Annotated in this window: 104 protein-coding genes and 4 tRNA genes (2 of these 108 running past the window's edge); 16 read left to right on the top strand and 92 right to left on the bottom strand. The window is 48.5% G+C overall.

Annotated elements, in window-relative coordinates; genetic code table 11:
- The 3 genes from AC3WTP_RS03925 to AC3WTP_RS03915 form a co-directional block, all read right to left on the bottom strand.
- Positions 1 to 1,344, bottom strand: partial view of a bifunctional homocysteine S-methyltransferase/methylenetetrahydrofolate reductase gene (locus tag AC3WTP_RS03925; protein WP_492393259.1) — the 5' portion only. It extends 579 nt beyond the left edge of the window; 1,344 of the gene's 1,923 nt are visible here — the first part of the coding sequence; the start codon lies at positions 1,342 to 1,344; the stop codon falls past the left edge of the window.
- Between the two features lie 159 nt (positions 1,345 to 1,503).
- Positions 1,504 to 2,340 (bottom strand): diaminopimelate epimerase, encoded by an 837-nt coding sequence (gene dapF, locus AC3WTP_RS03920; protein ID WP_492393258.1) that lies wholly within the window; start codon positions 2,338 to 2,340, stop codon positions 1,504 to 1,506.
- A 251-nt stretch (positions 2,341 to 2,591) separates the two neighbouring features.
- Positions 2,592 to 5,402, bottom strand: a complete 2,811-nt coding sequence (locus AC3WTP_RS03915; protein WP_492393257.1) for a calcium-translocating P-type ATPase, SERCA-type — start codon at positions 5,400 to 5,402, stop codon at positions 2,592 to 2,594.
- Between the two features lie 212 nt (positions 5,403 to 5,614).
- Between AC3WTP_RS03915 and AC3WTP_RS03910 the strand changes: the two genes are divergently transcribed.
- On the top strand, positions 5,615 to 7,411 hold the full coding sequence (locus tag AC3WTP_RS03910; protein ID WP_492393256.1) for an Rqc2 family fibronectin-binding protein: 1,797 nt from the start codon (positions 5,615 to 5,617) through the stop codon (positions 7,409 to 7,411).
- A gap of 54 nt (positions 7,412 to 7,465) precedes the next feature.
- On the opposite strand, the gene AC3WTP_RS03905 is transcribed toward AC3WTP_RS03910, so the two are convergent.
- From AC3WTP_RS03905 to AC3WTP_RS03870, 8 genes are all read right to left on the bottom strand, one after another.
- The gene (locus AC3WTP_RS03905; RefSeq protein ID WP_492393255.1) at positions 7,466 to 8,362 is read right to left on the bottom strand and encodes a PHP domain-containing protein; all 897 of its coding nucleotides are present in this window, start codon (positions 8,360 to 8,362) and stop codon (positions 7,466 to 7,468) included.
- A gap of 21 nt (positions 8,363 to 8,383) precedes the next feature.
- Entirely contained in the window at positions 8,384 to 9,283 is a 900-nt protein-coding gene (locus AC3WTP_RS03900) for a selenium metabolism-associated LysR family transcriptional regulator (RefSeq protein WP_492393254.1), read from the bottom strand.
- A 191-nt stretch (positions 9,284 to 9,474) separates the two neighbouring features.
- Positions 9,475 to 9,738, bottom strand: a complete 264-nt coding sequence (locus AC3WTP_RS03895) for a YlbG family protein (protein ID WP_492393253.1) — start codon at positions 9,736 to 9,738, stop codon at positions 9,475 to 9,477.
- A 54-nt stretch (positions 9,739 to 9,792) separates the two neighbouring features.
- Positions 9,793 to 10,206 carry a YlbF/YmcA family competence regulator gene (locus AC3WTP_RS03890; protein ID WP_492393340.1) on the bottom strand — a complete coding sequence of 138 codons (414 nt, stop codon included), beginning with the start codon at positions 10,204 to 10,206 and terminating at the stop codon, positions 9,793 to 9,795.
- A gap of 60 nt (positions 10,207 to 10,266) precedes the next feature.
- Complete coding sequence (locus tag AC3WTP_RS03885) at positions 10,267 to 12,369, bottom strand: helicase-associated domain-containing protein (protein ID WP_492393252.1); 2,103 nt, start codon at positions 12,367 to 12,369, stop codon at positions 10,267 to 10,269.
- Entirely contained in the window at positions 12,335 to 14,038 is a 1,704-nt protein-coding gene (locus tag AC3WTP_RS03880) for a DNA repair helicase XPB (protein WP_492393251.1), read from the bottom strand. Before AC3WTP_RS03880 ends, AC3WTP_RS03885 begins: the two co-directional genes overlap by 35 nt.
- 180 nt (positions 14,039 to 14,218) lie before the next feature.
- Positions 14,219 to 14,644: a CBS domain-containing protein gene (locus AC3WTP_RS03875; protein ID WP_492393250.1), complete on the bottom strand. Its 426-nt coding sequence runs from the start codon at positions 14,642 to 14,644 to the stop codon at positions 14,219 to 14,221.
- An 81-nt stretch (positions 14,645 to 14,725) separates the two neighbouring features.
- Entirely contained in the window at positions 14,726 to 15,934 is a 1,209-nt protein-coding gene (locus AC3WTP_RS03870; protein WP_492393249.1) for a M20 metallopeptidase family protein, read from the bottom strand.
- 209 nt (positions 15,935 to 16,143) lie between these two features.
- On the opposite strand from AC3WTP_RS03870, the gene AC3WTP_RS03865 reads away from it, so the two are divergent.
- Both AC3WTP_RS03865 and ftsW read left to right on the top strand, forming a co-directional pair.
- Complete coding sequence (locus AC3WTP_RS03865) at positions 16,144 to 16,491, top strand: YugN family protein (protein ID WP_492393248.1); 348 nt, start codon at positions 16,144 to 16,146, stop codon at positions 16,489 to 16,491.
- A gap of 33 nt (positions 16,492 to 16,524) precedes the next feature.
- Entirely contained in the window at positions 16,525 to 17,757 is a 1,233-nt protein-coding gene (gene ftsW, locus AC3WTP_RS03860) for a putative lipid II flippase FtsW (RefSeq protein WP_492393339.1), read from the top strand.
- A gap of 33 nt (positions 17,758 to 17,790) precedes the next feature.
- Here the strand turns inward: ftsW and AC3WTP_RS03855 are convergent, their stop codons facing one another.
- The 5 genes from AC3WTP_RS03855 to AC3WTP_RS03835 all read right to left on the bottom strand — a co-directional run bounded on the left by AC3WTP_RS03855 (position 17,791) and on the right by AC3WTP_RS03835 (position 22,406).
- Positions 17,791 to 18,153 carry an Asp23/Gls24 family envelope stress response protein gene (locus AC3WTP_RS03855; protein WP_492393247.1) on the bottom strand — a complete coding sequence of 121 codons (363 nt, stop codon included), beginning with the start codon at positions 18,151 to 18,153 and terminating at the stop codon, positions 17,791 to 17,793.
- A gap of 177 nt (positions 18,154 to 18,330) precedes the next feature.
- Positions 18,331 to 18,624, bottom strand: coding sequence for a DUF1507 family protein (locus tag AC3WTP_RS03850; RefSeq protein ID WP_492393246.1), 294 nt, complete (start codon positions 18,622 to 18,624; stop codon positions 18,331 to 18,333).
- 145 nt (positions 18,625 to 18,769) lie between these two features.
- Positions 18,770 to 19,012, bottom strand: a complete 243-nt coding sequence (locus AC3WTP_RS03845; RefSeq protein WP_458570653.1) for an HPr family phosphocarrier protein — start codon at positions 19,010 to 19,012, stop codon at positions 18,770 to 18,772.
- Between the two features lie 101 nt (positions 19,013 to 19,113).
- On the bottom strand, positions 19,114 to 20,229 hold the full coding sequence (locus AC3WTP_RS03840; protein ID WP_492393245.1) for an aminopeptidase: 1,116 nt from the start codon (positions 20,227 to 20,229) through the stop codon (positions 19,114 to 19,116).
- A gap of 302 nt (positions 20,230 to 20,531) precedes the next feature.
- On the bottom strand, positions 20,532 to 22,406 hold the full coding sequence (locus tag AC3WTP_RS03835; RefSeq protein ID WP_492393244.1) for a sensor domain-containing diguanylate cyclase: 1,875 nt from the start codon (positions 22,404 to 22,406) through the stop codon (positions 20,532 to 20,534).
- Positions 22,407 to 22,915: 509 nt separating this feature from the next.
- Between AC3WTP_RS03835 and rpsD the strand changes: the two genes are divergently transcribed.
- Entirely contained in the window at positions 22,916 to 23,515 is a 600-nt protein-coding gene (gene rpsD / locus AC3WTP_RS03830; protein WP_492393243.1) for a 30S ribosomal protein S4, read from the top strand.
- Between the two features lie 210 nt (positions 23,516 to 23,725).
- Positions 23,726 to 26,893, top strand: a complete 3,168-nt coding sequence (locus AC3WTP_RS03825; RefSeq protein ID WP_492393242.1) for a transglycosylase domain-containing protein — start codon at positions 23,726 to 23,728, stop codon at positions 26,891 to 26,893.
- Between the two features lie 49 nt (positions 26,894 to 26,942).
- Here the strand turns inward: AC3WTP_RS03825 and AC3WTP_RS03820 are convergent, their stop codons facing one another.
- The 6 genes from AC3WTP_RS03820 to acsA all read right to left on the bottom strand — a co-directional run bounded on the left by AC3WTP_RS03820 (position 26,943) and on the right by acsA (position 34,573).
- Positions 26,943 to 27,782: a PRD domain-containing protein gene (locus AC3WTP_RS03820; protein ID WP_492393241.1), complete on the bottom strand. Its 840-nt coding sequence runs from the start codon at positions 27,780 to 27,782 to the stop codon at positions 26,943 to 26,945.
- A gap of 65 nt (positions 27,783 to 27,847) precedes the next feature.
- Entirely contained in the window at positions 27,848 to 29,299 is a 1,452-nt protein-coding gene (locus AC3WTP_RS03815) for a PTS transporter subunit EIIC (RefSeq protein WP_492393240.1), read from the bottom strand.
- An 18-nt stretch (positions 29,300 to 29,317) separates the two neighbouring features.
- Positions 29,318 to 30,136, bottom strand: a complete 819-nt coding sequence (locus tag AC3WTP_RS03810) for a carbohydrate ABC transporter permease (protein WP_492393338.1) — start codon at positions 30,134 to 30,136, stop codon at positions 29,318 to 29,320.
- 60 nt (positions 30,137 to 30,196) lie between these two features.
- Positions 30,197 to 31,153 carry a carbohydrate ABC transporter permease gene (locus AC3WTP_RS03805; RefSeq protein WP_492393239.1) on the bottom strand — a complete coding sequence of 319 codons (957 nt, stop codon included), beginning with the start codon at positions 31,151 to 31,153 and terminating at the stop codon, positions 30,197 to 30,199.
- Positions 31,154 to 31,299: 146 nt separating this feature from the next.
- Positions 31,300 to 32,604 (bottom strand): extracellular solute-binding protein, encoded by a 1,305-nt coding sequence (locus AC3WTP_RS03800; protein WP_492393238.1) that lies wholly within the window; start codon positions 32,602 to 32,604, stop codon positions 31,300 to 31,302.
- A 244-nt stretch (positions 32,605 to 32,848) separates the two neighbouring features.
- Complete coding sequence (gene acsA / locus AC3WTP_RS03795; RefSeq protein ID WP_492393237.1) at positions 32,849 to 34,573, bottom strand: acetate--CoA ligase; 1,725 nt, start codon at positions 34,571 to 34,573, stop codon at positions 32,849 to 32,851.
- Positions 34,574 to 34,810: 237 nt separating this feature from the next.
- Here acsA and AC3WTP_RS03790 point away from each other — a divergent pair, with 237 nt between their 5' ends.
- Both AC3WTP_RS03790 and AC3WTP_RS03785 read left to right on the top strand, forming a co-directional pair.
- Positions 34,811 to 35,443 carry a GNAT family N-acetyltransferase gene (locus AC3WTP_RS03790; RefSeq protein WP_492393236.1) on the top strand — a complete coding sequence of 211 codons (633 nt, stop codon included), beginning with the start codon at positions 34,811 to 34,813 and terminating at the stop codon, positions 35,441 to 35,443.
- 24 nt (positions 35,444 to 35,467) lie between these two features.
- On the top strand, positions 35,468 to 36,652 hold the full coding sequence (locus AC3WTP_RS03785; RefSeq protein ID WP_492393235.1) for an acetoin utilization protein AcuC: 1,185 nt from the start codon (positions 35,468 to 35,470) through the stop codon (positions 36,650 to 36,652).
- A 59-nt stretch (positions 36,653 to 36,711) separates the two neighbouring features.
- Here the strand turns inward: AC3WTP_RS03785 and AC3WTP_RS03780 are convergent, their stop codons facing one another.
- The 8 genes from AC3WTP_RS03780 to aroA form a co-directional block, all read right to left on the bottom strand.
- Positions 36,712 to 37,404, bottom strand: a complete 693-nt coding sequence (locus tag AC3WTP_RS03780; RefSeq protein WP_492393234.1) for a 5'-methylthioadenosine/adenosylhomocysteine nucleosidase — start codon at positions 37,402 to 37,404, stop codon at positions 36,712 to 36,714.
- 100 nt (positions 37,405 to 37,504) lie between these two features.
- Positions 37,505 to 38,515 carry a catabolite control protein A gene (gene ccpA, locus AC3WTP_RS03775; RefSeq protein WP_492393233.1) on the bottom strand — a complete coding sequence of 337 codons (1,011 nt, stop codon included), beginning with the start codon at positions 38,513 to 38,515 and terminating at the stop codon, positions 37,505 to 37,507.
- 118 nt (positions 38,516 to 38,633) lie between these two features.
- Complete coding sequence (ytxJ, locus tag AC3WTP_RS03770; protein ID WP_492393232.1) at positions 38,634 to 38,975, bottom strand: bacillithiol system redox-active protein YtxJ; 342 nt, start codon at positions 38,973 to 38,975, stop codon at positions 38,634 to 38,636.
- Positions 38,976 to 39,043: 68 nt separating this feature from the next.
- On the bottom strand, positions 39,044 to 39,490 hold the full coding sequence (locus AC3WTP_RS03765) for a hypothetical protein (protein WP_492393231.1): 447 nt from the start codon (positions 39,488 to 39,490) through the stop codon (positions 39,044 to 39,046).
- A 426-nt stretch (positions 39,491 to 39,916) separates the two neighbouring features.
- Complete coding sequence (gene ptsP, locus AC3WTP_RS03760; protein ID WP_492393230.1) at positions 39,917 to 41,695, bottom strand: phosphoenolpyruvate--protein phosphotransferase; 1,779 nt, start codon at positions 41,693 to 41,695, stop codon at positions 39,917 to 39,919.
- Entirely contained in the window at positions 41,692 to 43,584 is a 1,893-nt protein-coding gene (locus AC3WTP_RS03755) for a glucose PTS transporter subunit IIA (RefSeq protein WP_492393229.1), read from the bottom strand. Before AC3WTP_RS03755 ends, ptsP begins: the two co-directional genes overlap by 4 nt.
- Positions 43,585 to 43,812: 228 nt before the next feature.
- Positions 43,813 to 44,238 carry a CoA-binding protein gene (locus AC3WTP_RS03750; protein ID WP_492393228.1) on the bottom strand — a complete coding sequence of 142 codons (426 nt, stop codon included), beginning with the start codon at positions 44,236 to 44,238 and terminating at the stop codon, positions 43,813 to 43,815.
- 51 nt (positions 44,239 to 44,289) lie between these two features.
- Positions 44,290 to 45,594 (bottom strand): 3-phosphoshikimate 1-carboxyvinyltransferase, encoded by a 1,305-nt coding sequence (gene aroA, locus AC3WTP_RS03745; protein ID WP_492393227.1) that lies wholly within the window; start codon positions 45,592 to 45,594, stop codon positions 44,290 to 44,292.
- Positions 45,595 to 45,761: 167 nt separating this feature from the next.
- On the opposite strand from aroA, the gene AC3WTP_RS03740 reads away from it, so the two are divergent.
- Positions 45,762 to 46,091 (top strand): rhodanese-like domain-containing protein, encoded by a 330-nt coding sequence (locus tag AC3WTP_RS03740; protein WP_492393226.1) that lies wholly within the window; start codon positions 45,762 to 45,764, stop codon positions 46,089 to 46,091.
- On the opposite strand, the gene AC3WTP_RS03735 is transcribed toward AC3WTP_RS03740, so the two are convergent.
- Complete coding sequence (locus AC3WTP_RS03735; protein WP_492393225.1) at positions 46,081 to 46,623, bottom strand: shikimate kinase; 543 nt, start codon at positions 46,621 to 46,623, stop codon at positions 46,081 to 46,083. The two genes, AC3WTP_RS03740 and AC3WTP_RS03735, sit on opposite strands and share 11 nt — an antisense overlap.
- Positions 46,624 to 46,794: 171 nt before the next feature.
- On the opposite strand from AC3WTP_RS03735, the gene AC3WTP_RS03730 reads away from it, so the two are divergent.
- Positions 46,795 to 47,133 (top strand): methyltransferase, encoded by a 339-nt coding sequence (locus tag AC3WTP_RS03730; RefSeq protein ID WP_492393224.1) that lies wholly within the window; start codon positions 46,795 to 46,797, stop codon positions 47,131 to 47,133.
- Between the two features lie 52 nt (positions 47,134 to 47,185).
- Here AC3WTP_RS03730 and gnd read toward each other — a convergent pair whose 3' ends face one another.
- Entirely contained in the window at positions 47,186 to 48,601 is a 1,416-nt protein-coding gene (gene gnd / locus AC3WTP_RS03725; RefSeq protein WP_492393223.1) for an NADP-dependent phosphogluconate dehydrogenase, read from the bottom strand.
- Positions 48,602 to 48,803: 202 nt separating this feature from the next.
- On the bottom strand, positions 48,804 to 49,400 hold the full coding sequence (locus AC3WTP_RS03720) for a YkzI domain-containing protein (RefSeq protein WP_492393222.1): 597 nt from the start codon (positions 49,398 to 49,400) through the stop codon (positions 48,804 to 48,806).
- A gap of 203 nt (positions 49,401 to 49,603) precedes the next feature.
- Between AC3WTP_RS03720 and AC3WTP_RS03715 the strand changes: the two genes are divergently transcribed.
- Positions 49,604 to 50,239: a YktB family protein gene (locus tag AC3WTP_RS03715; RefSeq protein ID WP_492393221.1), complete on the top strand. Its 636-nt coding sequence runs from the start codon at positions 49,604 to 49,606 to the stop codon at positions 50,237 to 50,239.
- 96 nt (positions 50,240 to 50,335) lie between these two features.
- On the opposite strand, the gene AC3WTP_RS03710 is transcribed toward AC3WTP_RS03715, so the two are convergent.
- Both AC3WTP_RS03710 and AC3WTP_RS03705 read right to left on the bottom strand, forming a co-directional pair.
- A complete protein-coding gene (locus tag AC3WTP_RS03710) occupies positions 50,336 to 50,770 on the bottom strand; it encodes a hypothetical protein (RefSeq protein WP_492393220.1) in 435 nt (144 codons plus the stop codon).
- A gap of 85 nt (positions 50,771 to 50,855) precedes the next feature.
- Entirely contained in the window at positions 50,856 to 52,031 is a 1,176-nt protein-coding gene (locus AC3WTP_RS03705) for an MFS transporter (protein ID WP_492393219.1), read from the bottom strand.
- Positions 52,032 to 52,244: 213 nt separating this feature from the next.
- On the opposite strand from AC3WTP_RS03705, the gene AC3WTP_RS03700 reads away from it, so the two are divergent.
- Entirely contained in the window at positions 52,245 to 53,723 is a 1,479-nt protein-coding gene (locus AC3WTP_RS03700; RefSeq protein WP_492393218.1) for an aminotransferase class I/II-fold pyridoxal phosphate-dependent enzyme, read from the top strand.
- An 88-nt stretch (positions 53,724 to 53,811) separates the two neighbouring features.
- Here AC3WTP_RS03700 and AC3WTP_RS03695 read toward each other — a convergent pair whose 3' ends face one another.
- Positions 53,812 to 54,099 (bottom strand): DUF3055 domain-containing protein, encoded by a 288-nt coding sequence (locus tag AC3WTP_RS03695; protein WP_492393217.1) that lies wholly within the window; start codon positions 54,097 to 54,099, stop codon positions 53,812 to 53,814.
- Positions 54,100 to 54,407: 308 nt separating this feature from the next.
- Between AC3WTP_RS03695 and AC3WTP_RS03690 the strand changes: the two genes are divergently transcribed.
- On the top strand, positions 54,408 to 54,827 hold the full coding sequence (locus AC3WTP_RS03690) for a DUF1885 family protein (protein WP_492393216.1): 420 nt from the start codon (positions 54,408 to 54,410) through the stop codon (positions 54,825 to 54,827).
- A gap of 72 nt (positions 54,828 to 54,899) precedes the next feature.
- Here the strand turns inward: AC3WTP_RS03690 and AC3WTP_RS03685 are convergent, their stop codons facing one another.
- The 4 genes from AC3WTP_RS03685 to AC3WTP_RS03670 all read right to left on the bottom strand — a co-directional run bounded on the left by AC3WTP_RS03685 (position 54,900) and on the right by AC3WTP_RS03670 (position 57,322).
- Positions 54,900 to 55,262 (bottom strand): DUF1292 domain-containing protein, encoded by a 363-nt coding sequence (locus AC3WTP_RS03685; protein ID WP_492393215.1) that lies wholly within the window; start codon positions 55,260 to 55,262, stop codon positions 54,900 to 54,902.
- A gap of 202 nt (positions 55,263 to 55,464) precedes the next feature.
- On the bottom strand, positions 55,465 to 56,055 hold the full coding sequence (locus AC3WTP_RS03680; RefSeq protein ID WP_492393214.1) for a stalk domain-containing protein: 591 nt from the start codon (positions 56,053 to 56,055) through the stop codon (positions 55,465 to 55,467).
- A gap of 126 nt (positions 56,056 to 56,181) precedes the next feature.
- On the bottom strand, positions 56,182 to 56,952 hold the full coding sequence (locus tag AC3WTP_RS03675) for an N-acetylmuramoyl-L-alanine amidase (RefSeq protein WP_492393213.1): 771 nt from the start codon (positions 56,950 to 56,952) through the stop codon (positions 56,182 to 56,184).
- A gap of 160 nt (positions 56,953 to 57,112) precedes the next feature.
- Positions 57,113 to 57,322, bottom strand: a complete 210-nt coding sequence (locus AC3WTP_RS03670; RefSeq protein ID WP_492393212.1) for a hypothetical protein — start codon at positions 57,320 to 57,322, stop codon at positions 57,113 to 57,115.
- A 142-nt stretch (positions 57,323 to 57,464) separates the two neighbouring features.
- Here AC3WTP_RS03670 and AC3WTP_RS03665 point away from each other — a divergent pair, with 142 nt between their 5' ends.
- Positions 57,465 to 58,202, top strand: a complete 738-nt coding sequence (locus AC3WTP_RS03665; RefSeq protein WP_492393211.1) for an MBL fold metallo-hydrolase — start codon at positions 57,465 to 57,467, stop codon at positions 58,200 to 58,202.
- Between the two features lie 166 nt (positions 58,203 to 58,368).
- Positions 58,369 to 58,596, top strand: a complete 228-nt coding sequence (locus AC3WTP_RS03660; RefSeq protein WP_492393337.1) for a DUF3892 domain-containing protein — start codon at positions 58,369 to 58,371, stop codon at positions 58,594 to 58,596.
- Between the two features lie 139 nt (positions 58,597 to 58,735).
- Here AC3WTP_RS03660 and AC3WTP_RS03655 read toward each other — a convergent pair whose 3' ends face one another.
- Positions 58,736 to 59,179 (bottom strand): GNAT family N-acetyltransferase, encoded by a 444-nt coding sequence (locus AC3WTP_RS03655; RefSeq protein ID WP_492393210.1) that lies wholly within the window; start codon positions 59,177 to 59,179, stop codon positions 58,736 to 58,738.
- Between the two features lie 150 nt (positions 59,180 to 59,329).
- On the opposite strand from AC3WTP_RS03655, the gene AC3WTP_RS03650 reads away from it, so the two are divergent.
- Positions 59,330 to 59,500 (top strand): hypothetical protein, encoded by a 171-nt coding sequence (locus AC3WTP_RS03650; protein ID WP_492393209.1) that lies wholly within the window; start codon positions 59,330 to 59,332, stop codon positions 59,498 to 59,500.
- Between the two features lie 371 nt (positions 59,501 to 59,871).
- Here the strand turns inward: AC3WTP_RS03650 and AC3WTP_RS03645 are convergent, their stop codons facing one another.
- From AC3WTP_RS03645 to lspA, 23 genes are all read right to left on the bottom strand, one after another.
- Positions 59,872 to 60,033 (bottom strand): hypothetical protein, encoded by a 162-nt coding sequence (locus AC3WTP_RS03645; protein WP_492393208.1) that lies wholly within the window; start codon positions 60,031 to 60,033, stop codon positions 59,872 to 59,874.
- Between the two features lie 200 nt (positions 60,034 to 60,233).
- Positions 60,234 to 60,306: transfer RNA gene (locus tag AC3WTP_RS03640), tRNA-Val, on the bottom strand.
- Positions 60,307 to 60,371: 65 nt separating this feature from the next.
- A complete protein-coding gene (locus tag AC3WTP_RS03635; protein WP_492393207.1) occupies positions 60,372 to 61,052 on the bottom strand; it encodes a uracil-DNA glycosylase in 681 nt (226 codons plus the stop codon).
- 159 nt (positions 61,053 to 61,211) lie between these two features.
- Positions 61,212 to 61,300: transfer RNA gene (locus AC3WTP_RS03630), tRNA-Leu, on the bottom strand.
- A gap of 34 nt (positions 61,301 to 61,334) precedes the next feature.
- Positions 61,335 to 61,411 (bottom strand) — tRNA-Ile (locus AC3WTP_RS03625).
- Between the two features lie 23 nt (positions 61,412 to 61,434).
- Positions 61,435 to 61,511, bottom strand: a tRNA-Met gene (locus AC3WTP_RS03620).
- Positions 61,512 to 61,793: 282 nt separating this feature from the next.
- The gene (locus tag AC3WTP_RS03615; protein WP_492393206.1) at positions 61,794 to 61,961 is read right to left on the bottom strand and encodes a hypothetical protein; all 168 of its coding nucleotides are present in this window, start codon (positions 61,959 to 61,961) and stop codon (positions 61,794 to 61,796) included.
- A gap of 232 nt (positions 61,962 to 62,193) precedes the next feature.
- Entirely contained in the window at positions 62,194 to 63,678 is a 1,485-nt protein-coding gene (locus tag AC3WTP_RS03610; protein WP_492393205.1) for an ABC transporter substrate-binding protein, read from the bottom strand.
- Between the two features lie 4 nt (positions 63,679 to 63,682).
- Positions 63,683 to 64,570 (bottom strand): ABC transporter ATP-binding protein, encoded by an 888-nt coding sequence (locus tag AC3WTP_RS03605; protein ID WP_492393204.1) that lies wholly within the window; start codon positions 64,568 to 64,570, stop codon positions 63,683 to 63,685.
- 3 nt (positions 64,571 to 64,573) lie between these two features.
- A complete protein-coding gene (locus AC3WTP_RS03600; protein ID WP_492393203.1) occupies positions 64,574 to 67,420 on the bottom strand; it encodes an ABC transporter permease in 2,847 nt (948 codons plus the stop codon).
- On the bottom strand, positions 67,420 to 68,514 hold the full coding sequence (locus tag AC3WTP_RS03595; protein WP_492393202.1) for an efflux RND transporter periplasmic adaptor subunit: 1,095 nt from the start codon (positions 68,512 to 68,514) through the stop codon (positions 67,420 to 67,422). Before AC3WTP_RS03595 ends, AC3WTP_RS03600 begins: the two co-directional genes overlap by 1 nt.
- Positions 68,477 to 69,325 (bottom strand): ABC transporter ATP-binding protein, encoded by an 849-nt coding sequence (locus AC3WTP_RS03590; protein ID WP_492393201.1) that lies wholly within the window; start codon positions 69,323 to 69,325, stop codon positions 68,477 to 68,479. The genes AC3WTP_RS03595 and AC3WTP_RS03590 overlap by 38 nt, the downstream gene beginning before the upstream one ends.
- A 233-nt stretch (positions 69,326 to 69,558) precedes the next feature.
- Positions 69,559 to 70,944, bottom strand: a complete 1,386-nt coding sequence (locus tag AC3WTP_RS03585) for an ABC transporter substrate-binding protein (protein ID WP_492393200.1) — start codon at positions 70,942 to 70,944, stop codon at positions 69,559 to 69,561.
- 119 nt (positions 70,945 to 71,063) lie between these two features.
- Complete coding sequence (pyrE, locus tag AC3WTP_RS03580) at positions 71,064 to 71,702, bottom strand: orotate phosphoribosyltransferase (protein WP_492393199.1); 639 nt, start codon at positions 71,700 to 71,702, stop codon at positions 71,064 to 71,066.
- Position 71,703: 1 nt separating this feature from the next.
- Positions 71,704 to 72,438 (bottom strand): orotidine-5'-phosphate decarboxylase, encoded by a 735-nt coding sequence (gene pyrF / locus AC3WTP_RS03575; protein ID WP_492393198.1) that lies wholly within the window; start codon positions 72,436 to 72,438, stop codon positions 71,704 to 71,706.
- Between the two features lie 120 nt (positions 72,439 to 72,558).
- Positions 72,559 to 75,777 (bottom strand): carbamoyl-phosphate synthase large subunit, encoded by a 3,219-nt coding sequence (gene carB, locus AC3WTP_RS03570; RefSeq protein WP_492393197.1) that lies wholly within the window; start codon positions 75,775 to 75,777, stop codon positions 72,559 to 72,561.
- A gap of 1 nt (position 75,778) precedes the next feature.
- On the bottom strand, positions 75,779 to 76,909 hold the full coding sequence (locus AC3WTP_RS03565; RefSeq protein WP_492393196.1) for a carbamoyl phosphate synthase small subunit: 1,131 nt from the start codon (positions 76,907 to 76,909) through the stop codon (positions 75,779 to 75,781).
- 116 nt (positions 76,910 to 77,025) lie between these two features.
- The gene (pyrC, locus tag AC3WTP_RS03560) at positions 77,026 to 78,306 is read right to left on the bottom strand and encodes a dihydroorotase (RefSeq protein ID WP_492393195.1); all 1,281 of its coding nucleotides are present in this window, start codon (positions 78,304 to 78,306) and stop codon (positions 77,026 to 77,028) included.
- Between the two features lie 80 nt (positions 78,307 to 78,386).
- A complete protein-coding gene (locus AC3WTP_RS03555) occupies positions 78,387 to 79,298 on the bottom strand; it encodes an aspartate carbamoyltransferase catalytic subunit (protein ID WP_492393194.1) in 912 nt (303 codons plus the stop codon).
- A gap of 6 nt (positions 79,299 to 79,304) precedes the next feature.
- A complete protein-coding gene (gene pyrR / locus AC3WTP_RS03550; protein ID WP_458568714.1) occupies positions 79,305 to 79,850 on the bottom strand; it encodes a bifunctional pyr operon transcriptional regulator/uracil phosphoribosyltransferase PyrR in 546 nt (181 codons plus the stop codon).
- Positions 79,851 to 80,727: 877 nt separating this feature from the next.
- Positions 80,728 to 81,981: an LL-diaminopimelate aminotransferase gene (locus tag AC3WTP_RS03545; RefSeq protein ID WP_492393193.1), complete on the bottom strand. Its 1,254-nt coding sequence runs from the start codon at positions 81,979 to 81,981 to the stop codon at positions 80,728 to 80,730.
- A 135-nt stretch (positions 81,982 to 82,116) separates the two neighbouring features.
- Positions 82,117 to 83,091: an RluA family pseudouridine synthase gene (locus tag AC3WTP_RS03540; protein WP_492393192.1), complete on the bottom strand. Its 975-nt coding sequence runs from the start codon at positions 83,089 to 83,091 to the stop codon at positions 82,117 to 82,119.
- Positions 83,088 to 83,588 (bottom strand): signal peptidase II, encoded by a 501-nt coding sequence (gene lspA / locus AC3WTP_RS03535; protein WP_492393336.1) that lies wholly within the window; start codon positions 83,586 to 83,588, stop codon positions 83,088 to 83,090. Before lspA ends, AC3WTP_RS03540 begins: the two co-directional genes overlap by 4 nt.
- A gap of 185 nt (positions 83,589 to 83,773) precedes the next feature.
- Here lspA and AC3WTP_RS03530 point away from each other — a divergent pair, with 185 nt between their 5' ends.
- A complete protein-coding gene (locus tag AC3WTP_RS03530) occupies positions 83,774 to 84,523 on the top strand; it encodes a TraR/DksA C4-type zinc finger protein (protein WP_492393191.1) in 750 nt (249 codons plus the stop codon).
- A gap of 46 nt (positions 84,524 to 84,569) precedes the next feature.
- Here the strand turns inward: AC3WTP_RS03530 and AC3WTP_RS03525 are convergent, their stop codons facing one another.
- From AC3WTP_RS03525 to mraZ, 28 genes are all read right to left on the bottom strand, one after another.
- Positions 84,570 to 84,959: a DUF5665 domain-containing protein gene (locus AC3WTP_RS03525; RefSeq protein ID WP_458568711.1), complete on the bottom strand. Its 390-nt coding sequence runs from the start codon at positions 84,957 to 84,959 to the stop codon at positions 84,570 to 84,572.
- A 144-nt stretch (positions 84,960 to 85,103) separates the two neighbouring features.
- On the bottom strand, positions 85,104 to 88,199 hold the full coding sequence (gene ileS, locus AC3WTP_RS03520; protein WP_492393190.1) for an isoleucine--tRNA ligase: 3,096 nt from the start codon (positions 88,197 to 88,199) through the stop codon (positions 85,104 to 85,106).
- Between the two features lie 480 nt (positions 88,200 to 88,679).
- Positions 88,680 to 89,162, bottom strand: a complete 483-nt coding sequence (locus AC3WTP_RS03515) for a DivIVA domain-containing protein (RefSeq protein WP_492393189.1) — start codon at positions 89,160 to 89,162, stop codon at positions 88,680 to 88,682.
- A 95-nt stretch (positions 89,163 to 89,257) separates the two neighbouring features.
- Entirely contained in the window at positions 89,258 to 90,046 is a 789-nt protein-coding gene (locus AC3WTP_RS03510; RefSeq protein WP_492393188.1) for a YlmH family RNA-binding protein, read from the bottom strand.
- Positions 90,047 to 90,070: 24 nt separating this feature from the next.
- On the bottom strand, positions 90,071 to 90,340 hold the full coding sequence (locus tag AC3WTP_RS03505; RefSeq protein ID WP_492393335.1) for a YggT family protein: 270 nt from the start codon (positions 90,338 to 90,340) through the stop codon (positions 90,071 to 90,073).
- A 14-nt stretch (positions 90,341 to 90,354) separates the two neighbouring features.
- Positions 90,355 to 90,813: a cell division protein SepF gene (locus tag AC3WTP_RS03500; protein WP_492393187.1), complete on the bottom strand. Its 459-nt coding sequence runs from the start codon at positions 90,811 to 90,813 to the stop codon at positions 90,355 to 90,357.
- A gap of 1 nt (position 90,814) precedes the next feature.
- Entirely contained in the window at positions 90,815 to 91,498 is a 684-nt protein-coding gene (locus AC3WTP_RS03495) for a YggS family pyridoxal phosphate-dependent enzyme (protein ID WP_492393186.1), read from the bottom strand.
- A gap of 4 nt (positions 91,499 to 91,502) precedes the next feature.
- The gene (gene pgeF / locus AC3WTP_RS03490; RefSeq protein ID WP_492393185.1) at positions 91,503 to 92,354 is read right to left on the bottom strand and encodes a peptidoglycan editing factor PgeF; all 852 of its coding nucleotides are present in this window, start codon (positions 92,352 to 92,354) and stop codon (positions 91,503 to 91,505) included.
- 96 nt (positions 92,355 to 92,450) lie between these two features.
- Positions 92,451 to 92,759 carry a YlmC/YmxH family sporulation protein gene (locus tag AC3WTP_RS03485; RefSeq protein ID WP_492393184.1) on the bottom strand — a complete coding sequence of 103 codons (309 nt, stop codon included), beginning with the start codon at positions 92,757 to 92,759 and terminating at the stop codon, positions 92,451 to 92,453.
- A gap of 133 nt (positions 92,760 to 92,892) precedes the next feature.
- Positions 92,893 to 93,675 (bottom strand): RNA polymerase sporulation sigma factor SigG, encoded by a 783-nt coding sequence (sigG, locus tag AC3WTP_RS03480; protein ID WP_492393183.1) that lies wholly within the window; start codon positions 93,673 to 93,675, stop codon positions 92,893 to 92,895.
- Between the two features lie 159 nt (positions 93,676 to 93,834).
- Positions 93,835 to 94,557: an RNA polymerase sporulation sigma factor SigE gene (gene sigE / locus AC3WTP_RS03475; RefSeq protein ID WP_492393182.1), complete on the bottom strand. Its 723-nt coding sequence runs from the start codon at positions 94,555 to 94,557 to the stop codon at positions 93,835 to 93,837.
- A 64-nt stretch (positions 94,558 to 94,621) separates the two neighbouring features.
- Positions 94,622 to 95,617: a sigma-E processing peptidase SpoIIGA gene (locus AC3WTP_RS03470; RefSeq protein WP_492393181.1), complete on the bottom strand. Its 996-nt coding sequence runs from the start codon at positions 95,615 to 95,617 to the stop codon at positions 94,622 to 94,624.
- A gap of 385 nt (positions 95,618 to 96,002) precedes the next feature.
- Positions 96,003 to 97,127 (bottom strand): cell division protein FtsZ, encoded by a 1,125-nt coding sequence (gene ftsZ, locus AC3WTP_RS03465; protein ID WP_492393180.1) that lies wholly within the window; start codon positions 97,125 to 97,127, stop codon positions 96,003 to 96,005.
- 64 nt (positions 97,128 to 97,191) lie between these two features.
- Positions 97,192 to 98,430: a cell division protein FtsA gene (gene ftsA, locus AC3WTP_RS03460; protein ID WP_458568698.1), complete on the bottom strand. Its 1,239-nt coding sequence runs from the start codon at positions 98,428 to 98,430 to the stop codon at positions 97,192 to 97,194.
- A gap of 289 nt (positions 98,431 to 98,719) precedes the next feature.
- Complete coding sequence (locus AC3WTP_RS03455) at positions 98,720 to 99,523, bottom strand: cell division protein FtsQ/DivIB (RefSeq protein ID WP_492393179.1); 804 nt, start codon at positions 99,521 to 99,523, stop codon at positions 98,720 to 98,722.
- A 58-nt stretch (positions 99,524 to 99,581) separates the two neighbouring features.
- On the bottom strand, positions 99,582 to 100,880 hold the full coding sequence (murA, locus tag AC3WTP_RS03450) for a UDP-N-acetylglucosamine 1-carboxyvinyltransferase (protein ID WP_492393178.1): 1,299 nt from the start codon (positions 100,878 to 100,880) through the stop codon (positions 99,582 to 99,584).
- 16 nt (positions 100,881 to 100,896) lie between these two features.
- Positions 100,897 to 101,805 carry a UDP-N-acetylmuramate dehydrogenase gene (gene murB / locus AC3WTP_RS03445; RefSeq protein WP_492393177.1) on the bottom strand — a complete coding sequence of 303 codons (909 nt, stop codon included), beginning with the start codon at positions 101,803 to 101,805 and terminating at the stop codon, positions 100,897 to 100,899.
- Positions 101,806 to 102,017: 212 nt separating this feature from the next.
- Positions 102,018 to 103,124: an undecaprenyldiphospho-muramoylpentapeptide beta-N-acetylglucosaminyltransferase gene (murG, locus tag AC3WTP_RS03440; protein ID WP_492393176.1), complete on the bottom strand. Its 1,107-nt coding sequence runs from the start codon at positions 103,122 to 103,124 to the stop codon at positions 102,018 to 102,020.
- A gap of 5 nt (positions 103,125 to 103,129) precedes the next feature.
- The gene (gene spoVE, locus AC3WTP_RS03435; protein ID WP_492393175.1) at positions 103,130 to 104,227 is read right to left on the bottom strand and encodes a stage V sporulation protein E; all 1,098 of its coding nucleotides are present in this window, start codon (positions 104,225 to 104,227) and stop codon (positions 103,130 to 103,132) included.
- Between the two features lie 55 nt (positions 104,228 to 104,282).
- Positions 104,283 to 105,707: a UDP-N-acetylmuramoyl-L-alanine--D-glutamate ligase gene (gene murD, locus AC3WTP_RS03430; protein ID WP_492393174.1), complete on the bottom strand. Its 1,425-nt coding sequence runs from the start codon at positions 105,705 to 105,707 to the stop codon at positions 104,283 to 104,285.
- A gap of 4 nt (positions 105,708 to 105,711) precedes the next feature.
- The gene (gene mraY / locus AC3WTP_RS03425; protein ID WP_492393173.1) at positions 105,712 to 106,674 is read right to left on the bottom strand and encodes a phospho-N-acetylmuramoyl-pentapeptide-transferase; all 963 of its coding nucleotides are present in this window, start codon (positions 106,672 to 106,674) and stop codon (positions 105,712 to 105,714) included.
- A gap of 30 nt (positions 106,675 to 106,704) precedes the next feature.
- Positions 106,705 to 108,108, bottom strand: a complete 1,404-nt coding sequence (locus tag AC3WTP_RS03420; RefSeq protein WP_492393172.1) for a UDP-N-acetylmuramoyl-tripeptide--D-alanyl-D-alanine ligase — start codon at positions 108,106 to 108,108, stop codon at positions 106,705 to 106,707.
- Complete coding sequence (locus AC3WTP_RS03415; protein WP_492393171.1) at positions 108,105 to 109,601, bottom strand: UDP-N-acetylmuramoyl-L-alanyl-D-glutamate--2,6-diaminopimelate ligase; 1,497 nt, start codon at positions 109,599 to 109,601, stop codon at positions 108,105 to 108,107. Before AC3WTP_RS03415 ends, AC3WTP_RS03420 begins: the two co-directional genes overlap by 4 nt.
- A gap of 5 nt (positions 109,602 to 109,606) precedes the next feature.
- Positions 109,607 to 111,535: a stage V sporulation protein D gene (locus tag AC3WTP_RS03410; RefSeq protein ID WP_492393170.1), complete on the bottom strand. Its 1,929-nt coding sequence runs from the start codon at positions 111,533 to 111,535 to the stop codon at positions 109,607 to 109,609.
- A gap of 71 nt (positions 111,536 to 111,606) precedes the next feature.
- On the bottom strand, positions 111,607 to 113,793 hold the full coding sequence (locus tag AC3WTP_RS03405) for a penicillin-binding transpeptidase domain-containing protein (RefSeq protein WP_492393169.1): 2,187 nt from the start codon (positions 113,791 to 113,793) through the stop codon (positions 111,607 to 111,609).
- A gap of 13 nt (positions 113,794 to 113,806) precedes the next feature.
- On the bottom strand, positions 113,807 to 114,190 hold the full coding sequence (locus AC3WTP_RS03400; protein ID WP_492393168.1) for an FtsL-like putative cell division protein: 384 nt from the start codon (positions 114,188 to 114,190) through the stop codon (positions 113,807 to 113,809).
- A 2-nt stretch (positions 114,191 to 114,192) separates the two neighbouring features.
- Positions 114,193 to 115,158, bottom strand: a complete 966-nt coding sequence (rsmH, locus tag AC3WTP_RS03395; protein ID WP_492393167.1) for a 16S rRNA (cytosine(1402)-N(4))-methyltransferase RsmH — start codon at positions 115,156 to 115,158, stop codon at positions 114,193 to 114,195.
- A 70-nt stretch (positions 115,159 to 115,228) separates the two neighbouring features.
- Positions 115,229 to 115,343: the 3' end of a division/cell wall cluster transcriptional repressor MraZ gene (gene mraZ / locus AC3WTP_RS03390; RefSeq protein ID WP_458568685.1), read on the bottom strand. It continues 317 nt past the right edge of the window; 115 of the gene's 432 nt are visible here — the last part of the coding sequence; the start codon falls outside the window, past its right edge; it ends in the stop codon at positions 115,229 to 115,231.

Raw genomic sequence — 115,343 nt, 5'->3', positions numbered from 1 at the left:
ATCGCCGAAACGAGCAGGGTCGCCAGTTACAGCAAGCACATGATCTATGCCAAGCGCGTCCAGTCCCATCATATGAGATTGCGTACCGATCAAGTTGCGGTCTCGGCAAGCAATATGAATGAGCGGACGTACTCCTGCCTTCTGCTGCATTAATGCGCCAAGCGCCATATTGCTCATCCGCGTTACGGCGAGCGAATTATCAGCCAGCGTAACCGCGTCCGCGCCAGCAGCCTTCAGCACTTCTACACCTTTCATGAACTTCGCGATGTCCAGATCACGCGGCGGGTCCAGCTCAACGATAACGGTATGCCGCTGCTTGACGATATCCACGATCGTTTCACCAAGTATGCTTACAGGAGCAGACGGGCGATTGCCTTCATGAAGAATTCGCTCTGTCAACAAGTCCAGCTCACCGCTGTCTACGGAATCAGGCTTTCCTTCTATGACAGGCAGCTCCGCGGGATCAACCGTCTTCAGCGCATTCGCAATCGCGCGAATATGATCCGGCGTCGTACCGCAGCAGCCCCCGATTAAGCGCGCGCCGCTCTTCGCGAAGCGAATCGCGCTGTCAGCCATATATTCTGCAGTCGCTACGAAGTTGTAGCGGCCGTCCACATAGTCCGGCAAACCTGCGTTTGGAAATGCCGACATCGGCATATGCACATGCGGCTTTAATGTTTCAATTGCGCGAAGGATGCCGTTAGGACCCATTCGGCAATTCAAGCCAACGATATCCGCGCCTTCATGCCGCAGGATACGAAATGCTTCTACCAGTGAGAAGCCATCCTTCGTGCGCTCCGTTTCCTCAACCGCGAATTGGCATATCGTAGGGACGTCAGCATCCAGTCTGCGCGCGATGCGCAGCGCCAGCAGCATCTCCTCTAGATCGTAGAAGGTTTCGAACATGATGCCGTCGACGCCTTCCTCCAGCATAGCGGACAACTGTTCCTCATAATCTCGCGTCACTTCGGAGGTATCGATGTTTTCCCATTTACCTGCACGAATGGAGCCGAGAGCACCGATTACATATGCCTTTCCAGCAGCAGCCTCGCGAGCGAGACGTACACCGGCACGGTTAATCTCTTGAACCTTGTCGGCTAGATTATGCTTAGCCAGCTTGACCCGATTCGCAGTAAACGTGTTCGTTTCCAGCAATTGAGCGCCTGCATCTACATACTCTCGATGAATTCCACGAATGACATCGGGGTTGCTAATGTTCAATTCTTCGTATGAGATTCCAACTGGATATCCCATCTGATATAAATATGTCCCCATTGCTCCGTCGCCAACAATAATACCGCTGCGAACTGCTTCTCTTAATGATGAGGTGACAATCTCTCCCATTCCAACTCCCCCGTTCTATGTGTATGTATGATAGCAAGACTATGAATAAAGGTTGAATAAAAAGCGCCCTTTCGGGGCGCCTTTATATTCCAGTTAGTTCATCATTATAGCATCACAATTCCATTTGGTGTATGGAATTTGGATAAATATTCACATATTTTATTTAATCCACTTCCCTTGATAGACAAATTCAGCAGGACCCGTCATATACACATGATTGTCTTGTTCATTCCACTCAATAAACAAGTCTCCACCAGCCAGTGAAATTGTCGCGCCCCGACCTGTTTTGCCGTTTAACACACTCGACACTAACGTTGCGCATGCACCAGTACCGCAAGCCAGCGTAGGTCCCGCACCTCGTTCCCACACTCTCATATCCGCATAGTCCTGCGACTTGACAGTCACGAACTCTACATTAATTTTATGAGGGAACATCGGATGCTTCTCAAGCTTTGGTCCCCATCGTCCAATATCAAACGTTGCTGCATCATCAACATATATGACACAATGCGGATTACCCATCGATACTGCTGTAAAATGAAACAAACGCCCCTCGACCTCAATCGGTTGATCGACGACCTGTGATGCATCAATTGTCGTTGGCACGCTTAGCCCGTTAAGAATCGGCTCTCCCATGTCTACTCGTACGGTCTCTACTTGACCGTCCCGTTTATTCAAATGAACGCGCTGAACCCCTGCGCCTATCGTTTCAATCGTCAACTCGTCACCGTTCGTGTATCCCTGATCAGCTACATACTTCGCGACGCAGCGAATCGCATTGCCGCACTGTTCCGCTTCCGAACCATCCGAGTTCATAATTCGCATCATATAGTCAGCCCGCTCTGACGGCAATATATAGACTAAACCATCCGCACCTATTCCAAAGTAGCGGTTGCACGTCGCAACAGCAAGCTCCGACGCGTTAGCCGGGAGCTCCTGTTCACCGAACACAATCACAAAGTCATTTCCCAATCCATTCATCTTCATAAAGTGCATTTCAGCCACACCCCTTCAACTTGATCCCCCATCTTCAGGACGACCTTAATAGCCAGCAGATGTTTGTCTTTTTCTGCATAGCTATATAGTTGCCTTGACCAAAGAATAGCTTAAATAACAGCGGTATGGTATTGATTAACTGAAGTTTTATTTGCACTAAAATACACTTTAGTGTCCTACAACGCAAAAGAACCCTCAAGCCGCAAATAGCGGTATTGAAGGTTCTTTCTCAGCTAAATGATACTCCGAGCTTATGCCGCGCGGCGAGTTACTGGTCGAATCGTCTTTATGCGGTCGCGGTTGTTCTTCTTGCCCGACAGGACGGAGCCGATTCCCATCAAGAAGGTAGGGATGCCCGCCATGACAAGCGTGACGCACCAATCGCGCAGATCGAGCGGCACGGTCTTGAAGATCGGCTGCAGCGGCTCAACATATAAGACAGCCAGCAGCAGAACGAGAGAAGATAATACAGCGAGCACTAAATACTTGTTCTGCAGGATGTTGCGATGAAAGATCGAGCGCGAGCTGCGGCAGTCAAATACATGGATAAGCTGTGCCATAACGAGTGTCGTGAACGCTACAGACTGCGCATGGACGAGCGAATTGGCGTCGCCCGGATTAACGTTAAGCGTGATCCAGAACGCACCCAGCGTGCACAACCCGATCAGGAAGCCGCGGCTGACGATCTTCCAGCCTAGACGGCGGGCAAATATATTCTCCTTCGCGGCGCGCGGACGATGCTCCATCAGATCCTTCTCCGGCTGATCAACGCCGAGAGCCATGGCAGGCAGACCGTCGGTCACCAGATTGACCCATAGGATCTGAATCGGTACGAGCGGCAGCGGCAGGCCCGCCATCATCGCAAAGAACATAACGAGAATCTCGCCCACATTGGATGCGAGCAGATAGCGGATGAACTTGCGAATATTCTCGTATATCGCGCGCCCCTCTTCAATCGCAGATACGATCGTTGAGAAATTGTCATCGCTCAATATAAGTGAAGATGCCTCTTTGGAAACGTCAGTCCCGTTAATTCCCATCGAGATGCCGATGTCAGCCGCTTTAATCGCAGGAGCGTCATTGACGCCGTCGCCTGTCATCGCGACAACATGACCTTTTCGCTGAAGCGACTTCACGATCCGCAGCTTATGCTCAGGCGATACGCGGGCATACACATAGACATTGTCGACGACCTTATCCAACGCGTCATCGTCCATTTGCGCAAGCTGCGTTCCATTGATCGTCATCCCATTCTTCGGCAGTATGCTGAGCTGGTTCGCGATCGCTTCCGCGGTCAACTGATGGTCGCCTGTGATCATGACCGTCTTAATGCCCGCGCGGCGGCACTGCTGGATCGCTTCGCGAACCTCACGGCGCGGCGGGTCAATCATGCCCGTAAGCCCGACGAAGACGAGCTGCGACTCCACGCCGTCCTCATCATCCGCATGCTCATTCGCTTTCAGCTCGCGATAAGCCATCCCAAGCACGCGCAGCGCCATCTTCGCCATCTGCTCGTTCGCATTCAACACCCGCTGCTTCAGCGTAGCCGTGAACGGGACAACCTTGCCATCCCACAGCACATAGGCGCAGCGTTCCATCAGCACATCGAACGCGCCCTTCGTATATACGTTGCGCCCGCCTTGATGCGACACGACTACCGACATTCGCTTGCGATCTGAATCAAACGGGAGCTCCTGTTCTCTCCGATAGGTCGAGCCCAAAGATACTGGAGTAGCGCCAAGCTTCGCCGCCATAACGAGCAGCGCGCCCTCGGTCGGGTCACCCTTGATGTCCCACATGCCATTATCGGAAGCTTGCTCCTTCTTCTTTGCCGCCTTCGCATTGCGGGACGAACGAAGCTGCTCTGCGTCGATCGTCTCCAGCACTGCATTGTTGCACAGCGCACTAACCTGCAGCAAACGGCGCATCGCTTGGTCATTCTTCAGATCGATCGGCTTGCCGCCTTCCATTACTTGACCTGTCGGCTCATAGCCTTCTCCGCTCACTTCCAGCGTTCGTCCACCGAGCCAGAGACGCGTAACGGTCATTTTATTCTGGGTCAGCGTTCCCGTCTTGTCCGAACAGATGACCGATGCGCATCCAAGTGTTTCGACCGATGGCAGCTTGCGCACAATCGCTTTGCGCTTGATCATGCGCTGCACACCGAGCGCTAGAGCGATCGTTACGATCGCCGGCAAGCCCTCTGGAATAGCGGCAACCGCCAAGCTGACGCCCGCGAGAAACATCCCGAGCGCAGGCTGTCCATGCAATATGCCGGCTACGACTACCATAACAGTAAGGACGAGGGCGACGATGATTAATATTTTGCCTAGCTGCTCCAATCGATGCTGCAGCGGCGTCTCGATTGATTCGGTATGCTGGATCAAATGCGCAATCTTGCCCATTTCCGTATCCATGCCTGTTCGGATGACGACCCCTTTCGCAGTGCCTCGAGACATCATCGTTCCCATAAAGCCGATATTTTTCATATCGCCAAGCGGAATATCTTCTCTCTCAATCGTTTGATGATGCTTGTTAACCGGTACGGATTCACCAGTCAGAGCGGACTCCTCCACATAGCAGCTATTCGTCTCCAGCCAGCGCACGTCTGCAGGTACACGATCCCCGCTCTCCATCAGTATAATATCGCCTGGCACAAGCTCCTTCGCAGGAATATGCTTTACTTGACCTGCGCGAAGCACCTTGGCGTTAGGCGCTGACAGCTGCTTCAACGCTCGCAGTGAGCGTTCGGCGCGAAACTCTTGAACAAAGCCCAGCACCCCGTTCAAAATAATAATGGCGATGATCGTCACCGCATCCAAATATTCTCCGAGCATTCCGGACACGAGTGTTGCACCCGCCAGCACTAGCACCATAAAATCTTTAAACTGGTTTAGAAACAACGCCAAGGGAGAGATTTGCTTCCCTTCTGACAGCTCATTAGCTCCGAAACGCTCACGGCGATTTAAAGCTTGCTCGTCGTTGATTCCTTCGTCGCTGTGGACCTCAAGCGCGGACAGCAGATCGCTTGCCGCTAATTGGTGCCACTTGTTTTGTTCCATGGTCCGTTCCCCTTTCCCTCCATTGTGCGCCCGTACGCATTCATTTCACAACAACTGCTCCTGTTTATTAACGCACGCGTGCGGACAGCCTCTACGCTAAATCTATTCGGACGAGTCTCGAAATATCCCACTCAACTAAACCTGTGCTTAAGTTTTGCGCAAAAGTATGGCATCATAGAGAAAACAGTGTAAGGGAATAGGAGAATCAAGCTATGGCATTAGACGGAATCGTAACCCGCGCGATCGTTCATGAGCTGCAACAGATCGTCAGCGGCCGCATTCATAAAATTCATCAACCTACTGAACATGATATTATTCTGCATATTAGATCAACCGGCAAAAATTTAAAGCTGATCCTATCTGCTAATCCGACCTACCCACGGGTGCATTTTACGGAGCAGACGTATGTGAATCCGCCTGAGCCCCCTATGTTCTGCATGCTGATGCGCAAGCATTGTGAGGGAGGCTTCATAGAACGCGTGGTGCAAACAGGCATGGAACGCGTCCTGCATATCGATGTGCGGCAGAGAGACGAGCTGGGAGATGAAGCTGTTAAGCGAATCACGATCGAGCTGACAGGCAGACACAGCAACATCGTGCTGATCGATCCTGCGACGGACACCATCGTTGACGGTATTCACCATATCACGCCCGCGATCAGCAGCTATCGAATCGTGATGCCGGGCTTCGCGTATACCGCCCCGCCCGAGCAGCATAAGGATAATCCGCTGGACGTGACGCGAGATCGTTTCTCCGCGTTGTGGAATGAAGCCATTGCCGCTGAGTCTAACACGTTGGAACATGGCGCACTGGATGTGGATGCTGACCGCGTGCCGGCTAAACCCGTTTCATGGCTTGTCCAGCACATGTCCGGCTTCAGCCCGCGACTAGCTGATGAATGGCTGCATCGAGCTCAATCGGAAGAAGGCAATGCGGTGCAGCGCGGATGGACTGCTTTCCAGTCAATCGTGGAGCCCTGCCGCAAGCAGCAGTATTCGCCTACAATGGTGGAAGACGAGGCGGGAAAAGTATATTTCTCCGCGCTGCCGATCACTTTCGTAGAGGGGAACGTCCACACCTATTCAACGATGAGCGAGTGTATGGAGGCCTTCTTCGGCGATAAAGCGGAGCGGGATATGGTGAAGCAGCGCGTGGGAGATCTGGCTCGTTTCCTTCAGCAAGAGCATGCCAAGAACGAGAAGAAGCTCGCGAAGCTGCAAGATACGCTGCAGGAAGCGCATGACGCTGATCAGTATCGGATCATGGGCGAGCTGTTATTCGCATCGCTGCACATGGTGCATAAGGGGGACAGAAGTGTAGAGCTTCCTAACTTCTATGATGAGAACGGCGCGATGATCCGGATCGAGCTTGACCCGCTCCTGATGCCGTCTGATAACGCGCAGCGGTATTTCAAGAAGTACAATAAGCTTAAGAACAGCATGAAGGTTGTCGAGGAGCAGATGGCTGAAGCGCGTTCGGAAAATGACTACTACGAAGTTCTTATGCAGCAGCTGTCAGACGCCAATATACTGGACGCACAGGAAATACGCGAAGAGCTTGTAGAACAGGGCATATTGCGCAATCGGGATCGCAAACAGAAGCGCAAGAAGAAGGATTCTCGCCCGACTGTATACTGCTATACCTCTTCCGAAGGAATACCTATGTATGTTGGTAAAAACAACTTGCAAAACGAGTACGTCACAAATCGGCTCGCGAAGCCGAACGATACTTGGCTTCACACGAAGGATATTCCCGGTTCGCACGTCGTCATACGCGCCGAACAGTTCGGGGAGCAGACGCTGGATGAAGCGGCGCAGCTCGCGTCTTATTTCAGCCAAGCCAAGCATTCCAGCCAAGTGCCGGTGGATTACACCTTGATCCGTCATGTGCGCAAGCCGAACGGCTCGAAGCCGGGCTTCGTCATCTACGAGCGTCAGAAGACGCTCTTCATTACGCCGAATGCGGACCTCATCAATTCACTGCCGTTCCAGATGAAGCAGGGCGGATAAACGAAAGGCTGCCGATACAGGAAGGTTACTCTTCTGTACCGGCAGCCTTTGCTATTATGCCTTCAAACGGTCTGCGATAAGCTTTAGCTGATGTACGGTATCCATTCCGATTCGTCTTGAGCCTAATTGACCGTGAAACACTTCGCCTTGTCGGGCGCCGTGAAAGTCGGAGCCAGCGGTCTTCAAGCACCCGCTGCGCTCAGCCATCCGCTCATACCGTTTGACATCCTCCTCACCATGATCGGAATGCCACACCTCGATCCCATCGGGCTTAATATCCGCTACGATTCGCTCTACAAGCTCATCGCTGCCGTACAGCCCAGGATGCGCAAGCACAACTGCTCCTCCCGCTTCGCGAATCCATTGCGCCGCATCCTGCGGACGTATGCGCGGCGGATTCACATATGCCGCTCCGGTGGCGCCCAGATAGCGGTCGAACGCTTCCTTCATGTTGCGGACTACACCTCGTTTAACGAGCGCGTCCGCAATGTGCGGGCGACCGACCGTCTCACCGTCCGCCAACGGTCGCCCCAGCTCCGATACGACTTCCTCCATGGTTAGAGGAATGCCCAGTTCCGTGAGCTTGGCGCACATCATCTCGTTGCGGCGATCCCTCGTCTCACGCAGACTCGCAAGCCGCTTCAAGAACTGCTCATCCTGATCATCGATGTAGTAGCCGAGCACATGAATATCCACGCCTTCAAGCACCGTACTCACTTCGACACCGGGTATAAGCTGGATTCCCTGCACGTCAGCCTCCCGCTTCGCTTCCGCAATTCCCGCTACCGTATCATGATCTGTTATCGCGACGGCTTCAATCCCTGCCAGCTTAGCTAACTGAACATTGCGGCTAGGACGTTCCATGCCGTCTGAGGCTGTCGTATGGGAATGCATATCCGCACCGCCGACTTCGAGCGGATATCCTATATTGCTGTATGGTTGTTCGATCATTTTCGTCTCTCCTTCTCGATTCTAGGTCTGTTGCCCTTTCACATGGCTAAGAAAGGCGGCTGCCGGCCATGCCAGCATGCTGTCGCGAAGCTGCACGGCGTAGAACTGGCGCGTGAAGGAAACACCTTCTACACGCAGCGCGTCCACAAGCTTCAGGGCACGCTCATGCCGTACAGCTGACGGCGAGAGCATCGTCACACCAATGCCGGCTTCAACAGCGGACTTGACTGCGCCGCTGCTGCCCAGCTCCATGACCACACGTATCTGCGATGGGTCGACCCCGTGCTGCCGCAGCGTCTCTTCCATGACGAGCCGCGTTCCAGAGCCTTGCTCGCGCAGGACAAAAGAACATTCCAGCAGATCGGACATCGTTACGACCTCAGAACCCGCCAAGCGATGGTTGGCCGGGACGATCAGCATTAACTCGTCCTCCATCACAGACTCCACTTCGATATCAGCGTCCGATATAGGGGCTTCGATCAATCCTAAATCCAATTGGTGCGCTCGTATCCCTTCAACGATCTGCCGCGTATTCATAACCTGCATGCGCAGCGCCATCTTCGGATGCTTCAAGCCGAATGAACCGAGCACCTGCGGCAGCACATACTCGCCGATCGTCAGACTGGCGCCGAGCTGAAGCCTGCCTTGCAGCTCATTCGTGTAATGAGTCATGGCCAGCTCGGTCTCTCGGACCAAGTCAAGGCTGCGCTGGGCAAATGGGAGCAACGTTCTGCCCGCATCGGACAGCTGGAGCTTCTTCGTTGATCGGTGAAACAGCTTCGTGCCGAAGTATTCCTCCAACGATTGAACCTGCATCGTTACCGCAGGCTGTGTCATATGCAGCGCTTGCGCTGCGGCAGAAAAACTGCCCTTGGCAGCGACCGTATAAAAAATATGCAGCTGATGAAAATTGACTCCCATTCACCCACCTGCCCTTCGTTATATTTGCGTCCATTATATCACATCTATATCCCAAGCCTTGCGTTGATTCACCTGCTGAATCTAAAGTGTATCCGCTGTGCCGCGCAATACACAAAAAACCGCCCGCTGCCGATATCGGCAAGCGAGCGGTTGATGCACATTACGCGTTGGAGACACGATCCTCCTACAGCTTACATGCCGTAGAATCGTGTCTTCTCTTCAAATTGTCCGCTGTATTCCGTCTTAAGCTCATTGCGGTAGGAGCGTTCAATCTTCTTGACGTAGCTGAGACGCTTTACATTTTTCATCGTCTCCTCCGCTTTGTCCGCATTCACATACAATACGGCATACTGCATTCGCCGCGAAATGTAGTGGAGTGATCCATACTTCTCGAGATTGCGAGCGGCTTTGACGTCACTAACCCATATGATAAAACCTGTCCGTTCTGGTAACATGCTTCCCCTCTCTTTCTTAGCTATCGAACTGAAAGAGCATCAGCCTCTGATCGATCAGCAGCTGCCGCAGTTGCCGCTGCATCCGCCGCCGCATCCGCCAGAAGATTTCAGCGAATTGCTTGGCACCTTAATAGACTCTGACACCGAGTTTGCAATCGTCTTGGACATGGAGTAGAGCATATCGTCCAATGCTTCCTCTGCACGCTTGAATTCGTTTACTTCCTCAAACTGTTCTAACCTTGACTCCATCTCCTTAACAGCCTTTCTGGCTTCATGATAGTCGGGATGGAAACGGCCAAACCGTTCCGTTTCAGCAAACAATTCCTTCTTGCGGGCAAATTCAAGCAATAACTGCTGAACATCTTGCTGAGCGTCTACTCGCTCTTTCCAATATAGATAAGCGGCCATCTCGGCCGATTCCTTAACCATGTCTCCCAACTCATAAGCTGTCGTTAGCAGAGCGGCCATATCGGCCTGCTCGTTCGTTTGCAGCACGATTATCACGCTCAATTCCTCATTAGATAGTCGCTAACGTTCCAACCAACCTGGCAGCATAATCCGCACACCTTTCCACGATGCGGAACTTAACACAATGGACTCTACTTCACCATCCGAATCGCGTTCCGCAGTCACTGCCCAACCCGCGGGAGCAGCAGCATCGTCAGTTCTGATCGGAAGCACATTCATCGATCCGACCTGATCGTCTTCGATATAAAGCGGAATTCGCAGGCGAACAGCAGTATCCACCAGTTCCCTTAACGTAGAGGAATGATAGCTGCGGACAGCGGTTGTCCACATAGCTGGCAGTTGGCGGAACTGCGCCAACACGTCATCCTCTGGAATGCTCGTGTCCATTTCATAATACTGCAATGCACTTTGACTGTAAACCATTCCTTTTCCAGCCTCTTCAAGCGATTGACCCTTATGCTCTGCATTTGTGCGGTTGCTGTGAGAATTTTCGGAATTCGGCATCCAGAATAATGCATCCGATTCTTCATCAAGTTCGCTTCCGTTTTCGGATTCCCAACGCTTCAAAGGCGTTAGGCCAAGCTGGTCCAGCTGTTTGCGCAGGAGCTCAACTTGACTGCGTTCTACGATATAATCCTGCGGTCCTATCGGCACAACCCCAGCCAACCTATCCTGTGCGATCTCCTGTGCAATACGCTCACTGGTCGATAGATCCGCAGCGCGCAGCAATACCACTTCGGCAAAATGCACCCTGCCATATTGAGACGCCCAGCGTTCAAGCGCATCCCGAACATTATCCGGAATTCCTGACATCGCATGCTGTTCGAGAAATGCTAACTGCCAATCAAGAGGGCGATGCAGCTCAATCGCATGATGGCACGCTTCTCGCGTCAGTCGATAAGTAATCATAGGCTCCGACGCTCCGCGCTCAGCCATCAGCTCCAATTCCCAGCGTAGGAGATAGGAGCTGTCGGGCGGGACGATAACTTCAAAGTCAGGCTGAACAAATATTCCATCCTGCATGCTTTCAAGCTGATCTATCTCCAGTTGCTCACTCCCTGATGCATCAGAAACAACTTCATGAAGCGGAGCTAACCAACGATACCACCATTGTCCGGCATCATCCGTCCCGAGATCGCACAATCCGAGTTCATGGGCAGCTGATAACCATTCACGCGCTATTTCTGCAATATGAACCCTGGATAGCTGCTCTGGAGAAATTTGAAGCCATCCTTGCTCAAGCAGAACTGCTGTAACTCGCTCCATGCGCTGCCAAATAGAAGGACGACTCTCTTCTACCTCATCGCCTATTCCGGCACTCGCATAAGCCACCGCATAAACGATATGCTTATACTCAACTTGGTTAGGGATGTAGTGCTCAGCCGCAATATAGAACAGCGCCTGCCGCCATGTTTGCAGCGGCCTCTGCAGCCATTCCTTCAGAGTCGCCCGATGAAGTCGATATCCACCCGGCTCTTTGAGCAATAGCCCTAGACGAAGAGAAGCATCTACAGCAAGCGTGATGGCAATTGACAGCGCATCGGAAAATGGATACTGGATGTGCAGTGCGGACAACGCTTCGTCCTGAAGATTAAGCTCGCTCTCCAATCGCTGAATCGTCTTCTTATGCAGCAGTCCTTTGGCTGTGAGCGGCAATCCTTCCTCCGCTGCTCTCACCGCCAGTCTGAATACTGCACCTGCAGCCCCTTCTCCCGCTTCGATTGCATCCGCGCCCGAGAGAGGCTGTAAGGCAGGCATTTCCGCAGAATCTCTCTGTATCGTCGACGAATCTAAAGCCTCCGCCATTTGAAGCTCAATTATAGCCTCATAGATATCAGACGGGATGAAGTAGATCCGCTCTCCCCACGTTTTACGCAGCGCAGCGACTAATCCTGTCTTAAGCAATTGCGGGAGCAAAGCGCGTATGTAAGATACCGGCAGATCGATATGATGCCATTGATCCAGCTTGTTCAGATCAAACGGCAACGGTCCTGTTCGTCGCGCCAACGCCTTGAATAAGGAACGCCTTTCCGGACTTAATGCTTCTATAGCTGCCCTTATCGCCCTGCGATCATACGCATATTCTGTCCAAAGTGAGATAAGCTGATCGTCACCCGCTTCCTTGCTGCTAACCGCTTTTTGAATTAGCTGTGCCGTATTCACCGTTCTCCCACTCCTTTATCAACTTATACTGATAGCCCTGCTCGATTAGAAACAGCTGACGCTTCATCGCGTATTCTGTTTCTTTCGTATCTTCACTGACGAGCGTATAGAAATGCGCGATTCTTCCATCCGCCTTGGGCCGCAGCAATCTTCCCAGCCGCTGCGCTTCCTCCTGCCTGGAGCCATAGCTCCCGGATACCTGAATTGCCAGCGTTGCATCCGGCAGGTCGACGGCAAAGTTGGCTACTTTCGATACGACCAATACGGGCACAATGCCGTTCTTAAACTGTTCATACAGCCGCTGACGCTCGTCCTGCGGTGTCTTGCCAGTCAACAGCGGTGCATGCAAGGCTTGCGACAGCTCCTCCAGCTGATCTAGAAATTGTCCGATGACGAGTGTCGGAACGTCTGGGTGCGCTGCGAGAATCTGGCGAGTCATGCTGATCTTGTCCTCATTCTCGCCCGCAATGCGCGCCTTCTCCCTTAACACTGCTCGGCGATAACGCTCCATCGTCGGCTCCGACATGGCAACTCTGACCTCTGTGCAGAGAACCGTAGCGATCCAGCCCTGCTCCTCTAATTGACGCCACGGCAGCTCGAACCGCTTAGGACCGATAAGCGAGAACACATCCCGCTCGCAGCCGTCTTCACGCACAAGCGTCGCAGTCAGCCCTAAGCGGCGGGTCGCCTGAAGATCCGCCGTCGTGCGAAAGATCGGAGCGGGCAGCAGATGTACTTCATCGTATATGATGAGGCCCCAGTCTCGCTCGTGGAATAGGCGCATATGCGACAATTCCTCTTCCTCCGTCCGCCGATACGTCATCATCTGGTAGGTTGTAATGGTCACGGGGCGAATCTGCTTCTTCGCCGCAGTATACTCCCCGATCTGCTCAGGCTTAATCGTAGTCTTGGCGATCAACTCACGCTTCCACTGCTGAACAGAGGTCGTATTGGACGTTAATATAAGCGTCTCACTCTGCAGCGCTGCCATCGCGCCTATTCCCACAACCGTCTTACCAGCTCCGCATGGCAGTAGAATAACCCCGTCTCCGCCCAGTTTGTCTTTGCCGCCGATATACGCTTCAACCGCTTCCGATTGGTAGCTCCGCAGCAGTGCTTGGCCATCTCCTTCTGCTCCTGCCAGCGAAAATGAAAGCTTATCTCCGTCATGATAACCAACCTTATCAATTACGGGGTATCCGATCCGTGCCAACGCCCGCTTGAGACGACCTCGATGCTTCGCTGGTACGATTGCGATTCCCTGTTCGATTCTTCCGCTGAATAAAGAGCCCGTATCTGTGTCATTCATCATCCGTTCTAATAATGCGTTATCCCGACATGTCAGCCGAAGTGTAAGCTCTTCATCTCCGCCAGACAGCGTGAACAGTCCATAGCGGTTCATCCACAGGGATATATCCTGCTTAGCTCGAAGAGGTATTGGCCATGATGCATACCGCTCCAATATCCCGATTATCTCTGTATCCTTAAGGCCGTATGCTGCCGCGTTCCATAAAGTAAGTGCCGTTATCTGAAACGTATGTACACCCGCAGGATGTTTAACGAGCGAAGCAAATCGCTGCAACGCCATACGAATCTCGGCATATCTCGAGCCTTGCTCATGAACCAATACACTAAGATCCTGCTGGACAACCAGCTCAAACTTCGACATGATCCCAGCTCCTCTCTTTCTTGCAGCCGATAGCAATTCAAAACTATTGCTGTTGAACACCATCGGAAGCCATTTTTACAGCAAAAAAGCTCATTTCATCCATATCCTGAACTGCCGGAACAACCGGTGTCAACAGGAAAGCCGACGAAATGAACTTATTGCCATCGCACAATCACACCATCAGTGTGTGTAATGAGACTCTGAAATATCGCTTAATGCCGGTCCCGCTTCATGCGACTGCGGTGTGCGAATAGCCAGGTCTCCAAGAGAAACGACACCGATTAAATGTCCATTATCTATGACGGGAAGTCTACGTACCTGATGCTCAGCCATTACTCCTGCCGCTTCTTCAGATGTCATTCCCGGACTTACAGAGATAAGTTGCTGTGTCATCACATCGGATATGCTTGCAGAATTCGGCTTCTTCTCTGCTACGCCTCGAATGACAATGTCACGATCCGTAACAACGCCGATGACACGATTCTGATCAACGATCGGTACAAAGCCGATATCTTGTTCCTTCATCAATACTGCGGCTTCATATACGTTGTCCTGCATGGTCAATGTCTTACAAGAAGTAGACATGACCTCTTTCACTGTTGCCATATTAGCATCACTCCAATCTATTTCTAAAGTTCCCAGTTCATCACTGCTTCATGCAGCGACGGGCGGAGTGAGCTTATGTATTTATTTGCTGACGGGAACATTCAATTGGACGAGCGCGTCCATCGCCGTCGCGATCAACAATTGCCCCGCCTGCAGCATCGCACGTTCATCAATATCAAACATAGGATGGTGATGCGGATACTTGGCTTGCTGATCATTGCCGGCACCTACGAATGCAAAGCAAGCTGGCAGCTTCTCCGCATAATAGGCAAAGTCCTCAGCAGGCATTATCATTTCCGATTCCTCTATAGCATGCGGTCCGAAGCTTTCAGCCGCTGCTTTCATCATGCGCTCGGCCTCATGTTCATCATTCACCAGCGTTGGATATCCTATTCGATATTCCAGCTCATATTCCGCATTATACATCGCGCAGGTGTGCTTGATCATCTGCTCAATGCGCTCTTGCAGCAATGTTCTCACATGCGGCTGGAACGCACGAACCGTTCCTTTGATAATGGCGCGATCGGCGATCACATTCTGCGCCGATCCTGCTTGCAACGTTCCAATAGACACAACCGCTGAATCAAGCGGCGATACGTTGCGGCTGACGATCGTCTGGAACTGCTGAACGAGGGAAGAGCCGATTACGACTGCGTCGGTACATACGTGCGGCATCCCTCCATGCCCACCCTTGCCATATATCGTAAGGAAGAAGTCATCTACTGATGCCATAATCGGTCCTGGACGTGTCGCTACAGTGCCCGCTTGAATTGGAGTCCACAGGTGAATGCCGTATACCGCCTGAACACCTTCCAGAGCATGTTCGCGAATCATCGCTTGCGCGCCGCCAGGACTAATTTCCTCAGCTGGTTGAAAGAGTAACCGAATCTCACCGCGCCATTTATCTCGATTATTCATCAACATCCGAGCAGCGCCCAGCAAGCCGGCTGTATGTCCATCATGTCCGCAAGCATGCATCACACCAGGAACCGTTGAGCGATACTCACACGTCTTCTCATCTTGAATAGCAAGGGCATCGAAGTCTGCCCGCAATGCTACAGTCGGTCCTTCTCCCAGGGTAGAACGAATAACGCCTACTACACCGTGTCCTCCCACATTGTGAGTGACCGGTATACCGAATTGCTCTAGTTTCTCCGCGATGAATTGTGCAGTACGCTCCTCTTCATAGGAAACCTCAGGATGCATATGAAGATGGCGGCGCCACTCCACCATCTCGTCGAATTTCCATTCCTCAGCTTGAAGCCACCATTTTACCATGACAACCTTCACGTCCTCTCCTCAGCCGTGATGAATACATGAAATAAATATATACCATATTGTAGCACATCCCTTATCCGCATGGACTGTCCCTTTTTCGTCGCAAAAGATTTGTTCCATTTCTTACCACAAAGCCGCTCAATATCTTGCGCTGACCAAGGAAACATACTATCATGGAATGGAGATTGACTTGGCGTTACTAGAATAGGAGGAACTGGAACATGATTATTGAACATTCCGGCTTGAACGGACTCGTTTCCGATCTGGCTCATTTGGACGAAGTATCCGAGTCGCTTGGCTTCGTTCGCTGGCAATGGGAATATTACCGCGCTACATACGATTTGAAGCTTGAAGACAAACAGAACGGCGAAGACTATTACCTCCGCATCAACACCCGTGTGACGGAAGGTAAGCTAGAGGATGCAGATTCCATTCTTGCAATAGAGGCAGTGTATATGGGAAGAGCATCATTCCCGCATGGCTTGGACTACGAATCTCCCATCCCACAATCTATCCTAAATGCTGCAACGAAGAAGCTTGAAGAACTCAAGCATGCGCTGGTTGATTAAGGAGATTCATTGAAACGTACATCTTATAAATCCATGCAACGGAATACCCCGACCCCGCCGATCAAAGGTAAACCAGACTTTCAACTGCTCGTATTAACGCTACTGCTGGTAGGCTTCGGGATAGTCATGGTGTTCAGTGCAAGTTCCAGTATTGCTGCCGTTTCTGCTGATTACAATCATGATGCATTTTACTTCGTCAAACGCCAGGGAATGTTTGCCATACTGGGCTTTATTGCGATGCTGGTCGCAATGAATATGCCTTATCGTATCTATAAGAAATTGTTTATCCCCATATTTATCGTCACTTTAATCCTACTTATCTTAGTACTAATAATCGGGGTTGAACGAAACGGGGCGCGCAGTTGGTTTAATCTCGGTCCTGTCAGCTTACAGCCAGCAGAGTTAGCCAAGATCTCTGTCGTGCTATATCTTGCAGCGCTCATCTCGAAGAAAGGCGAGAAGTTCCGCGATTTCAAGAAGGGCTTGTTCCCTGTCATGATCATCGTCGGTATCGTCGTCGGACTTATCCTTCTGCAGCCAGACTTAGGTTCTGCTGCGGTCTTAACGATGACTGCCGGAATTATCGTCATCGCTGGCGGTGCCAACCTGAAACATATCTTCAACTGCCTGTTAGTCGGATTGCTAGGTGTCGCTATTGTGCTAGGCATCAGCTTATTGATTTCACCTGATAATCCATTTGACAGTTACCGATTCGATCGCATTACAACGTGGCTCAATCCGTTTCAAGATGAGCAGAACGCAAGCTACAACTTGATACAGTCGCTAAAGGCGATTGCTCACGGCGGATGGACTGGAGCTGGATTCGGACAAGGCATACAGAAGCTCTTCTACCTCCCTTATCCGTATAATGACTTTATCTTTGCCGTTATCGCAGAAGAACTGGGATTCATCGGAACGACAATTTTCTTGCTCGTATATGCTTATTTCATCTGGCGTGGGTTGCTAATCGCACTGCGATGCCCAGATATTTTCGGAACTCTCATCGGTGTAGGTGTCATCGGGAATATCGCGGTGCAAGCCTTTATTAATATTGGCGGTGTTACCCGTACAATTCCATTAACAGGAGTCACGCTGCCGTTCATCAGCTATGGCGGTACTTCCCTGTTAATCACGATGGCAAGCATCGGCATCCTGCTCAACATCTCTCGCGAGTGCCAACGAGTAGACCAGCCGAAGACAATTCGAAGTGAGACGATAACAACGTCAGAACGCAAAAAAGACTACCGGCCTTTACGGCCCATGTAGTCTTTTTTTCTTAATACTGCATTCGTATTCGTATTATTCCTCGTCCTTGAACGCAACGCCTTCTACTTTAACGTTGATCTCAACCACGTTCAAGCCTGTCATATTCTGAACAGCTTCACGTACATTCAGCTGCAATTGTCGGCAAACTTCATGAATCGGCATACCGTACATCACAATGACGCGCAAATCAATAGCAGCCTCAACCTGACCTACTTCAACCGATATACCCTTTTGCACGTTCTTACCGCTTAAACGTTTAGCCCAACCCTCTGACAAACCTCCGGACATTGCAGCCACCCCTGGTGTCTCAAGAGCGGCTAGCCCTGCGATCGTCGCAACGACATCGTTCGATATCCGAATCGTTCCATCTTCATTCAACAGCTGTTCTTCTGGCATTGTCATCTTCCTCTCTATCCGTTTGTTATTATTGTAACGTTCCACTAACATGAAATCAAACGAACAAGTTCATATGTAATCACATAAACATTCTTAATACACAGTTCCTAGTGACTGATCATGATGTAAAAAGGGACTTCCCTAAGCCAAATGACTTTTAGAGCAGTCCCTTGTGTATTATTTGTGACGAGACTTATCTAACGCTTCATATAACGAAGCCAAGTTCCGTTCCAGCACACTGACTAGCTGCTTGCCCACATTCTCATCAACAAGCCCCGCCTTAACGGCAAAGTCTACTTGCCTTGAGAAACCGTACATCTGAGTATCCAACACTTCCTCATAGAGAGGGCAATAACGTGTCGCCAAGTTCTCCATCTGAACCTGGATCAGTTTCTCTATCTGATGCGCTTCTTCTTCTAGCAAGAATAACGCCTTGTCATTCAATTGTTGCAACACATTCGACGAAGTCATGCCTAATATCCCCCCTATGACCCGAAGTCACATTTGTTCTACTATCATATTAGACGATTACGACTTTGAACACAAGACACGCACACCAAAAAAGCCGAGAACGATTCTCGTTCATCGGCTTTCTGGCTGCTTGGGTACATATGTACTATTCGCTAACGATCGTAACTTTCAACCCGTGCTTCTCAAATACAGACGCCATTCCTTCTCTTGCCTCTTCAGCATCCGCACCATGCACATGGAGCTCATAGGAATGATTATCAACTAGCGTTGTAAACAATCCCAAGATGCTCTTTACATCGATGTATTTGTTGTCCGCTTGAAGAACAATCGAGGAACGGTATTGATTTGCTTTCTGAGAAATTTCAACAATTGCAGCATTGTCTGCCATCGTAATCCCTCCAACTAATATTTAGATAAGTATACACTTACTCATAACCATCATACCTTGAACCTATTCAAACACGCAACAAGATTTAGGTTGGAAATCGCTTACTTTAGTTGTTCTGGATTCAAACATTCCAGTTCCGGTATGACGAACAATCCATCTTTACGAATTAATACATCGTCAAAATAAATTTCTCCACCGCCATATTCTGGGCGCTGAATGAGCACCAGATCCCAATGAATAGATGAACGGTTGCCGTTGTCAGCTATCTCATAAGCTTGACCAGGTGTGAAATGGATGCTGCCAGCGATCTTCTCATCAAATAGAATATCCTTCATCGGGTGCAGAATATACGGATTCACACCGATCGCAAACTCTCCAATGTAACGCGCACCCTCGTCCGCATCGAGAATCTCATTCAAGCGCTCTGTATCATTGCTCGTCGCTTCAACAATCTTGCCGTTCTCAAAGCGGAAAGAGATATTCTCAAATGCTGTGCCTCCATGCAAGGTCGGAGTGTTGTAAGTAATCGTACCGTTGACCGAATCTCGAACAGGTGCCGTATAGACCTCTCCGTCAGGAATGTTGAGTTCTCCAGCGCATTTGATCGCATTAATCCCCTTGATCGAGAAGCTGAGGTCTGTCCCAGGAGCTACGATTCGTACGCGATCGGTCTTCTCCATAAGCGTCTTGAGCGAATCCATTGCCTGATCCATCTTCGAATAATCTAGATTGCACACATCGAAATAGAAGTTTTCAAACGCTTCAGTAGAAGTATTAGCCAATTGAGCCATGGATGAATTCGGGTAACGAAGCACAACCCACTTTGTGCGTTTTACACGCTCTTCCATATGTACAGGATGAGAGTAGATGCTGTCATACAATCTCATCTTATCCGAAGGTACATCTGAGAGCTCGCTAGCATTTTCGCCCGCGCGGATACCGATGTACGCATCCATCCGCTGCATGCGAAGCAGATCGAACTCTTTCCATTGTTCCATTTGCTCCTTCGTCGCATTCATCAACAGGGAACGGAGCACCGAACGATCCGTTAACTGTACATAAGGGCGACCGCCAGCCTTGCTGATTTCATCAATAAGGCAGCGAACCAGCTCACGCTCTGAGCCGATCATCTCCACCAGTACATTTTCGCCTGGCTGCACTTTAACAGAATAATTGACCAGATTATGAGCCAATTGTTCAATTCTTGGATCCTTCATACAACTTCCTCCTCTATGGTCTGTAAATAAGCTGTCAGAACGGGACATGCCGTCGCTGACTAAACGGAATATGATGCCGAACAACCCTTATTGTACCACGGGCTGCAGGTGAAGTCAGCGATATCTGAGCAACAACCCGCATGCAGCATCCAGAACTGAAACGATTGTTTCGATGATCAACTGTCAATCTAGTGTTCCACCATGAGCCTGCTCGATATACCGAAATTATCATTAGAGACACGAAAGAAAGGGGCTGCCCTATTAGCTCTTCGCTAACGAGACAACCCCGCTAATATTCATGTTTAGGAACGAATCCGAATTCGGTTGCGTCCATTGTCCTTCGCTTCATACATCGCCATATCCGCGCGGTAAAATAACGATTCTACACTTATCTTATCATCCTGCCAGTTCCATTCTGCAATACCGCACGATACCGTTACTCCTGGATCTGTTTCATTCAGAACGCGGTTGCGAATACGCTCTGCCACTTTCATCGTCTGCGCCACATTCAACTGCGGCAAGTACACGGCGAATTCTTCTCCGCCCCAGCGTGCTGCGATATCCGCCTCGCGGATCGAGGTGCGGATGATCTCAGCGACCTGCTTCAATATCTTATCGCCGATCTGGTGTCCATATTCATCATTAATTTGCTTGAATAGGTCGATGTCGACCACAATAAGCGAACCGCAAAAATCATTGTTCAATTGACGGTTAATCTGCTTGTCCAAGTAATGACGTGCGTATAAGCCAGTTACCTGATCCTTGTTCGCAAGATGCTTCACACGCGCATGCAGCTTCGCATTTGCAATCGCGAGTCCTAAGTGAGTTGCCAGCATCTGCAGCAGCTTATAATTATCATAGGAGAAAAAGTGCGGGCGCTTGTCTGCCACAACTACAATCCCTACCATTTCTCCGCCTCCAAACAATGGAACGGCAATAATGGAGTGAAGCTGAATCTGCTCAAAGAATTGAACCCTTTCTTGCGACTGCTCCTTCGTATCAGAGATAATGATCGGCTCGCGCAATGAGCGCATATATCCGAATAGGCCGCTGTTTCCAGGAAGCTTCACTCCATTGTATTCAGCGCGGTTCGACGACACTACTTCAAACTTGTCCTCATTCGCGTCCAATTGCAGCAGCATGCAGAAGTCTGCTCGGAATACGCGTATTAACTCTTGAGTCGCGTCATGAAACACATCTCGCAAGCGCAAGCTTTGATTGATACGCTTGGTCAGATCATTTATAAAGCGCAGTTCTTGAATGACGGCATTCGCCTGTTCATGCAATCGCGCATTCTCAAACGCAGTGCCTGCGGTCTCCACGATTAATTGGACCATCTGCATATCAGAAGGATCCGGATTATTGTCAGAGGTGAAGGTCAGCTTCAGCACACCATAAGATCCCTGCTTGCCAGTCAAGGCAAGTACGACTTCAAGGCACTGATCTTTGCGCTGCATATAACAAGCCTCCCCTTTCATGAAAGCTTGCATGACAAGAGGATCACTCTCTGAGTTAAAGGTTAACTCCTTAACATGAGGATTCTCACTATGATGGTCTTGAGATAGGAATACTTCAACTTGAGCATCAGGCATCAGCATGAGGATCCCGTTCACGATCTGCGACAGGACGGAGTCCACCTCGATATGATCGTGAAGATGCCGAACAACATCCAGCAGCACCTGTCTCCGCTTCGTTTCAATGTCAATGGCAAGAGCAGCGTTTCGCACTTCGTCCGATACCGCCAGATCATATTCTCTATAGAAATGTGATCGCAATTGCAATGCCCAGCCTTCAACCAACAGCACTCCGTCCTTTACCAGTTCGGATGCTAATCGATATACTAGTACGCCGATGCATATATTTGCTGATCTCGTCATAATCGGAATTGCGACTAATACTTTATCAGAATCAATAGTGATAGATGTAGAGGCGTGCTCAGAGATGGCTTGAGCTATTAACTTCTGCAAGCGGTCAGAATCTACTAATTCCAGCAGAGCTTTCTCTCCCTCTACGCTCACACCGGCATAGTCATACAGGAATGGCGTACCAAGCAAAGCTCGGACTGACTCTGGAATGTCTATAAGCCATTGAATGTAAGCCATGTGGAGCAGCGACTTCACCCAGGGCAAGTCATTCACCACAATATCCCGCTTCATCCGAGACTGTCCTGAATGCATGCTCTGGTCACCCTGTACATGTTCACGATGCTCACAATTGGCTATCCTATTGTTAATTGACTTAGGTGAGAGTTGCCGGTCAGTCATCCTGTTCTCCTTCATACCGATATTTTCTACTTCTATCATACATGATTTCTAAAACAAAAGGTACTCTATTGACAGAAGTTCACAACTTTTTTTGGGTCTTTAGAACTATGTCGAATAACAACTAACAGTTCCGTCGTACGATGCCGATATTTGTTGCACTATGCAGATTTAGATTCGGAAACCAGTAAATGAGGAGAACCTATTTTACTACTAAACGGAAACTTGACACAGCCCCCTGTTGTCTTATAAAATTATATGATGTATATGGGGATAACTGTTGTGTCACCCTTACGGATCTCACCACACATGCGACAGCGGCTGAACTTTCGCATGTGAGCTCACACAATTGAGCATAGCGTGAATTCGGCGCAAACCGACCCTCATCTAATCCCATTATGATTTACGAAGGAGTCAATTATATTATGTCACGTTACACAGGTCCTAAGTTTAAATTAAGCCGCCGTCTGGGCGTATCTCTGAGCGGTACTGGCAAAGAATTGAAACGCGCATACCCACCAGGACAACATGGTCCTAACCAACGCAAGAAGTTGAGCGGCTATGGCGTTCAATTGCAAGAGAAGCAAAAGCTTCGTCACATGTACGGTTTGAACGAGAAGCAATTCCGCAACTTGTTCGATCGCGCAACGAAGATGCAAGGTATCGCTGGTGAGAACTTCATGTTCTTGCTCGAATGCCGTCTGGACAACCTCGTTTACCGTCTTGGCTTCGCTAACTCCCGCGCAGGCGCGCGTCAGTTGGTTTCCCATGGCCACGTAACTGTAAACGGCAAGAAAGTCGACATCGCTTCCTACTTGGTAAGCACTGGCGACGTTATTGGCTTGCGTGAGAGAAGCCGCAGCATGAAGTCGATCAAAGAAGCTATCGAAGGTCGTCATCACCTGCCAGCTTACGTTGAGTTCAACGAAGCAGCTATGGAAGGTAAGTTCATCCGTCTTCCTGAGCGCGCTGAATTGTCTCAAGATATCGACGAGAAGCAAATCGTCGAGTTCTACAGCCGCTAATATTCGGACAAAGAGAAACCGCTGGAACCCTTTCGGGCTTCAGCGGTTTTTTTTGTACCTTTATATTGCTATCTGATTTTCCATATTTATTCAAAATGGAGCCTAATAATATAGAACAAATTGATAGAAGATGCGTCTATACATTCAAGTACAATACTACTTTTTATGGTATAATGGAAAGCGCTGCAATCATTAAGGAGGATAAGATGCATGGCTGAAGAGAAAGTGACGGATCCCACCCCTAAACCAGCACGGCCCAAGCGCTCCGTTGGACGTGCCATATGGACAGCTACGAAATGGTTCTTGCTGTTCGTACTGCTCTGCGGTTTCATGGCAGGCGGGGTTGTGACCGGATATGTGACCTCTCTTGTAAAAGACGATGAAGTGCGAAGTGAAGAATTCATAAAGCAAAAAATATCAGAGAACGCAATAACAGGCTATGTATATTTTAACGACGGCACACTAATTGGACAATTGCGAACGGACGAAGATCGTACTCCTGTCACTTATGATCAGATTCCCCCGCTTGTCATTGATGCATTGGTGGCTACAGAAGACAACCGATTTTTTGAACACAATGGTATCGATATAAAGGGATTAACTCGTGCTGTACTGCAGAAAGTATTGGATACTCCAACTCAGACGGGCGGCAGTACGCTTACACAGCAGCTGGCGCGTCAAGTATTTCTGAGCTTGGATAAGACGGACAGCCGCAAAGCGAAGGAAATCTTCCTCTCATTGCGGATCGAGCGAATCCTATCGAAGGAAGAAATCATAACCGCTTATCTAAATAAGATGCATTTTGGCAATGGTTCAAATGGATATAACGTATACGGCATTAAAGCTGCTGCCAAAGGAATATTCGATATCGACATAAGCAAAGAGAAGGATAAGCTTAATGTCGCGCAGGCCGCTTACTTAGCCGGGCTGCCGCAGGCGCCCTCCACCTACTCTGCTTTCACCAGCAAAGGTGAATACAATGATAAGGGAATTGAGAAGGCGATTGAGCGTCAGAAGCGCGTCCTGAAGTATATGTTGGAAGAAAATAAGATTACGCAGCAGCAATACGATGAGGCATTAGCCTTTGACATTAAAGGTTCTATGGCTAAACCGAAGGAGAAAGCCTACTCTACATATCCTTATCTCATGATGGAAGCAGAGCGTGCCGCAGCCGAGGTAATGGTGCTGCAGAAGAACCCACAGCTCACGAAAGAAGATCTTCGCAAAGCAGAGAACGCGGATCTCATGGAACAAGCTCGGGTAGAACTGCTTCGCGGCGGCTACCGCATCTATACGACGATCGACAAGACGATTTATGACTCGATGCGCGAGATCGCGGAGAACCCTGAGAACTTCTCTCCTGATAGTGAAACGAAAGGCATGGAGCAAGTAGCCGGTATTATGCTTGATAATGAGACAGGCGCAATCCTTGGGATGATCGAAGGACGCGATTTCTATAAAGAGCAAATGAACTTGGCTACTCAGATGACACGTCAGCCTGGTTCTACGATGAAGCCGGTCGCGGCCTACTTGCCTGCGATCGATAGCGGTGCGATTCAGCCAGCGTCCATCATTGACGATGCGCCAATCGTGCTCAAGGACTCTAACAAGGGCTTCCACATCCCGGGCAACGCCAATATGCGTTACCAAGGCTTAGTAACAGCGAGGGATGCGTTGAATCAATCCCTTAACCTGCCTGCTATTAAGGTGTTCATTGATAAGGTTACGGTTAAGGGCGCATGGGAGTTTGTTGAGAAACTAGGTATTACGACGATTCAACCACAAGACTATTATGCGCAAACCGGAGTTATCGGCGGTCTCACAGTCGGAGTAACGGTTGAAGAATTGACTAATGCTTACAGCGCAATTGCGAATGAAGGCAAGTTTACCGATGCCTACTTCGTATCGAAGATACTGGACTCAAACGCGAAAGAAGTATACATCCACAAGGTTGAACCGCAGCAAGTCGTATCGCAGCAAAGCGCATATCTCATGACAGATATGCTGAAGACGGTAATCACGGATCCTCGTGGTACTGGTCGAAAGATTCAATCTGAGTTTGACGGCTTTGGCGACATAGAAGTTGCCGGTAAGACCGGTTCAACTCAGAATTATGCTGATACTTGGTTCGTTGGCTATACACCTGATGTAACGTTGGGCATGTGGGTCGGATACGATGAGCAGAAGCATGTGTTGAACAAGAGCGCATACTCACGCGCACGTGAAATATGGTCCAAAGTCATGAATGAAACGCTCAAGGTGAAGCCGGAATTGCTCTCAACGAAGAAGTTCGAGCGTCCTGACGGCATCGTGCGCATGACGGTCTCAGGCTACAGCGGCAAGCTGCCTAATGATCTGACACGCCAATCGAATAAACAAGTGACCGACATCTTTAACCGCAAGTACATTCCTACTGAAGAAGAGGATGCTCTTGTGAAAGCGAAGTATGTAACGTATGATAATGTGAACTATGTACCAAACCCTGCTACACCAGAGGATATGGTGCGTGAAAAGGTCATGGTGAAGCGGGAGAAGCCGATTCAAGACCTTGTAGAAGAACTGAAGACTGCGCTTAACAAGCTGTCATCCAGCAGCAAGCGCCGCTCCATTGAAAGCTATCTACCGGAAGACGCGGGAAATGATGCACCGTCCAAGGAGGATCCGCGAGCTGATGACGGCAGCGCTCCTAGCGCGCCTGGATCTGTTGTTGTAGAGTCTGTCAACGACTCTACGGTTCGTGTTACATTCGCAACAAGTCCAGAGAAAGATATCGTCGGTTACCGTCTGTATCGGTCATTGAACGGCGGACCATACCAACTTCAAGGCTCGGCTCCAGTTGGTGATGAGATGCGCTTCCTCAACTACGCTTCTGCATCGAACAGCTATAGCTACTATGTAACTGCTGTTGACGTAGTTGGCAAAGAGTCAGCGCCTTCCGCATACGCAGCATGGGGTGCTGCCAGCACGACACCAGAGACGCCTGGCGGTGAGGTAACCGACCCTGGCAGTACGGATCCGGGCGAAGGAGAAACATCTGGCGAACCTGTCGACCCAGTGGACCCGACAGATCCTTCTGAGCCGGAGGAAGAAACTCCTCCGACTACACCAGTGGACAAAGTACCTGACGCGCCTAACCAAGTAAGATCCAGTGTAACGGATCTCGGAGTGAAACTTACGTGGAAGGCATCCAACCATAACACGGAGTCTTATAATGTGTATTACAGCTCGACGCGGGATGGCAACTACGAACGAATCGGTGCCAGCCCAACACCGGAGTTCGAGATCATTACGTTGAAGCCGGAAGGCTTCTACTACGTCACAGCAGTCAATGCTGTCGGTGAATCCAAGCCATCACGCCAAGTGCAGGTTGGAGAATAGATCAACAAGCAGGGCCGTCTCATCGAGACGGCCCTGTTATAATATGAAGCTAGTTGAGCATCTCCTGTCGTTGAATCAATCGCTGCAGGTGCATCGTTAAGAAGCCTACCTCTTCCATCGGAACCGGCTTCTGCAGTCCATCTGCAATCTTATTAGCGAGAATGACCGCGCGAGCAAATACATCCTCGTATTCCTCTCGGATCTGGACAAGCAGCGGATTGCTCAACGTTCGCCCCGCCTTGACTCTATCGATCAGTCCCTTTAAGTGGCTAATGAAATGTACCGTCGACAGCGATTCGTCGAATTGAATCCCCGTTCGTTTCCCTTCCTCCAGCACTTGGGAAATAAGCTTGACTTCTGCCATAGGCTTCCCTGCTTTCTCATTTTGCCTTGCACCGTGAAAGTGCATGGCTAGAAACGAGATCTCGTCCTGCGGAAGCTTAACATCAAGCCGTTCATTCAAATAATCCACTGCTCGTTCAGCAACACGGTATTCGTCTCGGTATAGATGCTGAATCTCAAACATAAACGGATTGCTAATATGAATGCCGCGTTTCGTACGTTCGATTGCCAGATTGATATGATCCACTAGCGCCGAGTGAATCGTCTCAGAGAACGTGCCCTCGAGATGTCCTTGCGCGTAAGCGATGACTTCTTCCACGACTCCGATAATATGAACATCAACAGCCTGTAAGATGTGCTCATAATGCTCAATCACGGCTGACGTTTGCAACAGAAACTCTTGATTGATCTGGTTCTCGGCAATGATCATGCCCGGTTTATTATGAAAACCGATACCCTTACCGAACACAATCGAGTTCTTGCCCGTAGACAGCTTGGTCATGACGACGTTATGAGACAGCACATACACGATCTTTCGTTCAATCATGCTGCTCCCTCCGTCGAAGCTAGTCTCATCATAACCACTCCTTACTCCATATCTACAGATCAATCTTATGCCTGTCGAGCAGTCTGTACTGTAATCAACTGTTCAATCTTCTCTCGCATTTCATCCGAGTCGGTCCCCATTATAATATGAATATGATGGCTAGATATTCTCATCAATCCGTATGCCCCGATCTGCATGAGCGCTGCTTCGTTAATCAGTGTATCGTTTCGAACATGCAGCCGCAGTCTCGTTATACACGCATCAACGTCCACGATGTTCGTTATACCGCCGACATGAACCAACAGCTGATCCAGCATACCATTGGAAGATCTCGTCGCATTCGGAGAAATGACTGCAGCAGGCAGCGGTTCCAGCTGCTCGCGCCCAGGAGTCTGAAGCTTAAAGTGGCGAATGCAAAGCATAGCCGTTCCGTAATATAAAGCGAAATAACATAGACCAAGCAGCAAAAGCATCCATTGGTTCTGGCCATTCTGCCATGTAATGATGAGATCAATGAATCCAGCAGAGAAGCCGAAACCTGCACGCATATGTAGCAGTGTGGTAATGATCATCGATAAGCCTGTAAATAGCGCATGTATTCCGTACAACAATGGCACAGTCAACATAAAAGCAAACTCCAAAGGCTCAGTTATGCCAGTTAAGAAGCTGGTAAGCGCCGCAGTCAGCATCACGGAAGCGATGCGCTTTCGATTCTGTGAATGAGCTGCATGCACGAATGCAAGGGCATAGCCTTGAAGCCCGAACATCATCACAGGGAAGAATCCCGTCATATACATGCCCGCGGTTGGGTCACCCGCATAATAGCGCCACAAATCGCCATTGACAACATTTCCGTTCGTGGAAACATATTCACCAAGCTGAAACCAGGCGATATTGTTTAGAATATGATGCAAGCCTGTGGGGATCAGCATTCGATTAATGAAGCCATATATTCCCGATCCCCACGCCCCTTGCTGTGTCATCCATATGCCAAAGTCCTTAATGTAGTTCTGAAGCACAGGCCATACCGCTCCGACAGCGAGACCAACGATAACCATCACGAGTGAAGTTGCAATAGGCACAAATCGTTTGCCGCCAAAGAAGCCAAGGGCGTCAGGCAGCTTGATCCGATGGAATCGCTTGTACATGATCGTCGTTATGGCGCCGCACAACATCCCCCCCAGCACTCCGGTATCCAGCTTCGCTGCTGCACTCGCTTCATAGAAAGTGATCACTTCACTGAATACAAAGTACCCTACCGCTGCGGCCAGTGCCGCAATTCCGCTTCCACCTGTCAAGCCGATCGCGATTCCAATCGCGAAGAAGATCGGCAGATGATTGAATATAGCATTGCCTCCCAGCTTGCATACGCTCACAATCGCTGCAAGCCATGGAGTATCCACCTGCATGTCACCGATACGCACCAGAATCGAGGCAGCAGGAAGAACTGCAATCGGGACCATCAATGAGCGCCCCATCTGCTGAACGTACACGAATATATTTCGTTTTGCTGCCATTCGCTTCATCATTCCTTCTTATTTAACTGCTCCAGCCATCATCCCGCTCGTAATTTGACGTTGATAGAGTATATAAATCATCAATACAGGTATAATCGAAATGAGCAGACCCGCAAACAATGCGCCCCACTCTGTTCTATATTGCATCTCTTCCATCATGACGGCGATTCCTACGGGGAGTGTATACTTCTCTGGATTGCTCACGATTACCGTTCCGAGAACATATTCATTCCATATATTCAATACGTTCATCATCCCAACTGAGATAAGTCCCGGCTTTGCCAAAGGCAGCATGATCCGAAAAAACACCCCGTAATGCGAGCTGCCGTCAATCGACGCTGCTTCATCTAATTCTTTTGGCATTGATTTGAAAAATCCTACTAGTACAAACACGCCAAACGGCAAGTTAGCTGCACTATAAACGAGGATGAGTCCGAACAGCGTATTGTTCACCCCAAGATCAGAGAGCAAGAAGAACAATGGGATTAAGCCCAGAATGATCGGAATCATCATGCTGGCTAGGTACAAATTATATAGAGCCTGACTGCCGCGGAAGTGGAATCTCGCAATGATATAGGATGTAGATGAAGCTAACAACAATGCAAGCACAGTACTGATCGCCGTAACGATTAATGAATTCATAAAATACGTACCCAGATTATAGTTAGTCCATACGTTGACAAAGTTCCCCCATTGCAGTGGAAATTCCGGCAAACTCCAAGGAGATTGGAGTATAAACTGCTGATTCGTCTTTAATGCCCCCATAACCGACCACAATAGCGGGTAAATCACGCACACCGTCCATACCGCCATTATTACATAAATCAGAATACGCATGATTGGATTGCTGCGCTTCTGCTGAACCGTATTGTGCACCGTAATTGCCTCCTTATGGCGTCAGCCAGACATCTCGATCGAATCCCGCTTCATCAAGCGCTGCAAGGCTAGTGTCGTAATGAGAGACAGTGTCAGGATTAACACGCCGATAGCCGATGCATATCCGAAGTGAAACTGTCTGAAGCCCATTTGATATAAATAAGAGCCAAGTACCTGCGTCGCATTATCCGGCCCACCCTTGGTCATAATCCACACGATAACGAAGGACCCATTCAAAGTCGTCATCACTACCCATAGAATGGATACCTTCACCTGCTCCCATATGAGGGGAAGCGTGATTCGCCAGAACTGCTGGCGCTCCGTTGCCCCGTCTATGCCGGCTGCTTCATACAGATCCCTTGGAATCGTTAGAATCGCCGCAATAGTCAGCACCATGACGAAGCCGATCCCTGCCCAGATGGATGGCGGCAGCAGCGACCACATAGCTGTATCCACATCACCCAACCATGGAGTTTGCACCTTCTCTCTCGTAAACAGTGATAGGAATTGATTCAAGAAGCCGATGCTCGGATTGTAAATATAGCTCCATAGAACACCGATCACAACCACCGACAATATATTAGGGATGAAGAAGACAGACCGGAAAAAGCCGGTTCCGCGCAATCGGAACCGAGTCAGCACGACCGCAAAGAATACGCCTAAGCCGACAATGCCTATGACTTTCCAGAACACTAGGAAATAATCATTTAGTATAGCTGTACCAATAATTGGATCCTTGACCAGCTCCTTGTAATTATCCAAGCCGATCAAGTTATGTGTCTCCGATCCGCCTGACCAATCGGTAAAGCTGTAGTACAAGCCATGAAATATCGGATATATCATGAATAAGCAAAAGAACAGCAGCGTAGGTACGGTGAACACGAACATAAACACTTTCCGCTTCGTCTTCCATTTCAACCCGCCTGCCCGCAGAGCTTGATCTATAGATGAATTTCTCGCAGTCGGAGCATCGTTCATGTTCAATCCCTCCTTATTGAAAAATAAATATGCGCCGCACCGATCGCATTATGCGGAAGCGTGCTACAGTATACGGCGCACATCTCCAAATATGATCACTTCTTAATCTGTTTGGAAGCGCAGCTTATTACCCTTTCAGCAGCAACCTATTTCCGATATTTCGCAGCTGCTTCTTCCATGCGGTTCATCCAATCTTCCGGCGTAATCTTACCGATCATCAAGGCAAGGGTAGAATCCTGCTTCACCTTGTCTACATCTGCATTCAGTTCTACGAAAGGAGCGACAATAGTCTGATCTGAGCTATATACTTTCATTGCTGTCTTTACGAGGCTGCTCGCTTTCGAGTTTTCCAGATCTACCTTCAGGTTGCTCATAGCGCCTGTCTCTTCAGCCCAAGCGATCGCGGATTCCTTCTGGAACAGGAACTCTAGGAATGCTTTTGCCGCTTCAGGATTCTTCGCTTTCTTCGAGATGCCTACCGTTGCGGTAAATGGAATGGCGACAGACTTACCGGCTGGCGCTTGTGTGATTGATGGCAGGAATGAGAATTGGAAGTCCGCAGGAACATCCTTTTTCATTTCATTTTCTAGCCATAGACCGTTAGGAATGAACGCATTCTTATGCTGCAGGAACAGCATCTGTGAGTCTGTGTGATTGATTGCAGCAGAAGCGGGATCTATAATGCCGGAATCCCGAATCGCTACCATCTGATCCAACGCCTTCTTCACCGCATCGCTCTTGAAGACGCCTTCTTTCAGCGCTGCCATATCCTTCAATATAGATGTGTCATTATTGTTGTTCACGACAAATGCGGAATCCAGAATTCCGCCATGGAAGTAGTAAGGGTACATACCCGTATGAATCAGAGGCGCTGTAACTTTTCCAGAGTCCTTAATTATCTTGGATACATTCATGAAGCCTTCGAAGTCTGCAGGCGCTTTCCAGCCGTTATCATCGAACAATTTCTGGTCATAGAACACGCCCCAGGAGCCAAATACGAATGGAATCGTATAGATCTTGCCGCTATAGTCAATTGGCTTCAAGTACAGTTCATCAAGGATTAAGTTGCCGTCAGCATTTTTCGCTTGCTTGATATAATCCGTTAGGTCCAGCAATTGATCGTCAAGCACCATCTGGGTTGCGTTAGAACCTGCACCGTCAATGTACACAAAGTCAGGCGTATCCCCTTGAATCCATCGCGGCTTCATCTGTTCATTAATCTTCGGACCTGCCGATTCCTTGATCTTCAAGTCAGGATACTGTTTCTGGAATGCTGCTATAATACGCTTCCAACCTGCGTCACCATAACCGCCAACGAAATATTGAATCTCGAATTCTCCAGAAGTTCCACTCTTCTTCTTCTCACCGCATCCAGCTGCCAATGTCACAAGCAGTGCACTAATCAATAGCAGCACTATCGTTCTGTTCCACTTTTTCTGTGGCTTGTTCATTCCATTACCCCTCTCATGAGCGTATTTATTCGTAAGGAAACGCTGCGAACGGCAAAAAGGGCATACGTTAAGAAGCAGTCGGATTCCGACTCAACTTCCATAACGGATGCCCTTTCGGTAACATGTTATGTTTGCATGTAATGTAATTGTCCATTCGTTCAGCAATTTCGCTTCACTAAATGGGATAATATACCTCTTTATACTATTTGTCAACGGTGGCCAAGCCTACGTCTTAGTCTTAGTCTTAGTCTTCGATCGTCGACAAGTCCCCTGTAGGCAGGTTCAATTCCCAAGCCTTCAATACACGGCGCATAATCTTGCCGGAGCGCGTCTTCGGCAGCTTATCCTTGAACTCAATTTCGCGTGGAGCAGCATGAGCGGACAAGCCTTCCTTCACGAACTTCGCGATGTCAGCCTTCAGCTCATCAGATGGACTGAAGCCTTCACGGAGCGAAATGAACGCTTTGATGATTTCTCCGCGCATCGGATCAGGCTTGCCGATAACGCCTGCTTCAGCAATTGCAGGATGCTCGATCAGCTTGCTCTCGACCTCGAATGGACCTACCCGCTCGCCCGCTGTGTTAATAACATCGTCGACGCGGCCTTGGAACCAGAAATATCCTTCTTCGTCCATATAGGCGGAGTCGCCGGAAACATACCAGCCTTCCCACTGGAAGTACTCCTGATACTTGGACGGGTTGTTCCAGATCTTGCGCATCATCGATGGCCAAGGCGTGCGAATCGCTAAGTTACCCATGCGATTCGGCGGCAGCTCATTGCCTTGGTTATCAAGGATTGCAGCTTGAACGCCTGGGAGCGGACGCCCCATAGAGCCTGGCTTGATCGGCATGCTAGGATAATTGCAGATCAATTGAGCGCCCGTTTCGGTCATCCACCATGTATCATGAATGCGTTGATTATATACCTTCAATCCCCAACGAACGACTTCCGGGTTTAACGGCTCACCCACGGAAAGAACATGACGCAATGAGGACAAATCATAATTCGCAATAAAGTCATCTCCCGCTCCCATTAGCATCCGAAACGCAGTTGGAGCGCTGTACCATACGGTTACGTTATACTTTTGAATCGTGTTATACCAATCCTGCGGACTGAAGCGGCCGCCGCGTACAACGCTCGTTGCGCCGTTCAACCACGGCGCGAATATGCCATATGAAGTTCCGGTTACCCAGCCCGGATCGGCTGTACACCAGTAGATGTCGTTATCTTGAAGGTCAAGAACGATCTTACCTGTGTAGTAGTGCTGTATCATGGCATTCTGTACATGAAAGACACCTTTTGGCTTGCCAGTTGAGCCGGACGTATAGTGAATAATCAAGCCATCTTCGCGATCCATCCACTCAATCTCCGTCTCTTCTGCAGCAGCCAACATCTCAGCGTGATAATCGATTACGCCTTCATCCTGTCCAATATCATCGCCTACGAGAATGATATGCTTGAGCTCTGGCAGCAGATCGCGATGTACGCGATGAACAAGTGCAGGCGACGTTATAATCGCGACCGCCGAGCTGTCCTCGAGTCGATCCTTTACCGCCGTCTCCATGAATGCTTCAAATAATGGACCTACAACCGCGCCTACTTTCAATACTCCAAACAGGCTAAAATAGAGCTCCGGCGAACGCGGTAAGAAGATAAATACCCGCTCTCCCTTGCCAATGCCATACTTGCGCAGGACGTTTGCGAATTGATTGGACTTGCGGCTAATGTCCGCGAACGTATAAGACTCATCGCGCGTCGCATCGCTGTACAGCAGCGCTGTCTTATCGCCGCGACCTTCCGCTAGGTGACGATCAATCGCTTCATAAGCCATGTTGACTTTACCTGTCTCATACCAAGTAAAGTGCTTCTCAATGCTGCTCCAATCAAAATTAGCCTGCGCTTCCTCAAAGCTTGCTAAATTGGAATTTGTGGCGGTCACCGCCACATTTTCTCCTTGAACGTTACTCATTTGGTTTCATCCTCCTGTTTCTGTACATCTTCATGACATAAATAATGGTATTTAACCGCTTACATTAAACCGATGTCGTAGGACGATGATGTTGTTCATGATGTCAAGGGGAAATGTTTGAAATTTTTAAAACATATTCATTATATCACAACCTATTATTTTCCGCCTATAATTTTCCTTTTCAATTGTTCCTTTTTTTGTTATAACCGAATTGAAGCCTAAAAGGAGTTGTCGCCCATGGAACATCATAAATGTTACAACGCCGAGATTATCCCCTATCAGGACAATATGGTGATCATCGAAGGTCCAGTAAAGCCGGAGGCGCTGCGAGCGCTTGAGATGCATCCTGGCCTTAACGCATTTCGCAGACCGAACGAACAGAAAGAAGCGCTGATAGAGATTGCCGACCTGCCGGAAGGGCGCATCATTATAGCTCGCTTCGGTCAGATGATCGTAGGATACGTGACCTTCCATTATCCAGACGAGCTCGAACGCTGGTCTGAAGCCAAGATGAACGACCTGATTGAGCTGGGAGCCATCGAGGTGGCCAAAGATTTCCGCTCTCTCGGACTCGGGAAGAAGATGATTCGTCTTGCCTTCACAGATGAGCAGATGGAGAATTACATCGTATTCACAACTGAGTATTACTGGCATTGGGATCTGGACGGCACAGGCTTATCTGTGTGGGATTATCGTAAAATGATGGAACGATTAATGAAATCAGTAGATATGATCTGGTATGCGACGGACGATCCTGAGATCTGCTCGCATCCTGCCAACTGCTTGATGGTGCGCATCGGCAAGAACGTGCCCCTCTCTTCCAAGGAGCAATTTGACCGAGCACGCTTCCAGCAGCGGTTCATGTACTAATATGTACTGGGGAGGAAGCAGTTCATGAACAGTCACACAGGAGCGGTCTACGTGTTCCATCCTGACGCGCTGAAATATCGCTTCAATGCGGAACACCCATTTGATCAGACGCGATTAATGATGACTCACGATTTGCTGAGCCGGATCGGAGCCATACAGCTGGACAAACATCTAGTCCCGGCGTCGGCCTCATTGGAAGCGCTTCAACTCGTTCACCGTTCCGATTATATCGAAGCGGTTCAGCAGTTGAGCAAGCCGCTACCTGATCCCGACTGGATCGTGCGAGCCGATGCTTACGGACTTCATACCGAAGATACACCATACTTCGAAGGCATGCATACTGCCGCGGCCGCTATTGTTGGCGGAACAGTCGCTGCATGCGAGTCTGTTATGTCAGGACGAGCTGAACATGCCTTGCATCTAGGCGGCGGCCTGCATCACGCTTTTCCCGATAAAGGCGCAGGATTCTGCGTGTATAATGACGCGGCTGTAGCTATTGAGACGGTCAGGCAGAAGTATCAAGCTAGAGTCTTATACATCGATACGGACGTGCATCATGGGGATGGGGTCCAGTGGTCATTTTACACCGATGCGAACGTCTTGACTTATTCCATTCATGAGACAGGCAAATACTTGTTTCCTGGAACAGGCTTCGTGCATGAGCGCGGAGTTGGCGAAGGCTTTGGAGCTTGTGTTAACGTGCCGCTTGAGCCCTTTACCGAGGATGAGTCTTGGCTTGAGACATTTGCAGCGACGATTGAGCAAGTTGCCCGCGCCTTCAAGCCTGATCTAATCGTCAGCCAGCACGGCTGTGATGCGCATGCCTTCGATCCATTGTCACACATGCACTGCAGCATGAAGATATACTCGGAGATGCCGAAGATTATTCATCAATTAGCACATACCTATTGCGATGGAAAATGGGTTGCGTTGGGGGGCGGCGGCTATGACATATGGCGAGTCGTTCCGCGAGCCTGGAGTCTGCTATGGCTGGAAATGAGCGATCATCCGCTCGCCCAGCAGCTTGCAGTCGATCCGTTGAAGCCCATCGACGAGGAGTGGGTACAGAATTGGCAGACACATTCGCCTGTTATGGTGCCGACGACATGGCTGGATCCTGTAGATCATTGGGAGCCGATGCCTCGACGCGAAATTATTCGTCATAATAACGCTAAAGTAAAAGAGCTTGCACTTGAATATATGCGATAAACAATAAGAGCTGTCGGCTTGCCTATAAGAAATAGGAGACCACAGCTCTTATGAATGAATTACATATTACTAAGCATATGTTGCACGATTCGGAACGAATTCTCAGACGCCTTCACCGTAAACTCCGCAAAATTGACATGAGCAGAACCGTCCGCTTTATCTGACATCGAACGTATGATGACGAACGGTACAGCGTTCACCATACAAGCCTGTGCCACTGCCGCGCCTTCCATTTCCGTACATGCCCCTTGGAACGTCTCATGGAGTTCGCGAACCTTATCCCGACTCGCAATAAACTGATCCCCAGACAGCACAATTCCGAGCTTATACGAGTTCGGCACCAACTGCTGGCACACACGTTCAGCTAATGATACTAACCCTTCATCCGCCATAAATGTGGAGTTCGCCTGGTATGGGATCTCACCTAGCTTAAAGCCAAGCGCTGTTACATCCATATCGTGCTGAATACACCCCGTAGAGATGACGATATCACCGATATCCAAGTCAGGTGCCACGGCGCCTGCAACACCCGTAAATATAATGCGCTCAACATGAAAACGATCAATCAACACCTGTGTTGTAATCGCCGCATTCACTTTGCCGACACCTGATTTGCATATAACGACTTGATGGCCGTTCATGTTCCCAGTGTAATATCGATTGCCCGCTTGAGCGTCTTCTTTCACCGTGTCTACTTGCTGCAGCAGCAATGCAATTTCCTCATCCATCGCTCCGATAATACCTATAATCATACTTCATAACCTCCATAGACACGTTATTCACTATATGGCTTGGATATCTCCCAAACATGCAAAAGGCCCCGTATCCCGGGGCCTCGCGCCGCAGTGCAAATTATTCGTTCACACTGCTTACCGATAGACGTAAGATCGTCTCATGTGGCAGCGTAACCTGAGCATGCTCCACATGTTCTTTCTTCATCAGCTTCGTCAATAGACGCATCGCTACCGCACCGATGTCATACATCGGTTGAGCAACTGTAGTTAACTGAGGGCGAACCATAGATGCCATGCGGACATTGTCCACACTGATGACCGAGAAGTCTTCAGGTACATTAAAACCAGCATCTTGGATACAGTGAATTGCGCCAATCGCCATTTCATCTGTTGCAGAGAAGATCGCCGTCGGCTTCTTTTTTAATCCAAGGAAATATTTCATCGCTTCAATTCCGGATTCATATCGGTAGTTGCCGATACGAACCAGGTCTTCCTTGTACTCGATTCCTGCTCCTTCAAGCGCTTTCTTATAACCTTGGAAACGAGCGTAACCGTTAGCAGGATCCTGCAGCGTACCGCTGATCATCGCGATATCGCGATGTCCATGACGAATCAGCGTATTAACTGCGTCAAATGCCGCCGCTTCATGGTCGATATCGACAGACGGAATAGCGCCATTATCATCCTTCGTCGCACATAGTACAATCGGCACAGATGCTGTGCGGAATGCCTGTATATGATCTTCAGTTACAACGCCGCCCATAAACAGCAGTCCGTCAACTTGCTTCTCAAGCAAAGTGTTGATTACCCGAATTTCCTTTTCCTTCTTCTTATCCGCATTACACAAAATAATATTGTAATGGTACATATTCGCGATGTCTTCAATACCACGAGCGATTTCTGCGAAGATAGAATTAGAAATATCCGGAATAACAACTCCTACTGTAGTCGTTTTCTTACTAGCAAGTCCACGGGCAACCGCATTCGGGCGATAACCTAAACGCTCAATCGCTTCATACACTTTCTTGCGAGTTTGAGGCTTTACGTTTGGATTGTTGTTTACAACCCGGGAAACAGTCGCCATCGAGACTCCTGCTTCTCTCGCTACATCATAAATAGTTACCGTCACGATACTTCTCTCCAATATGCAAAGTATTTAGTTCGTTATCACAACTTAACATTTATGATACGCTATTTTCAGAAAATCCGCAACGACACGTCCTGTTTTCCACGAAAATTGTCACAGATTAGCACAGTTCAGACAGTACAGGCTCCAGTTTATCATAACGAATGGCGTAATGAGATTGGTTCCACAGCACTTTTTGGTCCTGCAGCACAAGAACTTGCGGTGATTCATGCTTGATACCCACTAGATTCGCACACGCAAGTGACACATCACGGTTCTCGACTACATAAATCAGACCGAACGTTATCCCGCGGTCTTGAAAGTCTGCCTCGATCTTCTTCATCTCTTCATTCGCTGCAGAACTTATAGGACAACGAGTGCTATGTTTAAACAGCACGAGCGGTTTCCCTTCCGATTGCTGGATCATCTCCTGCAATGCCTCTTCCGATTGAATCGCGATCATGGATCTGCCTCCTCATATATACAATAGCACTCTGCAATCTCGGCAATGATTAACCGTTAATTTGCGTACTATCCTATTTTAACCCTACTCTGATTGGATCTAAAACAACTAACTTGTCTTAATCTGCGTTCAACATCCTCCATCCAAGTCATATCTCCCCATGTCTGCGCCAGCAAATAAACGTCAAGCAATTGATTTACACGCTCTTGAGCTATTTTCTCGAACGATACAGAAAGATTCTCGTCCTCATGCTCAAGATATTCTTTATATACGCTCGCTAATTCCTGCTGCTCATCGAACTTAACCTTGATGCGTTTAGACGACGTAGACGGCGCATTTTCATTCACCTGCTGCATAATGTCAATGACATCCTGTTTAATCTCTGTCACGAGTTCGGAATGCTCGCAGCTTGAACAGGTATATACAGGAACGTGCATAATCATAATCTTTCTTGCATATACAATCGTGCGTAGTGTTACTTCCATTTCTCGTCCACACTGGCATCGTTTATTCACTTTCATTCACCCCTAGATAATATTTATAAATATATGTGTATAAGTGAATATTAATTTTTCTCTATAAACGAAAGACAATAACCTATATTTCTGCTTCGATTGTCATTCTCCTGCTTAGGTAGAACTTGAATTTATTTACACTACTAGAAATGCATCTCCGTATGGCAATGATATATATCACTTTTCATAGCTTGAAATTACTAATCTATATGTACTTATACCTATATATATCTATAAACACAACTGGAAAATAATAATTCATTTGAATTGAAAAGGGATAAATTGGCACTAATTTCGCGCCTTAAAATGTAAAAAGTATGGCATCAAGACATGGGCTTTCAATCCCAGTGCGACTGTACAGATAGAAAAAGCAGCTCCCTAAGTAGAATAATCTACATAGAGAGCTGCTCTATTCCCATTATGTCGTTATGGAGCTGCGCTGGAAGCCGCATCCTCGTTAGAAATTGGCGGCGCTAGTTCAGGAGGCGACTCCAAGCCCAGAACTTGCTCCAGCTCGGCTTTACTTCGGCATGCATACGCTTGCTCCGTGACCTGCAACGACTGCTCATATTGAGCCCGTCTCACCGCAGCCTTGACGCGCGGAATGGAACGCGATGACATACTCAATTCGTCAATGCCAAGCGCAATCCATAACGGTACCGCTCGCGGATCGCCGGCCATTTCTCCGCAGACGCCTACGGATATTCCACGCCGCTTCGCACCTTCTACCGCATGGCGAATGAGGCGAAGGACTGCAGGATGATAAGGATCGTACATGTGCGCGATCTGCTCATTCATCCGATCGACAGCCAGCGTATATTGAACCAAATCATTGGTCCCTATGCTGAAGAAATCAACTTCCTCAGCCAACAGATCAGCGGTCGCTGCAGCAGAAGGTACTTCGATCATAATGCCGATCGGAAGCATCTCATTAAACGGAAGCTGTTCTATGCGCAGTTCACGTTTCGCTTCCTCCAGTATCTCCTTAGCGGCGATAATCTCTTCGATTGAGCTGATCATGGGAAACATCACTTTAACTTGTCCATGCGCGCTAGCGCGCAGTATCGCCCGAAGCTGAGTCTTGAACACATCTGTACGATTTAAGCAGATGCGGATCGCGCGATATCCGAGAAACGGATTATCCTCTTCCGGAATCTGCAAATATTCCATCGGCTTGTCGCCGCCAATATCAAGCGTACGAATGATGACCGATTGATCTGTAAACGCTTCGGCTACTTCGCGGTATACCGTATACTGCTCGATTTCACTTGGCGGATAAGATCGATCCATATATAAGAATTCGGTTCGGAACAAACCGATACTCTCAGCGCCGTTATGAATGGCGATATCCAGCTCACGAGTTGAGCTGATGTTAGCCGCTAGATGAATCCGATGCCCATCTATCGTTTCCGCAGGCAAATCATTCATCTTGGACAGCTCTTCAGCTTCCTTCACATACTGATCGCGTCGTTCCTCATACCACGTGCGGATATGGTACTCCGGATTCAGGAATACAAACCCATGCTCCCCATCCACGATGACCGCGTCTCCCGTTTGAATCGGCTTGCTCAGCTTGCCTTCAAGACCAAGCACCAATGGAATGCCGAGAGCGCGCGCCATAATAGCGGAGTGAGAGGTTCGTCCACCTTGCAGCATGACAATGCCGAGCACATTTTTCGGATTCAAATGGACAAGCTGTGACGGCGACAGCTCCTTAGCGACCAATATATAAGGCTGAGTATCCGTTGGAAGTGTGATCTCTGGCGCGCCAAGCAGATGCTTCAACAGACGGTTGCCCACATCCTTAATATCAAGTGCCCGCTCCTTCATATACTCATCATCCAGCAAATCGAACATCGTGACGAAATGATCGATCGCCTCTTTCACGGCAACTTCGGCCGCCTTATATTGGCGTTGGATAATGCCCTGAATCTCATTCATGAATATCGGATCTTCCAATATAGCCAGATGAGCGTCAAATATCGACGACTCTTCCGTTCCAACCATATCTTTGATCTCTTTCTTGATGAATTCTATCTCATCCTTCGATGATCGGATCCCTTCATACAATCGCTCGAATTCCCTTGCCAGGTCGGTAGGATCCATCTTTTCTTCCGGTACATCCCACTCCCAAGTTGGAAGTACAAAAGCCTTGCCTATTGCAATACCTGTTGAAGCACCGATACCTTTGATTTTTTGGGTCAATGCTTCTCACCTCCGCGACTTTCATCCATAAGAACTACAGACAGAATAGACGCCTGCCCTTTCTTAACCGCACCATATGGAGCAATGCTCCAAGATGCGACTTTGTTACTATTCGTAATGACCATTGGCGTAGCCAACGACAAATTCTTCTTCTTAATATATGCCATATCAAATCTAATAAGCAGCTGTCCTGATTTCACTCCATCACCTTCCTGCACAACAGCCTGAAAACCAGCGCCATTTAACGATGAAGTTTCGATACCGATATGAAGCAGCACCTCTAAGCCTTCAGGCGTTTCAATCCCTATTGCATGCATGGTCGGATAAATGTGGCGTATAACGCCGGCTACTGGAGATACAAGCTCACCCCTGTCCGGATAGAAGGCGACACCATTCCCTACAATCTTCTTGGCGAAGATCGTATCAGGCACATCTTCGATCGGAATCATGCGACCCTGCACTGGCGCAACGAACCATACCTGCTGAGCATTGCGCTGCAGACGCCTCAGCATTTCATCGCGAATGACCTCAGAATAAGTACCGAATACCACCTGGACATGACCGCCGCCCAATCGTATGACTCCAGCCGCTCCTAATGTGCGCAAGGCATGCCGATCAATCAGCTTCTCATTGTTGACTCGCAACCGCAGGCGTGTGATGCAGGCTTGAATATCAATTAGGTTATCCTTGCCTCCGAGCGCACGAATAATAAGCGGTGCCCGATGCACGAGATCACCAGCCATATCGTCCAGCAGACTGCCATCAACCCGGCCAGGCGTAGGAATCTGAAAACGTTGGATCGCAAATCGAAACACGACATAATAAACAAGCCCGAAAGCGATACCGATCGGAATTAACCACAACCCGTGTGTGGAAAGATGGAAATTCATCACATAATCGATCGCCCCGGCGGAAAATGAGAATCCATGCAATATACCAAGCTCCGCAGTGAGCCACATGGCAGCGCCTGATAGCAGCGCGTGTACGATAAACAGCAGCGGCGAAGAGAATAGAAATGCGAACTCTATCGGCTCCGTGATGCCTGTAAGCATCGATACAAGCGCGGCATTATAATACGTTTTGCGAACCTTAGGCCTTAAATCCTCCCTTGATTCATGCACAATCGCCATTGCGACAGCCGGCAGGCCAAACATCATGATCGGATACAGCCCTGCCATATACATTCCTGCAGTTGGATCGCCAGCGAAGAACCTTGGCAAATCGCCCGTTACCGTTATTCCCGCTGCATCAGTATAGCTGCCAAGCTGAAACCAGATTACATTGTTCAACAGGTGATGCAGCCCGAAGGCAACAAGCACTCGATGAAGCACTCCGTACAAAAACACGCCGAAGCTCCCCATCTTGACTAATTCTTGCCCTAGAAATTCGATCCCTTGGTTAATCGACGGCAGCGCCAATGTCAGAAGATAGGACATCCCTACAGACACTAACGCCATTACGAGTACAACAAATCGTGAACCGCCAAAAAACTGTATGTATTCCGGAAACTGTAAGGTACGGAATTTTTCATGTACGAATCCGGCCATTAAGCCGAATAAGATACCAACAAAAATTGTCGGCTCCGGCGCGATCACACTCGCATCAACCCATAAACCAGGTAAACGCGTGTAGATAAATATACCGATCAAGCCAGCCAATCCAGCGATCCCTGAATTGTTGGACATTCCAAGAGCCACACCAACCGCAAAGAAGTATGGAAGCAGGCCAATCAGCGTCCTGCCAGCACTGGAGAACCAAACAGCAGCGTCATCTAATCCAAAGAGACCGAGCAATTGCCCAGCCGCGAGGAGAACTGCAACAGCTGGCATCACCATCATAGGCTGCATAAGCGAGCGTGAAAGCTGCTGTAATGACCCTAACTGATTCAACTACGATCCCCCCTTGATCAATTGAATGAATTACTGAATATTCATTGGTTGGAGTGTCTCGATGTCTCTATAATCGTGAAAAGCCGAAGCTCAGCCCCAGACTTTCGGGAGCGTCACTCCGGCTCTACGTGAAATAACGCGTCAATGGCTTCATTATTATAACACGGATGAGCGTTATCACCTATTAACTTCAATCATTCTTTTTCCACAACGCCGTCTGGGTGTCTTCTATTTGCCTTTTGGCAGCAGAATAGCGTCCATAACCTTAATGCAAGAGTCCATCACGACCTGCAGACCATGTTCCTTTGCATAAGCCGCAGCTTCCTCATTCACAACACCTTGCTGCATCCAGATCGATCTCGCACCGACAGCTACAGCATCCTTGGCGACATCCAAGCAGTACTCACTGCGTCGGAATACGTTGACGATATCGATAGGCTCAGGAATGTCCTGCAGTGTAGGGTAACACTTCTCGCCTAATATCGTCTCAGCCTTAGGATTGACCGGTATTATGCGATAGCCCTTATACTTCATAGCTTGAGCTACCATATGAGAAGTACGGCTGGGATCATCCGACAAACCGACTACAGTGATCGTCTTGCTGTTCTGCAGCAGCTGCTTGATTGTATCTTGAGAAGGGTGTTCATAGGCCATTTCATATTCCTCCATTCCACTATTCCATTCATCACTCAGAATGAATATAGATTAAGCTTCAATCCATTCTACTTGAGCGCCTAGAGCTTGTAAATGATCGAAGTAGTTCGGGTAAGACTTCGCTACATGATGCGCATCCTTGATGCGAATAGGCTGTTTGGAGCGCAAGCCCACTACTGTGAGCGCCATGATGACACGGTGGTCGAAGTGAGCATTGATCTCCACTCCTCCTTCAACACCTTCCGGACGGCCGTGGACAATAATCTCGGCCTGGCGCTCTTCCACATGGGCTCCGGCTTTGCGCAGTTCGGTCACATAATCCGTTATGCGGTCGCATTCCTTGTAACGCAGATTCTCTACGTTATAGAAGCGGGATGTTCCCTCCGCAAATACCGCAGCTGCTACCATCGCCAATACCGCATCTGTGGCGGCGTCGCCGTCGAATTCAACCGCCTTGAGCTTGCCTGCGCTCTTGACGTGGATATTGTTCTGTTCGTGCGTAAGCGGCACTTCCATCATACGAAGCACATCAACGATCGCGCGTTCACCCTGCTTGCTGTCGGGAGTCAAGCCGCGCAATACGACGTCTGATTGTGTCACCGCTGCGGCAGCTAGAACTGCCGCTGAACCAGGATAATCACCCTGAACCGTATAATCACGCGCTTGATAGCGCTGACCGCCCGGAACGCGATAATGCATCAGATCATCGCTGGCTTCAATGACGATCCCCGCTTCTCGCAGCACCTCCAGCGTCTGACCGACAACGACCTTGGACTTGAGGTCATCCGTAACTTCGATCGTGCTGTCTTCAGGCAGAAGCGGTGTTAAGAATAATAAGGAGCTCAGGTATTGAGAGCTGATGTTGCCCGATACCGTGATCTTCCCGCCGCGAAGACCGCCGCCGCGAATCGTAATTGGCAGCTTGCCGTCACGGTGCTCGACTTCGGCGCCCAGCTGCTCCAGCGCTGTGATCAGATCATGATGCGGACGCTTGCCTAGCGATTCCGGATAAGCATTCACGAAATTTACTTCCGGCAGAAGCGAGGCGATACCCATCAAAAAGCGCAATACGGCGCCTGCATTCCCCACATTTAGTTCCTGAGAAGTCGGAATAAGCTGTGGACGGCTGCCGAATCCCGTTATCACGATCTTCGTCTCATCTTCCACCAGCTTAGCGCCCAGATCCTGCAAGCAACGGCGCATAGCATCGCTGTCTTCACTGTGAGCTGGATAATAGATAGTGCTTGTACCTTCCGCCAAGGCGGCAACTAACAGATACCTTGTCGTATAATTTTTAGAAGAAAGTGCTTGAATATCGCCTTGCAGCTTATCTGTTGGTCTCACAATAACATCCATAATCCCACTCCTTAATTATCTTGGATCAACACCTATATCTATGAATACAGATTGACAAAATAAATACTGCTTCGTATCATTTCCATGAGAACATATGATATATGTCACACTTCAAGCGCATAGCTTCCGCCAACAATATTATTCACCATGATGAAGGAGAACTGTCGATGAATCCAGTTAAACAGATCAACGTCGTAGACTTAATGGCTCGATTGGCCGCTGAGCCGTCTGCTGAGCCGACTATAGTAATGATTGACGTCCGCGAGCACGAAGAAGTCATTCACGGCATCATTCCAGGAGCCAAGCATATCCCGATGAATGAAATTCCTGCACGTATTGAAGAGCTTCAAGAGCATGAGGAAATCATCTTTATCTGCCGCAGCGGTTACCGCAGTGATCGTGTATGCGAATATTTGCAGCGGCAGGGATATAATGGCGTCGTTAACCTAGAAGGCGGCATGCTTGCCTGGATGAACGCGGAAGGTCCTATAGCGTAATATTAGCGCTATTAAAGCCCATATATGCAGCAATGACCGCTTCCGTAATCTGTTCTACCCTCATATGATCGGTAGCTACGGAAGCATGAGCAAAGTCGTACTTGCCGCTGCGCTCCGCCATTAAGCTTCTCACACGCTCTGACGCGTCACCCTGCAACAGTGGACGGTTGCGATCGCCCCTCACGCGCTCGATAATCGTAGCCGTCTCCGCTGTCAGATGGACAACGCAGCCGCACTCGCTCATCACGCGGCAGTTCTTCTCCCGCAGCACAGCGCCTCCGCCTGTAGCAATCACTAACCGCTGCTGCCCCATCAAGCGGGACAGCGCAAGGCTCTCAGCGTCCCGGAAGTATGCTTCCCCCTCCTGCGCAAATATGTCCGGAATGCTTCGTCCTTCCTGTCTTACAATCTCTTCATCCAAATCAACAAAGTCATACTTCAGCCGATCTGCGAGACATACACCGACGGTTGACTTGCCTGTACCCATAAATCCAATTAACACGATGTTGAATGCGCGCGCTTCCGTCAGCATCTCACTTCACTCCTAGCGTTAAACTTCCCATATGATACCATAGCGGTAATTATTTCGACAATCACCATGTATAAAATGCTTATTACCAACGTATAGATGATAGTACAAGCTAAAAGGCTTATATTCGCTAGTGCTTTCCCTTCCCGCAATCTAATAGAGGAGTGAATGAAGATGACTTCACCCCCAGCCCCTGGATCGGGCAACAACTCTGCATATCGCATGTTCACCGCTCATATGGAACGCATCATGGACCCGAATCATCCCTTATGCAGAGATGATATTATCTGGCTGTTGAACACGATCAAGAACAAGTTAACCGAAGAAGGAGCTCATTCGTCACTTGCCAATGAGACCTTGCTGGACAGCTATCGATGTTATGCAGAGCTATCCATGTTATTGCTGCAGCGCAACTCAACCTCCGGTCAGGAGAGCGAGCGTCTTCGCCGTTATATGAAGAGAACAGCCAGCATCATGTTGGGGCCATCGAACGATGCTTCCCCTTCCTTATGAAACTGTATGACAAACGCCGGGCCTAATGGCCCGGCGTTCATATTAGCTGGCATTACTCGTTGGACAGCCAGTTGTAGTGGAACGTACCTTCTTTGTCCACACGCTTAAACGTGTGAGCGCCGAAGTAGTCGCGCTGCGCTTGCAGCAGGTTCGCTGGCAGGCGCTCTGTGCGGTAGCTATCGTAATAAGCGAGTGCAGAAGAGAAGCCTGGAACAGGCACTCCGTATGTGACCGCTGTAGCGATCACTTCACGCCATGCGCTTTGATACGATTCAACTACATCCTTGAAGTAAGGATCAAGCAGCAGGTTCTTCAATTCTGGATCACGGTTGTAAGCTTCTGTGATATTTTGCAGGAACTGCGAGCGAATGATGCATCCGCCACGGAAGATCTTCGCGATATTGCCAAGCTGCAGATTCCAGTTGTATTCTGCAGAAGCTACGCCCATCTGGCTGAAGCCTTGAGCATAAGACATGATCTTACTTGCAAACAGCGCGCGGCGCACTTTCTCGATGAACTCCGCTTTGTCACCGTTGAACACCGGTGCTTCAGGACCGGAAAGCACCTTGCTGGCAGCGATGCGCTCTTCTTTCATCGCAGACAGGAAGCGTGCGAACACGGACTCTGTAATCATGGACAATGGCACGCCAAGGTCAAGTGCGTTCGCGCTTGTCCATTTGCCAGTACCCTTCTGTCCAGCAGTATCCATAATGACGTCAACCATAGGCTTGCCTGTTTCGTCGTCATACTTGGAGAAGATATCAGCAGTGATCTCGATCAGATAGCTGTCGAGCTCGCCTTTATTCCATTCTGTAAAGATCTCATGCAGTTCCTTCTCCGATACGCCTACAACCTTTTTCATCAGGTCATACGCTTCACAGATCAACTGCATATCTCCATATTCGATACCGTTATGAACCATCTTCACATAGTGGCCAGCGCCGTCAGATCCGATGTAAGTGCAGCATGGCTCGCCGTTTACTTTCGCAGAGATCGCTGTCAGGATCGGCTCGACCAATTTATACGCGCTTTCTTGTCCACCCGGCATAATCGCTGGACCGAGCAGCGCGCCTTCTTCGCCGCCGGATACGCCTGTACCGATGAAGCGGAAGCCCTTGCCTTCCAAGTATGTGCTGCGGCGCTGCGTATCAGGGTAATGCGCGTTACCGCCGTCAATGATGATGTCGCCTTCATCCAAGTGTGGGATGAGCGATTCGATCGTCGCATCAGTCGCCGCACCCGCCTGAACCATGATCAAGATCTTGCGCGGCGTTTCGAGCGAAGCCACGAATTCCTCGATCGTATATGTAGGCGTTAAGTTTTTATCTGGTGCTTCAAGCATGAGAGCATCCGTCTTCTCACGGGATCTGTTGAATACGGAAACTGAGAATCCACGACTTTCAATGTTAAGGGCCAAGTTCTTGCCCATTACCGCTAACCCGATAACACCGATTTGTGTCTTTGACATATAGTACTTCCACCCTTTATTTATTAGATTATGGTTTGCATTATTGCTATTGTACTCTTTTTGAGGATAGAAGTGAACCCCTGCAGAGCGGCTTGTCCATGCCAATCTTCTCCCACCCAGACAGCAAAACACCCTGCAGCTATTCAGAAAGCGTTACCATCTGAACAGGAGGGTGGTCAACATGAATTCGAATTGAACCAGACTATACTTCTAATTGAAGCATCTCGCTTCTCAGCACATTCAACAGCTCCTTGCAGCGTTGAATCTCCTCCTCATCTTGCTCCATAAGCGCTTTATGAAGCGCGGACAATGTATGATCAACTTCCTCTGTCAATGATTCGATACGCTCTTCAGCACGCGTCGAGCGGAATGTCCGCATCATCTCTTCCGTCGTGACCACAGGCTTTTTCTGATACAGTATTCGCTGTTCTAGACCGCATATTTCAACGAGTCGAATTCTTTCGCCAAACATGATGCTTTCAATAATAATATGCCGGTCTTTAAACCGTTTTACAACCGCATGACCTCTCGCATCTCCGATCAACTTCTCCATGAATTCTGCCAGACGCTCATCGCGTATCGTATAGTCTCCCACGATCTTATAGCGTTGATGCATACGTTGAAAGCGAAGCTTGACGAGCTTGCGTCCTGTTCGTATGGACACAATGAACAGGCTTTCATTCTCACTCCAGTATAAAGAGTATCCTTCTTGAATCAGATCCCGAATGAGGTTCTGGATTTGCCGGCGGTCAAAGCGCAACTCTAAATTGCAGTACTCTACTTCCTCGCTGCGATTCACGGCAATCCCTCCTTGACACAGCATCGATATATAATTCCATCATATGATGATGTGACTTGGATTATTGACTTGAATTTATAAATTGTAGCAGCTTTGCTTGCTTCCGTGCGTCAAGAGGAATTTCAATTATGCTATTATGGTATAATGGACAGCGAACTGATTGTTCGTCCCTGTGGGATAGGTTCGAGGAGGAGATTACGAAGATGACATTTAACGGTTTCCATGCATCAGACTTCGATACGTTTCAGATTGATGGTCTTGAGGAACGTATGAAAGCTATACAAGAACGAATTCAGCCTAAATTTCGCGCGATTGGTGAACAGCTGGTTGGAGATGCCGCGCTGCTTGCAGGTGAAGAAATGTATCTTCACATCGCCAAGCATGCTCGCCGCACGGTAAATCCCCCTAAGGATACATGGCTCGCGATCGGACCGAATAAGCGCGGATATAAAGCTCATCCCCATTTTCAAGTCGGGTTGTTCGACGATCATGTGTTTATCTGGCTGGCATTCATATATGAAACAAACCATAAATCCGCTATTGCAACTACACTGCTTAATCAGCTCGACGAGGTCCGTGAAACGGTTCCAGCTGACTACGTATTATCCCTTGATCATATGGATAAACGCGCGGTGCGCTTCGGGTCGCTTGATGATGCATCGTTGCAGCAGACATTGCTCCGTTTCCGCGATGTAAAATCATCCGAATGGCTGGTCGGCAGACATCTGCTGCCGAATGATCCCGCGCTGGCGGATGGACATGCCTTCATGAATCTTGCGTCTGAAACCATTCACACCCTCATGCCGCTGTACAAGCTGGCAGTTCAATCGGCATCCTAACAATTCTTAAATATTCTATCCGCATAAGCAACATACAGCTGCTAAGCTTTTTCACACTGGAGCTTAGCAGCTGCTACGGCTTCCCTCACTCGCACATCACCCATTTTTCTGCGAATATAAAAATTCACTGACACTTTCATTAGCTATCAATAACCAGCAGCACACCACTTCAAATATTATGATGGCAATCACAACCAAGATAACTACAACTGGCATATTCCCAAACTCTTTAATTACAGACAAATTGATTAATACCCCAAGTCCCAATCCGATGATGAACAAGTACCTGACCCAAGATACACCCGCATATAAAGCAATGGATAATGCAATTGTAACGATAAAGCTAAATAATCTGAAATCAATCAATAAAGAAGTGATAGCGCTTAAAATATTCAGTGTAGCAATCGTAAATACGATGGCCCTTCCTTTCCAGTACATTCTTTCTCGCTTTCTCTCGTAGTTCAATATCTCTTGCTGTTTCCATGCATCCATCTCCCTATCAGCCGTCGAGTTGGACAACTTATGAATCATACAGCACCATCCTTCGTCATTTACATAACAAAACGGCACCCCACACCCTATCCTAGATGTATCGGCACCGTCTTGATCTTGTCGTTTATGCTGTTGTGCTATTGGAGCTCGCTTGATCTATAGCTGCGAATCGGACTACCAGACCGATCGCCAGTACCGATAGTACCGCACCGACAACATACGGCAAACCGGCTTGAATGTTGAATAAGGCGGTCGCGATCAGCGGACCTGCAATTCGTCCAAAGCTGTCCATTGATGAATTGAGTCCTGATGCCACGCCCTGACTGACAGTCGTCTTCTGAGTGATTAGTGAAGTTACACAAGGTCTGATGAGAGCATTGCCAATTCCGAATACGCACAGGAACACCGTCGCATTCCACACATTGCTGGAGAACAGCAGCAAGATGAACCCGACTGCAGATATTATCAGCCCGATCACGATCGCATTCTTCTCTCCGCCCTTCTTAATATGTCTGCGCACGATCCCGCCTTGTACAAGCGCTCCTGCCAGACCGCAGAAGAAGAACATCCAGCCGATGTCAACCGCTGTAATGCCAGGAATCTTAATCGCTTGGAAATACAGCAGCGTCGCCTCAAGCCCCGCCAGAGCAAATGTAACAAAGAACGATAACACATACAGGTACTTCATTCGTCCGGTAAAGGCCGACCAGCGTGACGGAGCAGGCTGATGCTTGCTGCGCCGTTTCTCTGCCGGCAGCGATTCCTTCAATACCACCATACCCATTACACTAGTTATGAAGGTCAGTGCAGAAGCTGCAAAGAACGGTACAGGGTTGCCAAATTGACTCAGCAATCCTCCGAACGCCGGACCAAATGTAAAGCCAAGGCCGATCGCTATGCCTACCATCGCCATACCCTTCGTACGATTCTCATCTGTAGTAATATCCGCCACATAGGCAACAATAACGGCAGTCACGGCGCCAGCGAACAAACCGCCCAGCAATCGTGAAGCATACATCATCACGAGGCTGCCGCCTGAAAGTCCAAACATCAGATAGCTCACCGCAAATCCAAATATTCCGGTTAGTATAATCGGTCTGCGGCCGACACGTTCGGACAAGCCTCCCCACAGCGGTGAAACGATGAAAGATACTAATGAGTATAGGGACAGCATGAGCCCTAAGTGCATCTCATTTGCTCCTGTTTCCGTTATCATGAGCGGCAGTACTGGAATAACGATGCCGAAGCCGATAAATACCATCATCAGCATAAGTACTACGACTGTTAATTGTTTTTTCATATACCTTACCTCCGTAAGCTAATCCTACCACATTTTTAAAATGAGCAACATGTATGTTGTAAGAAGCTTCCTATCTATATCCGAACATTTTCAACCTTAACCCAATAAATTATACTTGCATTCACGATTGTTTTTGATAAACTAATCCTTGTTTGTTTGTGACGTCTCTTCTAAGAAGAACGTATCTTCATCATGAAAGGTTGTGAAACCGCGATGGATCATCATCGAACTCCCCTGTTTACTGCTTTAACAAGTCATGCTGCCCGCAACCCGGTGCAGTTCCACATTCCAGGCCATAAGAAAGGTGTCGGGGCCGACAGGGAATTCCGTGAGTTTATAGGTAATGAGGCATTTTCTATCGACCTCATTAATATTGCGCCGTTGGATGATCTGCATCAACCCTCCGGTGTCATCGCGGAAGCGCAACAGTTGGCAGCCGATGCATTCGGCGCTGATTACACGTTCTTTAGCGTGCAAGGCACAAGCGGTGCCATAATGACGATGATCATGTCGGTGTGTGCGCCTGGTGACAAGATTATCGTACCGCGCAATATCCATAAGTCGGTCATGTCGGCTATCATCTTTGCAGGTGCTAGACCCGTATTCGTATCTCCGGCGCGAGATGTGAACTTGGGCATTGACCACGGCATAACGACCCGATCTGTGAAGCGAGCTTTAGAGAAGCATCCTGACGCGAAAGCTGTACTTGTTATTAACCCAACATACTACGGCATATGCGCTAATCTGAAGGAAATCGTGGACCTGGCCCATTCGTACGAGGTTCCAGTGCTCGTGGATGAAGCTCATGGCGTATTGATCCATTTCCATGAGAAGCTTCCAATGTCAGCTATGCAAGCTGGGGCAGATATGGCAGCAACCAGTGTTCATAAGCTTGGCGGATCCATGACACAGAGCTCGGTTCTGAATGTCAACACGAAGAATGGTCTAATTAACCCGCAGCGCATCCAAACGATTATCAGCATGCTCACGACGACTTCGACATCGTATGTGCTGCTTGCATCCTTAGACACATCACGCCGCAATCTGGCGTTGAACGGCCATGAAATAGCCGAGCACGCGATAGCACTTGCTGAATACGCTCGGGAGTCTATAAATAAAATCCCTGGCTTATACTGCTTCGGAAGAGATATATTAGGCGGCGAGGCTACTTACAACTACGACCCGACCAAGGTCACGATTCATGTTCGTCATCTTGGACTTACCGGATACGACACGGAGAATTGGCTTCGCGATCACTATAATATTGAAGTTGAATTAAGTGATATGTACAACATTCTGTGCTTGGTTACTCCTGGAGATACCCAAGATACTGTCGATATCCTGCTGCAGGCGCTCACTGAATTGTCACGTACCCACAATAATCAAAATGAAGTACATGAGCTTGTAGTTAAAATACCGGATATTCCACAGTTGTCCTTGATTCCGCGCGATGCTTTCTACGGAGACACCGAGCTCGTGCCGTTCAAGGAATCGGCAGGGCGCATTATCGCTGAATTCATATACGTGTATCCTCCTGGCATACCGATCTTATTGCCGGGCGAGGTCATTTCACAGAAGAACATCGATTATATATGTGACCATATCGAGATCGGACTTCCTGTGAAAGGTACTGAGGATCGATACATTGAATATGTAAAGGTAATTAAAGAAGAGCAAGCTATCTTTGAATAAACGCTTCGAATATTAGAGGGGCATTCCCATTGGTCAAGCACTAACGGGAATGCCCCTTCTCACTAACTTCATTCCATTATGGTAGGATTCAGTATTGATCACGCACTTCCAGAGACGGAACTCTCGTGCGCAATATGTTCCCCGCTTCTTCCGCAGCCACAAGATCATTCAGCTGAAATGACTTCATCAGCAATTCGGGCTTCAGATCATCTTCACACAGCAGAGTCGATCGTCCTGTTTGCATACATACGACCAACGTCTTGCCGATAAAGTGGTTGGAGTAGATGAGTGCAAAATCATAACGCCCTTGTTCTGCAGCCCAACCAATAAAGTTCACATTAGCTTGCTCCGATACTTCGTATAGATTCTGATACATGCCATCTCCTCCTTCATGAACGACGGATTTCCCCGAAAAAGGACTTGATCGATTCAGGGCATAGATGAAACGATTTGCTTCGCTTAGCTCAAAGTGCTAAGCCTGACAGCGAGAACGAATAAGCATCTAATGTCTTGGAATACGATGATAGCAGCATAAGTTATTTCCTAAATATACCATATATAATACTTGCCCTACAACAGTCAATTAAAGATTAACCGATCGACTAGCAAACCTAAAAACATGAAAATATTGCCATAAAAAAGCAGTGGTGATATGATGTTGTCAGAGTGATGGGAGGGTATATCATGAGTCAACGCGCAATTATTACATTGGTAGACGGATCTGCGGTTGCTTCCGTTTCACTGGATCAATTGAAGCAGCAGCTGCTCCATTATAAAGAGCAAACCGCACTCACAGGCAAGCAGTTGGGTTGGGAATACGAAGATGCCGCTTTCCCTTATACAATTGAAACGAAGCCAGGCCATGAACATATCGGCTTTGTCTTACAAGGTACCGACCCTCGCTATAAGCATTTGCTGATCGGAGTTGGACAGACTGAGGTGGATGGGACTGAACGCCATACGGTAGAGCTTGTCCTGACAGATGTCGCCACGCACGGCGACAAGGGCAAAGGCAATGAGTTTATGAAATATTTAGCCAAGGTGTGGAAAGGTGAACTTACGTTATTCAACGGTCGACGCATGTACTTCAATCCACGCAAATAACTCCAGCCAGGCCAAATACAGACGAAAGGGGCCTCTCAACGGCATTATACCGGAGAAGCCCCTTCATCATAACTATTGATCTTGTGAAGCTACGAGTTCTTCATATGCTTTCTGAACGCGTTCCCACTCTTCATCATCTTCAATAGCGTTAAGCGCCATATCTTCGCCTTCTTCGTCAACACGTACGATTACGCCGTCTGCTTCAGGATTATTGCGTTCCAGCAGAAGAGCATACATATTGTCTTCAACGTTGAACGTTTCGACCCATACCATATCCTTCTCATTGCCTTCATCGTCGATAAGTGTGATTACGAAGTCCTCAGCGTCATGTTCGTGATCGTGTCCACATCCACAGTCTTCACCATGGTTATGATGATGCTCGTGCTCATGATCGTGGTCGTGTCCGCAGCCACATCCATTATTATGTTCACTCATTGCAGTATTCTCCTTTATGTACAAGTGATGTCTGACATCCATTCGTATCGTAACACGTAATATACAGCAGGTCAACGAGACCAGCCTTCACCGAACGGTCCCATACTTATGCGGCATATGTTATTATTGACGACTTCAGCTATTCACATGCACACAATCCAACAGAACACGTATGCCAAGATAAGTAATGCTCATCCCGCTATTAATTTATCTTATCAACCGCTTCAACTGTCATTTCCGACATCAGCGCATATTCACCATTCTTCTGACGCAGGAAGCACTGAATCTTGTAGTCTCCCTTATGCTTGAATTCATACTTGTAATCATCGCTTCGGAACCAGAAGCTTTCCTTGCTTATCGATAATGGCGACTCTTGAATCTTCGAAGTCTTTCCATGTGGATCCGTGATGGTCAAGCGAATAGAATCGACATCAGACTTCAAGCTGTCCACTTGCGTAAAGACGGAGAAACTCACCTTGCTGCCTGTCTCGACTTTACCAAATATCGTCTTATCACGGAACAACAGCATATTGACATTCGGTTTATTCAAATACAAGCGCTTGTTATCTGCATCCCAGTATACGAATGCTCTTAGAGTATCTTGTAATTGCCTTACAGACATGTAAGTTCTGCCATCAACCACTAAACCTCCTTCAGGTATAGATTGACCATTAATCTTAACTTCTACTTTGTCTACAGAACTTTCTGCTCCAGCAACAGGAACGACAGATAGAAAACTTCCTCCAATAATGGTACCTAATAGAGCCAGTGTGGCAATTCTCCTGCACTTCATGTTTGTAACCTCCAACAAGCTTAGTTGTATAGTTATACTCGATTTATGCAGGAGAGTTGCGCATATGTGGACAAATGAGCAACTAATATAATTCATATTTATATTCTGATTATGCTGATCGATAAATTACAGCAATCCGTCGCGATCCAGAAGCGTCAAGATGCGATAGAAGTCGTATGACGACTGTTCGGGATTGGTTAAGATTCCTTTCTTCACGGCCTTGCTGACACTTGGTTTCGCCCATTCCGGGATATCCTTCATCTTCTGCATACTTTCCAAGGCATTCAAGCGCTCGTCCAGCTTAGCAGCGGCCAAACGCAGCTTCTCAAGCTCTTTCTTAATCTCCTCCATGCTGCCATCACCTCCGGTTGTTTGGCTTAATTCCTGATAAAGCCTAGCCCAAGGAAACTTAGGTCCTGGACAGCTTGCTTTGCGAATAGGGTCGATCTGATAATGCCCAATGACACGCTCGGGCGTCAATGGTATAGTCGTATTCCATATTTGTTGAACCATGTGCTGAATGTGTCGATGCAGCCATACGCTCGCCTTGAATTGCTCCTCCGTCAGATCACCATCGAAGCCTTCATGCTCGATCGATACCGCATATAGATTGGGATTAACCGACCTGCTCCTAACATACACCGATAATGCGTGTGGGATCTTGTCCGACGTGATCCCTTGTGCCCAAGCAGCCCGCTCGATCGCGACGTACTGATGAATATCTCCGCGCTTCGATATTCCATAGTGCGCTGAAGACACCTTATTGTCCGATGTCGTAAACCATGAATCCATGCTGGACATCGAGCCTGCGGAAATGTGATCGACGATAACCTGGGGGACTTGTCCCTTACGATCACTTGAATTCGTATAAGCATTTCCTTTCCATAAAATGTTCAAAGTGCAGACACCTCTCTCCTATAGCTTCATTCTTATTTCGGATGAAACTGAATCGACGTATCAGCAGAACGGACTCAAGTCCGGGGTGTATGCTGCGCATACAAACCCCAGACCAATCGGATTGCTCGTATTGAAGCAACAGAGAATATTCTTCTGAAGCTCAATCGCCTCCTATTTTTGTACGAGTCAAGATGCATGGCACTCCTTTGCCAATCTCACCTGGCTGGGACATTCGTTCGGCATACCGCAATCCCCGTAAGCACGGTGTTGGGCACACAACACATCTGTCCGAGGTGACGAGCCGCATCGTATATTGCGCACGTCCGCCGGACAGATTCTTTTTCTTCTTAATCACTTTGCCTTTAGCCATTAGCCACACCCACTTTACACGTTCAACACGGGAAACTCGTTTCTCCTCGTTCACTATATGCAGACTAGAGCATCGTTGCTTGTGCATATACCCACTAAAAGGTAAAATGATAGTAATTTTCAATGAAACGGAGGATTACACGATGACCTTGCAGCTTCAAATGCTCGGAACAGGGAGCGCGTTCGCGAAGGCTTACTGGAACAATAATGGGATATTATCAAAGGGAGAGGTCTCCTATCTCATCGATTGCGGCATTACGGCACCAATGGCTATTCACCATTTAGGTCGATCCTTCAATGACTTTGAAGGCGTAATCGTCACACATATGCACGCTGATCACGTCGGGGGGCTTGAAGAATATGCCTTTCAGATGAGATTCAAATACGGACGCAAACCCAAGCTCATCATCGCAGCCCCGTTGATACAACTCTTATGGGAGCAAACATTAAAGGGTGGTCTGACACAAGACGGAATTGATAAGCTGGAAGATGTATTTGAGGTATGTGCGGTGGAGCCTGAGACGAGCTATCTATTGATGGAAGGGGTACAAATACGATTTATTGAGACTCCTCATATAGAAGGAAGACGTAGCTACTCGCTCCTATTCGATGAAGCCTTCTTCTATAGTGCCGATATGCGCTTCAAGCCGGATCTGCTCATAGCTCTTGTCGAGCAGGGTGTTCAACGCATCTGGCATGATTGCCAATTCATCGAGCCTGGCGAAGTGCATGCGACGTTATCGCAGCTGTTATCGCTGCCGCTTGCTGTACAGGAAAGAATCTCGCTTATGCACTATGGCGACGAGCGGTCGATGTATGAAGGCCTGACAGGCCCGATGCCGTTTATTAATCAGCATGAGATATATACGGTACTGAAATAGTGACGATTGGATGAACCTCCGTATGTTTATAGGCTGTATCAGCCACAATAGATACAGGAGGCGATAACATATGGAACAACCGTTCAACCCGCAAGTAGGTTCTAACCAGCAAGCTCAGGGCGCACCGCAACAGTTGTATTCTAATCCGTTAGCGCAGCAGTCCGGTGTGCAGCAAGAAGAAGTTGTAGCAGTAAGAAAAAATGGTGACGGAGATATTGTGGAGCTGAAGTTGACTTCAGGGCGAGTCGTTGATTATAAGACCGCTCAGACAATGGTAAAGAACAATGAAATTCAACATCTGAACGTATTCCGAGGCCGTGATCATGAAGAGCATCTCCGCTCTGATGCGGATGGACGCAAGGATAACAATCTAGACAATCTGCCACTCTTTTAGGCATTTCTCACCTTAACCCAAGAGCAATCTTGGGTTATTTTGATGTGCGCAAGCTCTGTACTAGAGTCATTACACAAGCACAAAGTCCCATTCCGAATCGAATGAGACTTTGTGTTTACTTTATCACTTAACTATACTGCTACAGCTTCTTTTCCATTCGCACATGCAAAATACCCGCATCGTAAAACGGCTCCTCAGATACCGTCACATAGCCGAGCGATTGGTAAAAGCCTTCCGCATGGCACTGTCCATCCAGCATACTTTTCTCCATACCGTGAGAACGAGCGATCTGCTCTAGACCGATCATTAGCGATCTGCCAATTCCTTTGCCGCGGAATGGTTGACGTACCGCAACACGCTGCATCTTCGCTGTGCTCTCGTCCAACATCTTAATTCTGCCTGTCGCCGCGTACTCTCCATCTTCCATTAACAGAACGTGAATAGCAGGAGCATCGAGTGTATCATATTCGTCACACTCCTCTTCCATCGGGACATTCTGTTCTTTCACGAACACCTCGGTACGAATCGCTATACACTGCTGCAATTGTTCTTCCGTCTTCACTTCAATGAGTTCTGCTGCCATACGTGTTCGGCACCTCCCAGTATTAAACGAACTTATATTATACAAAAATTTGAATATCATGTATAGTTAGATTATCCAACATTGTCCAGATACCACGACAAGATTACAACCTGAAGCGCTAATAACATTTCCTCAGGAGGAATCACTTCCATGGACCCGATCACAGCAACTATTATAGCTGTCGTCATTATGGTTATCGGCATGGTCGCCCTGCTGCTAGTTGTGACGAGAAAAGCATATCATCACAAGTGGGATACGGATGATAATACCGGATATCCACCGCCAGCGGAGTCTGAACAGCAAGAGAACACTCGTACATAAGTGTTTTCGCATCGCTGCACCTAACAACACAACCCCGCTGCTTCATCACTGAAGCGCGGGGTTGTTTTAGTGCTGCTTATTTTCGATATATACTGTCTGGTATTGTGTTGCTCTCGTATACATTTTGGATAACTCTTGGATTCCTATTATAGTCTGTAACCTGGCTTGTTCTTATCTGCGCTCCCCCTGATGGAGCACACCCCAATATTAAAACTGCAACCATAACTAGCATTAACAACACGCACAAGCCGCATCGAGTTCGAGACAAACTAGAACCTCCGCTCATTTTCAAGGATATTGTTCTATTGTCTCCGCAAGCTGGTTCAATTAAACGTTCCGATATACATGAAGTTATGATTCTGTCCTATCCATTATTGAGGCTTATGATCCTCGCTAACGGTACGCAGCCATACAAACTCTTCATCATATTTGATACTGTCACTAGTAATAAACTGAAACAACTTCCAACAAATAACGGCTACCATAGAGAATAAGCCTAGCAGCCATACGAACAATATAGCCCCTCCCGCCATCTCTCTGCCCCTTTCACATGTCGAGTCATCCAACAGGCATATCCGCCTGCTATTCACCTATTTCAACATATGAAAAATGATCTTGGTTTAGAAGCGATAGAAGCTAGCTGCAACAGTGATTAGATAACTTAGAATAAACAAATAAAAAAGGAACTTCCCTTTCGTAGAATAATCTACTTAGGAACAGTTCCTTCTCCTAATGATCTGTAGTGGGCTCGAACCACTGACCCCTACCCTGTCAAGATAGTGCTCTCCCAGCTGAGCTAACAGATCACATGATTAGTGATATCTAAGAATATATCATAGGCATAATCATGTGTCAATGCACATATGAGCAGCTACAGCGTTAACGGCAGCTGCCAGTCAATCGGCTGCGCTCCCCATTTCTCCAGCTCTGCATTGATCTTAGAAAACGGCTTACTGCCAAAGAAGCCGCGATGCGCTGATAACGGGCTTGGATGCGGTGCTTGCACGATGGCATGACGCTTCTTATCGATCATCTTAGCCTTTGCTTGCGCATGGCTCCCCCACAGCACAAACACAATAGGCTGCTCACGTTCATTGAGCAGCTCAATAACTCGGTCCGTAAAATGCTCCCATCCTAATCCCTTATGTGAATTCGCCTGTCCCTCACGAACTGTCAGTACTGTGTTGAGCATCATCACACCTTGATTCGCCCATGAAGCTAGATAGCCGTGATTCGGCATCTTCGTACCGACATCCTCCGCACTCTCCTTCAGCATGTTCAACAATGAAGGCGGAATACGCAGCCCGGGAAGTACAGAGAAGCTGAGACCGTGCGCTTGATTCGGGCCATGATAGGGATCTTGTCCAACGATGACAACTTTCGTATTGGCGTACGAAGTTAATTGGAACGCTGTAAATATATGATCGAACGGAGGATAGACGGTATGCTGTTCATATTCCCGCTTGAGCTCTCCCCACATTTGCACGAAATAAGGCTTTTGCACCTCATCTTGCAATTTATCAGACCAATCATTTTCCACATTCCAACTCATCACAGCACACTCCTCTACTATGTTGAAGCTAGCGCAATTCCGCCAGCCAGTTCGTATTCTGATACATCCAGGAATAAAAAAACCCTTCCGCAGTGTGCGAAAGGAGTTTCGTTACATTTCATATCTTATGTATCGTTTCACAGAGTTGTAATCAATAAATGGTGCCGAGGACCGGGATCGAACCGGTACGGTAGTCACCTACCGCAGGATTTTAAGTCCTGTGCGTCTGCCAATTCCGCCACCCCGGCACAATAATCTCTGAAACTATGAAAAAGCATGAAATGGTGGGCCCTGAGGGACTCGAACCCCCGACCAATCGGTTATGAGCCGACCGCTCTAACCAACTGAGCTAAGGGCCCTCGCTATAGGGTCGTATAATAATTGGTTGCGGGGGCAGGATTTGAACCTACGACCTTCGGGTTATGAGCCCGACGAGCTACCGAACTGCTCCACCCCGCGTCATTCTCGCTCGACCTCGTTCATCGGCGACAAGTAATACTATACAACATCCGCACATGATCAGTCAAGAACTTTGCGAAAATAATTTCAAAACAACTTACTCACCTCCAAACAAACTATCTTACCCCGTTATCTCGCTCAATATGTTTACTCTCAGATCAGCAACAGGGTAAGACAGCAGTGTCGTACGGGTTGCACACTCATGGCACCATTATTGCATTCGTCAATCATGACGTCCACATCACTATCAAACATGAAAGATGCTGTACCTAATATGGATAATTAGTCACGCAAAAAACGAACTCCGTACTTCCCCTTCTTCGAACGAAATACTTCGATGTCTTGAGGCGTACCAAAGCCATACAGCCATGCATCATGCTCTAGCCGCTGCTGCAGTACTCTTGCCTGAAACTTGGAGTCATAAAGCTTTCCCCAATAAATCCAATACATCACTCATCCACCTGCTTTATCAATAGATTCATCTTTGTAATCTGTAATTTGCCCAGATCTGCAAATATCAATCGCATAGTTTAGCAAATGGCGGGACTGTCCCTGAAGAGTTATGCTAAGGAATAGACTTGTGGAATTGTGCGCTTGTATGGGAGCAATAGATGCGCTTTGACGGACAAAAGGGGCTGCCCCCAGTCATCTGCATGACTTCAGGACAACCCCTTCAGCTGAATCAGCCTACAGGTTTATTATAAACTCCGTCTTGTACCCCATTCTGATTGGCCTTAATCTGTTTCAAAGCCTCGTTACCCTGCTTCTCCCACTCAGCCAATGCATCCTTCACTGATTTCGTTCCGTTGATGACTTCCTGGAACTGCTGACGGCCGATATCTTGAACCTGCCAGTAGTTTCCGTACATCATTTCATCTTGCTTCGCATTAGCTGTCGATAGAGGTTTTACATTATAAAATGCTTGAATGTTGTAATCTGTTCCTTCTCTTGGCTTAATGAACGATTTACGTGACACCATCTCATAGCTGCTGCGGGAACGGACCTTAGCCCACTCCGGACTATGAATATACTTGATGAAATCCCATGCATCATCAGCATTCGGTGCGCTGTTGTTGATCGCGAAAATGTTGTTCAACTGAACACTTGCAGATACTCCAGGATTCTCAGCATGAGTTGGTACCGTCACAACATCATATTCGAATGGAGTAAAGTTCTTGATCTTGCTGGCATTGCGCATCGCATTATATACTTCGTTGTTCAAGTAGCTGAAATCTGTAAGCACCATTGCAACTTTGCCAGAGAGGAACATGTCGTAATCGAACATACCTGGTTCTTTATTACCCATATCCATCATCATACCATTATTTTGAGTCGGCACGATCTGATCCGTTCCCAGCTTCGCGACAGTGGTCCATACCTTCTCCCATTGCGGAGTATTGACGGTCATCTTCTCTGCATTATCATCAAACATGCGAAGATTCAATGGTTTAACATAGTTATTAATGATCGACCAGAACAGGTCTCCGCCTTGGTAGCGTTCAAAGGCAAAGCCGTACTTGCGATCCGCTCCTTCACCTTTAGAAACGTTGCGAGCAAGCGTAAAGATCTCATCCCAGCTCATACCATCTGTAGGAACCGGAACTCCCGCATCCTGGAACAGCTTCTTATTATATAGCAGTGCGCTTGAATAGAAGGTAGGTGTCAGACCGTACAGGTTGTTGTCACCCATCGCTTTCAACCCTTCGAATACAGCCGGTACGAAATCGCTTGTATCTATCTTCTCAGCTTGCAACTTTGTATCCAATTGCATCAGCAGCCCTTCACGAGCCAACTGTTGGAAATGTCCTGTATCCGTCACGATGATATCGACTGGGTTATCGCCAGTCATCAGCTTCTTCACCGCTTCCATACGATCGGGTTCCTTCATTCCGCCTTCTTGATTCATGTTGTCGAACTGCATCTGGCTGTAGTCAATCGCAGGTACGATATCAATTCGAACATTCTGATGCGTCATCTCATAGATATCTGTAAACTGCTGGCGGAAGTAAGAATCATCATAGCCTCCGTACATAATTCCAATTCGGAGAACGCGCTCTTCATTCTCCTTACTCTCTTTATTATTGCTGCAAGCAACGAGCATAGGAAAGATTAACGTTAAGACCAACGTAACACTAAGAAGCTTGCGGACCCACATTTGTTTCTTCATCTGGTTACCCCTCCAACTTATTTGGTGTTCGAATAATGATTTGTTCCCCATTGAATTCCATCGAGGCTTTGTCTTTAATGTCTAACGCTTCAAGGAACTCTCTAGGAACTTGCAAGCGGCCTGCGCGATCTACAACAACATAAGCCTCATGAACTTCCTGCAAACCTTTCTGCGGATTCGAGAAACCTTCGTTCCCCTCAGCATTCAAGTTAGGATTGCGCTTAATGAACTCTGTGCTCGTTAAGCCGTCTCGAATCGCTACGACCCGATCCACCTTGCTGGCAAGCGAGATATCATGGGTTACAATGACGATTGTTACTCCCAATTCGCGATTCATCGTTCTGAATATTTCCATGATGCGATCAGAAGTTTGCGTATCTACAGATCCTGTAGGTTCGTCAGCCAGCAGAATACGCGGGCGATTAGCGAGCGAGATCGCCAATGCTACACGCTGCTGTTCACCGCCAGACAGCTCAGTAAGCTTGTTATTGAGGCGGTGGCTTAGTCCAACCCACTCCAGCAATTGCTTTGCATATGCGCGATCCACCTTGCCGGACAGCATCATCGGGACTTCAACATTTTCAAGTGCAGACAGATACGGGAGAAGGTTGCGCGCGTTGTTCTGCCAGATGAAGCCTACTGTATCACGCTTGTATTTCACCAGCTGCTCATCCGTAATCTTCAACAGATCCCAATCTCCGACCTTCACAGTCCCGGCGGAAGGTCGATCCAATCCGCCAAGAATGTTCATAAATGTGGATTTCCCGCTGCCGCTGTTGCCAATAATGGCGATCATTTCGCCTTGATTGACGGTTAGATTCAAGCCCTGGAGCGCGACTACCTCGAGATCATTCGATTTGAATATTTTGACTAGTCCTTCACAATAGATCATGGCTTAACGCTCCTCTCCCATCTTCACAGCCTGATGCACACGCAGACGACGGATATGAATGAAGAGCATAGAAGCTCCCAACAGCATCATCACGCCGACTACAATATAGAGCTGCATCGTATCTTTCGCTTCGAAGACGATACGGAACGGCGGTACTTGCATCTTTGCATTTTCTGTAGCTTGCAGGAACGGCAGGAATAGACGGCTTGTGAATTTGCCGATGATGATGCCTAGACCAATCGATAAGCCTGCTGTAAATACTTGCTCCAGCAGAAGCATGCCTGTCAGCTGCTTGCGAGACAGCCCCATCGCGCGCAGTATACCGAATTGAACACCACGACGAGATAGATTGAAGAACCAATACAGCAAGTAGCCGATTAACGAAATAATAATCGAGATCAAGAAGCCCATGCTCAATATTCCGAATACACCGCCTCTTGTCGGATGCTTGCTCTGTGCCGCGAGTTCAGTTCGAACATCCTTAACCGACGCGATCTCGATTCCTGCTTTCTGCAGCTGCTCAATAGCTGGGGCAAGCTTCGCTCCATCCTCCATCTTAATCCATACTTCATATGGTGTGATCGGAACCTGATCATAGATATAATCTATATTCGTAATGAAGAACGGCGTTTGCTCTGGATACTGGCTAGGCCAATACGGCAGAATCGCCACGACCACGAAATCAAGCATTTGATCTTGAATCGAGATGCTGATTACATCATTTTGTTTCAGTTGATATTTCTCTGCAACATTGGACGGAATGATTACCGCTTGTTCCGTGTATTTACCCAATACATTCAGATATTCAAACGGATGCACAGGGAACAAGTCATTGCGGAACCATGCAACCTTGGCAAAGCCATCATTCTCAATGGCCATCAGCTTGCCCTGCCCAATTGAACGGCCGGATACAATGACATTAACCTTAGTCTGCAGCACACGTGTAGCTGCTTCCACACCTGGAAGCTCCTTGAATACCTCAAACGGAGGTTCATTGTAAACGATGTTCTTAATCTGCGGCGGTTTGCCGCCGCCACCTCCTCCGCCACCGCCTCCTGTAGGAGGTTTCTGGTTCGGATCCGCTTCAGCAGTCGATTCCCATACGGTCTGAATAATAACATCCGTACCATATTCATAAAGGGTACGCTCTGTTGAATTCAGATCGATTGTTCTTGCCGCTGAAGAATTATACACACCGAGACCTAGCGTAAGTATCAGTAGAATCATCAGCGGATAATAGGACTTCGCAGATCGGGACAGTTGGACCAGAGTAAGATACAACGGAGTTGGCAAATACTTGCCGCCTATCCATTGGAACAGCCTGAGCAGCCACGGGAAGATGCGCAGGAAGAACAACCCTGCCGCGAATATCGCCAGCGCTGGCACGAAGAACAAGAACGGCTGCACTTGCAGCTGGTCTGAACTCATTCCTGTCTGGAAGGACAGCATCTGCTGTTGATTGGATAAATAATATCCGTATCCAGCGATCCCAAGCAGCACAATATCCAGATACCACCGCTGCCAAGTTGGCTTCTTATCTTTGCGAGCCATCTTCTGTCTAAGACCAACGATGGACGATCGCGCAAACATGACTGCAGGTATGACACTAGACATCAGTGCAATCAATACAGCAGCAACTCCAAACAATATCGCATCCGTCGAGAAGCCGACTGGAATCGACTGGCGATTAACGAACTCCAGAAATCCATCCGCTGATCCAATCGATTTGGCCATAAACCAACCTATTAAAGGTGCCAGCAATAAGGCAATTCCGCCCAATATGAGACCTTCGATCAGATACATTAAACTGATCTGCTTGGTGCTCGCTCCGCGGCTGCGCAGCACTGAGATATCGCTCTGCTGCTTCTCCAGCGCTTGATTCGCATTCATGGCAATGAAGTAGAACACCATAGCTATCATAGGCGCCGCAAGTGTGAACAGCATCATCTGAAGCTGCACACTCTGAGTTCGGAACTCTTCAAGCAGATTCTTGAATGACAGTTCAACGTTAGTACCCTTCAGCTTCTGGTATAGATCAATTTCTAAACGATCCAGCGTGCTGTTAAGCGATGCCAGCTGACTCGTCTTGATCTCACGCAGGTCGAATGCATAGTACCAGCTGGATGAAAGCAATGGAACCTGATTATCCTTCAGCACGGTTTGATTAAGAGTGTTCTCCGTGACATACATCGTGTTCATCATCGTTTCAAATCCTTGGTACCAATAAGGATCCGTGTCCTGAACCGCTTCGAACGTTCCGACAATCTTTACGCGCAATGTCGCGTTGGAACCTCCATAAGTCGGATAATCGAGTTCATCTCCAACGTGAAGATCATTGCGATACATTGCTTCTTCCAACATAACGACTTCAATAACACCATCTGTAGCACCGTCTTTGAAAGCTCGACCATTCGTCCATTCGATCTTGTCTTCCAAGCCGGACATACTGGCGATAGACATCGTGCGCACACGGCTCGCATCAACCTTGGATGGATCTACAGGGATGACTTCGGTCGCGCGAAGTAACCGGGTGTTCGCAAATACTGACGCAGGGAACCCTATATTCTCCTTGACGTCTTCGCGTATGTATGTATTGACATCCTCTAACCCTTTAAGATCTGTTTTGTTGCCGCCAGTTGCTTGATACTTCATCAAGAGAGAGCCCGCTGGAAGACCCTCGCTGTTCTCCTGCAGCGACTTCGCTACAACGCGCTTAAGCGCGCCATCAGCATACATCGGAATGCTCACCGTAAAGGATACAGCGACGATTAGTCCGATTAGCGTGCTTAAGGTGAGCCAGCGGGTATTCCACATCTTTCGGAATAGGAATCGAATCAGTGGGATGCCCATTATCTACCCACTACTTTCTGTCCAGGTTCAAGTCCCTTTAGAATTTCGACATGTGTTGAAGTCTGTTGTCCTACTTCAACATCGACTTCCCGTTTGCCATTCTCGTCAACAACCTGAACATAAGTGCGGGAACCAATCGTTCTAAGTGCTGACAACGGTATCAGAGTGACGTCTTTTCTGCGCTGCACAATGATCTTGCCGCTGAGCGGAGTGCCGCGCTGCAAGCCTGACGGAATTTTCTCTACTTCTATTACTACATAATTCTCTAATCGTTCCTGCTGAACATTTCCACCCGGACCGCCATTGTTGTTCGGAACGGTTGCAGGCAAAGATTTAACCTTGCCCTTCAACGGAGTATCCACGTTATTAATTCTAACTTCCGCTTCCATACCAAGAGCAATCTTCTTCTGATCATCCTTGGACATATCAGCCGCAACTGTTAAGCGCCCTGTATCGGCAACAATAGCTACTGTCTCATATTCCTTGGTCATTTGACCCTTCTGCATGGATAGCGACATGATTGTGCCGTCAAATGGAGCCGTTAGTGTACCTTTCGCAATATCCTCTTCCAGATCAGTGATGGCTTGCCGTTTTTCTTCAAATGCGATTTGAGCCTCTTCAAATTGAACCGGATCCATCTCATCCTTCTGACGAAGGGTTTCCTTCATCTGAATCTCATCCTGACGGAGCTGCAATCGCTTATTGCGCAAATCCTTCTCCATTTCTTCGAGATCCAGCTCCGCAATAGCTTGACCCGCTTTCACGGTATCGCCATTGCTTACATAAACATCCTTAATTCGCTTGCTGCCAAGTGTAAAAAATAATGGCTCTTCTTGCTCAGACATGAGCTTACCGCCGAAAGAAACGGATGTCTCCAACGTGTCCTTCACTACATCGAGCTCAGGCTTCTTCGAAAGCGTCGGAGGCGTAATCACTGGCAGCACCTCTTCTACTTCTTCATCCGGAAGCAGTGAACATCCTGCAGTGAATAGAAGTGTGCCGCACATAAACGCAAGCATCGCTTTGCGCCACGGACGTTTCAAAGTAGATAGATGATTAGGAGACGAATCTTCCGTCGACCATTTCATAGACATGATCTGCTACCTCCAAAATTGTGGGATCGTGAGTGGCCATGCATATTGAGATATTTTCCGTGCGAATAATATGTTGAAACACACCCATGACCTGTGCCACCGTTTGGGTATCCAAATTCGCAGTTGGTTCATCAGCCAGCAGAAGAAGCGGTTTATGAGCTACTGCTTTCGCAATCGCGACACGCTGCTGCTCTCCTCCCGACATCTCTGAAGGCCGATGGTTCATTCGCTTGCCAAGGCCAACAAGCTCTAAGCAATGTCGGACGCGCTTATCCCATAAATGACGCGGTATCTTGGCCATTCTGAGCGAAAGCTCTACATTTTCATAAGCAGACAACATCGGCATCAACGCGTAGGCTTGAAATATAAACCCAATATCATATCGCCGCATAATAGTTCGCTTATCGTCATTCCATTCAGACAGCGTTTCTCCTCGAAACTGTATTTCCCCTTGCGTCGGCAGATCAAGCCCGCCCAACATGTTCAGAAGCGTCGTTTTGCCCGAACCTGACCGTCCTCGCAAGATGACGAGCTGGCCGGAACGAACCTCCATATTAATCCCTTTGAGAACATGCAAAGTATTGCCGCCTACTTCAAATTCTCGGGTGACTCCTTGCACTTCCAACAATGGCTTATTCGGATCGTATTCCTCTCGAGTCGGCCAATCGTGCTGTACATTGGCAGGATTAGATTGTGTTATGTATGGCGCATCTTCTTTTGATTCTGCTGTTGGGCGCTGCTCTTCTGCCGATTGAACTGGGCTTTCGTCTGCAGCCTTAGGCTGTTTCCTTAAGCGGAGTTTTTTTAACAATACTGGTGCCCCCTTCAACCTCTGACAAGTTCCTCCTAAATACTTCTACAGTATAAACGAATCAATTGTTTGAAAAGTTACAGTGTTTGTTACGTTTTGGCTTGGTTTTACATTTTTTCATAATAATTGGCCTAATATCTCTAATAACAGCTAAAAAAGGCAGCCCTCTCGGCTGCCCTTTGTATCACCATTTTCTTGTATTCAATCTGCTTGCTGCCGTGATAACACGTCTCCTAATTCCCTAAGTTATTAGCTTGATCCAGTACCTGCTGCAGCTGCTTCTCCAGCATCGGAAACACCTCAGGAATCGGCTTTCCCGCGATTAATTCATCCAGAGCTTGATTCATCAGTTCGTACATCTCTTTATAAATCGAATACGAAATATGATACTTATCGAGAGTTTGAGCTAATGAGTCGACTGCCTTAGGTTTCAACATTGTTAACACTTTAGCATATTCCTCGCTCACTTCATTTAAGTGCGTCATGCGTGTCGGCAATTGACCTTCTATCATCTTCGTCGAGGCCTTCGCCATTTCAGGACTATGAATGAACTTCATTAGCTCCCAAGCGGCATCTTTATGGTCTGAAGCTTGATTAATAGCAAATACAGCCCCCGTCGAAATATAAGCCGATTCTTGAGGATAACTAGGATCAACAGGCATCGTAACTATTCCCCAATCGAACGATTCTGAGCCCTTTTTCAGTATATTTGCATTCTCCAGCGTGTTGATCATCCGAGAATCTTCTATTAATATAGCTGCTTTCCCCTGCATAAAATCGGTGTCATAAACAGAATCATTGCTGCTTCCATCATTCTTATGATCCTCAAATCGTATCGCTCCGCTGCTAACGGCACTTGCTGTTATTTGAAATAATTCACGCCACGATTGCGTGTTGATCAGCACCTTCTCACCGCGCACATCGATCAACTGAAGATTAGAGCCTTGAATAATCGATGACATCAGCTCGCTTCGGTCGTGATACGGATTGGCAATACCATATACCTGACCCTCTTCTGACTCAATATTCACGAAGCGTTCTCCAAGCTGCAGCAGCTCTTTCCAGCTCATTCGATTCGTTGGAAGCTCAACCCCATATTTGTGAAATAAATCGGCATTATAAAACACTACTTTCGTGTTATAGGCCGGAGTAAGCCCATATAATCCTCCTCCGCCTTGTTCACGCAGCATATCGATCAGACCAGGCAGCATGTCATCGAGGTTATACCTTTCCTGCTTTATAATGGCGTCTATATCATACAGCCTGCCTAGCTCCGCCAGCCTCTGTATCATCGATAGATCAGTCATAATAATATCCGGCTGTTCTTGATCAATAAATTCAAGGAATCGTTCTTCCTCGTTATCTTCTTCTACAGAATCTCCACCGTTCATGAGCAGCGGATCCGTCTCGATCACTTCAATCTCAATCTCTGGATGCTCCATCGCAAAGTACCCGCCGTACTCCAGATAAAACTGATCTTTATCATGGTACATGACACGAAGCTTACTTAAGCTCTGATCAGATGATGGCTCCGATAGCGGATTACCAACCGTACAGCCACTCAACATAGTGACGGAAATACATGCAGCCAGCCATTTCAGCCATAGTCGTTTTTTCATACCATAAACCCCATTTCTCCCTTATGTTATCACATGGTACAGTGAGGGTCACGATATCATTTAATAAAAAAACAGCCCATCTCCTTTTACGAGATGAGCTGCTATGATGAAGCTAAGTCCTATTTGCCCCAAGTTGTCGGATCTTGACGCCAAGCTTTTAGCAGCTCCATATCTGCTTCTTGAACAACCCCCAGCTCTAATGCAACTTGCATCAGGGCAGTATAGTTGGACAACGTATGAAGCGGTATGTTAGCCTCGGCAAATGCTTCGATCGCTTTGTTCATCTGATAGCTGAAGATCGCCAATACCGCGAGCGGCTCAGCGCCTGCTTCACGAACAGCGAGCGCCGCTTTGAGAGAGCTGCCGCCTGTGGAGATCAAGTCTTCAATGACAACGACCTTCTGACCCGGACGAATGATGCCTTCGATCTGGTTCTGCTTGCCGTGACCTTTTGCTTTATCGCGAATGTAAGCCATTGGCAGACCAAGCTTGTCCGCAACCCATGCCGCGTGCGGAATTCCTGCAGTTGCTGTGCCTGCTATCACTTCCGCGTCAGGCGCAAGCTCGCGCACGAGAGATGCAAAGCCTTCCGCGATCGCATTGCGAATCTCTGGATAGGCCATCGTCAGACGATTGTCGCAGTAGATTGGAGACTTAATGCCGGACGTCCATGTAAATGGCTCATTTGGGCTAAGCGCCACCGCTTTAATGTTGAGCAGATGCTTTGCAATCGTCATTTCCAGGTTGTTCGTTGTCATATTAAACCAGCTCCTTCAAGATTGATTCTAATGCTTCACGCGGATTCGGCGCTGCGGTTATCGGTCGTCCGATGACCACATAGTCAGTTCCTTGATCAAATGCTTCCTTCGGCGTCATGACGCGCGCCTGATCTCCAAGAGCGCTGCCAGCAGGTCGGATACCAGGTGTAATCGTTTGAAACGCCTCGCCGCACGCACTCTTAATCTGCGTCACTTCCTGCGGTGAGGCCACGACGCCGTCCAGCCCAGCTTGTTTCGCCATAACTGCATAGCGTACGACGCAATCCGATACCTCGCCGGCAATGCCGATCTCTTCGTTCATGATGTGAGCGTTCGTGCTCGTCAGCTGCGTTACCGCGATGACAGCAGGCTTGCTTAACGAAGCGTCGCTTGCGAGCGCTTCTTCCACTCCAGCCATCGCGGCTTGCATCATCTGGACGCCCCCTGCCGCATGTACGTTGAACATATCGACACCGAGTTTCGTGATGCTGTTTGCGCCGCCCTTAACTGTGTTCGGAATATCATGCATCTTCACATCCAGAAACACTCGGTAACCGCGCGACTTCAATTCACGTACGAAGTCTGGTCCTGCCGCGTAGAACAGCTGCATGCCGACTTTCATATAACACGGGATGCCTTCCAGCTGTTGAATCAGGGATGTCGCCGCTTCAGCATTCGGATAATCCAACGCTACCATGATTCGTCCCGCCATCTGTTCTCTTGTTGTCATCGTCATTATTATTCAGCCTCCAATGTTTCAGATCGACATGCCGTCATGTTCTCTCCTAGCCGCTATTCACAATCCGAGGAGGCCTGTTAGGGGCCTCCTCGTTCAAGGAATTCGCGCTAATTCGAATTATGCGTTGATTCTCGGCATTGCAGTCGATGAGAAGTTGAGCTGCTCCAGCATTCCGAGAAGCGCGCGCACTGTATCCAGTGAAGTCATACATACGATACCGTTCTCTACCGCTTCACGGCGAATGCGGAATCCGTCGCGTTCCGGCGTCTTGCCCTTAGTTAATGTATTGATGACGAAGTGCGCTTCACCGTTGCGGATCAGATCCAGAATGTTCGGTGCGCCTTCGGACAGCTTATTGACACGCATGACGTTCAGGTCAGCCTCTTCCATCGCTGTCGCAGTTCCGCCTGTTGCGATAATCTTGTAGCCAAGCGCGCTGAAGCCCTTCATCAGCTCAACCGCTTCATCTTTATCCTTGTCAGCAACCGTGCACACGATCGCACCTGTCGCTGGAATCTTCATACCTGATCCGATCAAGCCCTTATAGAGCGCCTTCGCGTATTTCACGTCGCGGCCCATTACCTCGCCTGTCGATTTCATCTCAGGGCCGAGTGTAGGCTCTACGCGGCGCAGCTTCGCGAAGGAGAACACCGGAACCTTGACGGACACATAGTCAGCTTCAGGCCACAGACCATCGGTGTATCCAAGCTCAGCCAGCTTGCTGCCAAGAATGAGCTTCGTTGCCACATTCGCCATCGGAATGTTCGTCACCTTGCTCAAGAACGGCACTGTGCGTGAGGATCGCGGATTCACTTCGATTACATACACTTCGTCGTGGTAGATGACGAACTGGATGTTAACCAATCCGACAGTCTTTAGCTCTTTCGCGATTCGAATCGTGATATCGACAACCTGCTGCTTCAGCTCGTCTGACAGATGCTGCGGAGGGTATACCGCAATCGAGTCGCCGGAGTGAACGCCCGCGCGTTCGATATGTTCCATGATGCCTGGCACCAGCACTGTCTCGCCGTCGCAGATCGCATCTACTTCGACTTCTTTACCCAGCATGTAGCGGTCAATCAATACCGGATGGTCTGGATTAATCTTAACTGCCTGCTCCATGTAGCTGAGCAATTCGTCATCCGAGTACACGATTTCCATTGCGCGTCCACCAAGTACGTAGGACGGGCGAACGAGTACCGGGTAGCCAAGGCCTTGCGCTGTTTCAACTGCATCGTCCACAGATGTCACTGTCTTACCCTTCGGCTGTGCAATGTTCAAGCGTGACAGCAGAGCTTCGAATCGCTTGCGATCTTCCGCCTCATCGATGCTGTCCAGGCTAGTGCCGAGAATCCGCACACCCTCTTTAGCAAGCGGAGCCGCAAGGTTGATCGCTGTTTGTCCGCCGAACTGTACGATGACACCGACCGGCTTCTCCTGCTCGATGACGTTCATTACATCCTCGAAGAAGAGCGGCTCGAAGTACAAGCGGTCTGATGTGTTAAAGTCTGTTGATACCGTTTCAGGGTTGTTATTTATGATAACTGCTTCATATCCAGCGTTCTGGATCGCCCATACCGCATGAACAGTGGAGTAGTCGAATTCGATACCTTGACCGATCCGAATCGGACCGGAGCCGAGTACGAGCACTTTCTCCTTCGTGGAAGGCGCTACTTCATTCTCAGTTTCATAGGTTGAGTAGTAGTAAGGCGTTGTCGCTTCAAACTCTGCCGCACATGTGTCAACCATCTTGTATACTGGCACCAAACCTTGTGCTTTGCGCGCTGCGCGAATGTCCGCTTCCGTCGTCATCGCTCCGTCTGGGAATGCCGCACTGCGAATTTCTGCAATGGAGCGGTCTGTGAAGCCCATGCGCTTCGCTTCGTATAGTGTCTCTTCCGAAAGCTTAGCTTCGCTAGTAAGCTCATCTTCGAATCGAATCATGCGCTCCAGCTTATCCAGGAACCACCAGTCGATCTTCGTCAAGTCTTGAATCTGCTGCAGGGAATACCCGCGGCGATAAGCTTCCGCGATCAAGAACATGCGCTCATCATCCGGTGCTTTCAGGCGCGCTTCAAGTGTCTCTTGATCCAGCTCGTCAGTTCCTTTCAGGTAAAGACGGTGTACACCGATCTCCAGCGAGCGGATCGCTTTATGAATCGATTCCTCGAAAGTGCGGCCGATGGCCATGACTTCGCCTGTCGCTTTCATCTGCGTGCCTAGCTTGCGGTTCGCTTGCGTGAACTTATCGAACGGCCAGCGAGGAATCTTCGAAACGATGTAGTCAAGTGTCGGCTCGAAGCAGGCATAGGTTTGACCTGTTACCGGGTTAACGATCTCATCCAGCGTGTAGCCGACCGCGATCTTAGCTGCCATCTTCGCGATCGGGTATCCAGTCGCTTTCGATGCGAGCGCTGATGAGCGGCTGACACGAGGGTTCACTTCGATGACATAGTATTGATAGCTGTGCGGGTCAAGCGCGAACTGCACGTTACAGCCGCCTTCGATGTTTAAGGCGCGAATAATCTTGAGCGATGCGGAGCGCAGCATCTGATACTCGCGATCTGACAGTGTTTGGGATGGCGCTACTACGATACTGTCGCCTGTGTGAACGCCGACTGGGTCGAAGTTCTCCATGTTACATACGACGATACAGTTGTCGTTCGCGTCGCGCATAACTTCGTATTCGACTTCTTTCATGCCGGCAATGCTCTTCTCGATCAAGCATTGTCCGATCGGGCTGTAGCGGATACCGCTTGCTACGATGTCGCGAAGCTGCGCTTCGTCATCACAGATACCGCCGCCTGTACCGCCAAGTGTATAAGCCGGGCGAACGATGATCGGGTAGCCGATCTCATTCGCGAAGTCGACAGCTTCTTGTACGGAAGTAACGATAACACTCTCAGGTACTGGCTGCTCCAGCTCGCGCATCAGCTCGCGGAACAAGTCGCGGTCTTCCGCGCGCTCGATCGCTTCAAGCTGTGTGCCCAGCAGGCGTACATTTTCCTGTTCCAGAATGCCTGCGCGAGCCAATTCTACCGCCATGTTCAAGCCTGTTTGCCCACCAAGCGTTGGAAGCAAGCCGTCTGGACGCTCTTGGCGAATGATTTGAGTTACAAAGTCTAGGGTGATCGGCTCGATGTAAACCTTGTCCGCCATGTTCGTGTCCGTCATGATGGTTGCTGGATTGCTGTTGATTAGGACTACTTCCAATCCTTCTTCTTTCAGCGCTTGACATGCTTGTGTCCCAGCATAGTCAAATTCCGCCGCTTGGCCGATAACGATAGGACCGGAACCGATAACGAGTATTTTTTTAAGTGTAGTATTTTTCGGCATGTTATTGTTCCCCTCTCAACTGAGCTTGCAGCTCCGCTTGACGCGGCAGCTTTGGATTGTTGCGCTTATGTTCACGAATCATGTTCAGAAATTGATCAAACAGGTAACTGCTGTCGTGCGGACCTGGCGCTGCTTCTGGATGATACTGCACTGTAAATGCAGGGTATTTCTTATGTTTAAGACCTTCTATCGTCTTATCATTGTTGTTGATATGTGTAACTTCCAGCTCTGTTCCTGCAATCGACTCGTCTACTACGGTGTAGCCGTGGTTCTGAGAAGTGATGTAGCAGCGGCCGGATACAAGCTCTTTAACTGGATGGTTGCCGCCGCGGTGACCGAACTTCAAGCGTCCCGTATCCGCGCCGCAAGCAAGTGCGAACAATTGATGTCCTAAGCAAATGCCGAAGATTGGAATCTCACCGATCAGCTCTTGCAGCATTTTCACAGCGTGCGGTACATCTTTCGGGTCCCCAGGGCCGTTGGACAATTGGATACCATCTGGACGCAAGCGGCGAATCTCATCAGCTGTTGTATCATGCGGTACGACAACTACGTCACAGCCGCGTTGAGTCAACTCGCGGAGGATACCGCTCTTCGCACCGAAATCTACCAATACGATGCGCTCGCCCTTGCCGGAGCTCGCGAACACTTCCTTCGTCGAAGTGCGAGCCACTTGATCGCTTATTAATGGTGTAGTTTGCATCATCTCTTGCAGTTCTGCAGGCGACTTGTCTCCTACGGACAAGATCCCTTTCATCGTACCGTGGTGACGCAGGATGCGAGTGAGCATCCGTGTATCGATGCCGCTGATGCCCGGAATTCCATACTCCTTCAGAAGTCTATCTACAGAGTATTCAGCGCGCCAGTTGCTCGGAATCTCTTCATGGCGGCGTACCACGAAGCCATGCACATATGGACGAATCGCTTCAAAGTCATCGCGAGTAATTCCATAGTTTCCGATCAGCGGATAAGTCATCGTTACAATCTGTCCACAATAAGAAGGGTCAGACAGCACCTCTTGATAACCTGTAATACCTGTATTAAATACGACTTCCCCGACTGATTCTCCATCCGCGCCAAATGCTTTACCTGTAAACAGGGTACCGTCTTCCAATAACAATGTTGCTTGCATCTTCGTCACTCCTCGCTTGAATCGGTTTGGCTGAATCTCAACCAACCGTTATCTATCTATTCAGTATCTTATCTATAAGGACAATTTTAGGTATTACTAGAGTTACTCGTATCAAGCTACTCGGACCATACAACCTTGCCGTCAACCAGTGTCATGACTGTCCAGCCTTTCAGCTTCCAGCCTGTGAATGGCGTGTTGCTGCCTTTGGACAAGAACTGCGTCGGATCAACTTCACGCTCTGTATCTAAATCTAGTACAGTCAGATCAGCAGGCGCTCCTTCTACCAGGCGTCCAGTAGACAATCCGAACACCTTAGCAGGGTCTGTAGTCATGCGACGGATCAGCAGCTCAAGCGGCCATTTTCCTGTAGCTACGAACTTCGTATACATGAGCGGGAAGGCTGTTTCCAATCCTACGATACCGAATGGCGCGAGCTCCATCCCCTTCGCTTTCTCTTCTTCACTGTGCGGCGCATGATCCGTTACGAGAATATCGATTGTTCCATCCTCGATCGCTTGAATGCAAGCTTCCACATCGCGCGGTGTGCGGAGCGGCGGATTCATCTTCCAATTCGCATCCATGCCTGGAATATCTTCATCTGACAGCAGCAGGTGATGCGGGCATACTTCAGCAGTTACATGAATGCCGAGCTGCTTCGCCTGGCGAATCAAGCGGATCGATTGCTCCGTGCTCACATGGCAGACGTGGTAGTGAACGCCTGTCGCTTCCGCCAACAGGATGTCGCGACCTACATGTATCGCTTCCGATTCGTTCGGAATCCCCTTAAGTCCATGCTTGCGCGCAAATGCGCCATCCGTTACGGCAGCGCCCTTGACAAGCGAATCGTCTTCGCAGTGTGCGATAACCGGCATGTCAAGCGACTTCGCACGAGCCATTGCATCCTTCATCATCTGCGCGTTCTGAACGCCTACGCCGTCATCCGTAAAGCCGATGACTCCAGCAGCTTTCATTCCTTCAAAGTCAGTCAGCTCTCGACCCAGCTCATTTTTCGTAATCGAGCCGTAAGGGAGCACTTTCACGATTCCCTCTTGCTTCGCTTTATCGTGTATGAGTTGTACCGTCTCCGCTGTGTCGATCACAGGGCGTGTGTTCGGCATGCAAGCGATCGTCGTGAAGCCGCCGCGCGCTGCAGAGCGCGTTCCTGTCGCGATCGTTTCTTTATGTTCGAATCCCGGTTCGCGAAGATGCACATGCATATCGATAAAGCCTGGGCTTACAAGCTTGCCTTTGACGTCAATGATTTCTGCTTCGCTAGGAAGTGCAGCAGCTGCTTCTGCTTCTGTGATTCTTCGGATGACCCCTTCTTCAACCCAGATGTGCGCTGAAGTCAGGTTCCCTTGTTCGTTTAGTATGCTTGCATTTGCTAGAATCAACATGTAATGGTTTCTCCCTTCGCCTAGTTCCGGTTTGCTCTTTATTCACTGCTATTTCGTTATCTCATCATATCGTTTCAATACTAGCGGACTGCTCGTTCCATAACCGCCATTCGAATCGGCACTCCGTTAGCCATCTGCTCGAAGATGTAGGATTGAGGACTTTCTACTAACTCGCTATCAATCTCAACATCTCGGTTCACCGGCGCGGGGTGCATGATGATCGCGTGTTTCTGCATGCGGCTTGCTCGTTCTGCAGTCAATCCATACGCTTCACGATAATCCGCTGCTGTCGTGAACATCTTGTGATCATGTCGCTCCAGCTGTACACGAAGCATCATGACAACGTCTGATTGCAGCGCTTCTTCCATCTCTACATATGGAGCATCTAGTTCTTCTGCTCTCATATTGCTCGGTGCGCAGAAGGAAACGTTAGCTCCGAATTTGCGCAGCGCCCACAGATTGGAGCGGGCGACTCGGCTATGCTCCACATCTCCGACGATTGTTACATTTAAGCCGCGTAGTTCGCCGAAGTGCTTGCGCATCGTATAAAGGTCAAGCAGCGCTTGCGTCGGATGCTCGTTGTTGCCGTCGCCTGCATTGACGAGCGGCATCTTCACGCGTTCCGCGATCTCTTGCAGCATGCCGACCGGCTTCAAGCGGATGACACCTGCATCCAGACCCATTGATTCCAGGGTGCGGACTGTATCATATATGGACTCGCCCTTTTCTACACTGGAAGCAGCAGCCGAGAAGTTAATCACTTCCGCTCCTAGGCGCTTCTCTGCTACTTCGAAGGAGGATCGGGTGCGAGTGCTGTTTTCAAAAAACATATTCGTTACGATCCGATGCTTCAGTGCATCGTGAATCTTATTCGGCTGCATCTCCCAGTATGCAGCTCGTTTCAAGATGGATTCGATCTCATCACGGCTTAGATCTTTTAGCCCTAACAGGCTGCGTTCGTTTACTTTGCGTTCCAGATGTATCGTAGCCATTGATGATTACCCCCGTTGATGTATGATTTTGACTTCATCGATTCCATCGACTTCTTTTAGTGCTACTTCAATTTCTTCTGTCTTCGATGTTGGAACGTTCTTGCCAACAAAGTCAGGTCGGATTGGCAGTTCCCGGTGGCCTCTATCTGCCAAAACAGCAAGCTGAATCATTTGCGGTCTGCCTTGATCCATAAGCGCATCCATCGCGGCACGGATCGTCCTGCCCGTATAGAGCACATCGTCACACAAGATAATCGTCTTATCATGAATCGAGCACGATAGTTCATTTGCTGCCAAGACATCTGATTCCATCACTTTGCGATCATCCCTATATCGTGTGATGTCCAACTCGCCTACTTGAACGTTTGCGTTCTCTATGACTTGAATTCGTTCCGCGATTCGATTCGCAATGTAGATGCCTCGCGTGCGAATCCCGACTAGCATGCAATTATCTATGCCTTTGTTTCGTTCTAGAATCTCATGAGCGATACGCGTCAGCGCGCGTCGGATAGCTGCTTCATCCATGATGATGTTGTAATCCGCCGTACTCATAATTGAACTGCTCCTTCCGTCTGCTACAGGCCTTTTGCCAACTCAGCTTGGTTTGGTTTGGCTTGGCGGGCTTTCTTGTAAGTATTCGTTTCAATTAGATGAACTTATTACTTATTTCTTGTTACGTCTCCATGCAAAAAACTCCTTGCCCAGAAGGCAAGGAGTCGTGAAGTCAGATGGATAAGGGCGTAGCGATACACAGGCATATTAAAATCGGCCGCATACTGTTCATCACCCTCTACTCTCTGATAGAGCGGTCTATGTTACGCGTCCGACACCCATGCACGATCCCTTTTCGTTAACGAGCGTCACCTTGCCAGTCTCTCGGACTGATTTAAAGGTTCCTTATGAAGTTGTGTTTATTATTTCACTTCTGCCTTCCGGTGTCAAGCTATTATCATATATATTTAAAATTTAAATGTTGGTAAATGAAGGCACTTTGTATGTATCTGTAAATTAGAGGGGAGTCAAGCATGCCTCACTTCAAATTGGTTAACCTCGCTTGCTGTTTCCACGCAACCCTGATTCCACACTGCCGTAACACGGAAAAACCCCGGTATCTCATCCAGACTAGCGACTTTACTCGCTGTAACACGGTATTTCCGCGTTATCTCACACCTGCTGCTCGATCCGCTGCTCACCACGCAACTGTAACACGGAAAAAACCCGGCATCTCATCCATACTAGCGACTTTACTCGCTGTAACACGGTTTTTCCGCGTTATCTTCCACGCGCCGATCTCACGCGCCTCTCTCAAGTGTTTCCCCCCCGTTCCCGCACTCCACTCCACAATAAAAAGCACTTTCGCTCACGCTGCCTAAGCTCAAGCCTCATGCTTTAGCCTACACAGCAATGAACAGAAGTGCTTCATCATCGCTTAAAATATAAATTCAACATCCGTCAAACGGCGCTTCAACTCGTCAATTACTCGCTTCTCTTCAGATTCACCCTTCGCTTTGAAAGTAACGGAGAATCGAATATAGCGCCCCGCATCATCCCATGGCACCGTAGAAATCAGCTTCTCACGAATCAAGTACTGCGAGAAGTCCTCTGCTGTAGCGAACTCAGAACCGTTCTTGACTGCCTTAGGCGCTTCCACGTAGAGGAAGAAAGAGCCCTTCGGTTTCTCTGCACGGAAACCGATCTCATTCAGCGCATCCACCAGCATATTGTGACGGCGGGAATACTTCTCCGCGATCGCTTCCGTAATTTCTGGATGCTCTAGCCCGTATATCGCCGCTTTCTGAATGGCGATAAACTGTCCGGAATCATTGTTGTCCTTCACATCGCCGAATGCCTTAACGATCAGCGGATTGCCTGCGATGAATCCGATCCGCCAGCCCGTCATATTGTATGACTTCGACAACGAATGAAGCTCGACGCCAACATCCTTCGCGCCAGGAACGCTCAGAAAGCTTAGCGGCTTCTTGCCGTCATATGTTAGCGCAGCGTACGGCGCATCATGAACGACAATCACTTCATGCTCCTTCGCCCACACGACAACCCTCGCAAAGAAATCAGCTGTTGCTGAAGCTCCTGTTGGGTTGTTAGGATAATTCAGATACAGCAGCTTCGCGCGTTTGCATATCTCATCCGGTATGCTGTTCAAGTCTGGCAGGAAGTTATTCTCCTCCGTCAGCTTGACTGTATACACCTCGCCGCCCAGATACTTTGTATGCGTACCAAGCACAGGGTACCCGGGAACTGTCATAATCGTAACATCTCCAGGGTTGATGAAGCATGATGGCAGCATAGCCAGCGCAGGCTTCGAACCGATGGAATGAAGCACTTCAGTCATCGGATCGATACCATCCACACCGAACACATCGCACAGGTATTTTGCCGCAGCTGCTTTAAATTCAGCAATTCCATTATCCGCATAACCGCGATTCTCTGGCTTGGCCGCTTCTTCTGCGAGCTTAGCTACGATACCTGAGTCAGCCATTTCGTCAGGTTCGCCAACGCCCATATCGATTAATTCCACATTCGGATGCGCGAGCTTCGCCGCAGCCTTCGCACGTTTAATCTTTTCGAATTTATAAATGTTTGTATCTTTTCCATAGTCCGCTCCACCGATGCGATCAGCGAAAATATTCTGAATGTATGTCTGCTCGTAATGTTCTATGCTCAAATTAGCCACACCCCTTATCTGCTTTCCCTATTATCATGAAGCAAAGAGGCCGCATACGGAATGGACGATATAAGCAACATTTTGTACTCGTTGCATATATCGCTTCATCCCGCTGCGACCTCTCCCAAGAGTGTCCTAACGGTTGCGTATCGATTGCAGCAGCAGTTCCATGTCGTCTGGAATCGGCGCTTGGAATTGCAGTGTTTCGCCTGTAGTCGGATGGACAAAACCAAGCGTTTCAGCGTGCAGCGCTTGTCCATCCATCGTAAGGCCGCGTGTACCGCGGCTGTACATCGGGTCGCCTACGAGCGGATGCCCGATGAATTTCATATGCACCCGAATCTGATGGGTGCGTCCCGTCTCGAGCTTCAGCTCTACAAGTGTAGAATCGCCGAAGCGCTCGAGTACTTTAAAATGTGTAACCGCATGCTTCGCATTGCGCTCTGTCACCGTGTACATCTTACGGTCATGCTCATCGCGACCGATAGGCGCGTCAACTGTGCCTTGATCATGGGGCACATTGCCGTGAACCAGCGCAATGTATTTGCGAATGACCGTATGCGCTTTAAGCTGCTCGGCAAGGGATACATGCGCGCGGTCATTCTTCGCCGCCATCAAGAGACCGGACGTATCCTTATCGATGCGGTGCACGATACCAGGGCGCAGTTCCCCATTGATCCCGGACAAGTCCTTGCAGTGATGCATCAGCGCATTCACGACTGTACCGGAAGTATGTCCCGGCGCAGGATGAACGACCATTCCGCGCGGCTTATTGATCACAATGACGTCCGCATCCTCATAATAAACATCCAGCGGAATATCCTCCGCCGCGATGTCTACGGGCTCCGGCTCGGGCATATGAAGGGTAACAACGTCACCTTCCATACATTTCGCATTTGCCTTTACCTGCTGGCCATTAATGAGAACATGTCCATTTTTAATCCACAGCTGAACCTGTGAACGCGACACATTTTCCTCGATCGATTCTGTTATATATTTGTCTATCCGTTCCTTCGCATATTCAGCAGTTACTGTCCATACCAACGTGTCTTGCTGATCGTCGGCCTCTCCGAATTGCTGTGAAGAATGATGTTGTTCATTTACATTCATTTGCCTTCTTCAACCGTTCCTTCCTGTTGCTCATTCATCTTATTCTCACGTCGCACAGCTAAGAATGCATCAAGCAGCACTAAGCCTACACCGATGCAGATTGCGCTGTCCGCAATATTAAAGATTGGAAACGTGTATGAACCGAAGTTAAATTGCAGGAAATCGACAACTTCTCCAGTAATCACACGGTCCACAAAGTTTCCAAGCGCTCCGCCCAATATTAAACTCAAACCAATCGGCAGCACTTTACCCTGTTCAAATTTAACCTTTTGCAAATACCATATAATACCTACAACAGCTACGATCGTTACAACAATGAAAAACAAACGTTTGCCTTCCAGCATACTAAAGGCAGCTCCTGTATTTCGATGGGATGTGATCAGGAAGAAATCTCCAATCACTGAGATTTTATCTCCTTCTTCCATCATTGTGGCAATCAACCACTTCGATCCTTGATCCAACAGCAGCACAATTAGTGCAAGACTATACAAATACAACACGGTTTGAAGTCACCTCATTTATTAATACATGTCGATTCCTTGCTTGCTCCGCTCATTGTACCATATTCCTAAAAAAAACGTCCAATCCAAGCCAAACCAATCGGCATTTACCATGTGGATTCGGCTTCTGTCTGCGCATCCTATTACAGAATGAGACTGCATGCCAGGAAGGAGAATGAGGCATGTCCCACATAACCTCAAACCAGCTTCACCAACTTCGAGCCAAGCTGTTGGATATGAAGAAACAATTTGAACAGCGTGAAGAAAGCGCTGAACGCTTTGGCTTAGATTCATCCATGCGTGAGAATACAGGCGAACTGTCAGGCATTGACAACCACCCTGGCGATCTCGGCACCGAGATGTTCGAGCGCGGGAAAGATCTTGCGTTGAACGAGCTCCACGAAACTCAATGGGAGCGAATTGACACCGCACTTCAGCGAATGGACGAAGGAAGCTATGGTACATGTACAGTTTGCGGCCAAGATATTCCGTTCGAACGACTGGAAGCCGTCCCGGAAACGATGTACTGCATCGAGCATAGCCCTAAGTATTTTTCCGCTAATCCTCGTCCTGTGGAAGAGGAATTCTTATCACCACCATTTGGACGTACCAGCTTAGATGAATTGGATACGCAAAATGGATTCGATGGTGAAGACGCGTGGCAAATCGTTGAATCTTGGGGTACCTCCGATTCACCAGCAATGCACGAGGAATATGACATCTTCAGTTATGATCAGATGATGATCGAAGCCGCAGATGAGTTAGATGGATATGTAGAACCGTTCGAGAGCTTCGTAGCAACTGATATTACCGGCAATGATCTCGTTATCGTTCGTAACCATCTGTATGAAAAATACATGAGTGATGGCGAAGGCGAACCCCTGCTCGAAGAGGATATCCATTACGATGAAAATGATGAAAACGATGATTAAGAATGTACACGGACAGAGCTGCAGCGCTGTCCGTCCTTTATACTGCCTAATATAACCTTGTGTCCAGCTGCAATTGCACGATGCGAACAATTTCTGCAATGAAATCTCCGATGATCGGCAGATTCAATGCCACAAGATGCTGCAAGAAATATAAGATAAAAGCAGTAATGACGGTCAAGCCGATCGCGATTCCAACTCCGCGGCCAACTCCCGCGAGCATGTTCAGCCACAGCAGCCGTCTCGGCGTATGCATAAGTTCTGTATATTCCCTGATCTTGGACTTTTCCAACAATATAGCCAATTTCATGGTCAAGACATGAATTTCTTCAAGTATCTCTCTCTCGCTCTTGTCAGAGTCATCGATCGTGTCCGCTAATTCATTCGTTACTATGTCCTTCCGTAGATCTTCAAACTTCTCTTTCTTGCGTTTACGCAAGAACAACTCCCCCAATCCTCGGGTCATCTCCTATTATGTAAAGAGAGCGCGACCGCGCTGCCTCAAGCCAATGAAGCCTCGTGATCGACGCTCTCCCCTAATACGTGAAGTTCATCCTGCACATATCCTTAGTTTGACACGCGATTAACGAATTGATACGCCAACCGTCTTGCTGCCAAGCTCAACCTTATCCATTCCTTCAGCTGTCCCAAAGGATAATCCCGATACGAGGACATTATCTCGCAGCGTAGATTCAAATGCCGTAATTGCCGCCTTCAGCTCGTCATCGACATCCAACACGATATCGACACGCTTCTCGATCGGCAGATCCAGCTTCTTACGAGTATCTTGGATGGCGCGGACAACTTCTCTTACCCAACCTTCCTGCTCAAGTTCAGGCGTAATGTCCGTGTTCAACGCGATCGTCATCTTGTAGCCGGATGCAGATGCGAAGCCTTCCTTCGCTTTCTTCTCGATCAGCAGCTCTTCATGAGTCACGACAAGCACTTCGCCTTCTGGACTTGTGAATGTGAATTCACCGCTGTCTACGACCTTGCGGGCAGCTTCAACGTCCATATTGCGCAGCTCGTTCTGCAATGGACCTACATTCTTGCCGTACTTCTTACCGGCAACCTTGAGATTGAGCTTCAAGCTGAAGTCAACGAAGCCGTTATCGCTGTTCTCGATTCGAATATGCTTCACGTTGATTTCATCCTTGATGACATCTTCGTAGCCAGCCAGATCAAATTCACGATCCATCGAGACGATGAGCTCAGACAATGGCTGACGAGTCTTAATGCTTGTTTCGTTCCGCACATTGCGCGCAAGCTCAACGATCTGACGTGCTGTTTCCATGTCGCGCTCCAGCTCTTCATCGATCATGGAAGCATCTGACTTCGGATACTCAGCCAGATGGACGCTCTCCTTCTCGCCGCCCAGATTGCCATATACTTCTTCAGCGATCATAGGCGCATAAGGTGCGATCAGCTTGGCGATCGTCAGCAGCACTTCACGAAGCGTTTGATAAGCAGACAGCTTATCTTCCGTCATCTCGCTGCCCCAGAAGCGGTCGCGTGAACGGCGGATGTACCAGTTGCTCAGCTCATCTACATATGTTTCAATCGCTTTCGCAGGATTCAGGAAGTCATTCACTTCCAGCCCTTTGTTAACGAGCGCTATGAGCGATTGCAGACGAGACAGGATCCAGCGATCCAGCTTGTTATTCGAACGCTTCGCCGGATATGCACTTGCATCATAGTTATCGATGTTCGCATACAGCGCATAGAATGCGTGTGTATTGACCAGCGTATCGATAACCTTGGATTTCGCTTCTGCCACGATCTGCTTCGAGAAGCGCTTCGAGTTCCACGGCGCACTGTCAGACAGCAGAGCCCAACGGAAAGCGTCTGTACCGTATTCGTCAATGATTTCCCACGGGTCAATAACGTTGCCCTTAGACTTCGACATCTTCTGACCGTTCTCATCCAGGATATGTCCGGTTGCAATTACGGCTTTATATGGAGCTACACCTTTGTACAGCGTCGATACAGCCAGCAAGCTGAAGAACCAGCCGCGCGTCTGGTCGATACCTTCACAGATAATGTCTGCCGGATATTGTTCTTGGAATGCTTTCTCGTCGCCAAATGGATGATGATGCTGTGCGAACGGCATAGAACCGCTGTCGAACCATACATCGATCACTTCTGATGTGCGTTCCATCACGCCGCCTTCACAATGCGGGCAATGAAGCTTCACTTCATCCACATACGGCTTATGAAGCTCTAAGTCTTCCGCAATTGGCTCAACGGAACGAGCGCGAAGATCCGCATGGCTGTCTGGCGCGTACTGGCCTTTACAGCTTGTGCACTCCCATACGTTGAGCGGCGTGCCCCAGTAGCGGTTGCGGCTAATGTTCCAATCCACCAAGTCTTCCAGGAAGTTGCCGAAACGTCCTTCACGGATGTGAGCCGGGTACCAGTTAACTTGATTGTTATTCGCGATTAATTGATCTTTAACCGCCGTCGTCTTAATGAACCAGGATTCAGTTGCATAATAGAGCAGCGGGGACTTGCAGCGCCAGCAGAATGGGTAGCTGTGCTCATACTTTTCTTTGCTGAACAGCGTGCCATGCTCGGACAAGTATTTGACGATGTCGATATCGCAATCCTTCACGAATCGTCCAGCGAAATCGACGATTTCATCCGTGTAACGACCGTGCGAATCTACGACGTTCACAAAGCTAAGGTCATGCTCGCGGCAACTCTTATAGTCATCTTCACCATGAGCCGGCGCCATATGAACGATACCTGTACCGCTGTCATCGGTTACGAAGTCAGCACCAACGATGTAATGGCCTTTCTCTGGCTTCACATAAGTGAATGGCGCCTCATAGGATTGGCCGACAAATTCAGCGCCTTTATGAGTGGAGATAACTTCATAGTTCTCTTTGAGCACATCTTCAACGAGATTGTTAGCCACAATGAATACTTCACCGTTCAGTTTCACGCGAGCATATTCCATCTCTGGGTTCATAGCCAATGCCACATGAGAAGGCAAAGTCCACGGGGTTGTCGTCCAAGCCAACACGTAGTCTCCGCTGTCATTCAGCTTGAACTTCACGGTCGCGGACAGATCCTTAACTGTCTCATAGCCTTGTGCCACTTCATGAGAGCTAAGTGTTGTCTGGCAGCAAGGACAGTAAGGGCTCACGCGATGGCCGCGATACAGCAAGCCTTTCTTATGAATGGTGGACAGGATATGCCATACACTCTCGATGTACTTGTTATCCAGTGTGATGTAGGGATGGTCCATGTCCGTCCAATACCCGATCGCTTCTGTCAGTTCACGCCATTTATGTTCATATTCAAATACGCTGTCTTTACATTTCGTGATGAACGCTTCTACTCCGTACTTCTCGATTTCCTGCTTGCCAGAGATGCCGAGCTGCTTCTCTACACCTAGCTCAACTGGCAGTCCATGCGTATCCCAACCCGCTTTACGAACGACGCGATATCCGTCCATCGTCTTGTAGCGGCAGATGAAATCCTTTATAACGCGGCCAAGCACGTGGCCGATATGCGGTGCCCCATTTGCAGTAGGAGGACCTTCATAAAATACGAAGTTTGGCTTCCCTTCACGATTTTCAATCGTTTTCGCGAATATGTCTTCGCGATTCCATTTGTCCAGCACACGCAGCTCGCGAGAGCGGGCGCGTTCTTTGACGTCTACTTTTGATACCACAGTCATCTTCCTTTCTTGATAACAGCCCGTATTCAATCCATTTCTTCAATTCCTTCAATAAAAACAAATAAAGCCTCATCCCAATAAGGGACGAGGCTTGCTCGCGATACCACCCTTGTTCCGCATCATTCAAGCAATCTCAAGCATCCGGTAAGGATACCGTCAATCCTGCAATGCGGCACTCAGCAGCGCCTGTCGGTAATCATAATGCCATATACCGAACAACTGGCGCGCCCTGATAACGGCAGGGAACCGATCAAGCTTACATACGATCGAGTATGTTGCACTGAACAATCGTCTCAGCAAGATGTCTCAGGGATGATGTCCAGCAGCGTTCTGTTCATCGGCTCTCAGCTTTCACCGACTCTCTGGTAGAACTGCAACACACTGCGGCGCGTTCCCGTCAATGACATGACGTTCATGAAGTTGTAAATCATACTAACTCGAAATGATGAAAAAGTCAAACCTTCTGATCGACAATTAATATAACTCTTTAACTTCCGCGCGTTCCAACGCTTCCCATCCGTCTTGACCGAGCAGATCCAGCTGCGCTTCAATCAAAGTACGAAAACGAGCGCGATAGATAGAGGCTTGTTTCTTTAGTTCTTCTACTTCCATCGCCACCTTGCGCGATTTACCCAAGGCTTCGTTGATGATCCGATCTGCGTTCTTCTCTGCTTCCTTGAGGATAAGCTGGGCTTCCTTCTTCGAGTTGCCCTTCACTTCATCCGCAGCTTCTTGTGCTACAATAATCGTCTTGCTCAACGTTTCTTCCAGATTCACAAAGTGATTGAGCTTGTCCTGTAGAACTTGTGCATGGTTTTGCAGCTCTTTATTTTCACGCATCAATGCTTCATAGTCTTTAATGATTTGATCTAAGAACTCATTGACATCGTCTTCGTCATATCCTCGCAACTTGCGTCCGAATTCCTTATTATGTATGTCCAATGGTGTCAGTGGCATCGTGTGCACCTCCTAAGATTTACGAACCCCTATTGCTAGTGAGTACATTTATTCGACATCATCCTGCATAATCCTTCTGAATCTTGACAGTTTCTTCACAAATAAATGCCTGCAGTAACCCTGATGCGGCCGCTCTTCGATACACCTGTAACTTCTATCACCTTAAAACGTCCAAAACCCTTCAGCGATACGACATCTCCTGATTTCAGCAGTTCAGCAGGATCTTCAACCGTCTTCCAGTTCACTTTGCATCGGCCGGCTCGAATCGGTACTACGATCTTCGTTCGGCTCAATCGGAACATATCGCTTGCGATTCCGTCAAGGCGCATAGATGCAACGAACAATTGCACTTCCTTAAGCTCTGTATGTACGGGCTGAAGCTCGGTTATCGGAATCACATCGGTCATCACAGATACGCGGTGAACTTGACGCAGATGCGTATCGAGAAACGACGCGATATCTTCTGTGACGACAATATGACATCCATGATCGTGAGCATGAATGTCGCCGATCTTCTCTCGCTTGATGCCAAGCCCAAGCACCGCTCCCATAAAATCGCCGTGCTCCAGCTCCAGCCATTTCTGATCGGCAGAGTGGACTGCAAGAACTTGCAGCCCCATCGGCTCTGCCTCCAAATATACATAATCCGGAGCGATGCATGCACGTTTCCGCTCGGCGTCTTCCCAACCACCGTCGAAACGTACATGAACGTCCGGATTTCGGTTGACTAGCGATTGCAGAATCGAGATCTGACGAGGATCTAGAAAGCCGGTAACCCGAACCTCATGGTGATCGGCAGCACGCTGTACCCATTCCATGGCGCGTTCCGCAAAAGCTCGTTCATCGGGATGGAAATGATGAAATAATGGCTCATGTTGGGACATGCTGTTCACTCCGTATTCAATAATCTAAAAAATATAGCCAACGATCGCAACTACGCCCATTTCTACAAACTGAAGGACAAACAACGCAAGGATCGGCGAGATATCCAGCATACCGCCAATCGGCGGTATGAATCGACGAAAAATAGATAGATACGGCTCAACCAGTTTGCCAATGAATTCGCCGACAAAGCTTGCTCGTACATTCGGTACCCAAGACATGAGTACATAAATGAAGATGAGCCAAAAGTATATTTGAAACAGTAAGCGCACATAACCTATAACTTGAAATTCCAATCCAGACAATCAGTTCACCTCGTTTGTTTATAGTCGAAGTCTTCCGCAAACATCTCAGTAATCGCACCTTGAACTTCTACATTCTCAGGCACGCATAAGAAGATGTTGCTGCCGATCTTCGAAATGTTGCCACTTACAGCATACACGGTTCCGCTCAAAAAATCGATAATCCGCAACGCTTGATCGTTGCGAACGCGCTGTAAATTAACGACAACAGAACGGCGGGAGCGCAGATGGTCCGCAATCTCTTGCGCTTCATCATAGGATCGAGGTTCGTAAAGGACAACTTTACTTTGCTTCTGAGAGTGGATACTCACAACATTAGCTCCTTTGCCGCTCTTGCGAGGCTCAAATACCGGCGCTTCCACTTCCTGATCAATTTCTTCCTCCGGCGAGCTCATTTTCTCGCGTTCAATGAACTCTTCCTCATCCTGCATCCCAATAAAATTCATGAAACGGTTCATAATACCCATATTACTCCCCTTCTTTCCCCACCAGGATGGATCCTAGTCGAACCCAAGTTGCTCCTTCTTCGATGGCGACTTCAAAATCATTAGACATCCCCATGGATAAATGTTGAATCGGTTCCGTTAGTGTCTTGTTAATATCGTCACGCAATTGGCGCAAGCTGCGAAAGACAGGTCTTGTGGACTCCGGCTCTGCTTCATATGGAGCCATCGTCATGTAGCCTATCGGTTGTATATGAGGATATTCCTTCAACTTTTCCAGAAATGGCTTTACATCCTGGGGCTCTAAGCCGTGCTTGCTCTCTTCCCCAGACACATTCACCTGAATAAAGCAGCGAACGCGCTCATCAAGTGCCTGTGCCCGCTTCTCAATTGCTTCCGCCAATGACACGCGGTCTAACGAGTGGATATAGCTGAACTTGCCTACTACGTCTTTCGCCTTGTTCGTTTGCAGCGAACCGATATAATGCCAGGTAGCCTCTGATTGATAGGCTCTCCACTTTGCTTCTGCATCCTGCCAGCGGTTCTCACCAATCTGCCGCAGCCCAGCTTGAATCGCGTCTCCTGTCGTTTCAAGCGAAACGTACTTCGTGACTGCGATAACTTGAACGTCGTCGCGGCTTCTGCCGCTGCGCTCGCATGCGGCTTGGATCCGTTGTTCAACCGCTTCAATTCGTTGTACTAATGTCATTCTGTCATCCCTTCTTCCAGCCGATCCAGCTCGCCATACGTCCCGTCTTGCCGCCTTCGGCTCGATGGGAGAAGAACAACTCAGTATGGCAGCCAGTGCACCAAGTAGTACATTCGATATTTGATGGCATAATTCCTGCTTTTATCAGCAAATGTCGATTGATTTCTCTCAAATCAACCACAGCGCGACCATTATCGCGGTACTCCAGCGCGCTCCTTGCATCCTCAGGAAGCTTCTCTAATAGCACTTCTACAGGCGCGATTACCCGCTCGTCCACTTCGTAACAGCATTTGCCGATAGAAGGACCTATAGCTGCTAATAATTGTTCGGGCTGAGAATGGAACGTCTGCTGCATCTGTTCAACCGTACGGACAGCGATCTCCTGTACAGTCCCCTTCCAACCGGCGTGCGCAAGTCCGACAACACGATGGATAGGGTCAACCAATAATAAAGGTACACAGTCAGCATAAAATGAAGCCAAACAAATATCCGACTCTTGCGTTATAATTGCATCCGCATCCGGAATAGCATCCGCTCTCGATAGACGTCCCTTGCCGCGTTCATCGCGAGTAACGATATGCACATGGTTGCTATGTACTTGCTCCGCGCAAGTCCATGCTTCAAACGGCATATCGATCGCATCCATCAATCGGCGGCGGTTAGCAACGACCGCCGCAGGCTCGTCTTGAACATGCAGCGCCATGTTCTGCGTATCGCATGGTGCTTCGCTTACTCCGCCTAAGCGGGTCGTGAAGCCCGCCGTCAAGCCCTCAACCCGTTCCGTCCAATTGCTCAGCTCTAACAAGACCGGCCCGTCTTGTTGAGCGGCATTCCTCATAAACGGTTCCATGTTCATGTATTCACCTCATCTGTCGATTCGGGTAGCGGCACATACTGTAATCCATCTGCCTCCGTTCTAGTTTACCACAGGAGGGGCTGGGCCGCATCCGACCTACGGTTTATACGGCTGCAGGGTATGCTCGGTTTCTTCCATTTTCACCGGACGAGGTTCTTCCATCTTCACCAGTACAACATCCGTTCCGATCTTGACGATATTGCGCCATGGAATGATCAGCTCCGTACCGCCGCCAAACAGACCGAGAAACTTGCTGTAATTGGGCACTACAATAGCTTCAATACGTCCTTGCTTGAGATCTAGTTCCAGGTCACTAATTTGACCAAGCTTCTTGCCGTCCACAATGTTGATGACGTCTTTCGTTTGAAAGTCCGATATTTTCAATCCGCTCACCACACTTGTCATTTGGTCAGGCTGCGCCCGTTTGAACTAGTATATGTGGCGAATGCTCAAAATGTCCTGTCCCACTTTCGTACTTCCAATTGATTTCATCAGCATCTGAAAAAGCCGATGCTTGCGCAATCGGCCTCAGTAGGTATTAAGTGCGGACATGCTTCTGCATCTGATTGATAGCTGACTTCTCCAGCCGCGATACTTGAGCTTGTGAGATGCCGATCTCATCGGCAACCTCCATCTGTGTCTTCCCTTCAAAGAAGCGCATCGATAAGATCATCTTTTCACGCTCATTCAGCTTCCGCATCGCCTCGCGAAGCGCTATTTCTTCTATCCATGAAACGTCCTTGTTCTTGTCATCACTGATCTGATCCATAACATAAATGGGATCGCCCCCGTCATGGTAGATCGGTTCGAATAAAGACACGGGATCTTGTATTGCGTCCAACGCGAACACGACATCCTCCTTCGGCACATTCAGGGCTTCCGAGATCTCAAGAATCGTAGGCTCGCGTGAGTTCTGATTCGTCAAGGAGTCGCGGATCTGCAGAGCCTTATAGGCAATGTCTCTCAAGCTGCGCGAGACGCGAATCGGATTGTTATCTCGTAAATATCGGCGTATCTCGCCGATAATCATCGGAACAGCATACGTGGAGAATTTTACGTTTTGACCTAAATCAAAATTATCAATGGCTTTCATAAGGCCTATACATCCTACTTGAAACAAATCGTCAACAAATTCACCTCGGTTATTAAACCGCTGAATGACACTTAGCACGAGACGTAAATTGCCATTCACCAGCTTTTCCCGAGCGAATAATTCATTTCGTTCCTGCAGAGCCACGAACAATTCGCGCATTTCGGCGTTAGTGAGAACGGGCAACTTCGAGGTGTCGACACCGCAAATTTCGACTTTGTTTCGGGTCATACATCATTACCTCCCAAGGAGAAACATTAATGTTCATTATCTCCTTGGACCCCCGAATTATTCCTCCGCAGACCTCGAACAATAGCAGTTTCATATGAGGGAGACTGACCCCATATATAGAAAACCGCCACCATCAATGATTTGAAGGGGCGGCGGCGATCATAACATTTTATTAAATTCTTTGCGAAGCCTTTTAATGATTCGTTTCTCTAACCGAGATATGTAGGATTGAGAAATGCCCAGCATATCTGCTACATCCTTCTGCGTCTTCTCCTCTCCGTCGGATAATCCGAATCGAAGCTCCATAATCATTCGTTCTCGGTCGCTCAGCTTGTCAAGCGCCTTGTGCAGCAGTTTGCGGTCAACCTGTTCCTCAATGTTTTTGTATATCGTATCATTTTCGGTGCCTAGAACATCGGACAACAGCAGCTCGTTTCCATCCCAATCAATGTTAAGCGGTTCATCAAATGACACTTCCGTACGCGTCTTGCTGTTGCGTCGCAAGTACATCAAGATCTCGTTCTCAATACAGCGTGATGCATAAGTAGCGAGCTTAATCTTCTTCTCTGGATCGAATGTGTTGACCGCCTTAATTAGTCCTATCGCGCCAATGGATACCAAGTCCTCGATGTGAATGCCCGTGTTCTCGAATTTGCGGGCGATATATACGACTAATCTTAGATTGCGCTCAATAAGCATTGCACGTATGGCAGAATCGCCTGTTGTTAGCCTCTCCAGGAGATACTCCTCTTCTTCTCTGGTCAAGGGCGGCGGCAGCGCTTCACTCCCGCCAATATAATATACGTCTCCCCGCTTTAAACCTAACAACAGCAATAAACGATATATCTGAATCTGCATGAACATTTTCATTTTAAACCGCATCGTCGATCCTCCTCATGGGCTCAACTGAATGATATCGAAGACTGGAGATCCCAGAACGCTTCTATTACGACGCCTTCGATGCCGATGGAGCGGAATCTTCCGGTTTCTGCAAGGATGCTGCTATTAATTCTGGATGGATAATCGCCATAAATTGCTCGTCCCTGGATAATTGACCGCTGTCTAACCCAATAATGACTTGTTTGCATACATATGTATGAGAATTATGAATAATCTGAATGTAATCGGGTTTAAAGCCGATCATCCACTGCGTCTTAGCATTAACACCGCGGTAAGGCAGGAGGCGAAGCTTTGCGTCATCGATTGTACAGCTTGAATAGGTTTCGGCACCTACCGCCTCATCTCCGGTTAATTGAGTTAAGGCGTCCCATGATGTCCCTTCAATAGAACATCTGAGCCAGCGTTCAGGCAATACACCTTTCCACATATCCGCATTCGTAATAACGACCGGAGCGCCTGATAGAGGCTCTTTCAAACCGTTGCCTGTATCGATCAATCCACGGCAGGACCTAGTAATCCCTCCAATTCCGATCTCGATGTCAGCCAAGAAGCTCTCCATCTGCTTCTGGGATTGCTGCTGCTTCCATACAGAGCGATAGCATAACACAGCAGCGAGCAGCGCAAGCAGCATAATACCTGCTCCCATCTTCATCTCTTGACTAATATGCCATTCACTTTGATTCGAGATGATGGACCAAGATGAAGCATCATGCAGCAAGTACTGAATGCCAAACGCTCCACCCGCAATGACAAAAGCGTTGAAATAGAAAAAAAGCATATTGCGAAGTAAAAATCCAAGATGTTGATATCCAAACGCAACTATAAGCATACATATAGAAATGAGCACTTTACCAGCTAAGGTAAGCATCTGAGGCACAATCGGCAGAAACAATAAGCCGGCATACGCTGTGCCAATCGCTGTACTACCAATCCAACGCCATCTAGCTAATTGAATTCCTCGCATACGAGCGGTTAGATACAGCAGGGTGCCGTCCAGAATCACGTTCAAACCTAATACGAGATCAGCGTAGACGACTGTCAAAGCGATCCCCCTTTCCTGACTCGGCACTATGTAATGAAAGTTAGTATTAGTATAAAGTGGAGTAGTTTCGAAGTCTGTCTAACGCTGAAAGAGGAATGTCACTTTTTTTGTCGATACAAGTCATTAACTTATCAGCCTTACGGCCGACGGAATGAATCATCTTTAATATCTATATAAATATTGGCAATGATCATGAGATGTGTTTAATAGATGAATGCAGATTGTGATGTTGTACATGCATGAAGAAGTATTCTGGAGTTAATAAGCAGCAGGTAAACTTATAGATTATGTTCTCTATTCTGACTCAATAAAGAAAAGGCTGCCCATTCGTCATCTATATGACTGAACCGGGCAACCTATTATGCTTGATAAGCAAGATCGTTCATTAATCGTGATTATTGTTGCGTGGACGATTATTCCGCAAGAACGTCGGAATATCCAATTCACTCGGGTTTTCTGACATACCGAACTTGCGCGGAAGAACTTCTCGAGGCTCGCGAGGCTCTGGCGCAACATTGCTAGGAGACTTGCGAACCGTAGTAGGTTGAATCAACGGTTTATGCTCGAAGCCTGTCGCTATCACTGTAACCTTAATATCATCCTTCATGTTCTCGTCAATGATCGCACCGAAAATCATATTCACTTCCGGATCCGACGCAGCTGTAACAATCTCTGCCGCTTCATTAACTTCATACAGGGAAAGATTCATACCGCCTGTAATATTCATAATGACGCCGCGAGCGCCATCGATAGAAGTTTCGAGCAATGGGCTCATGATTGCTTTGCGAGCTGCTTCTGCTGCGCGATTTTCACCATTCGCGACACCGATACCCATAAGAGCTGAGCCGCGCTCGGTCATGATCGTCTTCACGTCCGCAAAGTCCAAGTTGATCAAGCCTGGTACCTTGATCAAGTCAGAAATACCTTGTACCGCTTGGCGAAGGACATTGTCAGCTTCACGGAAAGCTTCCAGCATCGGAGTCTTCTTATCGACAATCTCGAGCAATCGATCGTTCGGGATGACGATCAGCGTATCCACTTTCTCTTTAAGAGCTTCGATTCCCAGCTCCGCTTGATTAGAGCGTTTACGCCCTTCAAACATAAACGGACGCGTAACGACACCAACCGTCAGCGCACCGCATTCACGCGCAATTTCAGCAATTACTGGAGCTGCTCCTGTACCAGTACCGCCTCCCATACCTGCAGTGACAAAGACCATGTCTGCACCCTTTAGCGTATTGCTAATGAGATCACGGGATTCCTCCGCAGCCTTCTTGCCTACTTCAGGATTAGCACCTGCTCCAAGACCGCGTGTAAGCTTGTCTCCGATCTGAAGCTTGTGCTCGGACTTAGCGTAATGCAGCGCTTGAGCATCGGTGTTCACCGTAATAAACTCTACGCCCTGTACGCCGTTATCAATCATTCGGTTAACAGCATTGCTGCCGCCGCCGCCTACTCCAATAACTTTTATCTGCGCAAGTGTGTCCATCTCAAATTCGAATTCCAACATGAGTTCTCCATCTCTCCTTTAATGTGCATGGATGGCATGAGGTCTAAACGCTCCATATACTCTATTAAATAAATTCACTGAACATATTCTTAATACGTTCTAAGAATCCTGGTTTCGCCTCTGCTTCAGTCGTTGCCGCTTTGCGCGGCGCAGACTTCTTCGCGCTTCCTCGAGGGCGAATCGCGCGCATCACATGATGCAGCACGCCGACTCCGCTGATAAAGCCTGGATCCCGCACACCAATAAAGTCTGGCACTGCGATACGAACCGACGTTTGCAGTTCAGCTTGCGCCGCATTCAGCACACCTGCCATGGACACTGTGCCGCCTGCTAAAATATACCCACCAGGCAAATCTGTAAAGCCTAATCTCTTAACTTCGTTCTTTACGAGGTGAAAGATCTCTTGAACGCGCGGTTCAATAACATTCGCCAAGAATACTTGGTCGAATTCCTTCTCCACGTTGCTTCCGATTCGCGTAACTTTAAATACGGCATCTTCTGAAGCATCATCAATCCAGGCGCAGCCAAACTTCAGCTTCACCTTCTCAGCTTGATCCGACATCGTACGCAATCCGTACGCAATGTCATTCGTTACGAAATCTCCGCCAATCGGCAGTGTAGAAGTCGCTTGAAGCGTTCCATCCTTAAATATTGAAACCGTCGTCGCACCTGCACCTACATCAACAAGTACAGAACCGACCATCTTCTCATCCTTAGACAAAGCTAACTGTCCGCTTGATAACGGCATCAGGACAAGGTCCTTCACATGAAGGCCAGCCTTCTCCACACACCGCATTAAGTTATGTATAGCTGTCTTAGCGCCAGTGATAATAGTAGCATCCACTTCTAGTCGGACACCGATCATTCCACGCGGGTCGTGAATATCATGCAGTCCATCCACAACAAATTGCTTCGCAACTACGTCGATAATTTCACGTTCTGGTGGAAGCGCTATGACTTCTGCTGCTTTAAGCACTCGAACAATATCTTCTTCGCCAATTTCGCGATCTTCATTCGAAACTGCAACCACTCCGTGGCTTGTTTGTAACCCGATATGATTACCGGTAATCCCTACATACACTTCCGATATTTCAATACCAACCATGCGCTCAGCGTGCTCGATTGCATTGCGAATAGATTGCACAGTCTGGTCAATATCTACAATCGCACCTTTTCGGATACCTTCCGATTCCGCAGAACCGACACCGATAATTTGCAGAGTTCCGTTGTTAATTTCACCGATGATAGCGCGTACTTTGGATGTACCGATGTCCAAACTCACAATGATGTCATTGCTGCTCAAGCCGTGGCACCTCCCAATTCGAATTCAATGGTTTGTTGTATCCCCCGGACACCTTAATATGTATTCAACAAAGTTCAGTCATTCCCTCTTTATTTCTACAACTTTTTTCGTTGACGTCGAAAAAAAGAGATTTCGATGAGGTCTTAAGAATTATACTTGTCCACCAGAACGATGAACATAGTTCAAAATACCTAAATAACGATAGGGAATTGAAGAAATTTGAAAAATCTCTCGAGAAATACCATAAAGTTTATTCTAGCATCATTTCAGTTTATTGAGTAGTGCCTTTTTACTCATCTGAATCTTCTGGCTCTTCTTGAACTTCTTGCCAAAGTTCGCCTTCCTCGCCCTTAGCTAGATTCGTATACGAGATATAGGAATCAGCCTCCAGCATCGTAATCTGACCAGGCTCCTGCGTCTCTACTACACCGCTTAAATACGCAATCTTATCCGGTAGAAAACTGATCGTCGTAACAACTTCAAAGCCAGAACGAGTGTAGAGCTTAATTCGGTCCGCATACGATGAAGACGGAAAGTAACAAATCTCAGAAATGTCTGCAAGCAATCTGTCAGGTATCAGCGCCAACTGTTTGCCCAGCTCATCCTTCAGCTGCTTCGCTGCCGGCTCGTTCCAGTGTGTCAGCATAGGCTTCTCCATTACAAACTTCTTGCTGTTAGACAGCAATACATCAGAACCGTTCTCTAGAATAGCCATTACTTGTCCATCGTCAGTCAATTCATGGGCGACTACCTTATACTCTTGAATAAGCACATCTACTTGACCTGGAAAATGCTTCTCTAAGGTAACATTCTTGATGTATGGATACTGCCCCTTAATTCGTTCTTCCGCCTGTTTCTCCGTCACTCGAAAGAATGGTTCGCCCTTCTTCACACCGCTGACAGTCTGAAGCATTCCTGGATCTGCGTATGTATTATTCACAAATCGTACTTCTGAAATCTTGCTGATAGGCGATCGGAAGAATAGAACGCCAAGAATAACGATAAACAATGTAACTAAGAGCCATAAGAGTTTCTTTCCTTTGCGCTTCTTAGGAGGCTTATCTGGTAATGGCGGGATAGCTCTAACCTGCATCGCTTAAGTTCCTTTCTTACCTGTAATCCCCTCCTTGCGGGAGGGGACTCACTTCCTGCTATGCTTGCTTCATATCAATCGCTGAGTAATCTAGATTCTGATTAACGGAATAGCGTTCAATATTAGCGCCTAGTCGGGTAAACATGTGTTCAATTCGATCATATCCTCGGTCAATGTGATGAACCTGTTCGATCACAGTTCTACCTTGCGCAGCCAGCCCCGCGATTACGAGAGCTGCTCCTGCACGCAGATCAGTTGCCTCCACAGTCGCGCCGTATAATCGAGACTTCCCTTTAACATACGCGCTGCTGAGATCAACCCTGATATCGGCTCCCATTCGGCTAAGCTCATCAACATGCTTGAATCGGCCTTCGAATATCGTTTCCTTCATAATGCTAATTCCATCTGCTAGTGACAGGAGCACCATCAGCTGTGACTGAAGATCCGTCGGAAACGCAGGGTAAGGCGAGGTTACGATTCGCTCTACAGCCTTAGGACGACCGAAACTCGTTACATTGATTATACCATCACTAATAGCAATCTGCACCCCAGCGCGGCGCAATATGTGGATCAAAGAAGTCAAATGACCCGCATGCGCATTCGTCAGTGTAACAGCGCCGCGTGTTGCGGCAGCGGCGATCATCAGAGTTCCCGCTACGATGCGATCCGGCATAATTTCATAACGACAGCCGCTTAACTCCCTAACACCTTCTACTGTTATTGTATCGGATCCTGCGCCGGAAACTTTAGCACCCATCTTATTAAGAAAATGCTGTAGGTCTACAATTTCCGGTTCGCGGGCTGCGTTCGTCAATACGGTAGTGCCTTCAGCCAGTACAGCAGCCATCATAATGTTTTCTGTGGCTCCTACGCTTGGGAAGTCCAAATGAACGTCAGTTCCAATCAATTGCGATGCGCGACACGTAATTCGATTGCCTTCATAGATCAGCTTGGCACCCAGCGCCTGTAGCCCTCTTAAATGCAAATCAATCTTGCGTTCACCGATCGCACAGCCGCCTGGTTGATAGATATGCACTTCCTTATAGCGAGCCAGCATCGGTCCCATAAGAAAGATCGAGGATCGCATTTGACGCATCAGATCTTCCGGAACTTGAGAGGAATGAACCCCCGTGTTGTCAATCGTGATCGTATTGCCTTCAAATGAAGTCCGACAGCCGATTCGGCGCAGAATATTCTGCATCACCTCGATGTCCAGCAGCTTAGGTACGTTATCCAATTGAACGACACCGTCGGCTAAGATGGCAGCAGCCATTATCGGTAAAGCGGCATTTTTCGCGCCATGGATACGAATGGTTCCTGAAAGAGGTTTTCCGCCCTCAATCACCAATTTGTCCAATGTATCACCTCCGAGATTACCACTCACCCACTACTAATACTTCCGGCACTAGCTCTACTTCATACTGTTCAAGAATCGTACCTTGTATATGCTTCATCAGGGTGAGTACGTCTGACGCTGTTGCTTGCCCGGTGTTTACAATGAAATTGGCGTGCATCTTGGAAACCTCGGCCCCACCGACAGCGAAGCCTTTAAGCCCAGCCTCTTCAATGAGACGTGCCGCAAAGTTTCCGGGTGGATTGCGGAACACGCTGCCACAACAAGCCGCGGTAAGCGGCTGTGTCTGCAATCGCCGTTCCTTATTCGAAGCAAGCGCAGCGGATATGTCCGCACGATCCCCTTGCTCCATACGGAACGTCGCCTCCACCACAATTCCTTTACGTTCGTGCAGAACGGAATGGCGGTAAGAAAACTGCATCTCCTCCACGCTATAAGTCACCAATTCCCCTGTCTCCAGTACAATCTCAGCTGATTCAAATATCCGTGACACATCAGACCCATGCGCGCCAGCATTCATATACACGGCCCCGCCAACCGTACCGGGAATACCTCCTGCGTATTCCAGACCGGACAGCCCTGCTCTGCTTGCTTGGACGGACAGCTTGATAAAAGAATATCCAGCTCCTGCGGTCACCTTGTTTCCATCGATATGGAAATAATCCAAGCCATTTTCCGTGTGGATGATGACACCGCGAAAGCCTTTGTCACATATAAGCATGTTTGACCCTCGTCCGATAGTCATCCAAGGAATACCGCATTCATTGAGCAAACGTATGGTTTGGATGATCTCTTGCTTGCCCTTAGGTTCGACCATGACGTCCGCAGGACCACCAATCTTCCATGTCGTATGCTTGGATAGGGGTTCTTGAAGTGTGTATGTTCCTAAGTCTAATTGTGAATATTGACTTATAAATTGCTGTAGCATCGTTGAACCTCCTTGCCTCTTCTCATTCTGTCCGCTCCTTATAAGCATCCCGAATGCTTAACCGTCGAGGTTACACCATCAGGGAGATAGTCACGATTATAGAGTATCTTATGACAGATTATCATGTTGTGTGACAGACGCCCAGTAGGTCATTGGCTCATCTTCTTCAACTGGGATGTCAATCACTTTACATAACAAAAAGCGGGCAAGTATTACTTGCCCGACAAACGCTTGAGTTCAGTTACGATGCGCATTGCAGAATCTGGCTGTCCAAACAACTTCGTTTGATTCGACATATGCTTGCGCTTCTCATCGTGCTTCATCATCCCCTCGATCTGTGCGAATAAGATCTCGGGTGTCAGCTGCTTCTCGGTGATCATGATGGATGCACCGGCTTGCTCTAGTGAACGAGCATTCGCTTCCTGATGATTATTCGTCACATTCGGAGACGGAATTAAGATAGACGGAATACCCAGTACTGTCAATTCCGCGAGTGATGATGCCCCAGCACGACTCACGATCAGTGTCGTCGCGGCTAACACTTCTGGCATATTGCTGATATAAGGAAGCACATGGAGGTGATTGCGCACATGATCGCTCGCTTGCTGCACCGCCTTGTACGTATTGTCGTAGTAATGCTGACCTGTTACATACACGAAGTGGACGTCAGGCAAGCGTTTCAGCATCGGAACCATATCGATCATCGCCTGATTAATCGTTCTAGCTCCTTGGCTTCCGCCTACAACCAACACGATCGGACTGTCCACCGATAGGCCGAGCGACGCGAAGCCTCGCTCACGATTCGCCTCCATAACGGCAGTAGCACGCGGATTACCGCTGAAGAGCACGTTCTTGGCTTTCGTAAAATACGGCTCAGACTCTTTGAAGCTTACTGCTACTGTATTAACGTAACGGCTCAAAAATTTGTTGGTCAGACCAGGTATAACATTCTGCTCATGAATGAGTGTAGGAATGCCCAGCTTCGCGGCTGCATACAACACAGGACCGCACACATAACCGCCAGTACCGATAACTACGTCCGGTTTAAATTTGTTCAACAGCTCTTTTGCTTTTGAAACACCTTTGATGAATCTCATAATTGTCTTTACATTATCAAATGACAACTTACGCTTGAATCCTGTAATTTCGATCGTTTCAAACGGAATTCCTGCTTCACGAACGAGCTTGCTTTCTAACCCACGTTCGGTTCCAATATATAAAAAAGCGCTCTTAGGGTCCTGCTTCTCGCATTCCCGCGCGATAGCAAGCGCCGGATAAATATGACCTCCGGTACCTCCACCGCTTAGCACGACGCGCATGCCGTTCACCTCGCATAACGTGATATGTTTAGTAATATTCCCAATGCTGTCAACATTAAGGTTAGTGATGATCCGCCGTAGCTGATAAGCGGCAGTGTTATTCCTGTGACTGGCATTAAGCCAACAACTACTCCAATATTTATGATGACCTGCACGGCCACAATGCCCACAATTCCAGCGGCCAAGAAGCTTCCGAAGTTATCCGGCGCTGTTAAGGCGACGCGCATCCCTCTCCATACTAGCAGTAAAAATAATAGGATTACAGTTATACAGCCAATAAAGCCGAGCTCCTCAGCTAGAATAGAAAAGATGAAATCGGTCTGTGGCTCGGGCACGTAGCTGTATTTCTGACGGCTTGCTCCTAGGCCTAGACCTGTTAATCCTCCTGGTCCGATCGCATACAATGATTGAATCGCTTGATACCCTGCGCCAAGCGGATCGCTCCACGGATCCAGAAAAGAAGTGATCCGTTTCAAGCGATACGGCGCAGCTAGGATCAAGACGACAAAGCCCACTGCTCCGATAAGCGCCAGCGACATCAGATGCTGAATTCTAGCGCCGGCAATAAAGATGACGAGCAGCGCTGCGCCCATCATCACTGTGCCGGTGCCTAGATCAGGCTGCAGCATAATCATGCCGAATGCCAAGGCCATGATGCCAAGAGCTGGCAGCAGCCCAGTCGTAAACTTCGTAATGTTGTGTTGAGGCTTGGACAAATAGAAGGCAAGAAATATGATCATCGCGAGCTTCATAAACTCAGACGGCTGGATTCCAAACGAACCGACACCCAGCCAGCTGCGCGCTCCGCCGCGAACATTTCCAATTCCCGGAATGAGTACGATCAGCAATAAGCCAAAGCAAATAACCAGTCCTACTTTAGCATAACGGTTCCAGATATGGTAGTCCACATTCATCGTAAAGAACATGGCTGCCAGACCGAGCACTGCAAACAGCAGCTGACGCTTTACAAAATAGAACGAATCTCCATAGTCATGGAATCCCAGTACGGCTCCCGCACTGTAGACCATAACCATTCCGATTGCTAACAACGATACGACTGCAACGATCAGCCACACATCGGGCGCGGTTCTTGCTTTGACCATACGGCACACCTCATCTATCAATGTAGAGGCTCAAACTAGAGTTTGTACAACCCCTCTACTTAAGATTATGCACCGCTTCCTTAAACATGCTTCCGCGAACTTCATAAGACGGGAACATATCCCAGCTTGCGCATGCCGGCGACAACAATACAATGTCACCTGGCTCTGCATATTGCCGTGCCGATTGCACAGCTTCTTGTATCGCAAGTGCGGCGTCTTCTACATTGTCGACGACACTCACATTGTCCAAACCTGCTTCCAGTGCCAGATCTCGTATAACATAGCGCGTCTCGCCCATCGCGACAACTGCTTTCACCCGTTCTTGCAGGTAAGGGATGAGTTCCTTGAACGCCAATCCGCGATCCAAGCCGCCGGCAATCAGCACCACGCGATCTGGAAATGCACCCAGCGCATTCTCTGTAGCAACCGTATTCGTAGCTTTGGAGTTGTTGAAGTATCGAACGCCCTGCCATTCGCGCACCCACTCCAAGCGATGTTCGACGCCATGAAACTCGCTTAGCGGCTTCTTTAACTGCTCTGGCTTGGCGCCAGCAGCAATCGATATCGCTGCAGCAGCAAGTGCATTGTCAACGTTAAAGCGTCCCGACAAGCCAATCTCATCGACTGAGATAAGTGTATGCTCCACACCTGCTTCATCACGGAATACGAGATGACGCTCTATATCACTCTCAGCACCTTCGGAGAAAGGCGGAGAGACGTACGCACCGACATTCACTTCCTTACGGGAAGAGAACATGTAGACTCGAGCTGATACGCAGTCTTTGAGCGATGCAGAAACAGGATCATCCGCATTAAGCACGGCAATATCGGAAGCTGTCATATTCGCAAACAGTTTCTTCTTGGAATCGATGTAATCCTCAATCCCGCCATGGTAGTCCAAGTGTGTCTCTGCAATATTCAGCAAACAAGCGATTTGAGGATGAAACTGCTGTGTACCTTTGAGCTGAAAGCTGCTCAGCTCCAGCACGACCGGTTGATTAGGCTTTGCATCTTCCGCCACACCGATGAATGGTGTACCGATATTGCCTGCTACGATCGGCTGAAGGCCTGCTTCATCCAGCATTCGGCCCACCCAAGTTGTAGTCGTGGTCTTCCCATTGCTGCCTGTAATGCCGATAATCGGCGCCGTGCACAGATGATACGCAACCTCGATCTCGGTTACGACTTCGATGCCAAGCGCAATTGCCTGTTGAACAGGCGAAGCGGAATATGGAATTCCTGGATTTTTGACGAGCAAGGCCACATCCGAATGGATCAGGTCATCAGGATGACCTCCCAATACAACAGAAATGCCCAAAGCTTCTAATGTAGAAGCTTCGGGACATTGATCGCGTCCTTTTTTATCATTAATCGTAACTTTCGCTCCGTGTTTATGAAAGCGAAGCGCAGCCTCAGTGCCGCTCTTGGCCATACCTAATATAACCACTTGTTTGCCTCGGTACATGTCTGGATGATTCATTAATCTACAGCCCCTTGTTAATCCATAATCCGAGTCCTGCCAGCACGATGCCTACCGCCCAAAAGGTGATGACAACGCGCCATTCCGACCATCCCGACAACTCAAAATGATGGTGGATCGGGCTCATTTTGAACACGCGTTTACCTCGTGTCTTGAATGAAACGACTTGAATAATTACGGACAGCATCTCAATGACGAATATACCGCCGATAATAATAAACAATAGCTCAGTTTTAGTCAAAATTGCAACTGCTGCGATTGCTCCCCCGATTCCGAGTGAGCCGCTGTCACCCATGAATACTTTAGCGGGATGCGCGTTGAATACGAGAAAACCGAGAACAGCCCCTACCATAGCAGCAGCGCACACCGCAGCGGATATCTCGGAGGACTGCAATGCAATGATGGCGAATGCCGCGAATGCAATAGCGCTCGTACCGGACAGCAGTCCATCTAAGCCATCGGTGAAGTTAACCGCGTTGCTGATCGCCAGCATCATCAGAATGACGAATACATAGTAGAACCAGCCGAGGTCAAGACCAAGGTCAGTACCTGGAATGCCAACGAACGTGCTGTGACCCGATTGGAATAAGAGTACGCACACGATTCCTGCAAACAGCAATTGTCCGAACAATTTCTGCCAAGCGGTCAACCCCATCGAACGCTTGAACACGATCTTGATGTAATCGTCCAGAAAGCCGACAAGGCCGAAGCCTAATGTTGCAACTAATATTACGTAAAAGTCGGTATCGATTACAGAAAATTTCATAAATGCTAGCGTAAAAGCAAGCAGAATAATGACGCCGCCCATCGTTGGCGTTCCTGCTTTCTTGAGATGGGCTTTCGGTCCATCTTCCCGCACCTGCTGCCCAAACTTGAGGCGTCTAAGCAGCGGTATGCATAAAGGGCCTATTATGACTGATAGTAAAAAAGATATTCCTAGTGTCATTATGATTAACTTGAAGTCCATTCTTGTTCACCTCCCGTTACTGCATGCTGGCTAATGTGCTTCTGTGATCCAATCCTTGACGATTTCCCTTAGATTCGTTCCAAAAGAAGCCTTAACAAGGACGGCATCACGCGGCTTCACCAGTTGCAGCAACGCCTGACGCAATTGTTGTTTATCTTGATAGCTGCGGATCTGATCATCCGCCATATGCTCGCGTGCGCCATTCGCGATCTCTTCTCCTAGACGGCCGTAAGTTAACAGCACGTCGACGTTATCCGGCGTCAATGTTCTTCCTACTTCACGGTGAAGCTCCACCTCGTGCTCACCAAGCTCCAGCATATCGCCAAGTACGGCGATCCGCTTGCCGCCGCGCATCGAAGCAAGCACCGTTAACGCTGCTTTCATCGCAGACGGACTTGCATTATACGTATCATTCAGCAGCGTCCAGCCCTCGTCTGTCACGATCTTCTCAGATCGGCTCCCCGTGATGCTGGCTTCGCGCAGTCCTGCCGCAATCATCGGTTCCGGCACTCGCAGCAGACGACCAACCGCAATAGCGGCCAGCGCATTCATCACATTGTGTTGACCTAGAAGCGGAATCGTGAACATGCTTGTGCCCAGCATAGGTGAAGAGATCGAGAAAGACATTCCATCCTCAAGCTGCATGATGCCGTCTGGTTTATAGTCATTGGAATTATCCATGCCAAATGTAATGATCTCCATATGAGCAGGCTTTACCGTTTCTTGCTCGTGGAATGCTTGACGCAGCAATGGATTATCGCCTTCGCTGATCAGTACGCCGCCATCCTTCAAGCCAGATATAATCTCCATCTTAGCTCGGGCGATCTCTTCTTTTGAACCGAGCTGCAACAGGTGAGCTTCGCCTGCATTCGTGATCACCGCTATATCCGGCTTCGCAATCATCGACAATTCGTGAATCTCACCGCGTCCGCTCATTCCCATTTCCAGAACGATCAGATTCGACTCAGCCGGCATGCTCAACACCGTAAGCGGCAGACCAATATGATTGTTGTAGTTGCCGTCCGTCTTGTGAACGACGAATGCCTGCCCCAGCACAGAGGCGATCAGATCCTTCGTCGTCGTCTTGCCGTTGCTGCCAGTTACCGCCACGACCTTTACCTGACGATGAGTTAAATGCGCTTGCGCCAGATCCTGCAATGCCTTCAGCGTGTTCGGTACGATCACTAATGGCAGCCGAGCTTCAGGCAAAGGTTTATCCGCTTGCCAGAGGGCTGCCGTTGCTCCATCCTGTATAGCTTGTTCGACGTAGTCATGACCGTCAAAACGTTCACCGCATAGCGGTACGTACAAGCTTCCCGGCATGATGCTGCGCGAATCCCTGCAGACTCCTTTCACAAGGATGTCATTGTCTTCTGCTTGCTGCAAGGAGCCGCCGGTCACCGACGCTATCCATTGTAGATTTGCTTCAATCACTGCTTCAATCCCCTTATCGCTTCCTCGGCGACTACGCGGTCGTCGAAGTTTAATATATCTTTGCCAACGATCTGATACGTTTCATGCCCTTTCCCCGCAATCAATACTACATCGTGAGGGCTTGCCATTTCAATAGCTTTCGTAATGGCTTCGCGACGATCCGCAATCATTTCATAGCGATCTAGGGATACACCGTCCGCTTTCAGACCAGCTTCGATATCGACCAGGATCAGGTTCGGATCCTCCGTGCGCGGATTATCTGATGTGACCAGCACATAGTCAGCGTACTTCGCAGCGATCTGACCCATAATAGGACGCTTCTTGCGATCGCGGTCTCCACCGCAGCCAAATACACACAATACGCGCCCTTCAGCGAACTCCTTTACGGTCGAGAGAACGTTATCCAATCCATCCGGCGTGTGTGCATAGTCAACTATAACAGAAAATGGCTGCCCTGCGTCGACAGCTTCCACTCTGCCTGCTACGCCGGGAACAGATTCCAAGCTGGCTACGATGGCAGACAGTTCAATTCCTTCAATCAAACCGGCTGATATCGCTGCCAGCGCATTATACACGTTGAACTTGCCAACCATGCGCAGCTCGACGTGCTGTGACCCGCGGAATGTATCCACGTGGAAGCTAGTTCCCTTGGATGTAATACGGATGTCGCTCGCGCGCACATCAGCGTCTTCATGCATGCCGTACATGATCGTTTCTGCGGAAGTTAATGATTTGAAGTAGGCACTTGCCTCATCGTCCGCATTCAGCACAGCGTAGGAGCGCTCATGCTCCTTCTCAGAAAAGGTATTGCCTAAACGGGAGAAGAACAAACCTTTCGCTTCACGATAAGCATCCATCGTACCGTGATAATCCAGGTGATCCTGGGTTAGATTCGTAAAGATCGCTGTACGGAAACGGCAGCCCTGTACACGGCCTTGATGCAGCGCATGTGAGGATACTTCCATCGCGCACGCTTTGACGCCCTTATCAGCCATATCGCGAAGTGAACGCTGCAATTCATAGGCGCTTGGGGTTGTGCCTGACATCGGATGAGTCTCGCCGGCATATCTCATTTCAATCGTGCCGATCACACCGGATTCAAGTCCCGCATCCATCAATATTTTCTCAATTAAGAAAGTAGTTGTCGTCTTCCCGTTCGTGCCAGTGACACCAATCAATCGAAGCTCTTCGCTAGGATTGTTGTAATAAGCGTTCGACAATACCGCAAGCGCATATCGCGCATCCTTTACTAGCAACTGTGGAATGTCGAGATCAAGCGGACGCTCAACAACAAGCGCCGCCGCGCCAGAAGCTACAGCTTGAGGCGCATATCGATGGCCATCATCCGCAGTTCCTGATATGCAGAAGAATAGGTCACCCGGCTGAACGCGCCGTGAGTCCGCTGCGATTCCTGTATATTCTGTGAAAGACTCCCCAATAACAGACGCTGTTAACAATCGGGAAGTTGCTTCTGACAAACTAAATGATTTCATTTCCCTTATTCCTCCTTCTCGGGTCCCATATAAATTCGAATGGTCGTCCCACGCTCCACACGGGTACCCGGCTTCGGTGCTTGATGAATGACAGTAGCACCCGCACCCGATGCAGATAACTGAAAATTGCTGTTTAAATCTTCGAATAAATCAGATGTCTTCTTCCCAACAAGATTGGGCACTGTAACAAGCGGCACTTCGTCATAGCGGTATTCACGCGGCACCTGCTTCTGTCTAGGCTCGACACCCATGACTTGAAGTGAATCCTCCATAATCCGCTTCACGATCGGAGCGGCAATCAGACCGCCGAATTGAATGCCTTGCGGATCGTCTACCGCTGTATAGATCACGATCTTCGGATCATCCGCCGGCGCGAATCCGATAAATGACACAATATGCTCATTCGGCGAGTATCTGCCGTTAATGACCTTTTGCGCTGTACCTGTCTTTCCGCCGACGCGGTAGCCATCGATAAATGCATTTTTACCTGTGCCTTGTGCAACAACATGCTCCAGCGCGTCACGTACTTGCTTCGACGTTTCAGGCGAGATCACTTGTCTAACCATTTTCGGCTCAATCTGGTCAACTACCAGACCAGTCTCAGGATGAATGAACGATTTCGCCACATGAGGCTGATACAACTTGCCTCCGTTTACGGCGGCCGCAACTGCGGCTATCTGCTGGATAGGCGTCACCGATACCCCTTGTCCGAAAGCTGTAGTAGCAAGCTCTACTGGACCAACTCGGTTCAACTTGAATAGAATACCATTTTCCTCGCCGCTCATGTCAATTCCGGTTTTCGTACCGAACCCAAAATCGCGAATGTACTTGAACAGCGTTTCTTTGCCGAGCCGATTGCCTAGAGTGACAAAGCCCGGGTTGCATGAGTTCTCTACTACTTCCAAGAAGGTTTGACTTCCATGTCCGCCTTTCTTCCAGCAGCGCAGCTTCGCACCGCCAACCTCGATTCTGCCGGGATCGAAGAAATATTCATTCTGCAGGTTCACCTTGCCTTCTTCAAGCGCGGCAGCAAGCGTAATGATCTTAAAGGTCGAACCGGGTTCATACGTCATCCAGATTGGCAAATTACGATTATACACTTCTGAAGGATAATCACGATAATTCTCAGGGCTGTAATTCGGGCGGCTGGCCATGGCTAATATTTCTCCCGAATTCGGATCCATCGCGATCGAAATGATATGCTTCGGGTTCAGATCGATCATCGCTTGATCTAACTCCCGCTCCATAATTGTCTGTATGTCTTTGTCAATCGTCAATTGTAAATTTAACCCATCTCTTGGTTGAGTATACTTTTCGGTCGAATTCGGCATCTGCCTGCCCTTCGCGTCGGCTAAAAATGATACGCTCCCCCTGATGCCTGTAAGGGCCGAATCATAGCGCTTCTCTATACCTGTGAGCCCTTGATTCTCAATACCAGTGAAGCCTAGAATGTGGGCCGCCAGGTCCTTATAAGGGTAGAAACGCTTGTTGTCCTCAGTCACCACGATTCCAGCCAAGTTGAGCTCGCGGATCTTCTCCGCCAATTCTATCGTTATCTTGCGGCCGCCCGGCTTCAAAATGACGAACAACGTACGCTTCGTAATCTCACTGTGAACCTTGTCCACAGACATACCAAGAAGCGGAGCCAACTGTTGCGCCGTCTGCTCCGCATCCTTCACTTGTGCTGGTACCGCAATGACCGTAGGAGAGCTGACGTTATATGCTAACTGCTCTCCGTTACGATCTAGAATCTCTCCGCGCTTCGCAGTGACTGGAACGTCGCGACGCCACAATTCCTCTGCTTGCCGGCTTATCTCAGCGCCTTCCCATAACTGCACATAGCCTAGTCTTATTATAATCGCGATAAATCCGATTGCCATCAAGGCAAATCCGATCAGAAGACGTTTGCGGATTGTCATACCTGACACCTTCACGCCTATCCCCCCCCTTTGTCCAACAATGGTTCATAACCAACCTATTCGGGACAAACTGGGGTTAGAACAAGCTATGGTGACTTGGGCGCTAGTTTGACGTGTACAACCCGTTTATTGTTTTTCGTGGATATATCATAGCCAACAACATAGCCTTCACCTTCTACTTTAACCTCCCATTCAAGCAGGGAGCATATCTCCATCACATCTCTTAAGGATTTGCCCGTCAGATTAGGAAGCGGCAGCTTCTTCGGATCATCTGTCAGAAGGTAGATACGCTGGCCTGCGGCGAGGTCAGTACCAGGCTCTGGATATTGCTGCTTCACCTTCGTACCTGCACCAACCGTTTCAAACACGATGCCTTGCTCGGCAAGCTTCTGCTTCGCCTCGACTGGAGTTAGACCTTGAACATTCGGAGCTTTTCTAGTACTGGAGCCTTTGCTAGTACCGGATGAGCCCTTTTCGTTGTTCGTCTCTTGCGTAGTAGGCACATCCATATAGCGCAGGGACTTGCTTACAATATCCTTGAACATCGGAGCAGCTACGAAGCCTCCGCCGCCATAGAAATCCTGAGGGTCATCCACGACGACGATCAGTGCAATCTTAGGGTCATTGACTGGTGCATAACCGATAAAGGAAACAACCGCTCTAGTACTGTCGTATTCACCGTCAATAACCTTCAATGCTGTACCTGTCTTACCCGCTACACGATACCCATCAATGTACGCTGCTTTACCAGTACCAATTTCTTGGTCAGATACAACTTGCTCTAAGTACTCGCCCACCTGCTTAGCCGACTCCTTATCGATCACAGTGCGGACCGCTTCCGGCTCACGCTCCGTTACCTCGCCAGAAAACGGATCTTCAATCTTGTCTACAATGTTGGGCTTCATTAACGTTCCGCCATTCGCAATAGCGGATATTGCCATAATCTGCTGAATAGGCGTTACGACGGTTTGACCATGCCCATATGATGCTGCAGCCACGTCAGCGGGATATTGAAAATTGATTTTTCCTGCGTTCTCGCCAGGCAGCTCTATACCCGTCTTCTCCCCGAATCCAAAGCTGTCAATATACTCCTTGAATTTTTCCTCCTGCAGCTTCTCGAACCCGAGCTTGACAAAAGCTACGTTACTTGAGCGCTTCAAGCCTTCAAGATAAGTAATCTCTCCCCAGCCGACCCTATTATGGTCATGGATACGGCGTCCACCGGCAACGATGCTTCCTGATTGGAACGTCTCATTGGGATCAAACAGTCCTTCTTGTACAGCGGCAGCCAGCGTAACAATCTTAAAGGTTGAGCCTGGCTCGTATCTTGACATGATCGCATGGTTATAAAAATTGCGGATGTCGTAGTTCCAATACTCATTAGGATCATATGTTGGCGTATTCGCCATCCCTAATATATCACCCGTCATTGGATCTGCAGCAATAACCGTCATGCTGTACGGATTATACTTGTTCTGTACTTCCTGCATCGCTTCTTGGATATACTGCTGAATCGTTCGATCAATGGTCAGATAGATGTTCTTGCCATCCTTGACAGGTGTATATACTTCTTCAGCAGTAGGAAGTTTCGTCCCTTGCCGATCCTTTTCATAATATAGAGTACCATCAGTCCCAGTCAGCTGGCTGTCGAATTGACTCTCGATTCCGCCGACAGGCTTATCCTCTTTATCTATGTATCCAAGAACATGCGCAGCTAGATCACCCTTCGGGTAGTAGCGCTTCTTGTCTTCAATCAAATTTAAGCCGATGTCCGTTACTTTAAGCTGCTTCTTCAGCTCTGTAGTAAACGAACTCAGCTCATCATAAGCTTCCTGATCAATTCTCCAGCCTTCTGGTCTGACTTCACGATAAATATGGTATTCGCCTGTATCCTCGCGCTTCTTGCGCACTAGCTCGTACAGCTGATCCTTCGGCTTTCCCAACACTTTGTTCAGCTCATCGACAATCAAGGTCTCAACATCAATATGCTGTTCGACCAGCTTCGGATTCTTCCGTAGCTCCTGGATCGCCTTAGGATTCACTGTCACGTTATAGGCTGGAGCATCCATTGCCAGCACTTCGCCTGTATGATCATAGATCGTTCCCCGCTTGGCTGGCAGCTCCTGCTTAGCAGACCAGGACGCCTCCGCTTTCTCCATCCAGAAGTCCTGGTTAATAACCTGATACCAGAACAACCTGCTTATGATAATTACAAAAAATAGAATAAATAGTCCGCCAATAAACAATGTTCGCTTCTTAATTCGTTTTACCATCGCTATACCCTAATCAATTTCCAGTGTCTTGTTGCACTTTAATGTCATTAGGCTCTTCCGAATATACCAAACCGTTCTGTGCCGCGATATCAGCGATACGATCCCAATCCAGCTTCTTTTCCTTGGTTGCTTCCAGCACTCCCGCTTCTTTCTTGAGCGCCTCTGTATCTCGCATCACTTGCTGAACATTCCGATTCGTATTATAGATTTCCGTATATCTTCCGATAATGACAATCGCAACCGCCACACAGAATATGATCGTCATCAGATATAACACTTTCTCTCTCCCAGACAGATTCGACTTACGGACGACCGTTTTGGCCGTCTCGCGATATCGTTCCTCTCTCTGGGGCTGCCGTTTCGGTTGAACGGCCAGATTGCCTCTTACATACGCCATCTTCAGTTCTCCTTCCAGTCAACTTTCTCAGCAATTCGCAATTTCGCAGAACGTGACCGAGAGTTTTGTTCCAATTCCTCTTTGCTTGGCAAGATCGGCTTGCGGTTAACCAACTCCAACGTCCCTTGATGATCACAAGTACATATCGGGAAATCAGGAGGGCAAGTGCAGGCTCCGACATACGATTTAAAGGTTTGCTTGCAGATACGATCCTCTAAGGAGTGAAATGTGATCACAGCGACTCTGCCGCCAGGGCTCAAACACCGCACCGCTTCATGAAGCGCATCTTCAAACGAACCCAACTCGTCATTGACCGCAATACGCAGTGCTTGAAAGCTTCGTTTCGCGGGATGTCCGCCAGTTCGTCTGGCAGCTGCGGGAATCCCCTTCTTCACCAATTCAGCCAGTTGACCTGTCGATTCAATTGGCGCCAGCTTGCGTTCTTCAACGATAACACGAGCAATTCGCTTAGCAAATTTCTCTTCCCCATATTCAAACAATATCTTTGAAATTTCCGCCTCTGACCATTCATTGACGATATCATGCGCAGTCAGCATACCTGTCTGATCCATTCTCATGTCGAGCGGAGCGTCATGATTATAGCTGAAGCCTCGCTCCCCTTCATCAAGCTGCGGTGAGGATACACCCAGATCGAACAAGATGCCGTCAACTTGCGGCACACCATCAACAGTAGGAACTCCAGCTTCTAATAAAGCCTGTTCCAGATGACGAAAATTAGTACGCACTAATGTCACACGATCTAAATATGGCGCTAGGCGCTTCTTCGCATTGTCATGCGCCCAGTCATCTTGATCAAGGCCGATTAATCGCCCGGCAGGAGACAGTTTAGACGCGATTAATTCACTATGTCCCGCTCCGCCTAATGTACAATCCACATATATGCCATCAGGTCGTACGGCTAAACCGTCGACGGATTGCTCTTTTAATACTGTAATGTGATGAAACAAATGCAATTCCTCCCAAATCCTCTGTATCTTTCTCAGTTGTCTGCCAGCTTGCGGCGTTAAGCGTTAAATGCTAGAAATCAAAATCAACCAATGTCTCGGCAATGTCGTTAAACGATGCAGCTGACTGATTCATATATTGTTCCCAAGCATCCTTGCTCCAAACTTCCACACGGCTCTGTACCCCT

The organism is Paenibacillus sp. EB106-04-04-XG159 (assembly GCF_058791835.1).
This window is presented reverse-complemented; position numbering and strand designations above follow the sequence as displayed.

What these genes read in the sequence shown, in the direction of transcription:
- dapF (WP_492393258.1), bottom strand. Translation starts at nt 2,340, where the DNA reads ATGCACTTTATGAAGATGAATGGATTGGGAAATGACTTTGTGATTGTG.
- AC3WTP_RS03915 (WP_492393257.1), bottom strand. Translation starts at nt 5,402, where the DNA reads ATGGAACAAAACAAGTGGCACCAATTAGCGGCAAGCGATCTGCTGTCC.
- AC3WTP_RS03910 (WP_492393256.1), top strand. Translation starts at nt 5,615, where the DNA reads ATGGCATTAGACGGAATCGTAACCCGCGCGATCGTTCATGAGCTGCAA.
- AC3WTP_RS03905 (WP_492393255.1), bottom strand. Translation starts at nt 8,362, where the DNA reads ATGATCGAACAACCATACAGCAATATAGGATATCCGCTCGAAGTCGGC.
- AC3WTP_RS03900 (WP_492393254.1), bottom strand. Translation starts at nt 9,283, where the DNA reads ATGGGAGTCAATTTTCATCAGCTGCATATTTTTTATACGGTCGCTGCC.
- AC3WTP_RS03895 (WP_492393253.1), bottom strand. Translation starts at nt 9,738, where the DNA reads ATGTTACCAGAACGGACAGGTTTTATCATATGGGTTAGTGACGTCAAA.
- AC3WTP_RS03890 (WP_492393340.1), bottom strand. Translation starts at nt 10,206, where the DNA reads ATGGCCGCTCTGCTAACGACAGCTTATGAGTTGGGAGACATGGTTAAG.
- AC3WTP_RS03880 (WP_492393251.1), bottom strand. Translation starts at nt 14,038, where the DNA reads ATGTCGAAGTTTGAGCTGGTTGTCCAGCAGGATCTTAGTGTATTGGTT.
- AC3WTP_RS03875 (WP_492393250.1), bottom strand. Translation starts at nt 14,644, where the DNA reads ATGGCAACAGTGAAAGAGGTCATGTCTACTTCTTGTAAGACATTGACC.
- AC3WTP_RS03865 (WP_492393248.1), top strand. Translation starts at nt 16,144, where the DNA reads ATGATTATTGAACATTCCGGCTTGAACGGACTCGTTTCCGATCTGGCT.
- ftsW (WP_492393339.1), top strand. Translation starts at nt 16,525, where the DNA reads ATGCAACGGAATACCCCGACCCCGCCGATCAAAGGTAAACCAGACTTT.
- AC3WTP_RS03855 (WP_492393247.1), bottom strand. Translation starts at nt 18,153, where the DNA reads ATGCCAGAAGAACAGCTGTTGAATGAAGATGGAACGATTCGGATATCG.
- AC3WTP_RS03850 (WP_492393246.1), bottom strand. Translation starts at nt 18,624, where the DNA reads ATGACTTCGTCGAATGTGTTGCAACAATTGAATGACAAGGCGTTATTC.
- AC3WTP_RS03845 (WP_458570653.1), bottom strand. Translation starts at nt 19,012, where the DNA reads ATGGCAGACAATGCTGCAATTGTTGAAATTTCTCAGAAAGCAAATCAA.
- AC3WTP_RS03840 (WP_492393245.1), bottom strand. Translation starts at nt 20,229, where the DNA reads ATGAAGGATCCAAGAATTGAACAATTGGCTCATAATCTGGTCAATTAT.
- AC3WTP_RS03835 (WP_492393244.1), bottom strand. Translation starts at nt 22,406, where the DNA reads ATGCATTCAGGACAGTCTCGGATGAAGCGGGATATTGTGGTGAATGAC.
- rpsD (WP_492393243.1), top strand. Translation starts at nt 22,916, where the DNA reads ATGTCACGTTACACAGGTCCTAAGTTTAAATTAAGCCGCCGTCTGGGC.
- AC3WTP_RS03825 (WP_492393242.1), top strand. Translation starts at nt 23,726, where the DNA reads ATGGCTGAAGAGAAAGTGACGGATCCCACCCCTAAACCAGCACGGCCC.
- AC3WTP_RS03820 (WP_492393241.1), bottom strand. Translation starts at nt 27,782, where the DNA reads ATGATTGAACGAAAGATCGTGTATGTGCTGTCTCATAACGTCGTCATG.
- AC3WTP_RS03815 (WP_492393240.1), bottom strand. Translation starts at nt 29,299, where the DNA reads ATGGCAGCAAAACGAAATATATTCGTGTACGTTCAGCAGATGGGGCGC.
- AC3WTP_RS03810 (WP_492393338.1), bottom strand. Translation starts at nt 30,136, where the DNA reads ATGCGTATTCTGATTTATGTAATAATGGCGGTATGGACGGTGTGCGTG.
- AC3WTP_RS03805 (WP_492393239.1), bottom strand. Translation starts at nt 31,153, where the DNA reads ATGAACGATGCTCCGACTGCGAGAAATTCATCTATAGATCAAGCTCTG.
- AC3WTP_RS03800 (WP_492393238.1), bottom strand. Translation starts at nt 32,604, where the DNA reads ATGAACAAGCCACAGAAAAAGTGGAACAGAACGATAGTGCTGCTATTG.
- acsA (WP_492393237.1), bottom strand. Translation starts at nt 34,573, where the DNA reads ATGAGTAACGTTCAAGGAGAAAATGTGGCGGTGACCGCCACAAATTCC.
- AC3WTP_RS03790 (WP_492393236.1), top strand. Translation starts at nt 34,811, where the DNA reads ATGGAACATCATAAATGTTACAACGCCGAGATTATCCCCTATCAGGAC.
- AC3WTP_RS03785 (WP_492393235.1), top strand. Translation starts at nt 35,468, where the DNA reads ATGAACAGTCACACAGGAGCGGTCTACGTGTTCCATCCTGACGCGCTG.
- AC3WTP_RS03780 (WP_492393234.1), bottom strand. Translation starts at nt 37,404, where the DNA reads ATGATTATAGGTATTATCGGAGCGATGGATGAGGAAATTGCATTGCTG.
- ytxJ (WP_492393232.1), bottom strand. Translation starts at nt 38,975, where the DNA reads ATGATCGCGATTCAATCGGAAGAGGCATTGCAGGAGATGATCCAGCAA.
- AC3WTP_RS03750 (WP_492393228.1), bottom strand. Translation starts at nt 44,238, where the DNA reads ATGGCCTATGAACACCCTTCTCAAGATACAATCAAGCAGCTGCTGCAG.
- aroA (WP_492393227.1), bottom strand. Translation starts at nt 45,594, where the DNA reads ATGGATGTTATTGTGAGACCAACAGATAAGCTGCAAGGCGATATTCAA.
- AC3WTP_RS03740 (WP_492393226.1), top strand. Translation starts at nt 45,762, where the DNA reads ATGAATCCAGTTAAACAGATCAACGTCGTAGACTTAATGGCTCGATTG.
- AC3WTP_RS03735 (WP_492393225.1), bottom strand. Translation starts at nt 46,623, where the DNA reads ATGCTGACGGAAGCGCGCGCATTCAACATCGTGTTAATTGGATTTATG.
- AC3WTP_RS03730 (WP_492393224.1), top strand. Translation starts at nt 46,795, where the DNA reads ATGACTTCACCCCCAGCCCCTGGATCGGGCAACAACTCTGCATATCGC.
- gnd (WP_492393223.1), bottom strand. Translation starts at nt 48,601, where the DNA reads ATGTCAAAGACACAAATCGGTGTTATCGGGTTAGCGGTAATGGGCAAG.
- AC3WTP_RS03715 (WP_492393221.1), top strand. Translation starts at nt 49,604, where the DNA reads ATGACATTTAACGGTTTCCATGCATCAGACTTCGATACGTTTCAGATT.
- AC3WTP_RS03710 (WP_492393220.1), bottom strand. Translation starts at nt 50,770, where the DNA reads ATGATTCATAAGTTGTCCAACTCGACGGCTGATAGGGAGATGGATGCA.
- AC3WTP_RS03705 (WP_492393219.1), bottom strand. Translation starts at nt 52,031, where the DNA reads ATGAAAAAACAATTAACAGTCGTAGTACTTATGCTGATGATGGTATTT.
- AC3WTP_RS03700 (WP_492393218.1), top strand. Translation starts at nt 52,245, where the DNA reads ATGGATCATCATCGAACTCCCCTGTTTACTGCTTTAACAAGTCATGCT.
- AC3WTP_RS03695 (WP_492393217.1), bottom strand. Translation starts at nt 54,099, where the DNA reads ATGTATCAGAATCTATACGAAGTATCGGAGCAAGCTAATGTGAACTTT.
- AC3WTP_RS03690 (WP_492393216.1), top strand. Translation starts at nt 54,408, where the DNA reads ATGAGTCAACGCGCAATTATTACATTGGTAGACGGATCTGCGGTTGCT.
- AC3WTP_RS03685 (WP_492393215.1), bottom strand. Translation starts at nt 55,262, where the DNA reads ATGAGTGAACATAATAATGGATGTGGCTGCGGACACGACCACGATCAT.
- AC3WTP_RS03680 (WP_492393214.1), bottom strand. Translation starts at nt 56,055, where the DNA reads ATGAAGTGCAGGAGAATTGCCACACTGGCTCTATTAGGTACCATTATT.
- AC3WTP_RS03670 (WP_492393212.1), bottom strand. Translation starts at nt 57,322, where the DNA reads ATGGCTAAAGGCAAAGTGATTAAGAAGAAAAAGAATCTGTCCGGCGGA.
- AC3WTP_RS03665 (WP_492393211.1), top strand. Translation starts at nt 57,465, where the DNA reads ATGACCTTGCAGCTTCAAATGCTCGGAACAGGGAGCGCGTTCGCGAAG.
- AC3WTP_RS03655 (WP_492393210.1), bottom strand. Translation starts at nt 59,179, where the DNA reads ATGGCAGCAGAACTCATTGAAGTGAAGACGGAAGAACAATTGCAGCAG.
- AC3WTP_RS03650 (WP_492393209.1), top strand. Translation starts at nt 59,330, where the DNA reads ATGGACCCGATCACAGCAACTATTATAGCTGTCGTCATTATGGTTATC.
- AC3WTP_RS03645 (WP_492393208.1), bottom strand. Translation starts at nt 60,033, where the DNA reads ATGGCGGGAGGGGCTATATTGTTCGTATGGCTGCTAGGCTTATTCTCT.
- AC3WTP_RS03635 (WP_492393207.1), bottom strand. Translation starts at nt 61,052, where the DNA reads ATGAGTTGGAATGTGGAAAATGATTGGTCTGATAAATTGCAAGATGAG.
- AC3WTP_RS03615 (WP_492393206.1), bottom strand. Translation starts at nt 61,961, where the DNA reads ATGTATTGGATTTATTGGGGAAAGCTTTATGACTCCAAGTTTCAGGCA.
- AC3WTP_RS03610 (WP_492393205.1), bottom strand. Translation starts at nt 63,678, where the DNA reads ATGAAGAAACAAATGTGGGTCCGCAAGCTTCTTAGTGTTACGTTGGTC.
- AC3WTP_RS03605 (WP_492393204.1), bottom strand. Translation starts at nt 64,570, where the DNA reads ATGATCTATTGTGAAGGACTAGTCAAAATATTCAAATCGAATGATCTC.
- AC3WTP_RS03600 (WP_492393203.1), bottom strand. Translation starts at nt 67,420, where the DNA reads ATGGGCATCCCACTGATTCGATTCCTATTCCGAAAGATGTGGAATACC.
- AC3WTP_RS03595 (WP_492393202.1), bottom strand. Translation starts at nt 68,514, where the DNA reads ATGTCTATGAAATGGTCGACGGAAGATTCGTCTCCTAATCATCTATCT.
- AC3WTP_RS03585 (WP_492393200.1), bottom strand. Translation starts at nt 70,944, where the DNA reads ATGAAAAAACGACTATGGCTGAAATGGCTGGCTGCATGTATTTCCGTC.
- pyrE (WP_492393199.1), bottom strand. Translation starts at nt 71,702, where the DNA reads ATGACAACGAACAACCTGGAAATGACGATTGCAAAGCATCTGCTCAAC.
- pyrF (WP_492393198.1), bottom strand. Translation starts at nt 72,438, where the DNA reads ATGACGATGACAACAAGAGAACAGATGGCGGGACGAATCATGGTAGCG.
- carB (WP_492393197.1), bottom strand. Translation starts at nt 75,777, where the DNA reads ATGCCGAAAAATACTACACTTAAAAAAATACTCGTTATCGGTTCCGGT.
- AC3WTP_RS03565 (WP_492393196.1), bottom strand. Translation starts at nt 76,909, where the DNA reads ATGCAAGCAACATTGTTATTGGAAGACGGTACCCTGTTTACAGGTAAA.
- pyrC (WP_492393195.1), bottom strand. Translation starts at nt 78,306, where the DNA reads ATGTTGATTCTAGCAAATGCAAGCATACTAAACGAACAAGGGAACCTG.
- AC3WTP_RS03555 (WP_492393194.1), bottom strand. Translation starts at nt 79,298, where the DNA reads ATGGCTACGATACATCTGGAACGCAAAGTAAACGAACGCAGCCTGTTA.
- pyrR (WP_458568714.1), bottom strand. Translation starts at nt 79,850, where the DNA reads ATGAGTACGGCGGATTACAACATCATCATGGATGAAGCAGCTATCCGA.
- AC3WTP_RS03540 (WP_492393192.1), bottom strand. Translation starts at nt 83,091, where the DNA reads ATGAATGTAAATGAACAACATCATTCTTCACAGCAATTCGGAGAGGCC.
- AC3WTP_RS03530 (WP_492393191.1), top strand. Translation starts at nt 83,774, where the DNA reads ATGTCCCACATAACCTCAAACCAGCTTCACCAACTTCGAGCCAAGCTG.
- AC3WTP_RS03515 (WP_492393189.1), bottom strand. Translation starts at nt 89,162, where the DNA reads ATGCCACTGACACCATTGGACATACATAATAAGGAATTCGGACGCAAG.
- AC3WTP_RS03510 (WP_492393188.1), bottom strand. Translation starts at nt 90,046, where the DNA reads ATGTCCCAACATGAGCCATTATTTCATCATTTCCATCCCGATGAACGA.
- AC3WTP_RS03500 (WP_492393187.1), bottom strand. Translation starts at nt 90,813, where the DNA reads ATGGGTATTATGAACCGTTTCATGAATTTTATTGGGATGCAGGATGAG.
- AC3WTP_RS03495 (WP_492393186.1), bottom strand. Translation starts at nt 91,498, where the DNA reads ATGACATTAGTACAACGAATTGAAGCGGTTGAACAACGGATCCAAGCC.
- pgeF (WP_492393185.1), bottom strand. Translation starts at nt 92,354, where the DNA reads ATGAACATGGAACCGTTTATGAGGAATGCCGCTCAACAAGACGGGCCG.
- AC3WTP_RS03485 (WP_492393184.1), bottom strand. Translation starts at nt 92,759, where the DNA reads ATGACAAGTGTGGTGAGCGGATTGAAAATATCGGACTTTCAAACGAAA.
- sigG (WP_492393183.1), bottom strand. Translation starts at nt 93,675, where the DNA reads ATGACCCGAAACAAAGTCGAAATTTGCGGTGTCGACACCTCGAAGTTG.
- sigE (WP_492393182.1), bottom strand. Translation starts at nt 94,557, where the DNA reads ATGCGGTTTAAAATGAAAATGTTCATGCAGATTCAGATATATCGTTTA.
- ftsZ (WP_492393180.1), bottom strand. Translation starts at nt 97,127, where the DNA reads ATGTTGGAATTCGAATTTGAGATGGACACACTTGCGCAGATAAAAGTT.
- AC3WTP_RS03455 (WP_492393179.1), bottom strand. Translation starts at nt 99,523, where the DNA reads ATGCAGGTTAGAGCTATCCCGCCATTACCAGATAAGCCTCCTAAGAAG.
- murB (WP_492393177.1), bottom strand. Translation starts at nt 101,805, where the DNA reads ATGCTACAGCAATTTATAAGTCAATATTCACAATTAGACTTAGGAACA.
- murG (WP_492393176.1), bottom strand. Translation starts at nt 103,124, where the DNA reads ATGCGCGTCGTGCTAAGCGGTGGAGGTACCGGAGGTCATATTTATCCG.
- spoVE (WP_492393175.1), bottom strand. Translation starts at nt 104,227, where the DNA reads ATGGTCAAAGCAAGAACCGCGCCCGATGTGTGGCTGATCGTTGCAGTC.
- murD (WP_492393174.1), bottom strand. Translation starts at nt 105,707, where the DNA reads ATGAATCATCCAGACATGTACCGAGGCAAACAAGTGGTTATATTAGGT.
- mraY (WP_492393173.1), bottom strand. Translation starts at nt 106,674, where the DNA reads ATGGACTTCAAGTTAATCATAATGACACTAGGAATATCTTTTTTACTA.
- AC3WTP_RS03415 (WP_492393171.1), bottom strand. Translation starts at nt 109,601, where the DNA reads ATGAAATCATTTAGTTTGTCAGAAGCAACTTCCCGATTGTTAACAGCG.
- AC3WTP_RS03405 (WP_492393169.1), bottom strand. Translation starts at nt 113,793, where the DNA reads ATGGTAAAACGAATTAAGAAGCGAACATTGTTTATTGGCGGACTATTT.
- AC3WTP_RS03400 (WP_492393168.1), bottom strand. Translation starts at nt 114,190, where the DNA reads ATGGCGTATGTAAGAGGCAATCTGGCCGTTCAACCGAAACGGCAGCCC.